Consider the following 115343-nt stretch of genomic DNA (forward strand, 5'->3'; position numbering starts at 1 on the left):
CCCTTACAACATTCACACGATTGCGCCACCGGTGCTTCGTTTTTTTATAATCTCCATGCATTTGCTGTAGCCACTGTTCACGGGAAGCTAATAACCCCGATTGCTCCGTATGCTTCATTAGCTTTCCCTCCCTGCAATCTCCATCTCTTTCCAAATCTCATGAAAAAGCTCCGAAAAGCCTGGCTGATCACGTGCAAACAGCGGAGGTGCTGTTCGGATTTGCTCTGGCACTGAGAATACTTTGCGGATCTTCCCCGGATTTCGTTGTAGAAGAATAACACTGCTGCTTACTGCAATTGCCTCAGATAGATCATGCGTGACTAATATTGCAGTCGTTCCTCTGCTGCGTAAGGTCTCAGAGACCAAATCTTCCAGTTGTAATTTAATCTGATAATCCAGCGCCGAGAACGGCTCGTCTAGTAGAAGTAGTCCAGGATTCGTAGCCAAGGTACGTACAAGAGCCACTCTTTGCCGCATCCCACCTGATAACTGAGAAGGATAAGCATGCTCTTTTCCCTCTAAGCCCATCTCCCTAAGCAGCTCCAAGGTCCGCTTTCTGCTCTCCTCGTTCAAGCTTCCAGTCAGCTCCAGACCCAAAATCGCATTGTCCAGAATACTCCGCCAAGGAAAAAGATAATCCTGCTGCAGCATATACCCAACCTCTGGTGAAGGCCCCGTAATGGGTTGACCGTTTACGAATACTTCGCCCTGAGATGGCTGCAGCAGTCCTGCAATAATCGAAAGGAGAGTCGTCTTGCCGCAACCACTTGGACCTACTAGGCTAACGAACTCTCCCTGCTCGACATTAAGGTTCAGGTCCTCAACGGCCAGTGAAGCTTCACGGTCGCCAAGATAGGCATGCGTTACTCCCTTTAATTGCACTACTGGAAGCATTGTCAGCCCCTCCTTCATGTTTACACATCTTATTTAGGATCTTTGGTTCTCTCTTATTTTGAAGTGCTACTCTTTATGTTCTTCTCAGCTTTCTCAGCAAAACTGTTATTCACTATTTTGTCAGCGGGAACGCGTTCTTTAAGCTCCCCAGCAAGATCGATGACATCAAGCAAATTGTTCCATTCTTCATTATCTATAATTGGATTAACCGCATAGGTATCCTGTTCCTTATAACGTTTGACTGCAGAAACCACGATGTCTTTATCTGTTTTATCAAAATAAGTCATAATCGCATCTGCAATTTCTTCAGGGCTATGTTCTTTCACCCAAAGCTGAGCACGCTGGATCGCATTCGTGAACTTCTGTACCGTGTCTCCATTTTTACTAATATAGCTATTCTTAGACATAAACACGGTGTACGGTAAATAGCCGCTCTCGACCCCAAATGAAGCCACTACTTCCCCTCGTCCCTCACGTTCAAAGATTGAAGCCTGAGGTTCAAACAACTGCACATAATCGCCAGTACCTGAAGCAAAAGCACCTGCAATATTGGCAAAGTCAATATTTTGGATCAAGGTGATGTCTTTGGCAGGATCTATTCCTTTTTTAGATAAAGTAAACGCGCCTGCCATTTGTGGCATTCCGCCTTTTCTTTGACCAAGGAAGGTAGACCCCTTCACTTTATCCCAGTTAAACTCTCCGTCAGCTTTACGGGCAAACAGGAACGTTCCATCCCTCTGAGTCAGCTGTGCAAAATTAATGACCGGATCATCTGAGCCCTGCTGATACACATAAATAGAGGTTTCAGATCCTACCAATGCCACATCGATGGCGCCAGAGAGGAGTGCAGTCATAGTTTTATCTCCACCGGGGATCGTCTGTAGCTCTACGTCAAGTCCTTCATCTTTAAAGAAATTTTGTGACAAAGCAACATATTCGGGTGCATAAAAGACAGAACGTGTGACTTCACCAATCTTCACCTTCACCATTTCTGACTTTCCGCCGCAACCGGCAAGCACTGAAAAGCATAAAGTAATGATCATGAGCGACAATGACAGCTTTTTCCTAATCTTCATTCTTCATTCTCCTTTCTTACCGGGTCCTTCGCCCTTGCTTAAAGCATATGCAGATGCCTACAAAAAGGTTAAAACCTCCAATAACATAGGGAAATCCAAGAATAACCATGATATTAGCAATTTTCATTGGAATAATGGATAAATATCGATTAATTTGCTGTTTTTGTATCTGTGCAAACGTTTTACCAAAAGGGATGCATTCGAGTACTATAGGAAATAAAGCGCTTTCTATTTCTTGTATAGGAAAATTGCGGCAAAAGGGGTTAGTTCATATGTATAAAGGTGCTACATCTATAACCAAAAAAAACATAATATTTAGTCTGGTAGGCATTAGCCTGACCGCATTACTGCTGACCAGTTGTTCTGGAGATGCAGGTAACAAAGCATCCATTGCTTCTCCTTCCCCTAAAACAGACTCAGTTCAACCCCCCGCTACCCCTCAAGCTACAAAAGTCATAGCTACGGTGGACGAACAGCCCTCTACGGTTTATTATGAATTATTTGTTCGTTCCTTCTATGATTCAGACGGGGATGGCATCGGAGATCTCAAAGGAATCACCCAAAAGTTAGATTACTTAAATGACGGGAATCCTGAGACCAACAACGATTTGGGAATCGGTGGGATTTGGCTTATGCCCATCAACCCATCGCCAAGCTATCATGGCTATGATGTAACCGATTATCGTTCGATAAATCCTGATTATGGGACACTTGAGGATTTTCAAGAGCTTATTACAGAAGCGCATAAACGAGGAATTAAAATCATTATGGATCTGGTTGTGAATCACACCTCCAAAGAACACCCATGGTTCGTAGATTCGGCTAAAAAAACAGATAGCAAATATCGAGATTGGTACGTCTGGGCTGAAGATCAAGGCCGTGCAGCAAACGGAGCCAGCGCTGCGGGCGGCGGCAATGCGTGGCATTCTTTACTTGGCAGTCATTATCTGGGCGGCTTTTGGGAAGGCATGCCAGATCTAAATTTCGATAATGCTGAGGTTCGTACGGAAATGAAGGACATCGGAAAGTTTTGGCTCGAGCAAGGTGTGGACGGGTTCCGACTGGATGCTGCGAAACATATCTATGAAGATCTGTTGAGTGACAAAACTGAGGCTACTACGGCTAAAAATGTATCCTGGTGGCAGGAGTTCCGCAAAGCCATGAATGGAGTTAATCCTGAGGCATATATAGTGGGTGAGGTATGGGAGAATTCTGCTGTCACCGTCGGGGCTTATTTAGATCAAGCCTTTGACTCAAGCTTTAACTTTGGTTTAGCAGAAACACTAGTCAATTCTGTAAAAGCTGAAAAAGACAGCGGAACTGCCTTTACGCTAGAGCGAACGTATAAATTGTACTCCAAAATATCCGACAATCATTTTACCGATGCTACTTTCTTAACGAATCATGATCAAAACAGAGTCATGAGTCAATTAGACAACAACCCAAATCATGCAAAAATGGCAGCAGCCCTACTGTTAACTTTGCCCGGAAACCCTTTTATCTATTATGGTGAAGAAATTGGAATGCTAGGTGTGAAGCCAGATGAAGGCCTTAGAGAGCCTATGAGATGGGTGGCAGCCGATCAAGGAGAGGGGCAGACTACGTGGGAGCCGGGAAGTAATAATGCGGGTGCGATCAACGTTGATGTTGAGAGCCAGTTAAATGACAGCAGCTCACTGCTTGGAAGATATCGCGAACTCATTGCATTAAGAAATGAGGTCCCAGCGCTCCGGGATGGAGATATCCGTGACTATGCATCTGGCAATACCGGGGTTATGGCTTACGAACGACTAACAACACAGAATCAGGTGCTCGTCGTTCATAACCTTACTGGAAAAGAACAAACCATTGTTCTACATCCCAATGTCGAGGGTTTCTCTTATTCCAAGATCCTAAAGACCATTACTATCAAGTCGACCCTTAATTCAGATCAACTCACCCTCCCTCCTTATTCAACAGCTATTGTGGAGTAAGAAATGAGGAGGCATGCAACACCCATTTTGTTACTGAACCGCATAATTGAGCTTTTGTAATCGGGAGGGCTATAAGCCAGTCTTTGGATGGATCGCTGCTCATTCGTAGCAACCAGCCACTGGAATGATCACCCATGAAGCGAGCTTTTTGAAACATCCATCCACTATCACTGGATGTGCAGAGTCGTAATTCTCCTTCTGCCATGAAGCACTTCATCACCCGTGCTAGTTGGATGGAATGTACATCATCCCCTGTCTCAGCGGCTAAACAATCTGAAAGCATTTGCAACGTGGATGAGCAAGAGCTTCTTCTCAGCTCTTCAAATCTTTTTTTTGACATTAGTAATGCCGGAATCCCATGATTGTAGAGCTCCTTCGTGTTCACACATTCGAACAGCTGAAGACAAAAGCTCTCCGTTTCAATTTCGTCCTTTAATTCATAGGGCAGGGATTCTGGTTTACTATTGCAGATTACTAATATTCGATCTTTATGTACTTGGAGACAAAGGTCCTTCATCTTCTCCTTTTCTTTATATTTCAACCTACAGATCCGGTCTGCGGTAGAAGCTTTATGTAACTGATCCCTTATTACTTCCCCCTCTATCCCATCTGGGAATAAAAAATGCGTTAAATCCGTTACTCCATTGTCATTCACATCATTGTTTCCTTCCTGTATTACATATATATGTATATTAATATAACAATCTTTATGTTATCATAAGCTAATTTTAAGGTAAAATTAAGAAACAAAGGGTATTATCATTAACATGAAATACTTTTAGCGAGGTGTCTTCAAAATGAGAATGCTCATCACTTTTCAGAACAAACTTGTACCTGTGTATTTCACAACAGAAAATAAACAGCCCACTCAGAAAGTACTTAGATTACTTAACAGTACGTTGGAGCTCAAAATTCAAAAGGGCAAAAATGCCATCCAGAAATGCCTGAATTCTCTGATTAGTATCGAAATTAAAGGCTCTGAGGCTATATTGCACAGTTATAGTGAGAATGATTCATTGGCGCTATCCCTCTATTAATAGAGGGGTAGTTTTTTTGTAAAGTTTTTTCACCTTTTAGCAGACGAAACAGCAAGTCTCTGAATGAGACTTGCTGTTTTTAATTTTGCAGATTTAGTGAATTACAAGTATAAGTCAATTTCAGCTAATCTTATAGTTCTTATCTTCTTCTGCTTTTTCAGCCTTCTGTATTCGAAGCTTAAAGAGGCTCACTAAATTTTGGCGTGTTTGCTCTTCGTGACAGCTATCCAATTTCTTAATGATAAACCGATCAATGGACATGTCCATCGCTCCTTTTAATTCATTCAGATACTCATGGATATAGGGAAATTTTTCCTGTTTCCTTGTATGTTTATTAACCTGGAATTCTTTTTTTTAAACTCTAGCACTTTTATTAAACTCCTCAATTCCCAAAAAACTATTACAAAATAATAATTTACAAACAAAAGAATACATGCTATATTATTTATAGTTAATATTAAATACACACATCCAAGGGAGCAATCATAATGTCTAAAGTTCTATTTATTAAAGCAAACAACCGTCCAGCAGAACAATCCGTAAGTGTTAAGCTCTACAATGAATTCTTGGAGAACTACAAACTTAACAATCCAGAAGATGAAATCACTGAACTTGATCTGTTCGCAGAACAACTTCCTTACTACGACAATACCCTGATCACTGGTATGTACAAAGCTGCTCAAGGTTACGAACTAACCGCTGAAGAAGCTGCAGGTGCTGCTGTAGTAAATAAATATTTGGAACAGTTTATTGCTGCTGATAAAGTAGTATTCGGTTTCCCACTGTGGAACATGACCGTACCAGCTGTATTGCATACTTATGTCGATTACCTTTGCCAAGCTGGCAAAACATTCTCTTACACTGCTGAAGGTCCAGTTGGTCTTTTGACAGGTAAAAAAGCAATCGTTCTGAACGCTAGAGGTGGCATTTATTCCGAAGGCCCTGCAGCAAGTGCTGAAATGGCTGTAAACTTCATCGTTGGTAACCTTAACCTTTGGGGTATCAAAGATATTACACAAGTAATCATCGAAGGTCACAACCAACTTCCTGCACAATCCGCTGAAATCATTGAGAACGGATTACAATTGGCTAAGGAAACTGCTGCATCGTTCTAATACAAGCCTATAAGAGCCAATTCAATATAAAAGGTGACCCTGAGCACAGGGTCACCTTTTTTGAATTTTTTTCCTATTAGTAAATTACTACTGTCAATGTTACTGTCTTTAGCAATTCTTCTAATACTCATCCAATTCTTTACGCCACCCGTATCCTCTGGTTCTTGAAGAACTAACTTTTGAGGAAGCAGCACTTTTTCTCTTGAGCTTCACCTCTTTGGTGCTTTGGTACAACAGCTCCCGCTGTGTCTTTCGGTAGTTTAGCAGTCTCTTCTCTTCCAGCTCACCAGTTCGAACCGCTTCAAGCACTGCACAGCCCTCTTCACGTTCATGGCTGCAATTACTAAACCGACAGGCTGCAGCATAACTGCTAATATCACTGAACGCCAGATCTAATCCACCTTCATCTTCCCAGAGCTGTAGCTCACGCATCCCTGGTGTGTCCACAATAATTCCTCCGTCCGGCATTACAAACAATTCACGGTGAGTAGTGGTATGGCGTCCGCGGCTATCTCCTTCTCTAACATCCTGTGTAAGCTGAAGGTTCTTTCCGCATAGCCAGTTGACCATCGTTGATTTACCACAGCCTGATGAGCCCGTTAGAGCCACTGTCTGTCCACTGCCAATGTAAGGCAGCAGTTTCTCACGGCCATTATCCTGCAGTGCACTAACTGCATGAACTGATACACCTGGGGCGGCGCTTTCCATTTCCGCGATTTTACGATCTGCATCTGAACAAAGATCCGCTTTGGTCAGCAGAATGACTGGATTTGCCCCACTATTCCACGCCATAATCAGGTATCTCTCCATCCGCCGAACATTAAAGTCATCATTCAAAGCACTGACCAGAAATAAGGTATCTACATTCGAAGCAACAATTTGTTCCTCTTGTGTGTTACCTGCTACCTTACGTGAAATGACACTATGTCGAGGCAATAACCCATGTATAATCCCATGCTCACCCCCATCCTGCATTGAAAGTGCTACCCAATCACCGATCGCAGGAAAGTCACCTGAAGCCACAAATGTATGTCTCAGCTTTCCTGATAGTTCACCCCATGTCTCTCCCATATCAGTCATTACTCTATACTTACTTCCGAAATCACCTACAATTCGTCCGGGAACTAACTGTTTATTATTCTCCGACTCGTTCCATCTTTCATCCCATTTTGAACTCCAATTTTCATTCCAACCATATTGTTGTATGTTAGTCATTTGAATCCTCCTAAAGATCTGTTAAAGGTTTATTTTTTTGTCCTACCAGCATTTTCCGAGAACACAAAAAGCCGCCGGAATTTAAGAATCCGGCGGCGGTCCACACTTCATGTACTCTTCTAGGACGAAAAGGACAGGAAGTGCATACACAATCAGAAAAGTGTCTTATCGTAAAGGCTAGGATAAGTTCATTTTCCCGTGCGATATATAGACAAATAGACATTTAACTACAAAATCCTATCGGTTCTATACACGCAAAAAAGCCGCCGGACCCAATACGGTTCCCGCGACTCTAATAAGCGTAATAGAGCTTATCTGCTAAACTGCACGAATAACTTATTCGGCAGCCGCTGTTCCCGGAAGACACGTATCCACAACAGTTGAGTTCACTACATTTAAAACTGTCATAAAACATCGTCTCCTTCCGAAATAAGATGTTGTTATCATAATCGGTGCTGCAGTATAATGTCAACTACAAATTTCTATATGATTACAAAATAGACCTAAGCTCATTCAACTCACGAATCATCTTCCAAGGTTGAATGTCTAATTGATCATCCCAGGCATGTTTCCTTTGCAGCCAAATCCCTTGAAGTCCTGCTTTGCCAGCCCCCCAGATGTCATTCACTGGATGATCTCCAATAAACAATGTCTGATCAGCAGTAACCCCCAGTCTGTCTAATGCAAGTTGATAAATCTTAGGATCGGGCTTAGCAATTCCTACTTCTCCGGATATGACAATAGCTTTAAAGTACTCTCGTAGACCAAGTGTATCCATTTTGGTATTCTGAATTTCTACTTTGCCGTTGGTAACGAGACCTAGAATATAACCACGTTCTTTGCAGTACTTCAGAATATCTACAGCATCTTTCATCGTCGCGCCATGATTGATATAGCTCGCATCGTAATACGCACGAATATGCTCAGCTGTAACTGGCGTTTCCCATGGCAATATCTCGCTTAGCTCAATGAAAAATCCGTCTTTATCACGGTATCCATCAGCATCTCTATAGATCATATCCTCTATTACATCCTGCGCTTCCGCAGGTTCCAAATGTCCTAGAAAATCTTGCACAAACTGAGTACAAAAACTGCGAAATGTATTGTCACGATCCATTAAAGTATTATCTAAATCAAATAATATGGCTTGTACTTCTTTCATCAAGCGATTCCCCTTATATGCTGTTGATTTTAAGAATTGAACTTTCAGTAATCTATTGTACTATGCCTTTTAAGACAATGAAAAGACCATTCTGTAAAAAGGATTAGCTGTCTCCCCTTCTACCGAACAGTCTTTATAAGATTTATATTAGATTTATTCATTACTCAAAATGCTCCGCTCGATGTGTCAGCATCATTTCCTCTTCTGTGATATACAGTGGGAAAGGAGGGGTTTCTTTGAGATAACTTTCTGTGGCCAGCAATCGATAATGAACCTCTGGCAACCAAGAATCTTCAACAAGAGGCAGCTGACCTGTATCACTGATGTAATTATCGACAGCAGACTGAACCATATCAAGATAATAGGGAACCAGCTTATCTTCTTCCTCGAAAACTTCATATGTCTCACGTGACATATAGAAATTCTGGTCTGGAACTCCACCTAAATATCGTTTTAGTCGACTCAAATCTATTCTTTTGTCGTCAAGGATTAAGGCTGTTCTATTAATGAGCGCAGGCATATCTTCTTCAAATTGTCTGATTGCCTGTTTGACTTGATTCAAGGTAACGGTAATGTGATCGGATTGGGGTTGTTTTTTTATGCGTTTGAAAAACATAAGACAAGTCTCCTTTCGAAAAACTATCTTTGTTAACGCTTACAATTCTATTATATTCGAATTCCTCCTTCTTAATCAGCATATTTCCAATCGACACAAATTGTTAACAATTTTATGATCATTATTTGACATCTTCCCAACGAGTCCATATTTCTCGGGGATTAAGCTCATATTTATCATTCTCTCGATACATAAACTGATGCATAATAAATTCACGCCGAATGGTAGCAAAATCCTCATGAAACTGCTTAATAAACTCGTTAATTTCCTTTTCAGTATAAACTACCCTAGGTTCTAGCTTCTCAACCATGTACTGAAGGGCGATCAATTTCTTTTTATACTGTGCCGGGATTTGCCGTAGCCGTCCATCCTTCGAGAAAAAATTACGAAGCACAGACTCTTTTAGACTATTCTCAGGTGATTTCTCTTCCATATTTCTCGCTCCTTTCGAAAAAATAAACTGAAGTGAAGCCTCAGCGCCACTACTAATGAACTCCGGATTCAACTTAAAATAAACGGTATTCTTGTCGCGCCGCTCCTTAATTAAAGCCGCTTCCCGCAATTTCGCAGCATGATGTGTTACTGTCGGTTGCGATAAATTCAATTTTTCAGCCAGCGCTTGTCCATGCATTTCTCCTTGTGACAGAAGCAGCAATAAACGCAAACGTGTTGGGTCAGCCAAAGCTTTATGATAGTTCACTATTTTTTCCAACTGCATCGGAATCACACTCCTCACTTTCGTAAGCTATATTCTCATTAGATATATATCTAATTATATAACAATCAACATTACGGTTGCAATGGTTATTATGTTTAATCCTATGCTTATGGCAAAATGAATGAATTTAGGGTAGGATTTAAAGAAAAGATAGTAACAATCAGGAGGTAACCCGCTGTATGAAAGATGTAATTATTATCGGTGCAGGTCCTTGCGGCCTCTCGGCAGCTATTGAATGCCAACGCCAAGGACTGTCCAGTCTCATTATTGAAAAAAGCTTTATTGTTCACTCCATTTATTTGTATCCAACAAATATGCAATTCTTCAGTACAGCTGAGCTATTGGAGATCGGAGACGTTCCTTTCACCTCGACTAATGATAAACCGTACCGTCATGAAGCACTTGTCTATTACCGCCGGGCTGCGAAACAGTATGGTCTAGATATAGCCGCTTACGAAGAAGCGACGTCCATTGAGCCTTTGGAGGATGGAACCTTTGCTGTACACACGTCCAATTTGCGGGGTGAGCATCAAACACGGATTACCGCGAATGTAGTAATAGCTACAGGTTATTTTGATCAACCGAATATGATCGGTATTCCAGGTGAAGAGCTTCCTAAGGTGACCCACTATTTCGGCGAAGCCCATCCATATACAGGGATGAAGGTTACAGTAATAGGTGGAAGTAATTCCGCCGTAGATGCAGCGCTGGAGCTTATGCGTGTTGGAGCTACAGTAGATATGGTCTATCGTGGTGAGAGCATTTCCTCGAATATTAAACCTTGGGTTCGGCCAATCTTTGAAGGGATGGTACAAAAGGGAAGGATCACCCTTCATTTGGAATCACGTGTGACTGAAATTACGGCTAATTCGGTCATCGTTACCAGTCACAATGGAGATAAGAAATCCATAGATAATGATTTCGTCCTTGCTTTGACAGGCTTCCGCCCTAGCCGGGTGCTTCTCACTTCAGCGGGAGTAGTTATGGATGACGATATGGATAAGCCAGCTTTTAACCCCTCCAGTATGGAAAGTAATATTCCAGGTCTTTATGTTGCGGGAGTAATCGCATCAGGTCGGAATGCGAATGAAGTATTTATTGAGACAGGACGTGGGCATGGTAAACTTATCGCTGATCATATTCTTTCGAAGCGAAGTTCTCACAATAAGGAGTTGAACATTTAAGATGGACATGACCTCTTTGCTTTTGCTTGGACTTGCTGCACTCGGTATTATAAGCAGTAATTCCCCTGTAACAATAGCAATGGTCGTCCTATTACTGCTAAGAGTTCTTGGGCTGCAGCAGACCTTCCCTTGGCTTGAAAAATATGGTTTAACCCTCGGGATTATCATTCTTACGATCGGGGTCATGACACCTTTGGCCAGCGGAAAAATATCGCTACAAATGGTCGGTCAATCCTTCCTTCACTGGAAGTCTCTTCTTGCAATTGCGATCGGTATTCTCGTCGCTTATCTTGGAGGGCGAGGAGCTATCCTTATGACCAACCAGCCCACAGTTGTTGCGGGTCTCCTGATCGGAACAGTGATAGGCGTTGCATTGTTCAAGGGTGTCCCTGTAGGACCGCTTATCGCAGCCGGTATATTATCGCTCTTGATTGGCAAAATGTAAAAGGTGATCAACGATTGAACACAAAAGTAGAGCAGCGATTCTCCACTACGAGAGAATCGCTGCTCTACTTTCTTTTTATTCAGCCTGAGAAATGGACTGTGGAATTTCCTGAGATGATCGTTTTTCTACAAACAATAAATCACTAATACCATACTCTGTTTGTATTTTTTCCAGCTGGGCCAACGCCTCTGCTTCAGAATTGAAATAGCCAGCTTCCACTAGGAATAATCCCTTCTGATCCTTTAATACGCGCACGTCTTTTAACCCGAATAACATCTCTTCAGCCATGCCTTGACTCTCGCCAGAAGGCGCTGAGACCGTTCTAAGTGAATAGATAGAAGCTCCTTCCCCCACGTCACCCTTCTTATCCATCAATGTAATCGCCACCTGTGCCGGGTCCTTATATTCCTTTACCTCATAAGCAACTGGCTCTTTGAAGGTCACATTGAAACGTATCATCGAGTCGTCCAATGTAATTAAAGGATAAGCATCTAGAACATACTTGCTTCGCTTTAATGTCTCGAGATCTTTAATCGCTGAGAAATTCCTCGCACCACTCACAGTTACGGTCATTGTTGAAGGATTATCTGTGAATTTAACATTATAAGAGCTTGCAAGATCTTGTGTATTGTCCGAATTCGCGAAGTTTAAAATCATTTGATCACTGTTCTTCTGATGTTTCAACGAAATGAAATTAACATCTACTCCATCCTGAATCGTGCCGCCTCCTGCACTTCCATCCGTAAATTTCAAAACTCTTACCAGCTTACCGAGCACTGGCACATCATTCATACTATCAGCGAAGGCTGGCACCGTATTTACGCCCACTGTAAAAGAAATAATAACTGCTGCTGCAACTGACCCTGTCCATTTTAATCCATTCATTTTTATTCCTCTTTTCTGTTGTTTATGAAGTTTTCCTCTTTCAATACCTTTACGAGAGGCTTGTGATAGTTCTTCAGGGATTTCAATATCGTTGTATGCTTTCTGTAAACGTTCCATTTGATTATCCAAAGTACTCACTCCCCTTCATATTAATTTTTAATTTTCCTAATCCCCGATAGATGACGGTTTTCACTGAACTCTCTGGCATGTCTAATACCCCGGCAATTTCTTTTATGGGCAAGTCTTCAAAATATCTCATCACAATAATCATTCTTGATCTTTTATCAAGGACTCTTAATGCCTCCTGAAGATCAATGACATCCTCTATGGGTTCTGAAGCGTAGCTGCCTTCGGGATTTTTCTCCATATACACGATTTTTTTAGATTTCCGGATAAAGTCTAAGGCACAATTGACGGCTATTTTTGTCAGCCAAGTTTTGAAATATTGAGGTTGCTGTAGTTTATGAACAGAGATATACGCTTTATAGACGGTCTCCTGCACAATCTCTAGCGCATCATCCTTATTCCTCACATAGGAGTATGCCATACGGTAAAGACGCTCTTGCATCCCCTCTATCAATGCAGTAAAGCTGTCTTCATCACCCGCTATCGCCTTTTCCTCCAGCTCTGTTGTATTCAAGTTCTCACTACCTTTCATGTTGCTTATATTTTTTAGACGCATGTGATATTCAAAAAGACTCAATAGAGTTTAAAAAAAGTGGCCCTCTCTCCCGAGAAGACCACCTAAGTAATTTATTATAATGATATATCTTATCATGTATCCAAATGCTGTACGTTAAACAATCTCGCATAACTCCCATCTATCCCCATTAGTTCTTCATGTGTACCACGCTCTGTGATTTCACCGTTCTCAAGTACTACGATCTGATCAGCATGTGTAATGGTAGACAGTCTATGCGCAACAATTAGTGTGGTCCGTTCCGACGAGAGGGATTGCAGCGCTTGTTGAATTAAATGCTCTGATTCCAGATCCAGCGCTGATGTAGCTTCGTCTAAGATGAGAACCTTCGGGTCTTTTAGAAACACCCTTGCTATGGCCACCCGTTGCTTTTGCCCACCGGACAGCTTCACTCCACGTTCTCCCACTTCTGTGTCATAGCCTAGCGGCAGCTGCTCAATAAAATCATGCGCATTGGCAGCTTTTGCCGCCATGAGGACTTCTTCCTCTGTTGCATTAGGATTACCAAACAAAATATTATCTCGTACAGATCCGCTAAATAAAAAATTATCTTGAAGCACCATCCCAACAGCTCTTCGCAAACTCTCTTGCGTTAAATCTTGTATATCCTGGCCATCCATCTTAAGGCTACCCTTGCTGATGTCATAGAATCTCGGGATCAAGCTGATGAGAGAGGACTTCCCACCACCACTCATTCCGACAAAAGCGACGGTCTGCCCAGGTTTGATACTTAAATTGATATCCTTCAGTACCCAATCATTCTCTTCGTTGTATTTGAACCATACATTATGAAAATCAATTTCACCTCGTGCATTCGTCAGCGGTCTCGCTCCCGGTTTATCCACGATATCATAAGGCTCTTCCAGCAGCTCAAGCACCCGTTCAAGAGAAGCTGAAGCTTGTGTTAGCACTGTCGAAGAATTAATCAATCGCCGTAGCGGCGCATACATCCGGTCAAGATAGCCAAAGAAAGCAACAAAGGTTCCCACAGTCAAATTGCCGTGAATCACTTGATAACCGCCGTACCCGATGACTAGCAGTGGCGCAATATCCGTTAGTGTGTTGATAATCGCGAAGGTGATAGCATTCCAACGGGTTTGAGCCATCGCTTTTTTGAGAAAGTTACCGTTGATATCCTCGAACTGCTTCTGATCCACTTTTTCCATGGTGAAGCTGCGAATGATCGATATGCCTTGAATCCGTTCATGAAGATAGCCTTGAATACCCGCCAGAGCTTGTGATCGGTCTTTGGTTAACTTCTTAAGTCGTTTATATAGTTTACTTACCGCAAAGGCGTAGAACGGAAGGACAGCGATAGATACCAGCGCCAGTACCGGATTCAAATAAAACATAAAACCAAGCGCAAACACTAGCGTAAATAAATCCAGCCATACATTCATCATTCCGACTTCTACTAAATTTTTGGTCTGTTCCACATCATTTATAAATCTTGAAATCGCTTCGCCCACTTTTGTATTCTGATAATACCGGAGTGATAATCGCTGTAAGTGACTGTATAGCTTATTCCGCATGTCGAACAATACCTTGCTTGTAATCAGCTGAGCAAAATACTGACGGTAATACTCCACCGGTCCTCTCACGATTACAAATAGAACAAATGCGCCTCCGAGGATGAGCATCAATTGGGATACCCGCTCTTCGACGCTCATGGCAGAGTTCATCAGTAGGTCATCGACTACATATTTCAGAATCATTGGCAGTGTTAATGGAATGCTGAACTTGATCATACCTATAAATAGCGTAAACACAATCAATTTCATGTAAGGACGTACGAAAGTAAAATATGATTTCCATTGCTTCACAGGAATATTCTGTCCTTTCTCTTTACTGAGTTGCTTAAGTACAGTTGACTTTTGCGCTCTACAGTGTTTTTATATTTTTAAGTCCATAAGTACGATAGCAGTACCCGAACTTCAGGAGGATAAAGATGTCTAGACAATTTGTGACGGAAGCCGTCATGATGGCGATTTACGGCCAGCTTCTCATATCGAGCAGCCCTGTAGAATATATAGTGCCTTATACGACCGTAATGGAATTATACGAACTGCGGGACAGTGATGATCCGTTAATGAACCGTCCAGATGATGACAAGCATGTCAAACTCAAAATTGGTGAGCTGATAGCCTATTTCGAAGAGCCGCTTAATGCTAAAAAAATCAACCGTTGTCTGGCCGTTCCTTGGGCAAAAAGTTCTGGAATTCTTCTCGGTGGACAATCAAAAATTACCATCATTAACAGCATGGATACCGCAGTCTATGGAGAAACGTTCGATCCTATCGAAACAGAGCTGCTATTGTCCTCTCAACGTGAGAAGGTGCCTATTCTTACTGACCAATTCGAGCTGATTCAACGCATTATTGAAGGTGGAGTCCCGGTTCAAGTATACGACATTGACGACTTTGATTTTGCTATGGAGGAAGAAACGTTCCGCAATTCGCACTGATTATATCAACGTAGAGAAAGCCCCTGCCTTTTGGCAAGGGCTTTTCATCATTAGTTAATAAACAAAATTAAGTCATTTAAATCTGTACACTATCAGGCACCGACTTGGCTTCATACTTATATTCAATGTCATCCTCTGCCTCAGAATACACAATAGTTAAACCATAACCTTCCATATACCATAAGTCCTGCTCCTCCATGTAGAACACAATACCCTCTTGTTCAACTTGAATAGCCGGACGTCCAGGCGCCTCTGTTGCGATACCCAGTGAGAAGCCAGGGTGAAGTCCGCCTCCCGAGCTATAACGGGGAAATAAACGAATATAGTCTCCATTGTTAAGATCCAGTTCTCTTTTAAACCAAGCTGCCGCTGCTTGACTAATTTCCATGTTCATCTCTCTCAGCTCCTTTGTATAGTCTAATCATACTGAAAATGAATCGATATTCAAATACCTTTGTACAATTAATGTTTCCCCAAGCTCCTCAAAAATTAGTTTGACAACTTTGCGAAGCGAGTGATAAACTCTGAACATAACTAACGGTCTACTAGTTATTACCAGCAGTTATTATTAAATCAATGAAAGGGGTGAGCGCGGTGTTTACGAAGTTACAGCCATATCATATTACTATTGTTGGAATTTCCAATCAACCGAATACCGAAGCAGCCCAAGTGGTGAAACCATCCTGAAGTTCCCTGCGAGTGTAATTGATCGTATAACTTTAGTTCTTGAAGGTCTCTCACATGCCTGGTGCTGTATAGCACCGTGCGCATGATAGCTGTAAATTACAGGCATATCGTCCGTTTTCGGATGATATGCCTTTTTTTGTCGGTTGTCATCTTTAAAGGACGGCACCGTCGTTTTTTTCTTGGCTGTAGAGATAACCACTTGTGCTTTTTTTCAACGTCACAGCTATTACTTCAACTCGAAAGGAAGGGATTTACTTGTTCTCCGTTCTCCGCAATCTTGGCTGGTTCTTTCGCCGAGAAAAAAAGCGTTACCTGATTGGCCTGATCTTACTAATTGGTGTTGGTGTTCTTGAATTACTCCCCCCACGCCTACTAGGCAATGCCATTGACGACATAGTACGCGGTTCGATAACTACAGCATCATTAGCCAAATATATCGGCATGATCCTCCTTTTGCTGCTAGTCATTTATTGGATTACCTACATATGGATGCACAAATTATTCGGAGGCTCCAACCTCGTAGAGCGTCTGCTGCGCTCGAGATTTATGAATCATTTGATGACCATGACCCCATCGTTTTTCGAACGCAATAGAACCGGCGACCTGATGGCCCGGGCAACCAACGATATCAGAGCTGTCTCAGCTACCGTTGGATTTGGGATGCTCACACTGGTGGATTCTACGATCTACCTCACAGTCGTATTGTTCGCAATGGGTTTTCTTGTCAGCTGGAAGCTGACTCTTGCAGCAGTATTACCATTACCATTAATTGCAATAGCTATGATTTTTTATGGTAAGGCTATCCATGATCGCTACAGTTTAGCGCAAGATGCATTCGGGGATATGAATGATCAGGTTCTCGAATCTGTCTCAGGTGTGCGAGTTATCCGTGCTTATGTACAAGAAAGACTCGATGAGAAACGTTTCTCAGATATTACAGAAGATGTATACAACAAGAACATGGCCGTCGCCCGTGTCGATGCCTTCTTCGAACCGACGATTCGGTTCTGCGTAGGGCTCAGCTACATTATCGGTCTTACCTATGGGATTTATCTTGTGTTCCGAAATCAGATCACGCTAGGTGATCTTGTCTCCTTCAATATGTACCTCGGGATGATTGTGTGGCCGATGTTCGCCATTGGAGAGCTAATTAACATCATGCAACGTGGTGGTGCCTCTCTCGAACGTATTGATGAGACCCTAAACTCCAAAGCGGATGTTCAGAGTGCTGCACAACCGGTTCATGTTGCCAATCCTACCCGAATTGAACTAAACGATGTAACATTCCGTTATCCCTCATCGACGATTGACAATCTAACTAATGTCAGTCTGACCTTGAACCAAGGGCAAACACTAGGTGTAGTCGGTCGTACGGGAAGCGGTAAATCAACGCTCCTCAAACAGCTGCTTCGTGAATATCCGACAGGTAATGGTGAAATCCTCATCTCTGGAGTTCCGATTCAACAGATTTCATTGGATCAGCTACACAGCTGGATGGGTTATGTTCCTCAAGAGCAGATCCTTTTCTCCAAATCAGTACGTCAGAATATTCAATTTGGTCTAGACAACGCGGATGACGATACGATCATGAAAGCTATCACAGCTGCCGCCTTCCAAAATGACTTAGGAACATTATCCGATGGTTTAGATACGTTGGTGGGTGAACGTGGAGTATCCTTATCCGGCGGACAAAAGCAACGTGTATCCTTATCCAGAGCCTTTATCGCAAATCCAGATGTTCTGATTCTTGACGATGCCTTATCCGCTGTTGACGCTCGTACCGAAGCTCAAATTATCGAGAACATCCGACAAGAGCGTGCAGGAAAGACTACATTAATCTCTACGCACCGCCTCTCAGCTGTTCAACATGCCGACATAATCGTCGTACTGGATAACGGACACATCGTGGAACGTGGTACGCACCAAGAGCTGCTGGATATGAATGGTTGGTATCGTGAGCAGTATGACCGGCAGCAAGTAGAGAATAATTTATCGAATGATTAAAAGACATACTAGCTATGATTATGCAAAACATTTAGGAGGTGTCACCGTTGACAAAGAGTACAGGCAAACGCCTGCTTGAATACGCATTGACTGCGAAAAAAACCTTTATCGCAGCTCTTCTGCTCCTTTCCATCGGGGTAGCGGCGGAACTGGCAGGCCCATTTATCGCCAAAAGCATGATTGACAATCATATGTTGGCCATCGAAAAGCCTTATTTTAGTACTACGTCTCCAGATGAGGCGGTTCAGTATAACAACACTTATTACAAACGCGGAGACCGTTTTGAACCCGGAGAAGCTAAGGGTCAAGAAATTCGCATTCTGCAAGAGGGAAGAACCTTTTACTTTATTAATGAAGCTGTAACACAGCCTGATGGTGAGCGAAAGTTCAGTAATGGTGAAATGCATATCACCCGCGGTGAAGATGAAGCCGTCTATCCTGCGGTTAAACTTTCAGCAGATGAGCTGTTCGATTTTTACAAACCTGAGCTCCCTGGTATTTATCAGCTGGTCGGTTTGTACGCTATCTTCCTGCTCATCTCGATCTTTGCCGAATTCGGCAAGACTTATTGGCTCCAATCTTCGGCGAATCAGGTAATCCGAAAGCTGCGAACCGATGTGTATGCGCATATTCAGCGACTTCCGGTTTACTTTTTTGACAACCTGCCAGCAGGTAAGGTAGTGTCACGTGTTACTAATGATACCGAGGCGATTAAGGATCTCTTTATTGCGGTTCTCTCCAATTTCAGTACCGGTATTATTAATATTACTGGCGTATACATCGCCTTGTTCTTGCTTGACGTTCGACTAGGTCTGATCAGCTTGTTCATCATCCCGATTCTTATTCTTTGGATCGTGCTTTATCGCAAAATCGCAACAAAATACAATACGATCATCCGCTCACGCCTGAGTGAGATCAACGCTATTATTAATGAATCGATTCAAGGTATGTCCATCGTTCGCATATTCCGCCGTCAAAAGCAGCTTGGTGAAGAATTTGAGAATCTGAACGATGACTACTTGAAATATCAGAATAAAATGTTGAATCTGAATGCCTTTACCTCCCACAACCTGGTGAACTCTCTACGCAGTCTCTCTTTTGTGATGGTGCTTTGGTATTTCGGACATGGCAGTATTACGGGTTCTACATTTGTATCTTTAGGTGTGCTGTACGCCTTTGTCGATGTGCTTGGACGTTTGTTCCAACCGATTACAGGTATGGTGAATCAGCTCGCAAACCTCGACACTTCTATGGTATCTGCGGGTCGTGTCTTTACACTTATGGATGAGCCCGGGGAGAATGTTACCGACGGTTCCATGCCGCGCTATAAAGGAAAAGTGGAGTTTAAGAATGTATCTTTTGCCTACAAAAAAGACTTCGTCCTTCGCGATATTTCCTTTGAAGCACGCCCGGGAGAAACTGTTGCTCTAGTAGGTCACACCGGATCTGGTAAAAGCTCGATTATCAACTTGTTATTCCGGTTCTATGATCCGCAAAAAGGGGAAATCACGATTGATGGCCAGAAGGTTACGGATATTCCGAAACAGTGGCTGCGCAATCACATGGGGATTGTTCTTCAAGACCCTTACCTCTTCACTGGTACCATTGCTTCCAATGTCAGCCTAGGGGATGAACGAATCTCGCGTGAACGGGTAGAACGGGCTTTACGGGAAGTCGGAGCTGATAAATTGTTAGCTCACCTACCTCAAGGTTTTGATGAACCCGTTATTGAAAAAGGGAGTACTTTATCCGCAGGTCAGCGGCAATTAATTTCTTTTGCCAGAGCGCTCTCCTTCGACCCAGCTATCCTAATTCTTGATGAAGCCACCTCCAATATCGATACGGAGACAGAGAGCGTCATTCAAGATGCACTAGAAGTTCTTAAAAAAGGCCGCACCACATTCATCATCGCACACCGTCTATCGACCATTCGCAGTGCAGATCAGATTCTTGTTCTGCATCATGGAGAGATCGTAGAACGGGGTAGCCACGATGAGCTAATGGCACTCGGCGGTAGATACTTCCGGATGTACCAGCTACAAGTAGGTGCTGGTTCTAACAGTATAGACAATAATAATGGTGCACCCTCAAGACCTTTATTAGGTAGCTTGCAACCATCGTTAGAGAAAATGTAAAATATGCCCTGATTCACATCCAGTGATTCAGGGTTTTTATATACTTGATATTAGAACATTTGTTCTGTAAAATGAAAATAATACATAAAGGTCAAGGGGGCATTTGATGCGTACATACACAGTATCTAAGAAGCAAGCTCAACTTTTTCTCCTGGCTCACCAAAAGTTAACTAAAGGTGCACTTCCTGCCGGTAAACTTAGCATTTATAATTATGTCCGTCACGTAGGTTGTATTCAATATGATCCACTTAACATCGCAGGCCATAACCATGAGCTTGTCCTCCAAGCACGAGTTCCCGGGTTCACACCCGAACAAGCCCAGGAGCTTCTGTATCAAGACAGACTACTATTAGATGGCTGGGACAAGAACATGTCCATTTATTGTACAGAGGACTGGCCTTATTTTAAACGCAGAAGAGATGCATCAGCCTCGTACCATCAGGCAAATGAACCTGTGATGGTTACAGTAGCGCAGGTTCGTGAAGAGTTATTGAAGCGCGGGCCTCTTTCCTCTCTGGATCTAGATGGTAAGGACAAGGTAGATTGGGCTTGGGCTCCAGCTAGGTTAACTCGGGCCGCGTTGGAAAGTATGTACTTTTGGGGTGAAGTAGTCGTTCATCATCGTGTTCATACCCGCCGTTATTACGATTTCTCAGAACGTCTGCTTCCTCATCATCTTTTAAACACTGAAGATCCTAACCCCACTGATGAACAATTTCATGATTGGTATGTGCTGCGTAGAATAGGCAGCATTGGACTGTTATGGAATAAATCCGGAGACGGCTGGCTAGGGATTTCCGGTCTGAAGAGCAAAGAACGTACTGCCGCGATTCAAAGGCTGTTAATAGCGGATAGTCTCAGGGAAGTTCTAGTGGAAGGTATTAAGCTTCCACTCTACATCCGTAGCGTAGACGCGCCAACTTTAGAAGCTGTATTACAACAGGAATCTGAAGAAGATGAGCGTCATTCAAATTATTCGTTTGCAGCGGTATTAGCACCACTGGATAACTTGTTATGGGATCGAGAATTAATCCGCCAATTATTCGGATTTCATTACCGCTGGGAAGTCTATAAACCCGCCTTGGAACGGGAGTATGGTTATTATGTACTGCCTTTATTGTATAATGATCGTTTAATTGGGAGATTTGAACCGGTGATGGATAAGAAGAGCCAAACATTAAACATTGTGAATTGGTGGTGGGAACCGGGTGAGCACCTAACGCCAGAGATGCTTCCGGCATTAGGCGAAGCTTTATCTGCACTCTCACGCTGCGTTAGAGCTTCTAGGGTTCAATTTAGACCGGAGGTTGTAGAGGGCTGCGGATTAGAAGGGTTATTAGAACAACTTCTCCTCTTCTAACCCCAGCTTCGTGAACATTTCTGTGCAATAGCCTTGTAATTTGATTTCAAGCCTTCTAGCTTTATTTTTGAATCGTTTTAACTCCTCGATCATTTTTGCCCTTCCAGCGGGGGTGAACGTTTCTTGTATCCGTTCCTTGAAATAATCGTGAACAATATGGTTACGCTGTTTCCACACTTCTTCTAGCTGAGCGGTTTCTTGCTCTGAGAAAGGAAAGTGATGCTGGATTTCTTTGATGAGTTGACCGAGTGAATTGCTGAGTTTTCGCTGATACAGATCCGTCAGGTCTGCTTCTGTGGGCGCTTTGCCTTGAGATAATTTGGTGAGCAATAACAAATTGGTCAACTGTTGTTCTAGGGCTTGACCATAATAAACTGCCAGTCCAAAATATGCAAATAACTCCTTTGATTGTTCACTCTCTGGAACTTGTGTATGCTTCATCTTTCCCCTCCACTTCTGTACGGTCTGCCAGAGCTATAATAAACTGATATCATCCAGGTGATTTGGAGAAGTTTATGTTCTCTTCACATCTACTGTTAATTCTCCAGTTCCCTACATATTTCCTCTTCAAGAAACGAAATTAAATCTAACCTTGTGCTAAAAAGAAAAACAGACCATGCTGTACATCCACAGCAATGGTCTGGTCATTTGCTTATATATAGTTAGTTTGAGTATACAATCTTACGCGTATACTTCAACCGCATCACTAATCAAACGGCACGCCTCAGCACATCTACGGCAGGCATCAATACATTCCTGACAATGTGTATGTATATGCTTGCTGCTTTCATCTGCACAGGCTTCACAAATTTCGGCACACAGACGAAGAATTCCGGCTACAAACGGACTTTGGCGAGTCATCGCTTGTACGGCGTAAGAACAAATATCCGCACATTCACGATCTAACCGCATGCTTTCACGCAGAGAAGCAAGATCATATTCCTTCAGGCTTGAGACATAGCTATAATTACAGGCATTCATACTTTCCAAACAAGCGTCAATGCACTCCTGATATTGAATTCGGGTCATAGCCTTAAACCTCCTGTATTTTTATAGGGTATGCGATACTATTAACCTACAAGATTAGGAATGAACCATTACAACTTCTGACAAGGAGATCTGATTATAGGCTTCTCTTAACTGTACTAGGACGAACGAAGTTACGTCCTTCCATCTCCAGAAGCCTAGTACGCAGCTCACTAGATGAGAAATGTTCACCGATAAATACCGCTACGTCAGGCACTTCGCCTTGTGGTGTAATTTTCATAAAATCAGCTTCACGATAGGCATATTGGAAAAGAAACCGGCTGGAGGTGTCATTAAAGGTCACAATACCTTTAGCTCGATAAACATCACGCGGCAGTTCCTTAACAAACTGTTCGAATTCCTCACTGTTTACTGGACGTTTAAAATAATGTGTGTACGCCATAACATGATCGTGAGTAGCATGTGTGCCACTAGGAGTTTGTTCATCTTCATGATGTGATGAGCTTTCACTCGCGTCCTCAGCCTCTTCCAATTGTGCATCTGTAAGAACTCCACCTGCATCACGCAGCAGTTCCTCCGAATCCACCTCACAACGCACAGTTGGCAGAATAGGTGCATAAACATTCCATTTCCGCAGTACAGCGTTAACCTCCTCCGCCTCTTCAGCGGTTACACGGTCAATTTTATTTAATAACAAGACAGAAGCGCAGCGAATCTGCTCCTGCATCAAACGATACGTTTGCCCCTGCTGCGCACGATACAGTTCAAGAAGATGCGCGGCGTCAACGACGGTGATCAAGCTTTTCAGCTCAACTTTCTGATATAACGAAATCTCGGTTACGCCATCCACAATTTCCAGCGGATTCGCAGCGCCTGTTGCCTCAATCACTACGACATCTGGAGACTCCTTCTTGATCAGAGTAGCCAGCTCTGTACTGAGATCACTTCGGATAGAACAGCATATGCATCCACCAAGCAGTTCTGCCATAGGGACCGTTTGCTCAACTAGCAATCCATCCAAATTCACTTCACCCAGTTCATTCATCACTACTGCAGGACGTAAACCTTGATTTTTCCAATGATTTAGTAGACGCTGCAGCAGTGTTGTTTTGCCGCTTCCCAGAAATCCTGACAATATATACACAGGTACGACCTGTTCCATGTTTCATCGCTCCCCAGCAAATTACAGTTATGTGTAGCGAGTGTACTACATGCGCGCGAAGCACGCAAGCGGTACCGGAAATTCCATGTGCTTTTTGTAAATCTAAGTCAGCTTGTCTTTACTTCAACCATACCCTATCATGAAAACATCTCTAATTTAGGAGTTGAGCCATTTGTCATCTGTTGAAGAACATCGGAAAGAAGCGCCTCAAACCGTATCCTGCTATATCATTACTGTCTCGGACACCAGGACTACCGAAACAGATACCGGAGGAGTTTTGATTAAATCTTTGCTCGTAGAAGCCGGGTATGAAGTGATAGGCAGCACCATTACAAAAGACAATTATCAGGATATTCGTGAGCTATTGTATAAATGTGTCGACCATGCCGGAATAGAAGCCGTACTCCTGACTGGTGGAACAGGGATTTCTCCACGGGATACGACCTATGAAGCTGTTGCCTCTTTACTAGATAAAACATTACCTGGCTTCGGTGAGATTTTCCGGATGCTGAGCTTTACAGAGGACATCGGTTCAGCTGCCATTCTTAGTCGAGCCATTGCCGGCACCATGGGAAAGACCGCAATCTTCTCGATGCCTGGCTCAACTGGAGCCGTAAAGCTGGCTATGGAACGGTTAATTATCCCGGAACTTCGCCATGTCATGCGTGAAATTTACAAGCGTTAAGCTAATACCCATTTTTAAATGCAATAGACAAACAACCAAGCAGGCTATTGTTCTGTGCGTATAATACGGTAAGTCCACACACAAAAGGAGCTGAAGGAAATGTCTGATTGTCCAAAATGCCCGGCCCAAACCGTTACTGACCCACCTAAGGTCATTTATCAAGATCACTTCCACCCACAAGTAGTAAATGTGATTCATCCTGTTGAAATCGTTAGACGTCACCATTGTGTACCCGTACCACGCCATTGCTACACCTATTCCGTTAAAGATGTATTTGTTGACAACTCCATGATGCCTAGAGGTGGAAGATAACTCTACTTTACAACACTATTAAAAGTCCCCAATAAGTGAGAGACAGCCCCGTGCTATATGCAATGGGTCTTCTCTCGCTTTTTTTGCAGAAAATATTTGACAATATCGACCATTGCCCCTATAATTTTGAACACTTTACGCGAAAGTGGTTTTTGATTAACCAAACGGTTAATCGGAAAGGAACGAGATGAGCTCACTCCCAACATTAAATCGAAAAATTAAAACGATTGTCAGCCCTTTTCACGAATTATTATGCAGTCTGCATGTCTTGTATCAACCGGAGCACCATCCGAAACGATTGCAGTGGGCGCTATCTCTCAAGAAAACAATGCCTATCGCACTCCAAGAGAACATCCTATCCTTAGGAGAGTTATCTGACGGCTGGATAGCATTCTTAGATCTTCCAGATCAAACAGGTGCACCCATTTCATGCAACCAAGGGATCACTATGCTGTGTAAACTTCCAGATGCGGAATTTGTGTATCTAATCATGAACCAAAAAGTCACATTAAGTACTATTGTGGAGGCCCTTTGTGGCTCGGCTAGCAGTAATTCCGGAGCTTTAATCAATGAACCTATGCAGATTTTGATCGAGAATCTAGGCAGTGTACGAAAGCTACTGATCGAAACATTAATTACTTATGAACAAGATTTTTTTCGTCAGGAATGGGACTATATCCAGCCTTGGATGAATACCTCTGCCGCTCATTTTCAAGATTCAGCCAGTCGTACTCCGGAAAAAGCATTACGTACACTGCACCCTCGCCTCTCAGCTGAGAATGGGACATTAACCGCACAAAAAGCACATACTTATTATTTTCCATATGAAACTTTGCAGCAGGTGTTTGTGTTTCCTTCTTCATTTATATTCCCACACCTGCTTATTGGCTGGAATGAGAATACTTTATTCTTACCTCTAGCCGTCGATATTCCAGGTCAAGTGTATAATGACGGTCCGCCAAGCGACCTGCTGCGTCAACTCAAAGCCTTAAGTGATGATACACGAATGCGTATTTTGAAGATTCTGTGGAAAGGTCCTCATTGTACGAAACAGCTTGCGCCAGTATTGGGGATCACTGAAGCTGCAGTATCCAAACAATTAAAGCAGCTTACTGAAGCTGGATTCACCAAGTCTGAGCGTAAGGGAAACTATTTATTCTATTCAGTCCATAAAGAATCCTTTGATAGTCTAATCGTTCTGCAAAGGCAATATCTGGAACAATGATATATTTGAAAGGAGTAGATTCGTTTTGTGGCATACCGCTATCGCAACCCTAAAAAGGAACCAAAAGGCCAATCTTAGAGCCTTTCCCTGGACCTTTACATTCGGACACATCATTGAAGGGGCCTATCTCGTACTAATCTCATATTTTTCATATGTCTATTTAATTAAAGGAGATGTCGATTCAAACTTCGCAATCTATGCTGGCAGTAATGACTATTTAACTTTCGTAATCATTGGTGGTTTACTCAGTATCTTTTCCGTCAGCATGATGATGAATGTATCAAGAGCGCTTATTACCGAATGGCGGGAAGGAACACTAGAGGCACTCCTACTCTCCCCTTCTAGTCGGAGCGGTTATTTTCTAGGGAATGCAGTTCAGCAGTTATATCGGAGTGGGTTCGAGTTGCTGGTGGTCCTCTCATTCGGTCTTCTAGCCGGATTACATTTACCTTCTGTACATGTGTTTTCTATCCTCTTGGGAAGTTTACTATATTTACTATCTTGTTTTGCCATGGCTCTAGTACTAGGAAGCATAATGCTCTATACACGGGACACATTCATTGTGCAAAATACGTTATTTACGATTACCGCTCTGTTATGCGGATTTCAATTTCCAAGGCAGTATTTACCTGAGGTATTACAGACTGTAGGTGAGATATTCCCGCTGACCCATGCGCTTCAACTCCTCCGGGGGACGTTGCTTACTGGAGAATTGATCCGATTTCATGATATTTATCCGATTTTATTGTTAAGCATTCTGTACATAACCATTGGACTATGGACGAATCATCGCGTTGAACGGGGCTTATTCGAACGATTCTAGTATGAGAAGGAGTGAAATCAAAGTGATTACTATGAATGAGGTCACTAAAATTTATGAAACGAAGCATAGACAAGGCTGGTTCCGTTCTGAGAAGAGATCCGTCCCCGCAGTAAAATCTCTGTCTCTGAATATTGTCCCTGGAGAAATTGTGGGCCTTCTTGGCCTAAATGGTGCTGGAAAAACCACTACGATCCGCATGCTCTCCACTCTACTTGAACCGACTTCAGGTAATATAGAAGTAGATGGAATGGCCATGACGAAGAATAGACAAGCGATTCAACAAAAAGTAAATATGATTGCTGGCGGGGAACGAATGTTATATTGGCGGCTCACCGGTAGAGAAAATTTACAGTACTTCGGAAAACTATATGGGATGAGCACCTCTCACATCGTACGAGAATCGAATCGTTTATTAGAAGAAGTTGGACTAACTGAAGCGGCTGACCAGCCCGTTGAGCAATATTCTAAAGGGATGAAACAACGTCTGCAAATCGCCAGAGGACTTATTAACGATCCACAATATTTATTCCTTGATGAGCCTACACTCGGTCTAGATGCACCAATCGCTAGGCAGCTTCGCAGTACTGTGAGGAAACTTGCATCTGACAGTGGTAAAGGCATCCTACTCACCAGCCATTATTTGCAGGAGGTCGAAGAGCTGTGTGACCGTGTCTATGTACTAAATCGTGGAGAATTGCTGCTCTGTGACAAGCCGGAACATATTGTCCGTCAAGTCGCTGGTTCACAAACTGCACATTTGGATGTAACGGGTTGGAGTGAATCACTACGTCCCAAGCTTTTGAAGCATCTAAGAACGCTTGTACACCCTGCAGAGCTTATCAAAGCTGAAGGTGAAGGAATAATAGCTCTACGTACAGATGAGCCACATCGAATCTCAGTAATGACCCCCTCCGCAGATCGCATGATTACTGAACTATTACCTTGGACTACTGAGCACGGCTTAAGCATTACTGGATTCGCTACTGAGAAGCCTACATTGGAAGATGCTATCATCCTTCTTTCGGAAGGAAGGGTCTCATGAACTTAAGCGGCTTATGGCTAACCCTTAGCGCCGAGGTCACGAAGCAGCATCGAAACCGAGTTAAGGGACATGCAGTATTTTTTTCACTCCTTCTCTGGCCGGCGCTTACCTTTCTGACCTCCTACTTTACGATGCAGCCCTTTAGAAACGGAGCAGGCTCCACGCTCTCCAGGGTAATTCCAGATGGGCGGATTCCGTTATTTCTTCTTAGTGGTTATCTCGTCTTCCAATTATATTGGACGGTTGTTCAGGCAGCCTGGTTATTCGAACAGGAACGCAAAGGCGGCACATTGGAGATGATTTTCTTAACGCCTGCTTCTAAAATGGCATTTCTGTACGGGCGTTCCTTATACTCTCTTTTTCACGGTATATGGATGTTTGCAGCCTTCTCCTGCCTAACCTTCCTTTTTATAACGGATGTATCTTCTATTCATTGGGGGGTCTTACTTCCTATATTAGCATTGATTATGATTTCTGCGGTCATTTGGGGAGCTTTGCTCTGTGCGATATCGCTATTTTCACGAGATTCGGGTCTGTTATATTACATCTTTCAAGCGCCTATGGAGTTGTTCGGCGGGGTTCGGATTCCTCCAGCGGTATTTCCAATATGGGCGACCAGTCTATCACTTCTCTTTCCGGTTACCTATAGCCTAGTTCTCGTGCGGGGAGCTTTGTACGATAACATAGGGTTCACCTGGTGGTTGGCTCTAGGAGTACTAATTGTGGGTAGTGTAGGGCTTGTTATTTGTACCCGCTATCTTTTGCTTAGGGCAGAACAACATGCTAGGGTTAAAGGGAACTGGAATTTGTTCTAACCTATCAAGTGACAGGAGAGTATGGATTATTCCAATCTCACAGCCTTTTTTGTTGTTTTCCATGCTAATAACTAAGTGCTCTGGAGTTCGATAACCACTTTGTACGCGCAAATATCCATTCATTAGACGTAATTTAGTGAAAAACCTCCATTATGATCAAGGGATTTGTGGGTTATTTGTTTTTAACCGATCAAACTCAAAAATCTTACGTAAATAGTAAGGGCTAGTCGTATTCTCTCTTTCAAAAACACCCATGTAGCCAACCTCATTAAAAACAACATATTCAAGCGTAACCAATGGATCGGGACGATTAATTTGCCAATAATAATGTAATTCTAAAGGAGCTTTATACCATAACCAATCTAAATCTTTAAGAGCTACATTTCTATGCTGGAGAACCCATATACTGAAGGCTACATGAGGGTCGTCTACAGGAATTTCTGAGTTTGGATTTTTATCTTTTAAATGATTTGCTGACGTCGAGAGTACATCATTAATATCTGATTCGACGGAAAATTGTGAGACGGATTTAATCTTATTAAATTGCTCAGTATATTTATTAGCCTTCGTTAGCTCCTGGATTTCATTCAAACTAATCTTAGGGCCATAAAAAATAACACAGACACTAATCAAACCAAATAGTAGTGCTTTTGAGTAAAGAAATGTTTTCTTTTTATTCATAACAATCAATCCAATGATAAAACCAACAGGAATCAGCAACCCAAATAAATTGACGTAGAACTCACAAAGTAAAAACGCCCCTATTATGATCATCCAGTCTTTTAGCTTCAATGTCTTTCGCTGATCAACATAAGACAATAGTAATGAAACAAAAAAGCATATCCATAGAATCCAGCTCAATAGAATCATCCCTCCCTACTACCATTATATACAAATAACCCGGCAGACGAATCTGCCGGGTTATTTATCATTATCTCTTACAAATCAGGATGCTCATGTTTTGCTTTCAGACGATTCCAGCGACGCTCCACTTCTGCCTCAAAGCTGCGTAAAGCCGGTTCATTCTCAGGCTTCAGTAAATGACGGGTTTTACCCATTGTCTTCAACCAAGCAGAGAGCTCAACACGTTTGCCTTTATCCTCTGGATTGTACGTAATATTCGTAGAACCGTGCTCCACTTCATAAAGAGGGAAGAAGCAAGATTCAACAGCCAACGAAACGATGTTGGTGCCTTCTTTATCTTCAGACATCCAGTTCAGCGGGCATGCGATCAATATTTTACCGTACACAAGTCCTTCGTTCTGAGCGTACCATTGTGCTTTTGCTGCTTTCTTCACAAGATCCTGCGGGTAAGCTTCAGAACCTGTAAAGACATATGGAATGTTAGTAGCTGCCATGATTTGTGCAGTATCCTTATGCTGCGTAACTTTACCTTGCTGATTCTTACCTATGCTGGATGTAGAGGTACGATGACCCAGTGGTGTGGAATAGGACTGCTGAGCACCTGTGTTCATGTAGCCTTCGTTATCGTACTCTACGATAATCATTTTGTGACCGCGTAGTGCAGCCCCAATCGCCGGCCCCATTCCGATGTCCATACCGCCATCACCAGTTACCATTACAAAGGTAAAGTCGTCTTGAAGCCCCAGTCCGTCCAATTCACCACGGCGTTTGCGTTCCCAGAACATTTCTACGACACCGGATAAGGTAGCTGCACCGTTTTGGAACAGGTTATGAATAAAGGTAGATTTATGAGAAGAATATGGATAGCCCGTAGTCGTTACCATCGCACAACCCGTGTGATAAAGCGCTACGATATCCCCTTCAATGCCTTTGAAGAACGTCTCCAGACCTGAGAAAATCCCACAGCCCGGACATGCGCCATGACCTGGTGCCAGCCGCTTAGGTTTCTTCGTCAAGCTCCGCAGTGGGGGTATCCGCACACTTAATTTTCCTGTTGCTTCATCTTGTTTTACCGTAATTAATCCTGTCTTCAGTGAATCAAAATTCATCGGCTTCAATAGACGCTGTGGCGCTTTGTCCGGAGTACCTGGATTGTGACCATAGTAGTCAAACGGAACTTCAACACGGTCTGCAGCAACGGCATTTAATGCCAATTGGAAGAACGCATGACCATCTTCTGCATAGAAGTCCTTACCGCCCAACCCGTAAATACGGCTAATAACCTTTGTAGTAGTGTTACCGTAGGTGAACAAAGCTGCCTTGATTTCATTTACCATATTGCCGCCGTGACCGCCAACCGAATCCGCGCGATCGCCTACAGTGATTGCCTTAACATGCTTCAGTGCTTCAGCCATTTGCTTCTGCGGGAAAGGTCGAATCATATTCGGTGAAATTGCACCTGCTTTGATCCCTTGCAAGCGAAGCTGATCTACCACATCTTTAATGATCTCTGACGCTGAGTTCATCAAGAATACGGCTACTTCTGCATCTTCCATCCGATACTCTTCGATCATTGGATAGTGGCGTCCGGTCAATTCAGCGAATTCTTTAGCAATTTCTTCGAAGACTTCACCCGCATTATACATCGCTACCGACTGCTGATAACGGTTGTTGATATAATCAGGTTCGTTCATGTAAGGACCTACGGTAACCGGATTATTGCGGTCCAGTGTGTCCGTAAAGCCTACCGGAGGTTGTGGTCCGACAAATTTGTGAACATCCTCACGGTGAGTAAATGCTTGTACGCGGCGTTTCTGGTGAGAAGTAAAATATCCGTCTGATGCTACCATTACTGGAAGTCTCACTTTGGCGTGCTCAGCTAGCTTTAATGCCATCAGGTTCATATCATAAACGGATTGTGGATCACGGCACATTAGAATCGGCCAGCCCGTATTTAGCGCAAAATACAAATCAGAATGGTCACCGTGAATATTAAGCGGGCCGGAAATCGAGCGGCAGATCAAATTCATAACCATAGGCATCCGTGTACCAGCTTGTACCGGCAATTGCTCTAGCATGAACATATAGCCTTGAGCGCTGGTTGCATTAAATACACGTCCACCAGCCGTCGAAGCTCCATAACAGATTCCTGCAGAGCTATGTTCACCATCTGATGGAATGAGCATAATATCATGCTGACCGTTCGCTTTCATCGTATCTAGAAATTGAGCCACTTCTGTCGATGGGGAGATCGGAAAATAACCCATGACATGATAATTTATTTGATGGGCAGCATAAGCAGCCATTTCATTGCCGGATTCATATAGGAATTTCTGCTCTACCTTCTTTGAGCCTACTTCTTTTTCATAATCTATAGCCACGTGTGTTCCACCTTTCCATCGTTAATTAGGCCTCGGTAACGAGATCAAAAATATGCCGGACCGTATGACTCTCTGCATAGCCATCTTCCTCGCGTTCGCCAGACAAAGCCGTTGTAGGACAAGCTTCTACGCATTTTAAACAGCCTTTACAGTATTGATAATCAATGCCTTGCAGGAACATTTGCGGACGTCCCTTCTTATCAGGCTGCTCCTCCCAAACAAAACATAAATCAGGGCATACCGTATCGCACTGTGCACAATGAATACAATCCTCTAATTTAAAATGAGGTAATAAACCGGATCTTGAAATGCTGAGATTCTTTAAAAAGCTGCTGCCAGGATTCGTAATGGTACCGCCAATAGGCTGTGTCTCATAACCTAAGGCCGAAATATCGGACCGGACGAACTCAGGCATAACCGCACCTTCAGGCAAAGGGAAATGCATGAAAGTAACTTCATTAAATCCACGTTCGAAAGTAGTTAGTGCGGATTGAACAGCCTGCGGATATTTTTTGCCAAGAGATTTCTCGATAACACCCTTCATAATTTCAGGATCCAAGAAATCACACATCCGGAACAATGCGCCTAACATTGCCATGTTTACACGGTTCTTCTCATCTAATGCGATCGTTGTGGCATCAACAACAGCTATGGTTCCTGCCATCATATTTAAAGAAGCCTTCAAATCCTCCGGGGACTTGGCTGAGTTCACTAGCACTGTGCTATGATCATAAATTCCGCTAGTTACGTTGACGGTCTTTGCCAACGCTTCGTGGAATATACCTACGACATGAGGTCGTTCTACCGGTGAAGTGTCACGAATATGCGTATTCAAATCACAAAAACGGATATGCGCTTTTACCGCTGATCCCTTTTTCTCAGAACCATAGGATGAAAAGCTCACTCCATTCATTCCAGCACCGACAACGCCTGCTTCTGCAAGCATTTTACCAGCTAAGTTCGCGCCTAGCCCTCCAATTGATTCCAGACGAATCTCAAAAAAACCGAGTTCGTTCACTTTTGGTAACTGTACCACCGACATAGCCCCTTTCAGAATGTCATCAGTATAATATCCTTTTGACTTTTTCAACGATTGTATCTTGATTTTGCAAGTTGCGAAGTGACAAATCTTGCATTTTCCATGTGTTACCTAAGCATATTTAGCTACTTATATTTAGCAATAAAATTAAAAATTAAGATGTTAAATTCATCACATTCCACATTTGAAACTATCAATAACGACTTCCCGTTTATGGTAAAGAAAGTTTTCCTGAGTATCGAAAGAGCCGTTCAGAATTACTGGAAATATTCTAAAGAAAAGATTCTCTCCCTTATAACGGTGGATGGGATATAGTTTCCGGGTTAAGGTAAGTACATTATTAAATAAGAAAAAGCCTCAGGATTACCCTGAGGCTTTACTATGTAAAAGCTCCTATAACATCAACCATTTCGACCCATTCCCAACCATCATCACTTGTTCTCAATTTAATCTGCTGTAATTTTTGATCTACTCGCATTACAATACCACGTATTTCCTTATCTTTAACTTGGTCAAATAGTGTGAGTGTTATCGGACTATGATCCTCCATTGATTGAGCTAGTACCTGAGATATCTCAGCTAACGCTTGAGGATCTAGATTAAGTTCGCTACGAATCTCATTCCGCGAATCAGAAAGAATACACTGTTTATGCTCTGGTATAATCATTCGGCTCCCCTCCCTTAGTCCATTATCTTCGAGTTTTCCAGCCATGAAACTCCCCTATTTCATCGTCCAGTAATCAGTGCTACTGCCGTCCATGCCTCACTGTATCTACTATGTCACTGTCTGGACCCTTTTGAATCACGGGGTCAGCCTTTCCCTACCTTCAACTATAATCGCTGTCTCAGGATTCTTCCTGCCGTGTTACTGAGTATATTCAGCCTCCAGAATAAGAACATCTGTTTTCATTATAACCAAACATACGTTCTTAAATCAATGTAAAAAAATCCGTCAGCAGTTTGGGCTGACGGATTAAACACCTCAGACTTCCGCTAACATCTTATAGCAGGATTGTCTTAGAAATAATTACAAGGAGGATAAACAATACTAAGATTGCACCAGTAGATGTAAAGGCACCTCCGATACCGCCTCCATATCCAACACCAGCAACATTTTCGCTCATTATAATTCCTCCTCTGCATTTGAGTACATCTTAGGATATGCAATCCCCCCTATAGCGCTTGGGTAAATGGGTAACAAGATGTCTATCCACCAGAGGATCTAAACAGCCCTTTCATGCACCTCCTCCTTTTAAGATTGACAGGACGCCTCTATCTCAGTTAACTCGGACGATCCTGGACTAGCGCTCTTAATGCTCACAAGATTTTTATCACCTTCTTAATGAGTCTGCGGTTGATTTTTTAACAGCTCCTCCTCTGGTTCAACATGTATCAACACCTGAGCATGTTTGAAAGCTATTTTAATGGCATGTTCAATTTCATCGCATATTTTATGAGCCGTACTGATATCCATCGAGGAAGGGATGACAAGGTGGAAATCCACATATTCTTCCGGACCAGATCGACGGGTACGAAAATCATGAATTTCGATAAATCTTTCTTTAAATACTTCAATGATACGTAAGATCTCGATCTCCTCTTCATCAGTTAGTCGTGCGTCCAGCAAAGGCGGAAAGGATTCCTTGAGGAGCTTGTAGGCTTCTCTCATAATATAACAAGCTAAAATAATTCCGATAATTGGGTCCAGTATCGTCCATCCAGTAATGGTGACCAATAATAAACTAGCCGCTACGCCCAAAGATGTGAAAACATCAGTCAGAAGATGCAGGGCATTAGATTTCATTGCAACAGAATGGAGTTCATCTGCCTTCTTCTTAACCTTTCGGGAAACGACATAATTGAGTCCTGCCCCGACCACCATCACAATGATTCCCAAATAGGGAAGCTCGATGTCGGTTGGATTCACTATTTTATGGATACACTCATAAATAATCCATATTCCTGCTACAAAAATAAGTAAGGTTTCAATCGTCCCTGAAATATTCTCCACCTTGCCGTGCCCATAAGGGTGTGTTTTATCCGCAGAACGGCTCGATATTCGGACCGAAAAGAATGCTATTAACGAGGCTACTAAATCTAAGGTAGAGTGGATCGCTTCCGAAATAACTGCCACAGAACCTGTAACAATGCCTACAATGAGTTTTAGAAGAACGACAAATGTATTGCTAAGTACAGATAGGAAAGCAACTTTCGAACCATTCAAGAGCTTCACAACCTTTTTTCTGATATAAATAATAACTTAGCAGACGGATATCGTGTGGGTCTACAGCAACCTTATTGCAAATCTGCAAGATAGTATATCCTGCTTTAAAGTCTTTCCATAGTGCAAGAAAAAAACACTACCATCTACGAAATCTAAATTACGGAGTTCAATGTATAAACAAGAAGAAACCCGTCAGGCAAAAGCCCAGCGGGTTATTTTATGTATGCTTTATTTCAAACTAATTCCTGACGAATCTGGTATGGTCACAGTTTTCATAAGTATAATTTACGGTCTCAAATAATTCATGGCAGTAATCAAAATATGGGTGATTCCAAAAATAGCACATGGAACGAGGAGAACATAGTTTTTCATCCAAAGTCCGACGAAAAAGAAATACAAAGGCGGCATGCATGCAATTCCTAATATCAGTAACCATGGAGCAACCACCCCATTATAATAGAAAACCCAAGAAATATAATAGGCTGCCAAAAACATTATTGCCAGTCCGATGTAAAGGTTACTGTTACTTCCTTCGCCTTTGTTTATCAGAACAATCATAAGAATAACCGTCAACACTCCAAACATTCCTTCTATAATATTCAATATTTTATAGACGGAACTGTTTTCAGTAAGCACATTATTTGCTGGAGGCACTAACATCCAGATTATATTAGGAAGCAGCTGTAATGCGTACAATAAAAGGCCTTTCAACGAAAATTGAAATCCATAATTCATCATAATACCCTCCCAAATTATTAATTGGTTAAGTATACTTCAAGGTGAACAAGCACACCTCCGACACTAGTCTGGTTACTTATTTCTCTTTTTTCGATATTTCTGAATCAAAAATAGCATAACAAATCCTAGTAGCAACAAGCCAAGTATTGTGATCCATAGAATTGCTGGATTCCCCACAGAAAAGTATGTATTTCTATACTGATAGTTTTCATTATTCATATGAATAGATTAATTCATTTGGAACATTATGTATATGTATTCTATAGCACACAAGTTTCTCTATTAGCAGAAATCGGAGTTGACATAGGAATGATTCATAAACGTTTTGGACATAGCAATGCATTAGTAAAAAGGCTTATTTACACGTGACCATGAAAGGAAGAAAAGAAGCTTCAGAAAAAATCGATTTATTCATGAATGGATTATATATGGGGTAAAGAGTGTAAAACTTAAAATTTCTTCTTATTTTATAACGAATATTTATCATATTCTACATGTTAAATATCACACTCGAGTGAAAAGTCACCCTTATGCAAAAAAATATGTGTTATTTTTACTTTTCAACTAGTCCGTTTCAGGATAAACTGATGCTTGGTGTAATTTTTCGAAGACAGCTTAGGAGGCATTAATTGTGAAGTCAAACGAAGCATCATTACAGAAGAAATTGCTTCCTCGGCATATCAGCTTTATGGCGATGGGCGGAGTAATCGGTACGGGGATTTTTAAAGGAAGTTCTGAGACCATAAGTATTGCTGGACCTGCGGTTATTCTAACTTATGTATTAGCAGGCTTGCTACTTTTAGTGGTCATGGGGGCCATAGCGGAAATGGCTACGGTTTACCCGAATAGGAACATGAAGGACTTCATTCGCGAGGCTTTTGGAGAACGGCTCTCCTTTATCGTGGGCTGGTTATATTGCTTCATGTGGTTGACCGTCTGTGTGATTGAAGTGCTGGCAGCAGGCAGCTTCTTGCAATACTGGTTACCGGATGTTCCATTATGGCTGCTTAGTCTTGCAAGTGGAGCTTTGATTATCGGCATCAACATGATGAGTGTAGGTGGTTATGGAGAGACGGAGTTTTGGTTAGCCGGGATCAAAATCGCTATGATCATCATCTTCATAATCTTAGGAAGCTCATTAATTTTCGGACTGTTACCAATGTCTGAGGCTACTCCTTACTTACAGAACTTTACGGATTATGGTGGTTTTCTCCCGAGAGGCTGGGCCCCCATCTTCTCTGCCCTTCTTGTCGTTATGTTCTCATACGGCGGGTCTGAGTTAATCGGACTTACCCTGACGGAGACACAGGATGCAGAAAAGGTCTTACCTAAGGTTGTTAAAAGCTTCATTCTACGCGTTATTCTGTTCTATACATTACCGATTTTAGTCATCTGTGGCTTAATACCCTGGAATCAACTGAATGAGCATACAAGCCCGTTTGTTCAAGTGTTAGCCGCTACAGGACTTAAGGGTGCCGATCACGTCATGAACTTCATTCTGATTACAGCAGTGCTCTCTGCTGCCAATTCTGGTATCTATGGCGCCACCCGGATGCTACACTCTATGGCATCACAGGGCGAAGCACCAAGCAGCTTAGCAAAAACCTCTGCAAAAGGTGTACCGATCAACAGTCTGAAGCTTTGTGCTGTTGTTCTTGTTATTGGATCCATGCTAGCGTACTTCGCGCAAGATGGCCTGTTCCGTTTATTAATGGCTGTTCCAGGCTTTGTGGTTATTCTCGTATGGATCAGCATTTGTATGTCACAACTTAAACTGAGAAAGTCCTATCCGAAAGAACCCACCTTTAAGGTATGGGGATTCCCTTATATAACCGTTCTAACACTTGCTTGTTTAGCGGTAATCGCGGTTTCCTTCCTCTTCGATGCTCAGAACCGTATCAGTATAGGTACGTGTCTGGCTGTCGTGTTGATGCTTACGATTTGGTCGTTCGTAAAATTCAAGAAAAAGAACTAAATTTTATAATCGGACTGATTTATCACAAAAAGGTGTATCCCTTCTCTTCACTAATGTGAAGATCAAGGGATACACCTTTTTATTGATGCCACTCTAGGGCGGTTATCCTTAATCATGGAAGATTAATTACTATTGCTGGGCGCACACCGTCACGAGCTACACTTACATTTGCATAGCTGCGAATACTGCAGCCAGGTCCGATAAAAAACGCACGTGAAGGTTTGTTTCCTTGTGTACGCAGCCACCACCAAGAGCAGCCAAACTCCTCGCCGTCTTTGATTATATAGTTCTCTTTATCCGTTTTATCATATACGTATAAGCTGCATCCATCAGTTTTTTTCATTTTGGCAAAGTCCGTTCCAACGGCACGTCGCAGCTCTTTACCGTGTATCTCAGAGTATGCCTTTATCTCATCCACACTAAGCAAAAAAACGTTATCCTCTGTATCTGTGGTAGCCTCTCCATTGTCTGTACAACAGGTCGTCTTTATTAATTCCTTCTCAGCAGCATTGAATGCAGTGTGATAGAATTCATCATTCAACCACTCTCGTAAATCACAGTCGTGCCACGTAATATCCACGCTATCACGCCATTTTACATTTGCGCTCTTGCCTTGATATCTCTTGCAGTCCAAAATATATTCACTCAAAACAATCAGTTCGCTACCTGAGTTATGGAGAACACGCCATTCAATCGGCAGTGCTTTACCGTCCTTTGATTGCGAATACATACCGAACGAAATAATTTCACCAGGCCTAATGTTCCTGTTCGGCGCAAAAGCGAGCTCACCCTTTTCCATTAAGTTCTCCTCCTTTATCACTTCCGAAAAAAACAAAAAAACGCGGGTACATCACTCTCCCGCGTTAACACTGTTGACAGAATTAATCCAACAAAATCTACTCTATATCCGGTCTTATATGCTCAGCGATTAACTGCTGCTTGCTAGTCCAGACCTTTTCACTCAAATTGACCCGGTACACCTCAGGATTCAGCTTACGTTGATACTCCGGCCAGAATAGGTCCTTTTGCTCTCTATGGTAACGGCGAACTTCATTCAAATCCGGTAAAGTATATACTTGGAATCCGTTCACGTATATCGGTTCTAGCATAGGTAGTGCCTCATAACGCTCAACATACTTATGCATGTATGGATGTAACGGATTAAACAGCTTCAATCGTGTACCATTACGCGGAGCTTCCTCATCAGGAAAGCAGATATAATCCGCAAGAGCTTTGCCATTTTTACCGATAATTCGGAATACGTCCTTCTTGCCAGGTGTGGATACTTTCTCAGGGTTAGAGGAAATCTTGATCGTCGGGATCATCTCTCCAGTTGCGGACTCAATTTCCACCAGCTTATAGACCCCACCCAAAGAGGGTTGGTCCGAGGCTGTGATCAATTGTGTACCCACTCCCCAAGTATCAATAGCTGCGCCTTGCAGCTTCAGATCCATGATCGTGTTCTCATCCAAATCATTGGAAGCCACAATCTTCACATAATCCAGGCCAGCATCATCCAGCATCTTCCGCGCTTGACGGGATAGGTAAGCCAAGTCACCGCTATCCAAACGGATACCGACCATTTTCTTACCTTGTGCCTCAAGCTTCTTGGCTGTATTGATTGCATTAGGCACTCCACTACGGAGTGTATCAAAGGTGTCTACCAACAGTGTCACTTCGTCCGGCATCACCTTAGCATAGGCATCAAAAGCCTCCTGTTCGCTGCCAAAGCTCTGAACCCAGGAATGTGCATGTGTTCCCTTGGTCGGAATACTAAACATTTTGCCGGCCAGCATGTTAGAAGTAGCATCAAAGCCGCCAATATAGGCTGCTCTAGCCCCCCACACCGCTGCATCGGCTTCTTGCGCACGACGGGTACCAAACTCCAGCAAGATGTCATTCGGAGCCACCTGCTTAATTCGTGAAGCCTTAGTAGCGATCAACGTCTGGTAGTTCATGAAGTTCAGAATGGCTGTCTCCACCAGCTGAGCCTCCATAATTGTCCCTTCCACACGGATTAATGGCTCATCCGGAAAAATCAAAGCGCCTTCTTTCATCGAATGAACGGTTCCCTGAAAATGAAACTGCAACAGTTCCTCCAAAAAAGCGGGAGCATAGTTCTCTTCTTGCTCCGACAAATAACGGATATCATCTTCGGTAAACCGCAAACCGCCGATATAACCAACAATACGCTCTAACCCTGCGAATACAGCATAGCCGTTACCAAAAGGTAGCTTACGGAAATAAGCCTCAAATACAGCCTTCCGTTTATGAGTTCCATTCACCCAGTGAGCGTACATCATATTGATCTGATATTTATCCGTATGTAGCGCAAGTTCTCTTCTCAAGTCCTCATCTCCTAATATCTACGCTGCTATATGTGTATGTTCTGTTCTAGTATTATGCCTTAACAACGTCTGCTCCTAAACTTCCCCGGAAATGTTCTAATGCCCAAGTATGTCCACCGGGATTAAAGCTGGCTACCGCATCCTCGTGCACTATAATAGCAAACCCTTTGTTATAGGCATCCACCGCTGTGTGCAGTACACAAATATCTGTGCAGACACCAATTAAATGAAGTTCAGTAATGCCTCGTTCCCGCAGCTTGATCTCCAGATCTGTTCCACTAAAGGCGCTATAGCGCGTTTTGTCCATCCAATAAATGGATTCGCGATTCTGCTCATATACAGACTTCAAGCTTCCGAACAACTCTCGTCCGTCACTCCCGCGTACATTATGAGGAGGGAATAGCTTGCTCTCCGGATGGTAAGTGTCATTCTCTTCATGCAAATCCACGGCCATAACAACATAATCGCCACTGTGTACAAACGCTGAGGTTAACTGGCTGATCCTAGGCTCGATATCTACGGCTGGCTGACCAACAGGCAGATTTCCATTAACAAAATCATTAGTAAAGTCGATCACTATTAGTGCTCTCATGAGATTAATCCCCTCTCCTGATTTAAGCCACTACGTATAGATGGATAACAAAGGCTCATGATCTGTGAACATATAGAGCTGAGCTGGACGCTGGGAATATTGATTTGAACTAAGCGCATTTCCCTCTTCGTCTCTTACTTCTTTTAATATACCCTGACGACTACGTGTTGAAGTGATTTTACGGATAAAATTCGGTTCCTTAAATTCCGGCACTACCGTTTGAATCACCTGATAGAGCTCACTAAGGGTGAAATGCCTAGGCAAAAACTGTCTTGCAATCGTAGTTTGCAGCATTTGTTGTTGAATACGTAAGTATGCATCCTTGATGATATCGTGGTGGTCAAAAGCGAGCTCCAGCTCTTCAAGCGCTTCCTGCAACGTAAATAATCCTACCTCGCCTGCATCATCTGAAGCTTGTCTTTGCTCAAGCATCCATTCCTCTACCAGGGCGAAAAAGGCATGACTGATAATCCAACCGCGAGGGTCGCGACCTGGTGTACTGTAAACGCCCAGATATTCCAAATGACCGCCATCTACACCAGTCTCTTCTTTGAGTTCACGGGTAGCAGCAGCATAAATGGACTCATCCTCCTGACAGAAACCGCCAGGGAGAGCCCACATTCCAGCACACGGCCATTTCTTCCGTCGAATTAACATGACTTTAAGCTCACGTAAGGGAAGTGTCTTTGTGACCGTCTTACGTTCGCGTTTGGTCAGTGTAAACATTACGATGTCGGCCGGAACTCCGTCCGGTGTACGATATTTTTTGGCGTTATAGGTTTGTTCCCCATTTTCGCTCATATTTGCCCCATCCTTTTCCGAAGCTATAATTTTACTGATTCGTACCTTTAAATGTACCAAACCTTAACTTCTAAAATCAACAGCTGGACATAGAAAGATAAGGATTATGTATAGTGTGAAACTTAAGGGGGCGGATCTGCATCCGCCCCCTAAACTGAGTGTGGGTTATCCGCATGTGGTCGGAGGCGCTTCGGTGCCCGCTTCCACATTAATTTTTTCCGATACAGTATCTCTAATCACGGAAATTACAAGCTGGAGTAGATAATTGATGTCACTCTGGCTCTGCTGAAATTCGTTCACGACTGGAATGCCGTCAATTTCATCCTGCAACACTTCAATTTCACGCTCGATCTTAGCTACCATATCTTTATTATTAAAGCTTTCGAAGGCAACAATCTCCTTCTGCTTTTTCTTAATCGTGGCGATCAGGCTTTGTACCCGCTCGTGGTTCAAGATTTTTTGTTCAGCCTGTTGAAAATGCTTTACCTCTTCACTAGTTGAAATTAATGTAGCAAGTTCTTTAGCTTTGCCCATAATATCCTCGCGTACAATTAAGTCACGGGTATTATAAGTCTTCATTCCATATTTATTCAAACGTTGTTCCTCTGTACTCACAAGCCATCTCCCCATTCGTATGTGATGATTAATGAACAGCTGCAGCTTCTGCCACAATATCCCCTTTAATGTACCATGTTTTGGTATCTGTAATTCTCACTTTTACAAATGTGCCAATAAGCTCCTTCGGACCTTCAAAATGGACCAGCTTGTTCGCACGGGAACGGCCGGAAAGGACTTCAGAGTTATTCTTACTTTCCCCTTCAACCAGCACCTCAACGACTTCACCTAACATACGGTCATTAATGATCCGACTGTTCTCTTTAATGAGATCATTGAGTCTTTGTAGACGTTCGCTCTTCACCGACATAGGTACATTATCCTCCATAGCAGCTGCAGGAGTACCCTCACGAGGTGAATAAATGAACGTATATGCCATATCATACCCAACCTCGCGCACTAGCGAAAGAGTATCTTCAAATTGCTCATCCGTCTCTCCAGGGAAACCAACGATAATATCGGTACTCAACACTGCATTAGGCACACTTATCTTAATCTTGCGAACTAACTCCAGATAAGCTTCACGAGTATATTTGCGACTCATTTTCTTAAGTACAGCAGTGCTTCCCGATTGAACCGGTAGATGGATATGTTCCACCAGATTGCCGCCTTTGCCTAGTACTTCAATTAATTTATCGTCAAAATCACGCGGATGCGATGTCATAAAGCGAATGCGCGGAATATCAATCAAACGCATGTCATCCATCAGGTCACCGAAGGTGTAATCGATATCTGTAAAATCCTTACCGTATGCGTTTACGTTCTGCCCCAGTAAAGTGACTTCCTTAAAGCCTTGACGCGCAAGCTCTCTTACTTCAGCAATGACGTCTTCCGGACGGCGACTGCGTTCTTTTCCCCGTGTAAAGGGTACGATACAGTACGTACAAAACTTATCACAGCCATACATAATATTTACCCAAGCCCGCATACCCTCGCGTTTCTTCGGTAAATTCTCAATAATATCGCCTTCCTTAGACCATACCTCAACCACAAGCTCTTTGCTGAATACAGCTTCTTTAATGAGGTGTGGCAGACGGTGAATATTATGCGTACCGAAGATCATATCCACGAATCCATGCTTAGACATAATTCGATTAACTACGCCTTCCTCCTGAGACATGCAGCCACACACGCCCAGCAAAAGACCTGGCTTCTCAATCTTCAAGTTCTTAAGATGACCAAGCTCACCAAATACCTTATCCTCGGCGTTCTCGCGAATCGCGCAAGTATTTAAGAGAATGATATCCGCATCATTCCGGTCATCGACACTTTTGTAGCCCATCTGTTCCAAAAGGCCCTTCATCGTTTCCGTGTCATGCTCATTCATTTGGCAGCCATAAGTCGTTATATGATAATATTTGTCTACTCCGAAATTGTGCATTTCTTCTGGAATCTCGAAATCATAATGAACTTCTATTTCTTCCTTGCCGCGCCGTTTTCCTTCTTTGTAATCAGGCTGACTATTAATTTGTACATTTCTTCCTTTAATACGGTAAGTAATTTTACCTTCTTCTTCACTAATTACCTTCGCGTCACTAAAATCAAAATATTTCGAATAATCCTTCGAACCCTTGCCGGATTTTAAGTCCGGTGAGTTGTGGTTCCCCTTAGTCATGCTGTTTTCACGTCCTCTATTTAAAATGTAGCTCATTGATGTTTTAACCCAATATAAAATTATAGCACATCCTGTAACATTACTTCCATCTTAGATGTCAATCCCTATATGCACTGATCTAGGTTTATCAAGCAAAAATGCCTTTGACTTCCCTAAAGGGACGGCACCGTTTTCAAGAAATATAAGGATAATGTAAGCGTGAAGCTTAACTTTCCTATATTTTTTAAAAAATCAGGTCTATTTTACCACAGGGAGAGTGCAGAGCATACTCTAAAAGAAAATTTCAAATAGGTCAAGTAATAGCTATCCTTATGACTCCCATAAAAAAATACCCTGCCGGCGAGCGACAGGGCCAAATTCTATTGTATAAAGGGGGGTATGATATCTATATACGCCACAAAAGCTGTAATGAAACACAGTTCTTGTCTGAAGAACACTTTTTATGAACTTGTAAAATGATATCTCCAGTTAAATTCCTTTCGTTCCAAGTTTCTTGGCTAATTCAGAAAGATCTTGTCCTTTTAGCGCACCTTCTACTAACTGTGGCAGCAGTGCAGGTGTACACGCAAAACAAGGCGTTCCATCGCGAGTCAAGGATCTAGCCACATGCTCATCGTAGAAAGGCTTGCCTTCATCAGATAAAGCGAGTAAACACATCGTTCTGACACCTGATTCCTTCAGATGACGCATACGACGGATTAAACCCGCTTGGTTCCCACCTTCGTACAGATCCGAAATGATAATAAATAAGGTCTTCTTCGGCTGCTCAATAAATTGTTCACAATAAGCAACAGATTTTTGTATATCTGTACCACCGCCTAGCTGAATCCCAAACAACATGTCAACAGGATCATTCGCACATTGCTCAGTCAGATCAACGACCTCTGTATCAAATACAACTACTCGAGTACTTAATGAAGGGATGCTTGCAAAGATCGAGCCCACAACTGAGGCCCAAATAATAGATTCTGCCATAGAACCACTCTGATCGATATCCACAATGACTGTCCATTCCTTGCTGCGTCTAGCCCGATCATAATAGTAGAATTTCTCAGGGATAATCTGCCGCCGTTTTGCATCATAATGCTTCAGATTACGTTTTATAGTCCGTGTCCAATCTATGCCACTAAGTGAAGGCAATGGAGAATGCTGTCTGCGATTCAGTGCACCCGTCACCGCCCGACGAAGGTCCTCCTCCATTCGCTTAACAAGATCATCTACAACTGTCTTCACTAACAGGCGAGCAGTGTCTTTTGTCTTCTCAGGAATCTTTCCTTTAAGGGAGAGGAGTGTACCTACTAACTGTATATCCGGTTTCACTGTTGCAAGAACTTCCGGTTCAAACAATAGCTGCTTCCAGCCCTTCCGTTCCATTGCATCATGTTGAATAACCGAGACGATATCCTCAGGGAAAAAATTGCGAACATCTCCTAACCATTTCGCCAACCGAGGTGCAGATTTACCTGATCCTGCTCCTCTTTGTCCGGAGGCAGCAGTGTTAGCAGTGCCGCTATTTCCAATCTCACTCGTCTCATCATATATAGCGGCCAGCGCCTGATCCATGATGAGTTCATCTTCGGACAGGTGAATACTTGTGTTTCCGCTAGAAACGGTCAACTGTTCTTCTGCGGATTGGCCAAGAATAAGCCGCCAGCGAGCGACAACACTTGAATCTACTGAAGTACTCATCGTCATATATCTCCAAAGTCAAAATCATTCAAATCCTCAATCATTTTTGCTTCGGCCTCCTTCAGCTCGCCCGTCAGAATCTCAGCAGCTTGCTCAGTGTTCACGCCCCACAATTCACCTAGCAACTCAGCGATCATAGTCTTTTCTCTTGGCTCAAAGGTACTGAAGGCTCGCCGCAAAAACACTAAAGCACGCACAAATTCATCATCATCCAAAGAAATAATATACTCGTTCAATTGTTCCCACAGACTTAATCGGGATAAAAGTACATATCGATTACGCATAGACATGCCTTCGAACCAGCCTGCTCCAAGATCTGCAGGAATACCCGGTGACAGTCGTCTCGATACTTCTTCTGAACATTGCTGTGCAGTCATCTCATTTCGTTCTAACAAAATGGAACATGCTACTCCAGATAAGCGCGGATTGCAGTCATCCCTTTCCGATAAATGCTTCAGCTCTTGTATCCACAACAGCCCATCAACTTCCTCACTATGCTCCATAGCTGTCTGATTCAGTATGTTCATAGCTTTTAGCATCTCACCCGATGCTTCATCATTACATTGACTCGCATCCAGCAAGAACAGACACGCTCGTCTGTACAATTGTTCTAGCAGCGGAATAAGCGGCTTGGTATCTATCCTGCGAACGTCGCCATACTGAATCAGAAGGGATAACTCATGAATGGACGCAGCGATTTGCACTACATCTCTGGTATCAACAGCTAAGCGCTGAAGTGTTTGCCGTCCTGCTTCCATCTGGTTCAGCATCCCGCACTCATAAGCCGTTCGAATAAGTGCCGACGCTTCCGCAATTGTACTGCTGTGATCTAATTTTTGCTGCAATACATAGGCTGAAGCAATCTCAATCGTTTCTCCAAGCAGCGTAGATTCAACGACTTGAATCTCGACTTCAGGAGACCACCTCATGACCCAATGCTCTGCCCAAGTTGCGCCAGTCTGACCACTTGCTCTTATGTTCACTAGATCGATTCCAAGTGTTCTGAGCCTATGAAAAAGAAAAGAACGGTTTAAATCCAGATAAGCCGCTTCCTCAGAAGACACTCTTCGATTCTCCCGGAGATCTAATTCAAGATCATTTGCTACAGGGGTCTTATACTTCTCAAGCTTCAAGCGTTTTAATTGCCGATTCAGATCATCCTGAATTGGCGTCTGACTAATCCCCTCTGCCAGCTCACCAATAGCAGTACCGATATCTGTACGAGCAAGTGCTTCAGCGATTACGCTAAGCTCTCCACGCCCCAGCAAGGTCAGTGCCGCATCTCGCAAATCTCTTAACGTCGGCGTACTTCCACCGTGAAGGGCAGCTAATGACTCTGCTAAGCGCACAGCTTCAATAATTTCTGCTGTAGAGCGATGTGTCCCGCTATTGCGCAAGTATCTAGCTACAGTAGACAAATAGTGATGCGGTAAGTCATCAAGTGAACCGTTCATCATATGTTCCCACATCATTTGATAATAATGAGGTGCCAGGTTCCCTGCTCCATAGCCTGACAAGGAAGATAGTTTATAATACGTATAGGGCATAAGAGTTAGCTTGGTATTTAGTGAAGGAAGATCATCTATCTCCTCATCTGTCATACCGGTGGCCAGATCAGAAAGTGCCGCTGTATGGTAAGCTCCACATACAACAACGATCTTATGCGGTAGATGACCAGCGGTGATTGTATCCTGAATCTGACGACGCATATAAGCTTCACGAATCGTGTTGTGTGCATATTCTATTACGTTGTTATGTCTTTCATTCTCTTCCGACATCTGGCGCATTTGGGATGAGAAAGAAATGATCGCTTCCTGATATGCACCCTTGTTGGTGTTGTGTTCGAAATTGCGCTCCCAATACATATCATAATCTAGCTCGCCAGCCAGCTCTGCTATTCTTTCATAGAGAGAAACCTCCTCCGGAGCCTTCTCTTCTGAATCGTTAACTTCGGATCCCACGCTCTGTTTAGCAGAATCTCTGTTGCGGGTTCGTATATCCTGCAACGCGATAACTACTGAAGAGGGCAAATCTATAAAAGCTGTATGAGCTCCCTGCTGCTCCGCCCATTTCATCGCTTGATATTCGGGGGAATATACCGCAAGCGGCCATAAGGCTGTACGAACAGGAACTTCTTCCGTAAACGCTAAAATAGCTATTGGAGGTTTGGTTGTCGTGTTGAGGATATGGCGAATCTCAGTAGTAGCATCTGCTGGCCCTTCAATTAAAACAGCTGTGGGCTCTATCTCATCAAGATAGCTTAATAGATGCTGCGCACCACCAGGAGACAAATGCCGCACCCCAAAAAAATGTACGCCAGCTCCAGTAGTTTCGCTCTCCACTAGTTCATCTCCTTACAAGCCGTATATAACCCCCGCCAATCTGCGCCGCGTTTCTTCATTATATTGTCGAGATACTCTCTCCAGACAAGCTGATCCTTATCATCATCCTTCACAATGGCACCTTGCAGTCCGGCGGCCAGATCCTCGTCTGTCAGTTCTCCATTTCCGAAGCTTGCGGCCAGCGCCATACTATTCGTTAAGAGTGAGATCGCTTCAGCTGTGGAAATTACACCTGCTGGAGACTTCACCTTCTCCTTCTTATCCAAGGTCATCCCGCTGCGCAGCTCACGGAAGATCGTCACGACCTTATGTAAAGCCTCATCTGCAGGAAGTGCAGCTTGTAAATCGTAGGAGGAAGCAATTTCACGGACCCGTTTCTTCACAATCTCTACTTCAGTATACAAATCCGCAGGCGCCGGAAGAACAATAATATTAAACCGTCTCTTCAAGGCAGTTGACATATCATTGACACCACGGTCTCTTGTGTTAGCTGTTGCAATAATCGAGAAGCCTTTACGAGCACTCATCTCCTTGCCTAGCTCAGGCACTGAAATTGTCTTCTCTGATAAGATAGAGATCAACGCATCCTGTACCTCCGATGCACACCGAGAAATTTCCTCGAAACGTGCGATGCCCCCTTCCTCCATTGCTCGCATGATGGGACTTTTTACTAAAGCTTCCGGAGATGGGCCTTGTGCAAGCAGCATCGCGTAGTTCCAAGAATAACGGACCTGCTCTTCACTCGTACCCGCAGTACCTTGCACGACCAGTCCTGATTGTCCATAGATAGCTGCTGATAAATTCTCAGATAACCATGACTTGGCTGTACCCGGCTCACCAATTAATAACAATGCACGATCGGTTACCAGTGTTGCTATCGCCATCTCTATTAATCGCTTGTTACCAATGTACTTAGGTGTAATCTCGGTACTCCCTGCTTTACCGCCAACTATAAACTTCAGGACAGATTGAGGCGACATCTGCCATCCTGCCGGTATCTTACCAGTGTCCGCTTTACGAAGCGCTTCCAACTCCTGCGCATACAATCTTTCTGCTGGAAGCCTCATAATATCTTGTAATAGTTCTTGACTCATCGTTAGCTACACCTCTTCTATTGGGTTTGATGGTCCTTGCATGAGGCGAATGACATACTGAAGTTGGTCTTCTGCAACCTCACTGAATCGAGGTAGAACAGTTATTATTCGACTCGCAAAACTTGCTGGAAGCTGACATAGCTGCTCAAACGTATACGGTTCAATTAATCGACATTCTGTATTTCTGTCATCTTCCAAAGCTACTAGGAGAGCCTCTTGCAGGCGTTGTTTACTTATCCCCGAACGCTCTAGACCCATCAAGAGAATATTGGCAAACCGATGGCGAAACTCAGGATTATCAGTCAATTTTCGAAGCAAATACTGCATTGCTTTAGGATGTCCCGGCCGTGCAAAGGCACTTACCAGCTCGTAATGATCCAGCTCTATAAAAACATCAAGCCAGCGTGAATCCCATTGAATAGCTAGTACCTCAGACGACTGCATTTCGATCTTATACATATATTGAATCTGGTCTGCGGGTGAATTCCAAACTGCATCATAGGTTCCATGATATCGCTGAACCGCAATTTCAGATATTGTGTGCAGCAATTGCTGCGCCATAGAAGAAGCATGGTTAGTTGAAGATGGCGCATAATGCCTTAAAACATCAACATATTGTTCATACACTCGTTCCGGCGGAAACAAGAGATAAGCGTCTTTGAAAACATCATTTACGTATCGTCTGTTGTTTTTAAAGTAGATAAGATTCCGCTCAAGTGTTCGTAGTAATGCACCTTTAGCTTCCGCAGAGTCAATCTGTCCTAAATAGGAGGTCGCCTCTTCGATCAATGCATTCCAGCTCAACTGGTTCATATATAATGGATACTGCTCAAGTACATTTAAATATAATTTTTCTAGTTCAGGACTATGTTTATAAGATAGTACCCTAATATAATGGACTACCCTGTTCCATAATCCATCTATTTTTTTCTTATCGTCCTTCATTTCCGGGACAGTTTGAAGCATATCTGAGACCTCTTCAACAAGTCGGTTCGTGAGCTCTTGGGCTTGACACTGCCTCAGTGCAGGGACGACCAGTTCACTATCTTTTCCGGTAAATGCCTCATATAGCCGATTCAGCACACTCGCCGAGTCACTCTTAGCCAGCGCATTAAAGGCAGCTTCACGAATCTTTTTCTTCTTATCTTTACTCCAAGCTAGCAAATCTTCTTCATATCGTTCCTTGCCCGCAAGCAGAGAAATAGCCATGGCCCGAACATCCTCTGATCCTGAATCTGCAGCTTGATAGACCAGATCCTGAACGCTATCACCACCTAATGTAGCAATTACATACAGCTTTCTCGTCTCTACTATTCCTCCGGTTAGATCAAATTGATCCCTGAGGATGGGAATAATCTGAGGTCCATAGGCTGGCAGTATCTGCTTCATCACAAGCTCTGCAATTTCAACATATGGATCTTGGAAAGCTGCTATCGCGGGATGAATCATGCGGAGATCTTGAAATAGTCCAGCCTCATAAGCTTCCTTTATAATCTCATATCGTCCTCCGCCACGAGTACTTAGTGCCAACTGTACGGCTGACAACTTGCGATATGAGAACTGGGTAGGTAAGCTTAATGGATGAACTTGTACTTCCAACAATTCGCCGTCAGGAGAAGTTACTCCCTGAGTATGCAGCACCGAGCTGAGTAGCACACTTAGGTCTTGCAGCTGCTGAGCCGATGAAGATCCTTCGGAAGGATCCGATGCAATGACCAAAGCGATTCCCTCACCTAATCTTTTGAATATGGGAGCACGTTCGCCTAACTGTTGAAACTGTGGCAATAGCCGCTTTAAGCGGAAATCCTCAGCAGCGAGCTCACTTCCAGCGATATATAGCCGCTTTACTTCTTGATGAAGCTCTTGTAGTAATGCTGTACTCATGGACATTCCCCCCATTATGTATAGCGCTAACCCTATTTTTTAATATAAGAGTCGAATCATTTCCTTCCCTTTGATAAGTGTTAAAGGCTGCACTTTCAATCGTCCTGTATCCAGTTGGTGTTCAAACATAAGTAACATCGTCATATCCGATAATTGATCAAATGCAAAGTATTGAAGCAGCGGCAGTGTGTCCTGATCGAGTGCTGCTACTTGATCTAACACTAGATGCTGACCCGCTACGTCCGTAATAACGAACTGATCTTGCTGAGACTTACTTATTTTATTCACATGTAGCAGCAACACTGGGTTCTTGTCTGCTAGCGGATTCTTTAACTGATTCTTAATTTGTTTGAAGCTTTCAGAATAAGAACGAGATGCCGTAGCGGCAATCCATTCCAAATCCTGATTGCTTAACGGGCGCGTTGACATATTCTCAAATCGGACCCGTCGATTACGGTCACCGGGGTAATAATATAAGGAAGGAATGACTGCAACTTCGGTAAAACTATCCTCTTCATGAATATACTTAGCTGCTTTATAAGGGCGATATTGGAGGGTACGATGTATATCACCCGTTGACTTTTCTATCCAAAAGCCTAAGTCTACATATTCCTGTCTGGCTGCATCATCATAGCTGACAAATGAAAGCTGGATCAACTCCGCATCCTGACTCATTAGACCGAATTCCTTAAGCTCTGTTAACTGCCAAGCATGTCCAAGCCATTCTTCTATCGTAGAGTCATAATTCAAAGCCATATCCGTGTCCTCAAGCTTCATCGTTAGATGTGCGCGACCTTTCTTGATAAACGCATGAATTCTTGTTAGTTGCTCAATAGCTAATGTATAGGTCTTCTCACGGTTGTCAGGAGAGGATAGTAATAAGGCTAATCGTCTTAACTCAATCTGTGCTCCGGTTAAGTAAAAGTTGCCCATCATCTTCACATGCTCCTGAATTTCTTTTACACGTTTAGTGTCTAGAGTTCCGAGACCTGCGCGTATAAGCGATAGAGTCAGTTTCTCAAGTACAGCTAAGCCCTCCAGTTGAGCTCCAATCTTCTTCTTGAGTGCAGACTTATTCACTTTCCTAGGCTTAGTAGTAGCTCCTTCTGCAACAAGTTCAGACTTACGTTCCTCACGCTTACTCATCTTCTCCCGTTTAGCGGCAAGCTCCTCAGGAATCATTGCAGATACGAAGGTCTCCTTGCCTACAAAGGCATAAAGCAATCCGAGAACATGCTTACAAGGGATCTGCCTACTTGGACAAGTACAGCGCATTACCGGTTTGTCAGAAACAACAAAATCAGCAGATGGAAAATAGTTGCTGCTACCGCTGCCTCCGCATTCACCAAACAGAACCACTCCGTCTTCCGACTGATTCAATTGGACGAATCGTTTCTTCTTAACTAGCCCTTGCCCGTTCTTAATCGCAGCACTGTTAGGTGCTAGAGTATCAATGAAGACTTCTGTGATATCTATCAACCTATATCCTCCTAACCTATAATGCTTTTTAATATCTATGATCATATTAAGCCTTAATGAAAATTATTCTATAAAAAGGGCTGTACATAACAAGCATTATTCCGAACCTTTAAAAGGATTATATTTTATTATTAGGCCGCCTCTTTTGCAATGTTTGTGTGACTGTAGTGATTTTATCAAAAGGGCGGCCTTTCTCCACTAACCATACAAGGAAAACAATGTTAAATTTCTAACTTTATAATAAAGTTTTTGTCGATTCCGCCGTAAATGGTATAATCTCATCTATAGCACCGCTTTGAACTTTGGCAGGCCAAGCTGGATCGCTTATCAGCGCCCTACCAACAGCAACCAAATCAAACTCCTCACGTCCCATTCTTTCCAGCAGTTCTTCTATATTATCTTCAGACTGCTGAGCTTTGTCTTCTGCGAAAAAATCACTATGAAGACCGATAGAACCCACCGTAATACACGGTTTTCCTGTGATCTTCTTAGTCCAGCCAGCAAGATTAAGCTCAGATCCTTCAAATTCAGGTTGGCTGAAGCGTCGAGTGGAGCAATGAAAGATATCTACACCTGCGTTACTTAGCGGTGTTAAGAAGCTTTCAAGCTCATCTGCATTCTTTGCCAGCTTCTCATCATATGCGCCCAATTTCCATTGAGAAAAGCGTAGCACGATCGGAAAATCTGGTCCTACCGCTTTACGGCACGCTTCAATAATCTCTACAGCAAATGTAGTTCTGCCTACCAAATCGCCACCGTAACGATCCGACCGTTTGTTAGTTCTTCCCCAGAAGAACTGGTCAATCAGATAACCATGGGCGCCGTGAATCTCGATCCCGTCAAAACCCACTTTTTTGGCGTTCGTAGCCGCTTGTGCGAATGCTGAGACTAAGCTTTCTACTTCAGCTGTAGTCAGTGGCTCTGTTACAGGTTCTCCTGCTAAATCCAGACCTGAAGGACCTACAGGAAGGGCTTCAACATTTGGTCCTTCCCCTTTCGTATGTGTCATTCCCACATGCCATAATTGGGGAATGATCTTACCTCCAGCTGCATGAACCTCTTCTACAACCTGCTTCCAGCCCTCTAACGCTGCTTCTTCATGTAGATTGGGGATATTGGCGTGGCTGACTGCCGAAGGATGATTAATGGCTGTACCCTCGGTAACGATCAATCCTACTCCACCCTCTGCCCGTCTGCGGTAATATGCCGCAACATTACTTCCCGGTACACCATCCGGTGAGTACACGCGTGTCATTGGTGCCATGACGATTCGGTTCGCTAATGAAAGATTCCCCACTTGCAAAGATGTGAATAAAAGTTCAGTATTCATAAATTACCTCCATTTGATTAATTGATTACTTAAAGTAAGTTTAATTATGTACCCAAAAGATGGAAAATACAAATTTTAAAGTTCCTTATTATCGTATAATCTCATAACTTTGTTCTGATATAACAGCAACTTCGCTTCAAATCCACCTCGATTATTTTCAAAATCCTGTGTCCATTGATACATCTTTTTTAACATCCTAATATCCGATTTATAATGACACTTCTCAATGCCCATTTTCTGCTTAAGAAACCGAACGAAAATTCTAATTTTACGCTTCCACAACGGTGTATCAAGAAAAATTATTGTATCTGCCATTTCATATAGACATTGATAGGATTCCCGATCCGTGCCTTCAAAAATCCAAGCTCCATCCTGATCAATCTCCATAATCACCGCAACCTGTTCTTCTGGTGAGCGTTTTCTCCTTCCTTCCGGTGTCTGATGATGAACAATGGCATCCAATTCATACCAAGGAATATTTATTTGGTTAGATAATCGCTTTGCCAATGTGGTTTTACCGCTAGCTACAATACCAATGATAAGAACTTTGCTCATATGATCTCCTTATTAAGCCTTGTGACAATTTTGTACGATTAACGCTACTAAATTCTGTTCATAAATTCAATGCGTAATTTTAAGAAAAAACCATAAAAAAACCGGACCTCGCAAAATCTGCGAATGCCCGGTTCTCATATTTATGAAATGCTTAAACTTCAAGAATACCAGGTTTAGGTGTTACTCCGAACGCCTTAGCTAGATCCCACAGCTGTTGATCCGTGATCTTTTGTTTAATTTCTCTCCCGCCAATCAGGTTGTAGATCGTAGCGGCCTTTTCAACAGTCTCCACAAGCCCGAAGGTAGCATCCATAGTGGAGCCAGTGCCGAAAATCCCGTGCTGCGGCCAGATCACTAAGCGGTGATCCTTCATTTTCTTAGCGGTTTCGCGGCCGATTTCACTGCTTCCAGGAACGATCCACGGAATAACACTGACGCCATCAGGGAAAACAACAAGGCACTCTGTACACATTTCCCACAGCGTTTTTGTAAACTTTAATTCGTCCAGATCATGGGTGAAAGTCATTGCGATAACATTCGTAGCATGTGTGTGCAATACGATACGATGTGTAGGGTCCACCTTTAGTCGTTCAATATGACTCATGAAATGAGATGCCAATTCACTAGTAGGTACAGCTCCGTTCCGTAATCCCCATAACACTTCTACGCTTTCCCCATTAGCGCTAACACGAAGCACACCTAGATTCGCTTCCGGGTCTTTGATCACATTTCTGAAATATTTGCCTGACCCCGTCACGATGAAGTATTTGCCCGCTAATTCCTTTACCGGAAAAGTAAGCTTAATGGTGCGAAGCGGCTCCAGCACGTTAATATATTTTGCAACCTCATTCTCATCCAGCAGATAGCTGACATTACCACCATTTAGCTCATCCCAGCCTAGCTCCCACATATGACGTGTAATCTCTGACATTTCCTGAATAAACGGAGCCTCACTGCTTGCAATATACCCTTTGGATTCTAATACGGATGTACTCATGTCAATCTCTCCTTTGTATATGTTGCTCTCATACCCACTCTAACGCTCTATCTTGTAAACAGAACTTCCTGTTCATAACTCTTCACTTCAGCCAGCCATTGCTCCCGAACGGGTGTATCTTGGGAAGCACAGTAGTAATCCCACACGGCTCCAAACGGATACGATTTGAATTCTTCCACCAAAGCTAGTCGTGAAGTGTAATCGCCAGACCATTCGATTCGCTTCAGTTCTTCCACAGGCTCGAGCATTGCGCGAAGTAACGCCTTAATAGTATTGCGTGTTCCAATCACCCAAGCAGCAATATGATTAATGCTCCCATCAAAGAAATCCAATCCTATATTCGTTCGGGAGAGTAAATCTCCTCGTACCAACTCACGGGCGATTTCCATCAATTCGTCATCCATCGTTACAACGTGGTCACTATCCCAACGAACAGGTCTACTTACATGTAGCAGCAACTGCTCACTAAACATAAGAATCGACGATAGCTTATTCGAGATCATCTCTGTAGGATGGAAATGCCCGGCATCCAGACAAATGGTTTTGCCGCGAGTTAATCCATAGCCCATATAGAATTCATGTGATCCAACTACATAACTCTCAGATCCAATTCCGAACAATTTACTTTCTAAAGCATCGATATTATAAAGAGGATCTATTTCCTCACTAAAAATCTGATCCAGCGATTCCTTTAAACGCACTCTCGGAGCTAAACGATCGACTGGTGTATCTTTATATCCGTCTGGCACCCAAAAGTTAGTCACACAAGGTTGACCCAGTTCCTTACCAAAATGCTCAGCAATCGTGCGAGAAGCCTTACAATGCTTAATCCAGAAGTTACGAATCTCCTCATCCCAGTGACTAAGCGTAAAACCGTCTGCTGCTTTCGGATGCGAGAAACAAGTAGGATTAAAATCAAGCCCCAGCCCCTGCTCCTTCGCCCAGTCTACCCAAGATTGAAAGTGGCGTGGTTCTAATTCGTCCAGGTCCACTTCTTCATCTGTATCCGCATAGATAGCGTGTAAATTCACTTTGTGCTTGCCAGGAATAAGAGTTAAGGCCCTTTCTAAATCTTGACGAAGTTGATCTGGCGTGCCAGCACGGCCGGGATAACTACCCGTTACCGCTATTCCCCCGCCTAGTTCTTTATCTTTAAAAAGAAACCCTTGTACATCATCGCCCTGCCAGCAATGTATGGAAATCTTAATTTGCGCGAGCTGCTCCAGCACTTTCTCCACATCAATACCGTGGGCTGCGTATAGTTTTTTGGCTTCGTTATAACTAGTGATAATACTCTGGTCCATGCTGTAGTTCCTCCTAAAATCATATAACGTATGTTTAATTAGATTTGATATTGTATTGTGGACAACTGAAGCTCTTTCCACCGACTTAGAATGTCTTCAAGATGAGCGGTCGGGCGCGGTGTATACGACTTTATCTCAAAGGATTGACCGATAATTTCTCTTGCTTCATGAATATCCGAAATGCTTCCCGTGCTAATCATCTGCACCACTATATTTCCAAGCGCTGTGGATTCCGTTGGGCCAGCCTTCACTTCTCTGCCTATAACATCAGCAGTCAGTTGGCATAACAGACTGTTGTTAGCACCTCCCCCAACAATCTGCAGAACCTCGATACGGCTTTCTATCAGCTCTTCTAATCCTTCCAAGGAAGTAAAGTACGATAATGCTAAGCTATCAAAAATGCAGCGGGCCAACTGGCCCGGTGTTTCTGGAACGGGCTGCCCACTCTCTGAGCAAGCACTACGGATTTCTTCTATCATATTTACCGGATTGAGAAATCTTGGATCATTACAAGAGATCAGGCTTCGGAAGCCTTCCTCTCCTTGTGCAAGTTCTGCTAGCTCCGCAAAGCTGTAACATCCGTCCATCAGCCTGCGAACCTCTTGGATGAGCCAAAGGCCCATAATATTTTTGAGGAAACGGTAGGAGCCGTAGGCGCCCCATTCATTGGTGTAGTTAGCCTGCATGGCCTTCATAGAATTAAGAGGCAGAGTTCGTTCTACTCCCAGTAAAGACCATGTTCCGCTGCTAATATACGCGGAGTCCTTTTGGAGAGGCGCACCCAGCACTGCAGACGCTGTATCATGTGTGGCTACACAGATCAGTTGGCAATCCGGAAGTTCATAAGTCTGTATTAGAGCTTCGTCGAGAGGACCAAGAACCACTCCCGGTTCAGTCAATGTAGCAAACTGTTCTCTCTTAATATTTAGAAATTTCAACAGATCATCGTCGAAATCTCGACTGTCCAGATTCAACAGCTGTGTTGTAGATGCATTAGTAACCTCATTGATTTTGCGACCGGTTAGTCTGTAATACAGATAATCAGGCACGAGTAGAATTTGATCTGCCTCAGCTAATTCTTCTTTACTATGAACATATAGCTGGTACAACGTATTGATAGATAATTTCTGGATTCCAGTCTTTTCATATATGGCTTGTGCTGAAATGTACTTTTCTACCTCATCCATAGCCAGATCTGTTCTACGATCACGATAAGCGAAAACTTCCTGAACACGGTTTCCCTCTGCATCCACAAGTACATAATCTACAGCCCAAGTATCTATACCCAGCGTACACGCTGTGATGCCTTGAGCCTTGGCTTTCTGAAGCCCTATAATGATCTGCTCGAATAAATAATCGATGTCCCAGAAACAGGAATCCTCCTGTTCTGTAAAACGATTGCTAAACCGATGAATTTCCTCTAAGGTGAGAACACCCTCTTGAAGTATTCCGCGTACTAGCCGCCCACTAGAGGCACCAATATCGACGGCGATATGATTATTCATGAAAGAATCTCCTATAGTAAGGGATGATTTATAGTATTTTTTTGAACAGAGAAATGACTTCTTCTTTCGTAGGAATAAAAGGGTTACCTGGTGCACAAGCATCCTTCATGGAGTTCTCTGCTAAAAGATCAAGATCGACCTCTTCCACTCCAAGCTCGGATAGTTTAGTTGGAATTCCAACTTCTGTAGACAACGCTTTGATCGACTCGATGACAAAGTCAGCGCACTGCTTATCGGTTTGATCCTCAACGTTTAATCCAATCGCTTTTGCAATAGCTCTGAATTTCTCGGGTACGTATTTGGCATTCTCTTCTTCCACATAGGGAAGCAACATTGCGTTACATACGCCATGTGGCAGATCATATACACCGCCAAGCTGATGCGCCATCGCATGTACATATCCAAGTCCTGCATTATTGAAAGCAAGCCCGCCTAGGAAAATCGCATACACCATCTGCTCACGAGCCTCAATGTCATAGCCATTCTTTACGGTACGAGCCAAGTTAGCGAAAATAATCTCTACAGCTGCAAGCGCGGTAGCGTCAGTTACCGGATATGCTCCTGGCGTTACTAATGCCTCAATTGCATGCGTCAAAGCGTCCATTCCTGTTGCTGCCGTAAGTGCAGCGGGTTTATCTACCATAAGCTCTGGATCATTAACTGAGATGGTAGCAATGCTGTTCTTATCTACCATTACCATCTTCAATTTACGTTCTTCGTCTGTAATTACATAGTTAATCGTTACTTCTGCTGAAGTGCCAGCGGTAGTATTAACTGCAACGATCGGCAACGACTTATGCTTCGACTTGTGTACGCCCTCATATTCTTTGATGTGACCGCCATTCGTGGCAATAATCCCAATCGCCTTGGCCGTATCCTGTGGCGAACCACCACCGATGGAGATCAGATAGTCACAATTCTGTGCTTGGAGATAATCCACCCCGTCATGAACATTATTACAGGTCGGATTAGGTTTCACTTCATCATAGATGGCATATTCAATCCCCGCTTCATCCAATACTGCCAGCAATTTACCGGCAATGCCGCTCTTCATTAGGAATTTGTCTGTGACTACAAGTGCCTTCTTCAAATTCAGTTCTTGAATGTAAGGACCAATTTCCTGCAAACATCCCTTGCCCATAATATTGATCGATGGAACGTAAAACACATGTGTGCTCATTTCAATGACCAGCCTCCTAATGTGAATTCATCAACACCAAAGTAATTCACTGCTCTGCAAGCTAGAGGATATTTTCTCGTCTATAACACCTCTGGCTGGCCCCTGAATCGTAACCCGGCCGGCTCTGGAATCTCCCTAACTCGACTACTCTTAAAGGATTTATTTTCCTCTTTCATCGTATGTTCAGAAATCTTCGTTGTCAACAAATTAAATATTATTTATGTTGTTTTTGTTTGTTTTATATCTGTTTTGTGAATATTTTTGGCAAATACAGATATATATACGTTGTTTTTATTGCAAAACACAGATATTTAACGTTATGATTGTAAAATATAGCTTTGGAAAGGTGATTCCTATGCTTGCAGCCGAAAGACGCAAAAAAATAATCGATCTTGTCCATCAGGATAAACGAGTACTAGTCTCCGATCTAAGCAAAATGTTTGAGGTCACAGAAGAGACGATTCGCAGAGATTTAGAGAAGCTTGAGAAGGATGGCATCCTTAGTCGTACCTATGGCGGTGCCATGCTGAATCGTCATACGAATGAGGACTTACCTTTTGTGACACGAAATGCGCTGAATACAGATATTAAACGTGGGATTGCCCTGAAAGCGCTCGACTTAATCAATGATGGAGATACACTTATGGTAGATCCAAGCTCAACAGCTTTTGAATTTCTAAAATTACTCGGCAACAAAAACAATCTAACCATCATCACAAACTCCATTAATATTTTGCATGAGTTCTCGAATTCAGGGATGGATATCATCTCTACTGGCGGTTCACTTCGTTACCGTTCGTTGTCACTGGTAGGACCGGTAGCCCATGACACCATTCAAAGATACAATGTGGATACTGCGGTGATCAGTTGCAAAGGAATAGATATGGAGCGAGGGATCACAGATTCCAACGAACCTGAGTGCGAGCTCAAGAAGTACATGCTGCGGCAAGCCAATAAGGTCGTTCTCCTGGCGGATCACACCAAATTCGATAAGACGGCTTTTACAAAGCTGATTGAGCTTGGCCATATCGATTTTTTGATCACGGACCGTAAGCCTTCTGAAGCTTGGCTGAAACGTCTGAACGAGGAGAATATTGAGGTTCTCTATTAACTGAGGTAAGAACATACTAAGCCTAATTTAAAAAAGCCGTTCCCTAGCGATTTATAGGTAACGGCATTTGTCGTATTCTCATTCTTATCTTTCTGTGTAAACCTGGGGAACTGAAATTACATCCCTTGAAGAAGTAGTATGATCAGCCTGCTTTACTTGTGTAGAAGCCTTTTTCCTACAAATATATACAAGAGCCGGCGGGAAATTCAGCATCACCCATTTAGCACTCACAATTTCAAAATGCTGCATTAATTCCTTCTTCATTTGAGGAAAATATTCAAACGTGATAAACCACCCGCCCTCTTTTAAAGAGGATGTAATTTGTTTAATGTAAAGCGTCCGATCTGAGGCTGAAAAATTTCGAAAAGACAAACTGCTTACAATGCAGTCTAACTTCTCCAACCTGCTATTATGAAGCGCAAGCCTTAATCGCAAACAATCGTGATGGAAAATTCGGTCAGGGAAATCAAGTCGTAGTTGTTGACGAAAATCCGTATCCTTTTCAAACAAAAGCACGTTCATCTGGGTCTTTTCCCCGTTTGGAATAAACCTAGTGATCGCTCCAGTACCCGCACCCAGCTCAGCTATATGATGCATTTGTTGCCATGGAATGGCGTTGAGCATCGTTTTTGCCAGCCAGCGCGAACTGGGAGTAACGCTTCCTAATTGTCGGGGCGCATGCAGAAATTTATACAGAAAATGAAGTCTCTCATGAATTCCGCTTCGCATGTTCATTCCCCCTTGTATCATAAATTCCCCATCTAATTCTAAAATATGTTATTAAGATCAAAGTCGTACTCGATCTATTCTCTCCATTTATTAATTTTCGCAAAACAAAAGCCCAAATCTCACCGCAAAATGAATTGCGAGAAAATTCGGGCTAATGATTAACATTAGTTACTTCGTTTCAACGGCATGTCCGCCAAATTCATTCCGAAGAGCAGCCACTACTTTGCCAGTAAAGGTATCCGTCTCAAGAGAACGGTAGCGCATTAATAACGCCATCGCGATTACGGGCGTTGCAGCTTGCAAATCAAATGCAGTTTCGAGCGTCCATCTGCCTTCACCGGAGGAGTGCATAATCCCTTTGATCTCATCCAATTTAGCATCTTTCGAGAACGCACGTTCAACCAGTTCCATCAGCCAAGACCGGATGACGGAGCCATGATTCCATACCCGAGCAACTTCCTCAAAGTTGTAATCAAACTCACTCTTCTCCAATACCTCAAAGCCTTCACCGATGGCAGCCATCATGCCGTATTCGATACCGTTATGCACCATTTTTAGGAAATGGCCGCTACCAGCCTTGCCGGCATATAAAAAGCCGCTTTCCACAGCCGTATCACGGAATATAGGCTCCACAACCTCCCAAGCTTCTGGATCTCCGCCAACCATGTAACAAGCACCGTTACGCGCTCCTTCCATCCCTCCGGATGTACCTGCATCCATAAAGCTGATTCCGTATTCCTTCAATTGCTCATATCGGCGAATAGACTCTTTATAATGCGAATTCCCCGCTTCAATGACAATATCCCCTTTAGATAACAAAGGTGTAAGCTCAGCAATGACTGAATCCACAACCTGATGTGGAACCATGATCCAAATAATCCTAGGTGTTTCCAATTGTTGTACTAACTCAGGAAGCGTTACTGCCCCTTTAGCGCCTTTAGCTTTCATTTCCTCCACAGCAGGTGCATTCAAATCAAATGCGACAACCTCATGTCCATGATCCAGCAAATTCTGGCCCAAATTGAAGCCCATTTTTCCTAATCCAACTAATCCTACTTTCATATAATTCCCCTCCGATATATAGATTCTTGTGATGTAAATTAGCTATTTTTCTCAAAAAAAACAGGCAGGGGCTTACGCCCCTGGCCGTATAGATTCCTGCGTTGCTGCAACTTCAGCCTGAGCTGTGAGTTCTTCTGACTGCTCAGCTGCCTCATCGAACCACCAGCGATCTTCACCTAATAGTTCCATAGCCGCATCTGGACCATAAGAACCTGAAGCATATGTGTGAAGTGGCATAAGCCCCTCTTCCATTGCCTCTTGGATAGGTGTAACCCATTGCCAAGACAGTTCAACTTCTCTCCAGTGCGCAAAGAAGGTAGCATCTCCACGAAGCGCATCGAAGATTAGATTCTCGTAGGCTTCCGGAACATCAGAGGTACCCGCTTCATAAGTAGCGCGGACAGGCTCTAGCTTTCCTTTTTGCAGCTGATCTTTCGTGTTAAGTTGCAGCGTAATGGCTTCATTCGGTCCAATCTCGATAATCAGCAAATTCGGTACGTCATTTCCTTTATTCAAGTTATTACTATCATTAAACGGTTCTTTAAACTCAATAACAATTCGTGTGGATTTCTCCTTCATTCTCTTCCCAGTACGAACGTAGAAGGGTACATCATTCCATAGCGGATCATCTATAAATAGACGCGCTGCGATAAACGTTTCATTTTGCGAGGATTGATTAATTCCCGGCTCATTCAAATAACCTGCCACAGCATTCCCTTTAATTTCACCCTCTGTATATTGTCCACGGACAACATGTTTATTAACCTCATCTTTGGTAATTGGAATGAGATGCTCCATGACGTAAATTTTCTTCCCGCGGATTTCTTCAGGTGTACTGCCCTTAGGAAGCTGCATCGCCATCATCATCATCAACTGCAGCATATGATTCTGGAACATATCACGAAGTGCGCCAGCTTTATCATAATAGCCTGCCCGTTCTTCAACACCGACAGTCTCACTCGCCGTAATTTGAACATTCGCAATATATCTATTTTTCCACAGCGCTCTTAGCACTGGATTAGAATACTTCAGGACTTCCAAGTTCTGAACCATCGGTTTACCCAGGAAGTGGTCAATCCGGAAGATTTCTTCTTCAGTAAATACAGCATTCAAGCTATCATTCAGCTCTCTAGCTGATTTCAAATCTGTACCAAAAGGCTTCTCAATGATCAGACGTTTCCAGCCTTTCGTAGAACCCAGGCCACTTGAGTGAATATTAGCTGCGATTTCCTTGAAAAACTCAGGACCCACTGACAAATAGAACATCCGGTTCTCCGGAATATTGAAGAACTGCTCACGACGTTGAACATGCTCCAGCAGCTTCAAGTAATCTTCTGTATTCCCTACATCTAGAACGCTATATTCAAAAGCCTCCAAAAACACCTGCAATTGCGGTGAATCAACCGCTGGTTGTCTAGAAAACGTCTGTAAGGATTGCAGTACTTGCTTACGGAAGGCTTCGTTTGAAACTTCTCTTCTTCCTAATCCAATCACGGAAAGAGGACCTGAAATTTGACCATCTAAAAAGAGGTTATATAGTGCAGGATAGATTTTACGTTTTGCCAAATCTCCTGTAGCGCCGAATAGCACAAATGTTGATGATTCCACTTTCATTCCTCCTGTTGTTATATATTATTTATATACTTACTTTTAATTACTAACATACTCAGTAGAATCAATCATACGACTGATATTTTAATACGTCAACCTCATTTTGACATTTACGAAAAGTTATTATTTTCACAAAGCTAAGAAATGGTAATTATGATTAATGTCACAAAGAAAATCTTATTGGATTATTCGTATTAAATTACTCGGGTATTCTCATTCATTAAAGGAAAATCTTAAGCCCAACGCGGCTTTAGCGAATCTGAACTCACGCTTTCCAATTTCAAAAACGATCACCACAGCCACTTTGTAACAAGAATAAAATTTCCAGTCACCACATTTACTCAATCTCCCTCGGATTTCCAAACTAACTTAAAGTATTTAATCATTTTGGGATGAATGACATCGTGAAAGGGAATTGCTATTGGTTCTCGATTTTGGGAAATGAGCATAAAAAGAGAACGTTTCGAGGAACATTATCAGAGAATGCTTCGAAGGGATTAGTGGATTAACGCAGATCGAAGTTTACCACGTTGGCGTCATCACACATTCGAGTATCTGCCACTTTGTAAGCACTTTGAATGACCTTGGCGTAACATTATATTCCCGCATAGCCAAGCCGAGATTGGATCGGACTCAGATGACCTTATTTCTATGATTGAGTCCAGCTCAAGTTAGAAGGTAACCACACTGGCTCACTCGCCTCTTGTTTAGGGCCAGTATATTAGGTGTTATAATTAAAGAGCATATGAATATCCATTCAGTTCACGAAAGGAAGGAGATTTTTTCATGAATATGAAGCAATGGGATCGAATTCGGACGGGACAGGGTTTTATAGCGGCCTTAGACCAAAGTGGTGGAAGCACACCAAAAGCGCTGCAGCAATACGGTGTTACAGAAGACAGTTACTCTAATGAAGATCAAATGTACGAATTGGTTCACGAGATGAGAACGCGCATTATCAAGAGCCCTGCATTTGATTCAAAGTATATACTGGGTGCCATCTTATTTGAGAACACTATGGATCGTCTCATTGACGGGAAATATACTGCTGATTATCTCTGGGAGGAAAAAGGCATTGTACCCTTTCTAAAAATCGATAAAGGACTCGCCGATCCAGAAGACGGGGTACAGCTCATGAAGCCAATTCCCGGCTTAAGTGACCTTTTGCAGCGAGCCAACGAACGACATATTTTCGGGACGAAAATGCGCTCGGTGATCAAAGTGGCCAATCCTTCCGGCATCAAAAAAGTGGTTGAACAACAATTTGAAGTCGGCAAGCAAATTTTAGAAGCGGGACTGGTTCCGATTATCGAACCGGAGGTCGATATCCACACCGCTGATAAAACAGCTTCGGAAAAGCTGTTAAAAGCAGAACTTTCAGCTCAATTGTCTAAGCTGGGCAAAGATGTGAAGGTCATGCTAAAGCTCTCCATCCCCACAGAAAATAACTTCTACCGCGAATTAATGGAGGATCCTCACGTTTTGAGAATTGTCGCATTGTCCGGCGGATACACACAGGCTGAGGCCAACGATAAGCTCGCCCACAATCAAGGATTAATCGCCAGCTTCTCACGTGCTTTATCGCAAGGACTAAGTGCCGGGCAGTCAAACGATGAGTTTAACGCGCTCCTATCTAAATCTGTAGAAGCAATTTATGCAGCCTCTATTCAATAAGCAGCTCTTCCCCTCGTGAAGACATAAGACATAAAAAGGGCTGTTTCCCTGACAGGTAATTACCTACCGGGACACAGCCCTTTTTTAAAATTTGGATTAACTTTTTTAAGGGTATTGCTCGCAAACAGTTAGTTACCGCTTCTGCTTAAGTCACAGGAAAATAAAAATAACCGCATAATAACTGATTACATCATTTTATCTCACGCAAAAAAAGGGCTTCACCTGGCCTACACGCGAGGTAAAACCCTACATTCACTAACTTTTAGGTCAACTTATGTCGAAACCACTAGTATTAAAGCGATGAAAGCTGGAAGGCCTTGCATAAACAAAATAGATTTTTTCACCGTCAGTGCACCATAAATCGCCGCTACTATAACAGTACAGAGGAAAAATATTATAACTTGGTGGCCGAAATTCAAATTCGGATGCACCAATCCCCAAGTTAAACCAGCAGCTAAAAATCCATTATACAACCCTTGATTCGCTGCTAGAGTCTTAGAAGCATCCGCAACTTCCTGCGTCATTCCAAAAACTCGAAGACCTTTGGGCTTTGACCAAGCGAACATTTCCAGATAGACAATATAAAAATGTATTAACGCAACGAGACCGACCATGATATTACCTGCTATGATCATTTGATTAACTCCCTTTAATTTAATTTGTTCGCAATTTAATTGTATCACATGTTAATTATAAAATGTACATTCCTTCATCATTTTCATATTATAGCCACTCAAATCCCCTTCCAGTAATCAACAATAGAATGCGGAAATCAAGCTACTGATTTAAGGAGTTTTTTAAGTCCTATTCGTCTGGTCAACTAATAGATTCTTATCTATAATTAAATGTTCGAGACGAAGAACGTCCCGATTCATTCCTTTTTGAATGGATCGGGACGTTCTTTTGTTGATTAAGGGGGAATGATTAAAGATGAACTTCGAAACGGTGCATGCTTCATTTATTCAATACCATTTACAAAAAAGATCAGGGGAACGCAAAGGTCGCTTGGAACGTGGACATCGGGAAGCGGAGAAGCTATTTTGCCGCAACGTTTGGTGGTCTCATCGATTGAATTTTGACGATCTACATCCAGAATTCGAAGTGCTCGATTGGCGGGGTCAAACAGAGAAACCTTCTTATCTGCCATTGGATTTCAAGTTATTTCATTTGCATACGACGACGTCGCTAGTCGTCCCGGATTTGCATGACACTGTTGCGAATGCTGCTTAGCCGATATCTGTCAGAATCTTCTCCAGTTAGTCTAGAGAGTGTGGCGGAACGGGAAATCATCCGTCTTGCCTATACGCTTGCTCGCCCATTACGCCCAATTGATGTAGAGATTCATTTAAATATCAATCATCGATCAGCCGTTCGAATGCTGCATTCCCTCTGCACCAAAAAAGGGGGGGGGCTCTCACCTGTAACCGGACCAGAAGGCAAATATGTTGTAAAAGTATAAACTCCAGCCCAACACGATGAACCGCTTGTAGAAATCCTGAAATTTTACATCTTTTAAGTCCTTTATTCATCCACAGAGGAGTTTTCCTGCCTAAATACAGTTTTTCACTAATTTTAAGATAACCAAAGTTAATATAGAGTCATATTCCTGTATATTTGCAGCAATATCCTTAACCAACACCTAATTAACTGATAAAAACTGCACTTTTGCAGTTTTTAATCGAGTTCAGCTTTAAGATTTTGAATTCTGGATTCTGGGCTTCTGTTTATGTAATCTAACATGGCGACCTGTCTCCCGATAGAATCCTAGGATCAAGTTTCCGTTCGAGCTTATGCATGACCTGTTAACGTGGCCATTAGATATTAAAGTAATCCTGAACGTAGATAAAACTCCTACTCAATTCTTTTTTTGTATCGCTTTCATAACCCTTATAGTTATAATGGAAACAAGAAAATGTTTGTATTTTGTCATCTTGGAGGGTCTATGAAGCAGCTATTCGAACCCGTTGTTTATGAAGATCAAAAGACTTTAATTTGGGATTACAAAATATATACAGACGACTATTACAAAGGTTATTATCACTGGCATCAATGCTGTGAAATCATGTTCGTGCATGGCGGTCAGGGAAATGTTGTCGTCAATCAGCAGATGTACGATATCCGCAGGGGGATGTTATTCTTTTTCCAGCCCTATCAGCTGCACCGGATCTATTCTGAGGTCTCTCCCGCTTGTCCTTTTGAAAGATCCATCTTCTATATTGATCCACATGTTGCGGAGAACCTGCTAGTGGGCTTTTCGAAAAGAAAAGCTTTATTCACAACACTTTGGAGAGGGGAAAATACGCATTGCGCCATTGATCTTGAAGATTGTGTTGAGATTGTGGAGTGGACTCTGGAGCAATATGATCACAATAAAAAAAGCAATCCAAGCGAAAATACCGAAGACATTTCGATGTTAATCCTTCAATTATTGAGCAGTATCAAGACTGGAGATCATCAGATATTCCAATCAGGAGAACAGCGGACCTTGCGCTATTCTGAAAAAATCATGAGCTTTATCGAAGAGCATTATCATGAGGAGATTAATCTGGATCAGCTGGCTGAGGAATTTCATTTGTCCAAATCCTATATCTCTAGAATCTTTCATCAAGAGACCGGCGGACGGCTCGTGGATTATTTAACAGCACGGAGAATCAAACAAGCCTGCCGCTTGTTAGGAACGACAGACTTGCCTGTGGAGCAAATCGGAATCATCGTCGGTTTCCCGAATGCCTCCTATTTCAATCAATTGTTCAAAAAAGTCCTCGGAACAACGCCATTAAAATATAGAAAGAATAATTAACGCCAACATTTTCACCATCCTCCAACCTACATCATGACAATATTCAAACATTTCATTGTACAAAAACAAAACTTTTCAGCCGCCAGGAAAGCTATACTCATAATATCTTAACCACCACACTGGAGGCAGTAATTATGACATCATCCTATTGGCAAGAGCTTATGTGCAGACTCGACACAAAAGTAGAACAGATGGTAGAGCAGATCGGTGACAAATGCCCACATTTTGCAGGGAAAGATGGAAAATTTGATGATATTGGTTCAGACTGGTGGACCACAGGCTTCTGGCCTGGGCTCCTCTGGATCATGCATGATATGACTGGAAAAGACTTATACAAGGAAGCCGCTTGGCATTGGGACGGAACCTTGGAGGAATGGTTTATCAAACCAACGGTTGAGATGCATCACGATGTAGGATTTCAATTCCTTCCGACGGCTGTAATCAAACATACGATTACGGGTGACGAAGATGCCCTTCGCAGGGGGATTGAAGCAGCGAATTTCCTAGCTGCCCGCTATAATCCTGTAGGCAAATTCATCCGCGCATGGAATGAAGATAAATACGGCTGGGTAATTATCGACTGTATGTTGAATATCTCTCTACTGTTCTGGGCCAGCAAAGTAACTGGTGATCCACGTTATAAGCATATTGCTATTAGCCATGCGGAGACGACGATGCAATATGGCATCCGCGAGGATGGATCAACTAAGCATATTCTATCTTTCGATGCGGAGACCGGGGCATATATTGAGAATTTTGGCGGTCAAGGTTATTCAGCTGAATCCTCATGGAGTCGTGGAACGGCATGGGGGCTGTACGGCTTCATCAATACCTATCGCCACAGTGGAGATGAACGGTTCTTGAACACCGCTAAGCGGATTTCCCATTATTTCATCTCCGCTTTACCTGAGGATCAGGTTCCTTATTGGGATTTCCGTCTAGCGGATGACGAACGGATGTTCAAAGATAGCTCTGCGGCATCTATCGCCGCTTCAGGTTTGCTAGAGCTTGCAACGATCGTACCTGTAGGCGAAAAAAGCCTCTATGCAAATGCAGCGGAGCGAATTCTGCGCTCACTGACCGAAAATTACGCAACCTGGGAGCAACCGGAGCATGAAGCGATTTTATTGCACGCAACTGGCAGCGGCACTTCCTTTATCGATGTATCGCTGATCTATGGAGACTACTATTATATTGAAGCTGTCGCTAAATTAAATGGTTGGAAACATCGGATATTCTAACGGATAAACGGTTAATTTAAATTAACAAAAAAGAAGCCTCTCTTTTTTAAATGGAAGATCAATGCACCAGTTAAAAAGAGAGGCTTCTTTATACGCCTTTAAGTTACTTCTCCATGAGTACAGCGGCCCCTTCCAGCAACATCAAGCCACTGAGTTGAATGCTCAGTTGAACCGGAAGCTCCGGTTTCAATTCCCACGACGGACTACAAAGACCCAACTGTTTATCCAGACCTTTTTCCCATAACTGCTGAGCATTGGCCATGATTACCTCACGAATCCTGCCAGCCTCAGGAACCTCTCTACAAAATTGAACCAAATAACGAATCAGAATCCCTTTGAATAATCCAGTATCATCGATGCCTTCATCAGGCAACATCATATTCATCGGATCGCATAGACGATCAATACATGTATTAGCAGTTCGATTCGCATCTTCTAAGTAATGGGCATCCCCCGTATTTTTATACAGCTCTAAGCCCGCACCTAGAAACACTCCCTGACAATACGTAAATTCCCAATCGAAATCGATCTGGCCATCCCCGAGTCTGTTCATCCCATCCCACACAAAACCAGTCGCAGGATCCACTAAATATGTTTTGTTCCATTCATAGATACGGAGTGCCCACTCCAGATCCTCCTGCTTTTGAAAAAGTTCATATAACCTAGCTGATAGAATGACGGCTGGTGCATTGGCAGGTGTGTTTTTATAATCGAGCTGATCCTTCTTCCAGGCCAAACCGCCCCCAAAATGTTCATTCCAAGCCGATTTTATATCCTCCCATAGATCTAGCACAGCGTCTAGGTAGGTTTCATATCCAGTAGCCTGATAAGCTCGTAGCAGCGCCAATGCCGTCCATTCCATATCATCATAGTAATTATGCCTGAAAGTCCCACCGTTATAAGCTTGGAGATGTTCACTCAATTCCTTGATTCTCAGAGAATATGCAGGATCTCCACTACGCTCGTAGCCATCCACTAGAATATCAATGACATGAGCCTGCCACCAATAATAAAAATTCTCACCTGTAACGTTAAACTCTCTGGGATACCATTGATTCATGATCCCTGTCTCCGCGTCATAATAATTATGTTTTAGACAATTTTGGAGCCACTCGGACCTTCCCTTCCAGTTAAGTGCATCCAGGGCTTCTTTTGCTTGTGTCATAAAGAGTTCACCTCAAATCTGATCCTTGGTTAATTCAGCCATCTTCTCCAATAACTTCATTGCACTAAGTTGAGAGCTGAGCTGAATTACACCAGTAGATGACAAAGTCCAATCTGTGCCAAACAAAGCTGCATCCTCTGACTTTCCTTGCTCCCAGAGAGATTCAGCATTCCTACGCAGAAAATCGACAGCTTCAACAGCTGCGGCATCAGCTTTGACCCATTCTCCCGTATACCGAATCAGGATTCCTTTAAACAATCCAGCATCTCCATTTCCTTCGTTTGGAAGTACACCGCCCTTAGCCTCAATAAGCTCATGAGCAGCAGCGGAAAAAGTTAATCGAGCATCCTCTAAATAGGATGGGTCCTTAGTGATACGATAGAGTTCTACAGCTGCACCAATATAGACACCTTGGTTATAGGAGTATCTCCAATCCTTATCGATCTGGCCATTGCCCGTGCGATTCATGCCATCCCATACAAAACCCGTTGTCGGGTCTACCAGATACTCTTTTTGCCATTTATAAATTTTTAGCGCCCATTCTAGATTCTCAGCTTCACCGAAGGCATGATACAAACGAGCCGCCAGAATAGCTGCCGGTGCATTGGCAGGTGTATTTTTATAATCCAACTGTGACTTCTGCCAAGCGATCCCACCACCCATATGCTCATTCCAGCCTGTCTGAATGTCTTCCCATAAAAGAAGGGCTGTATCTTTATAAGCTTCCTCTCCCGTTGCTTGATAGGCACGTAGCCACGCGAGAGCCATCCATTCCATGTCATCATACAACTCGTTGGGCCACACTCCCCCATTTCGCTGAAGAAGACCTTCATGAAGTGCGGAAAGCCGCTTGACATACCTTTCCTCTCTAGTTCGCTGAAATCCATCTACCAATACATCCACAGCATGAGCCATCCACCAATAATGAAAAATGGTATTACATTCTCCATTTGGACAAGGTGTTTCTATATTGTACATTTTGATCGCATCATTCCAGAATAATGAATCCAGCGCAGCTTGTGCTTGATTCGCCCGTTCCTCCCAAATCCCGATCTCCAATTGGTTCATATAAATTCTCTCCCTGATTCGATTTTTATTGAATCAACCTTTAATGCCACTGAATGCAATCCCCTGTACAAAATAACGCTGAAGTGCCAAAAAGAGCACCAATATCGGCAAGATCGCAACAAGCGCACCAGCCATCATTGGACCGTAATCCGTTTGGAAATTATAGGAGAAAGCTTGAAGTCCCATCTGGATCGTCGCTTTATCCGGGTCATTCAGTACAATCATGGGCCATAGAAAGCTGTTCCAGCCCGCTTGAAAAGTGAAAATGCTTAAAGTCGCCAGCGCTGGTTTGGTCAACGGCAAATAAATACGCCAAAATATCTTAAACTCTCCACAGCCTTCGATCCGGGCCATTTCCATCATGTCACTAGGTAGGGTAAGGAAGAATTGCCGCATGAAGAACACAGCAAAAGTTCCCGAAGCTCCCGGAAGAATAATTCCCCAGAAGGAGTTCATCAACCCGTTCCCCCCACTGCCAAAAATATCGTTACCTCCGAAAAATGGAATATGACGCATGACATAAACTGTAGGGATCATAGTCACAATGCCCGGTATCATCATCGCCGCTAGCAGCACGCGGAATATCGGCTTATTAAGCTTAAAATTTAACTTTGCGAATGCATAGCCACTGATCGAACCAAAAAACAGATTCGCCAGCACACCCGCTACCGCAAGCACAAGTGAATTCCGGAAAAAGAGGGCAAATGGAACCGTTGTAAACGCCTTACGATAATGCTCTAAGGTCAAATGTGAAGGAAACCACCGAATGGGCATGGCGAATATCTCTTCGTCAGGCTTCAAAGATGTAAGAACACTCCAATAAAAAGGTAGAAACATTACAATTGCAATAACAATGCACACTATATAATAAATAGATTTACTTAAGCTTCTTTTTAATAACGAACTTCCACTAGTATCCATACCTCTATCCCCTTTCTGCATGACAAGCCCGGCTTATACAATGGACTCCTCGGCTTTTGTGATCCGCATGTTTATAAGTGAGAATATGAGAATTGCTACAGCAAGCACAAAAGCTTGTGCAGACGCATACCCCATTTGCAATTGATTAAAGCCCTGTTGATAGATTAGATAAACCGGAGTCTTCGTCATATTCGCTGGACCACCCTGTGTCAGCACAAAAGCTTGGTCGAACAACTGTAACGCACCAATGATTGCCATCGTGCTGACTAGAAAGGTCGTAGGACGTAGTTGCGGCCAAGTAATATACCGGAAACAATCCAGTTTATTGGCACCATCCAGCCGTGCGGATTCATACAAATAGTCAGGCACACCTTGCAGACCTGCCAAATAAATAATCATATTTGAACCTACCGACTGCCACAGTGTAAGCATAATTATGGACAGCATAGCCGTTCGGGTCTCGGATAACCAAGCAGGACCTGTAATCCCTACATAGGACAACAATCCGTTAACCAAACCAAATTCAGGATGCAAAAGCCAGATCCAAACGGTTGCAGCAGCAACGGCCGATGTAAGGGTTGGCAGATAATTCAGAGTGCGGAACAGCTTCACCCCACGCCAGGTTCGACTAAGTAGAATCGCGAGTAGCAGCGAAATCAGGATATTTAGCGGAACGAAAATGATCGAATAAAAAAATACATTTCGGAATGTTTTCCACAGCAAACTGTCTTCTATCAAACGGCGATAGTTATCAAAGCCGATCCAATCATTTCTACTAAGTACATCGTAATTGGTAAAGCTTAAATACAGCGCCATTACCACGGGGATGACCGTGAATACTGTAAATAGCAACACCGTTGGTGTAATAAACAGATAAGCTGTCCGCGCCTGATGTTTCTCTAGCTTTCTGATGGAAGCCATTTCAGCTACCCCCTCCTAAGCAAAAGGGAGGCAAGACCTCCCCCTTACTTCAAATGTCTTACTTATTACTTCACTACCTCATTATCCTTAAGCATTTTGTCGCCTTCTTCTTGTGATTTCTTCAAGGTTTCGTCAATACTCAGCTTGTTCTGCTGGTTTAGCTGCAAATTGGGTGCCAACGCATCGGTTTCCATCACGGAATAACCAGGGTGGTTTGGACGAACCTTAGCGAACTCCAGTGTCTCTAGAAACGGCTGCCACTTGGGATCATCTTTGAAGAATGGATCTTCCATAGACGGTTTATAGCCAGGCAGATTCAGACTGGTCTTGGCCCAGAGCAATGCGTTATCCTTGTTCGCTGTCCACCATTTAATGAACTCCCAAGCCTCTTCCTTATGTTTGGAGCCCTCTGGAATCACCAGACCAAATCCGCCCATAACACTGCCTTTATCCCCGTTTGGTCCAGCTGGAGGGGGAACGATTCCATAATCTAGATCTTTACCATATTTGTTATAAGTGCTGAGCATCCACGGACCGGAATACAACATAGCAACCTTGCCAGTGACAAAAGCATCTTGCCCTTCCCCAAGCCCAAGCTCAAACCCTACTTTATATACCTTATCTTTGTTCATCAGGCGATCCCAGAATTCTAGTACCTGTTTGCCTTTATCATTATTAAAATCGGTCTTTCCATCCTCCGTAAGCATGGTGCCGCCAGCCTGTTGAAGATACATATTAAAAAGCCCCAAATCCCCCATTGAAAAACCTGCAATTTCTAATTTATTGCCGTTCCATTTGGTGAGCTTCGTAGCAGCCGTCTCTAGCTCATCCCATGTTGTTGGAGGCTGAAGCCCTGCATCAGCGAGCAGCTTCTTATTATAGAAAAGAGCTCGAGCATCTACGGTAAGCGGCAGCCCATATAATTTGTCATCGTATGAAAGCTCACTAAGGGATTCGCTGTAGAAGTCATCTTTGGAAATACCGTCACGCGTTAAGTATTCGTCAACCGGATGCAGGACGTTTTTTGGAGCATACAATGAAGTTCTCCAGCGATCCCAAAACAGCACATCAGGAGTGCCGCCATTGGTTGCGGAAGTCAGGAATTTCGTGATCATATCCTGCTGCAGCACATACTTTACATGAATCTTATCCTGAGATTTATTAAAGGCCTCGACCATGGTCTCAAATTGTTTCTGTCCCTCACCGCCCCAATCCCCCCAGAAGGTAAGCTCCGTCTTTTTTCCTTCACCGCTCCCTGGTTTACTTGCAGTTCCGGACTCTTTACCGGCAGACCCATTATTGCCACCGCAGCCCGTAGCAAGTGAAGCTGTCATAACCAACGCAAGTGTGGTAATCAGCCATTTTTTCATGTTCTCTATCCCCTTTAGAGTCGATTGAAAAACTTGTAGATATTAACCTCGCTTAACTTGCATCCCGCAGCGCATAAGCACCAACTCGCAGAACATCATATTTGCCCAAGAGAACCATGGACGTGTAAATTCGTAAGAATTATCCACATGAAACCCTTCATGCATAAATCCTGTGCCCGCATCTGTCTTCTCCAGCAGATTAAGTAAGGATTCCTGTTCTTCATTGCTGGTAGATGTCATTCCCTGAATCGCTAAAGCTATAGGCCAGATATAACGACTAGGCGTATGTGGACTACCAATACCAGAAGCCTCCTTTCCTGCGAAGAAATAAGGATTATTGCTACTTAGAATTAGCTTTCGGGTATTTTTGTAGATAGGATCATCGGGACTCACATAACCCAAATAAGGGATTGAGAGCAGACTCGGTACATTTGCATCATCCATCAATTTCACCTGTCCACGCCCATCTACTTCATATGCATAGACTGAACCAAACTCAGGGTGGTCTACGATTCCATACTGGCGTATTCCCTCATTAATCTGTTCAGAAAGTCTAATAGCTTTCAATTCCAGTTCCGGATCCCTCAGGATCTCTCGGGCAATTTCACATACATACTCTAAAACAACCACAGCGAACATATTGGCAGGAACCAAATACCCGTATTCACAGGCATCATCGCTAGGACGAAATCCAGACCAAGTCATTCCGGTATAAGCTGTCAACGTTCCTTTGCCTTCACGCGCTAATGTATCCGTAGGCGGACAGTTCATCCGTTGAAAAAGATAATTGGAATCGCTCTCATGTTTCTGTTCAGTAGTCCATAATGCAATAATTCTTTCTACACCCTTAACAAATGAATCATTAAACTGACTAGTTCGGCCCGAATTCTTCCAGAGCAGATAACCCAGTTGGATCGGATAGCATAATGAATCAATCTCATATTTTCTTTCCCATACTCCTAGGCTCATCTCTGTAAGATCCTCCTGATGGCCATTCCCATTTGCTTCTTCATTGAACGCGTTCGCATAAGGGTCAAGCTGGATGCAGGCGAATTGTCTATGCACAAGTCCCTCAATCATGTCGGCAATTTCTTCATCCTCGGAGGCAAGGATCAGGAAAGGTCTAACCTGAGCGGCCGAGTCCCGCAGCCACATCGCTGGAATATCTCCGGTAATGACAAAAGTAGTACCATTCACCATTCGTTTTAAGGTTGTATTCCAGGTGTTAGCCATACATTTCTCGAACATCTCTGCTAATTTTGGACGATCGTTCAGCTGCGCTTTTACATTAGATGCCAGTTTCTTGATCGACTCAGGAATTTCTCTGGTTGCTTTCAGTTATACTACCCCCTTTTTCTTTTTTCTTTGAAGCGCTTTCACAAATTAGTATATTGTCATACAATTAGTATGTCAATATGTTTATTCATCGATAATGATATATCAATACTTCTATAATGATAAACATCTATCTAAAACAAACAAAAAAACCTATCCCAAAAGATAGGTTTTTATAACAACTAATTTATGGAGAATCGCATAAAATTAATTAGAATTGGATGGTTTAGCGGGACCCGTGGATTCACCAGAAATCAACTTAGCTTCCAGCATTATCTTGTTCGATACAGTCTGACTGTTCATAATTCGCAATACATTTTCAACTGCGAGTCGCCCCATTTCTTCTTCATTCTGCCGCAAATGAGTGAACGCATAACCCGAGCCGAGTGGAGTTGGCGGACTATCAAAGCAAATGATCGAAATATCCTCAGGAATCCGCAGCCCAAGTCGTTCAACCGCAGTTCTAGCCAGCAGGGCAATATTATATTCCACGGCAAAAAGTGCCGTTATTGTTGGATTCTCTTGTAAATGAGAAACTAGCCGTGAGATATCGTGTTCAATATTCTCATCATTAAAAGAATTAGGTAATGTCGAGGTTAAATCACTAACCCACAACCCCTTATCTACAGCTATCCCCCGCTCTGCATGCGCTTGTATAAATCCCTCCACCCGCTCCTCAAGAGCCGTCGTATCCGCTGGAGGTGGAGAGAGGAAAGAAATATGAGTATGCCCGAGATCAAATAAGTACTCCGTCCCTTTAAGTGCAGCCTTTATGTTATCCGTGCCGATCGAAGCAGCCGCTACTCCTTTCAGATGGCGATCTACCAGAACTAAAGGGAAACGCCCGATCACCAATTTTAGAATCTCAGCATTAAAAAATTCGCCTTGAGCCGGAAATACAATCAGACCATCTACACCCAAGCTAAGCAACTTCTGAATAGACTGTTCTTCGTTCTCCGGTACGCCAAATGTTCTTCGTAGAACGAGGAAGCAATCATTATCACGGGAAGCCTGTTCCATCCCATAAATCAAACCTGTTCCATAGCTGTTGCCAAAGTCGGTAATAATCAGACCAATCGTCTTTTCCTCATGGTTAAAGGAATTAATAACAGTCCCGTCGGAGGCCGTCTCAGGAGACATAGCTGAATCAATGTAGTCAACTGCCGGATCAGCCACAAACGAACCTCTTCCCGGTTTTCTCACAATCAAATGCTCGGCGGCAAGCATTTCCAGAGCTTTTTTACTCGTAATGCGACTTACATTATAGGTTTCGGCCAGTTCTTTTTCTGAAGGAACCCTCTCCCCTTGTCCATAGGATTTATTAACAATAAGCTGCTTCACTTCATCAAATATTTTTTCATACATCGGTTTGGATGACATTGTCTCATTCATAACTTTCGTTATCTCCTGACTCTAATTTTTTCATCTTTATACATAATAATATATCATGATATATTATGTTTGTCGACAATTGTACTGAAGCAGTTAAAAAAAGAGGGAGGAAGGGTGCAGAGTGTAAAGTGAACAAATTCTAATATATTGTGGCCAATCTTTATTTCTGTTGAACTGGCTAGGGATAATGGAACCTTTGCCTCATAGGCCATATCTTTCCGATTCCAAAGTGCCAGCTTCAAGCCTGCCTGCAAATCAAAAAAAGCAACCGCTCCATGTTCAAATTCTTTGCCAATGATCCCTTCGGTCGGGAATTCTAATCCATCCCTGTAAAAATCAAAGCTCTCTCCAAATCATCCACGCCTAGTGTTATTACAGTAATTCGGGGTTTCATCTATATCGAGCTTCCTATTTTCGCTTCGTTAAATTGTACGTGTGCGCTCATTAATTGTGTTGAGTACTTCTTCCCAATGCATCTTCATCTGCTCTCGCATAACTGGTTGGACCATTTTCTCTTGATGAAAACTACTATATTCATAGATAATATTAAGCCACATTCTGCTTAACAAGTTTTTACACTTTTGTTCAATTGTTCTTTTTTCGACTATAAAAAGCTTACACAGGTCTATCGTAAATGGCTGTTCAGATTATATAATAGAAACTATCTGGTATAGAAAGGAAGTTGATTTTTTATGAAATTTGATGATTACCGCTATGAGCGGCCGGATGTTAAGCAATTCAAGCAAGACTTTAACGCCCTGCTGAAAGATCTCAATGACACATCACCTTTAGAGGTACAAAAGGCTTCCATCACTGCCATTAACAAGCTTCGCAATACGTTTGATACTATGCAGACATTGGTTAGCGTTCGCCATTCTATCAATACGACGGATGAATTTTACAAAGCCGAACAAGAATTCATGGACGAAGTTGGACCTGTCGTTCAGGAATACATAACCGATTATTACAAAGCACTCGTACATTCGAAATATAGAGCCGAGTTTGAACAGGAATGGGGTGCGCAGTTACTCCAGCTTGCAGAAGTTTCGCTGCGGACATTTAGTCCGGAAATCATCGAAGATTTACAATTGGAGAACAAGCTTTCCACGGAATACTCCCAGCTTATCGCATCCGCCAAGATTCTATTTGAAGGTGAAGAGCGCACACTGCCTCAACTCGCACCTTTCGAATTGTCTACAGACCGCGATATGCGTAAAAGCGCTTCTGAAGCTCGGTTTGGTTTTATGTCCGAACATGAGACTGAGTTTGACCACATCTATGACGAGCTCGTCAAGGTCCGTGACCGCATAGCTAAAAAGCTTGGATACAGCAACTTTGTTCAGCTAGGTTATGACCGTATGATGCGTACCGACTATAATGCAGAAATGGTTGCCAATTTCCGCAAACAAGTTCTGGAATATATCGTACCTGTCTCCCAACAGTTAAAGAAACGCCAGACAGATCGCCTGGGTCTCGATGAATTGAAATACTACGACGAGAACTTTAGCTTTAAGACTGGGAACGCTACCCCTAAAGGAGACCCAGACTGGATTGTAGCTAACGGAAAGAAGATGTATAAAGAGCTATCTCCTGAAACGGATGAATTCTTCACCTTTATGTTGGACAATAATCTGGTTGATCTAGTAAGCAAAAAAGGAAAGCAAGGCGGCGGTTATTGTACTTACTTCAGCCAATACAAAGCCCCTTTTATTTTCTCTAATTTCAACGGTACCTCAGGAGACATTGATGTCTTAACCCATGAAGTAGGGCATGCCTTCCAGGTATATGAAAGCCGCAATATTGATGTGCCAGAATATGCTTTTCCAACCTATGAAGCATGTGAGATTCATTCCATGAGTATGGAATTTTTCGCTTGGCCTTGGATGAATTTGTTCTTTGAGGAAGATGCGGATAAATACCGCTTCAACCATTTATCTGATAGCCTTCAGTTTATTCCTTACGGTGTGTCTGTCGATGAATTCCAACATTTTGTTTATAGTAACCCTGAAGCCACCCCTGCTGAACGCAAGCAGGCTTGGAGAGAAATCGAGAAGAAATACTTACCACATCGTAATTATGAAGGTAACACATATCTGGAACAAGGCGGTTTTTGGCATAAACAAGGGCATATCTTCGCCTCGCCTTTCTACTACATTGACTACACACTAGCACAGCTTTGTGCATTCCAGTTCTGGAAACGTTCGAACGAAGATTTCAAAGCTGCTTGGAGCGATTATTTGGAACTATGCCAGGCTGGAGGAAGCAAATCTTTTATCAAACTGGTTGAGCTTGCCGGTCTAACTTCACCGTTTGAAGATGGCTGCATTAGCTCCGTTATTGTAGATATTGAAGGTTGGCTGAACAGCATTAATGATAAAGAGCTTTAATCCATTCTCTGAATAGCTCATCACATAAAAAGCAATCCATGCCTTATGGCTTGGATTGCTTTTTTTAGAATTGAATGATCTAACTTCACCCAGTTTACCGATAGCGAATCAACAAATCTATTGGATAACGACCCGCATTGCGGCCATACAAGGCTAAGCCTCCACCCTCTGCTTGAAGTTCCAACCGGAACGTACGATTGCGATCTAGTTTAGCTGCTAACTGCCCCGGTACACTTACCTTACATAGATAGCCGTAAGAGCCAGCCTCATCCAACTTATTCGCTAATGGCTGATAATGCCAAGACAATACACCTCGGCTGTCGGCCGGATCATCCGGTAAATAGAAGGAGCCAATCCGTTGACCTTCTACCAGAACATTCACACGTGAAGGATGACGTTCTTCGTCGGTCATATAGTACGTATTCGGATTATACTCCACCCTAGCGTCTGCACCATGCATGAGATCAAGTCCCATTTCATTTTGCTTTGCCCCTTCAAGATTCCGGGCCAACACTCGCTTTGCGCTAGCTTCAAACATAATTTCGATCTCGCCAATCATTTTTTTCTCCAAAGCATCTGGAAGAGCTACATCAAATGCATATTGGCCTTGACCGGCCCCATTGATTTTTGCGCATTGAATAGCTTCCCATTGTAGTTCAAAGCTGTGTTCTTTATACGCACCAACGGGGATACTAATACAGTCTGCTTCCCCCTCATACCTTACTTCCTGATCACCGCTTCTTACATCAAACGTAATGAAGTTGCGAGTGAGCGTCTCTCCCTTATTAGTGATCAAGGAAAGCACCAGCACTGCAACTGCGTCCTGATCAGGCATAGTAACATGCAGAGCGGGTAGAGCAGCTACTCCATATCCATCCCAATTCACTGATATATGATCACTTTGTGCAACAACTCGTGTTCCCAAATCGTCGTACCAAAGTTCCCACTTCACCTGTAAATGCTGTCCATGATATTTATCTGAGAAACTGGAACGAAGAAGCGGAACATTAACTTCATCCTTTGCGTTTACTGTCTGGCATGGCGGTGCATCGATCACGATGAAGTCCGGAGAATGCAGATCAGAAATCGTCATCCCTGGAACAAAGGCGTCATAACCAAAATCTTTATCGCTGCCGTCTAACCGATAATAACCATTGAACTCATTCGTAACATCGCGAAATTCGGTAAATACGAAACCACATAACTTATCATGCCGCCGGAATTCATTCATCATATAGCGATAATGCCATGCTAAATCACTATCCCCTGCCCCGCCTTCGATCCCCCATACGTTTCCACATTCACTGTTCATCAGGGGAACATCAGATTGTACATTACCTCCGATACAGTTAAAGTCTGAACCTGGGAAAGTTTTGTCTACAACCTCATTCAAATGAGCTCTAAGCTGATCATAACCATTAATGTAGAAATGCCACGTATTAATATCAGATTCCACATGATCATAATTACAAGGTGAGTTGTCTTCAATGATTCTAGTTGGGTCAAGTCGTTTAGCCCAGCGATATTTTTCCCGAACCCATTCCTGTGTCTCCTTAAGATAACTAGACTTTTGCCCTACATCACTCGTTAGACTAGTGTCCTGAGCGTTCGTCTTCAACCCCCACGTCTCGTTAAACATCACCCATGAGAAAATAGATGGATGATTATAGTCTCTTTCGATAACCTCTAGGGCTTCAAGTTCATACGCAGCACGGGCTTTTTCATCCGGATCCCCCCAAAAGCAAGGCATGTCTTCCATCACCAGAATACCCAGTTTATCCGCCCAATATAGTTTGCGGGGTTCCTCTGGTTTGATATGAATACGTACAAAGTTCAGTCCCAAACGTTTCATTAGATAGATTTCATCCCGCATGTCTTCATCAGACGGATAAGTGAAATAGCCCGTTTTGTGATAAGACTGGTCAAGGGTACCGTTTAAATAAATTGGCTTGCCATTAAGAGTAATCCATCGATAACCACGCTCATCGAAGCGAACAGTTTGGATTTCTCGAATTCCGAAATAAGTGCTGACCATGTCTGTGCCAAAAGATCCGCTAAGTTGTAGTTCTCCTTCGTACAAATAAGGTGATTCTGGACTCCATAATTTCGGATCTGATATTTGAATAGAGAGCTTAAATTCATTCTCCCCTGCAATAAGATCTAATTTCTCAGTATGCAGTATGGAATCCTCTGCGAATTGCAGCGTGAAATCTGCTGAACCAGATTCATGAGCAATGATTCTTGTAGTCACGTTCACTTGCCCATCCATAGTGGTCACAAACTTAGTATCACTCATATAAGTCTGGGGCCGAGATTCTAGCCATACTGGCTGCCAAATTCCGCGAATTTCTCCATAACCTTGTTTGCCACGTGCTTGGTAATCATGATCGAAGTCCTCTACTCTAACGACAATTGTATTGTCCAAATCTTCAACCCAGTACGGAGTAACTTCAAACTCAAATGAACCATATCCACCTTGGTGTGAACCAACATGTACTCCGTTTATCCAAACGTCACATGAATAATCCACTGCCCCGAATCGCAAAAATAGTCGTGTCTGTGAGTCGATAGGCTGCCATTTCAAAATCCGCCGATACCAACCTATCCCTTTACGATCGCTGCCAATACCGGATAATGGACTTACCCAAGAAAAAGGGACGGTAATCTTCGAACTGTAAGCGATTTCGGAATTCGAAAACCATTGATTGCTTATTCCTTCATTGCTCGGATCAAAGCTAAATGACCATTCCCCATTCAAATTCATCCATTCCTTGCGCTGCCAATTTGGATGCGGATGTTCGGGACGAGGAATCGGAAGACTCTCAACATTCAGTACGGAAGTTGTCATGATATGAGCACAGCCTTTCAAAATAAGAAGTTGAGCTCATTTTAGCACCAGTATATAAATTACGCAATGTGTATTATAATTTTACAATATACAATCTTCGGTGTACAATATCCTCAAACTATCCTAACGAAAAGGAATACAATCCATGAATGATATTTCGCAAGAAACGATCCGGTACCCTGCATCACGTATCTTAGACGTTGCTAAAGCACTTTCTGGAGATGTCAGAGTCCGCATTCTTGAAGCCCTTGGTGACAAGCCCATGAGTGTCAGTCAATTGGCCGAGACACTTGGCGTAGCTCAACCTACAATCTCAATCAATGTGCAGACCCTTGAGCAAGTTAACTTAATCTCATCTACACAAGGAGCAAATCGTGAGAAAATATGCGCGGTGACCTGCCGATCCATCCATCTCGATCTTCCGTCGAAGCTAGGCGATGGTCTGCATCAAACGGAAGAAATACATATGCCCATCGGAATGTTCTCCCACTGTTCTGTACAACCATCCTGTGGTATGGCTGGAAAAGACGGCGGAGTCATCGGTTCTCAGGATGATCCGCGGGTATTCTACATGCCTGAACGAGTTGAAGCATCTCTCTTATGGTTCGCTGATTCTGGCTATGTCGAATACTATTTTGCCAATCCACTCCCCCCTGGTGTCGAGCTAGATGAGATTCGGATTTCGGCTGAGGTTTGTTCTGAAGCACCTGCATTCCGTGAAGATTGGGCAAGTGACATCACATTAACTATAAATGACCTACATGTCGGTACTTGGACTTGTCCATCAGATTTCGGTAACCGGAAAGGAAAGTTAACACCCGAACGTTGGAAGAGTGGTACAGAATATGGAATGCTGACAGAGTGGAGTATCTCAGAACAGGGTAGCAAAATAAATGGTGCTGCTTCTTCCCCTACTACAATTAGCTCACTGAAGCTGGCATTTAATGAGCCTATTCGAGTACGCTTTGAGATTCGCGAGGATGCCCTCAATAGACGAGGACTTAATCTATTCGGAAGTGGTTTCGGAGACTACTCACAGGATATTATCCTGTCGTTTGTGCGTCGATCAGTATCGAGTACACGATAACTTGTAAGAATTGCACACCTGAAACCAGAGAGGATAGAAAGCTTCAGGTGTGCAAGAGGACTGGGAAGACATTGTTTTCTTTACATACTATTTACGCTTATCTTTTGCTTTTTGAATATTCTCTGCCACTCTATATTTCACGATCTTACTAATTAATTCATAGGGCATCGGCTGATTAAGAGGGAATTGAATGGACCCTTTTGCTCCTTTATAGACAGATAATTCTTCTTTAAAAGCATCAATCCCATTAGGCGTTGGATAAAATCCAATATGGTTTTTGAAAGCTGCAAAATGGACGAGATTTCCGTGCAGTTCAAAAGTGGGCATCTGATAACTAATCTTTTCTTTTGCATCAGGTGCCGCTTCTTTTATCACTTTTCTTATTGTACTAAGGATTTCTTGAATCTCCGGTGGAAACTTGGAAATATAGTCATCGATCGATTCATACGTGATTTTACCTTCCATGTTAAGTCCCCTCTCTGTTTCAAGTTCACATTTAACTATGATGAAGTGCTGCTAATGCCTCGTCTTCTGTACTCTTGAACAATATTTTATTCCCCTGATTGCACTCATAAATAAAATCATTCAGACTTTTACTATTATAGCCAGTAAATTCTCCTACAATCGCAACCCGCATCTGATAGTTTGTATACTTTTGAAGAATCTCTCCGGCAAGCCCCGTCTTTAACTCAAAAAAATCATCCGTGATTTGCTCTTTTCTTAGAATCATTTTATCGCATTCTTGATATCTAACGTTTGCCATTAGATCCAAAGCATCATTTACATTATTAATTACAATACCCTCGCTGGAAATCAAAGCTACTGTTGAATTGTCTTTACGGTTTAATGTGATTTGCATTCTAAATTGCTCCTTTTTCAATAAGAAATTCTTTTACGTTATGGTTTCCTTGTTGGATGGCCATAGCTAATACTGATTCACCACCTTCAATTTTAGCATGGATGTCAGCTCTGTGTTCGATTAATAAGCGTATCAGCTCCACATTATCCGAATGAAAAGCTGCAGAATGCAAGGCAGTATGCCCGTCGCTATCTAAAATATGTGTCTGAGCACCCTTGTTCAATAACAGTCGGATAACACCCATATCCCGCTCCCCAGCGATGGCAGCATGAAGTGCAGTATTAGAAGGAATAAAACTAATCTTAGAATGGGATACTGCATCAACTTCAGCACCATAGTCTATCAATACCTGCACCGCTGCTTCTTTACCGAAATGTGCCGCATATCCCAAAGGTGTAAGACCCTCGTTATTTTCCGTATTTGCTAAAGCCGGATGGAATTCTAGAATTTCTTTTAGCCGTGCAGCATCACCTTGTTGTGCCGACTGAAAGACTTCATTAATGCTTTGCCGTAATTCCATTTAGATATCGCCTCTTTTCGATTGATCTTATAAACGATCTACTTTACTTTTTCTGGATAGTTAAACCATTCTCCTGCTAACAAGAAGAAGCAACGTTGTCGTCTTTCAAAGAAAGATAACCATTTCTCGTAAAATATAAAACACTAAAACAATACAAATTTATTGTAAAACAATAAATTAAATGCTAAAATCATGAAGTCATTAAATAAGTGAGGTGTTTTAAATGAATGTTAAACGAGGTTCAACCACTTTCTTAAAAGTAATTATTTTTTTGGTTGGAATTGCAGTGCTTGCTTTGTGTATCTGGTTGCCTGAGATAGCGGTAAGAGATGCAAGAGTACATCCAGATACGGCTTACTTCCTGATTCCCTTTTTAGTATGTGCTTACGGATTCTGTATTGCGTTTTCGGTTGCGCTATATCAAGCATATAAACTATTAAACAACATCGAAAAGAACAATGCTTTCTCAGAATTATCCCTTACATCTTTGAAGATCATAAAGAAATGTGCTTTCACAATTATGTTCCTCATTTTGTTAGGAATAGTAAGCTTAAGGGTGCTTGCTAAAGTTACAGCTAGTGATGATGCAGCGGGTCCTACATCATTATGTCTAATGGGTCTTTTAGCAACAAGTATTATCGCAGCCATTGTGGACGCACTTCAAAAGCCATTAGAAAATGCACCAGATATAAAGCCAAAAAATGTATGATTAACAGTCAAATATCAACATTAGAATTTAATATAACCAAAAGAAAAAAGTATTCATTCGAAGGTTATCGAATGAATACTCTTTCTTTTCAACGTATCATATGAGTCAAGGCTTTAAATTAAATCTGACTTTTGAAGTAGCCGCTTAACGATCGCCGCAACCTCAGCTCTGGTCATATCATTTTTGGGAGCAAGCACATTGCTGCTTCGTCCCATGATTACGCCTGCCTGTAAGCAGTCAGTAATTGCACCAATCGCCCAGTCAGATGCTTTACCGGCATCGGTATATGGGTTCAAGAATCCTTCAGAGGATTGATTTGGAAGTTTAGCCTTTAGGGCTGTGATTTTCATCGCTTTGGCGATAATTTGCATTGCTTGTTCACGGGTAATTTGGTCATCAGGGCGGAACATGCCGTCTTCAAAACCATTGATTAATTGATAAGCATATGCAGTATTAATCGCACTGTTATACCAATCCGTAGTTTTAACATCCGAAAATGGTGTTGCCGCTTGATCCAATTCAAGTCCAAGACCGCGAACGACAATCGCTGCAAACTCTGCACGGGTAATGGCTTGATCAGGAGAAAATTGACTATTACCTGTTCCTTCGACGACTAAACGGGAGCCCATATCATTCACTGCGTCTTTTGCCCAGTGGTTAGTAACATCGCTAAATTCAAGCGGATGCCAGATTATAGAGTAAGTACCGCCACTAAGACTGTTGATGGTAGCAAAATACTCGCCGCCAATTACAACTACTTTAGTGGGTACATGATGAACTGTTCCATCAGCATCAACATATACTCCAGTTGTAATCTTATTGGGGTCCATCCCCTCAGGGATAGCAATGGTACGCTTCACATACGTATTGAATTGTGAAAGTTCAATGCTCTTATCTCCGTAAATCCCTCTAACCGTAAAAGCTACTGGCGCAGAGATTAATGAAAATGATCCTTTTTGTGCAGCAGCCTCTAAAGCACTTACAGCATCGGCTGTTGGTTTACTAACTTCAATCTGTATCTTAATATCCTGTAAAGCCACAGACTGTCCCACCTGCTTGGATAGAGCGTCCAAGTTAATCTGCCCTGCAGGCAAGGTAATAGTCGCATTACCAGTTTTGATTTCAAGTACGGCTTGATTACCCTGCATATTTTTAACCATTTGTCCGTTTAGCTCTCCTACCAGAACATCTGATTTGCTAGTAGCAGAGATAGAAACCACCGCACCTTTACCTTCCGCGGCGAGCTTGTCTTCCAGCTTCTTCTGGTCTAAAGCAATGGTGGTTAGCGTTTGATCATTCCGTTTACCATTCGTCGCGGTTCCCATGGTTTCCGCTTTACCATTGATTAGAATGGAAGCATCATTTGCTACAGGTGTCGGTGTAGCTGATGGAGTCGGTTGGGAAGGAACACTGGATGGAGCGCTCGGGATGACTGTATTGGATTCAGCAGATAATTCGCTAATACCAGCCTTATTGATGGCCTGTACCGTGAAGGTGTAGCTTGTACCATTCGTCAGACCACTGATTGTAAGCGGACTTCCATTACCTGTAACTGTCAACCCGCCCGGAGTAGCCGTTACAAGATAACCTGTAATTTCGCTTCCCCCATCAGACTCTGGCGCTGTAAAGGTGATGGTCGCTTGACCATTCTCTGCAGTTGCAGTTACAGCTGTTGGAATACCCGGTGCTGTAATTGGCTTAACAGGAGCCTTCACAGTAACGGTGGTTGAAGCCTTATAACTTCCATCTTTCGTAGTAACCGTAATGATGGCTGTTCCCTCACCGACTGGAGTTACTTCTCCATTCACAACCTTGGCTACAGTCTCATCGCTGGAGCTCCAGATCAGGCCTGGATCTGTTGCATTTGCAGGCTCTATTGTCGCATTTAGTTTTACCTCAGTTTCACCAGCTGTTAAATCGAGCGTCTCCTGATCTAGTCTCACCCCAGTTACATTCACAACTGGTGGAATTGGTTCACTTACATGTACTGTCGTTGAAGCGGTATAACTTCCATCTTTGGTCGTAACCGTAATGGTGGCTGTTCCAACACCAACCGGGGTTACTACTCCATAAACAACCTTGGCTACAGTCTCATCGCTAGAGCTCCAAATGACACCCTTATTCGTTGCATCGGCAGGTGCCACTGTCGCTTGTAGCGTTTCGTCGCCTTCGCCCACTGTTAAATTAAGCGTGGTCTGGTCTAACGTTACTCCCGTTACGAGAACAATTGGTGGCTTAGGTGCTGCCACATTTACAGTCGTTGAAGCCGTAAAGCTTCCATCCTTAGACGTTACAGTAATAATTGCTGTACCCTCACCAACTGGAGTCACAACTCCATTCACGACTGTTGCGATAGTGTCATCGCTGGAGCTCCAGATCACGTCTGTGTCCGTTGCATTTGCAGGTTCTATTGTTGCCTTTAGTAAGGCGTCCGCTTCACCAGCGGTTAAATCGAGGGTCTCCTGATCAAGCTTAACTCCGGTTACTTTCACAACTGGTGCACTAACTGTAACGGTGGATGACGCCGTATAACTTCCATCCGTTGTTGTTGCTGTGATCGTTGCCGTTCCAACGCCAACTGGTGTTACCACTCCATTAACAACTGTCGCGACAGTTACATCACTGGAGCTCCAAGTTACTGTTTTGTTCGTGGCATTGGCAGGTTCTATTACAGCATTTAGTGTATCTCCAGCTTCTCCCTCAGTTAAACTAAGTGATGTTTTATTCAAAGTCACTCCAGTTACTAGGACATCTCCCACATCGTTTACCTGGACATTGAAGGTGTATGTACTACTTATAGTGCCATCATTTACAGTAACAGTAATCACACTGTTTCCGAAGGCATTCTTCGCTGGTGTTATTTCTAACGTCCGCACTTCACCACTTCCACTTACTTTCAGTCCATTATTCGGAATTAGGGATATATTAGAAGAAGTAGCTGATACATTTAGGCCATCCCCATCCACATCAATGACCTTAAAAGAGCGTGATACAGATTTATTTTTTTCCGTTGTAGTACTTCCCATGAAGCCTGTGTCCTGCTTCCAGCTTGCTCCCGTAATGGTACCGTTCTTACCTGAACCAGCCGGTGTATTGACAGCAATATTACCATCATTGCTATTCGAAAATTTATAGTTCAAAGCCAGATTAGGCTCAAATCCATTCAAATCGACGTTCATTTCGCGAACAATTTCGCTCTGAGTTTTAGCTATACTCCAAAACCTAACGTCTCTCATCCCACCGCTGTAATCTCCGTCCTGTCTCCAGGTGCTTTTACCAAGCCAGTTGTTCGGACGTGCCACATTTCCAACTGTACTTAAATCCATAGCTCCTTCTGCCTTAAGAACACCATCCCAATAAATACGTCCCTTCTTCTGACTGTGATCGTAAACAATCGAGACATGTACCCACTTGGAGATCGGGAAATCGTCTGTGACATTAATATCTCCTTTATTGGTGTAAGCGATGAAATGCATTTTTTTGCCGTTAAAGCCCACAAAAATATTATGGTTCTGCTCTGCGATCGAAGATTCGAAGAATCTCATCCAGGTATTAAAACCATTGACTTTTAAATTCCCTTCAATTGTAAAAGAATTCTTGTATAACAGTTGATCTGGGAATGTCACATAATCCCCATTCCCGTCAAAGCTAAGATAATCCCCACCATTCAATTCCGTTAGATACGGAGCATCGTTCACTGGGTTTACAGTCACAGTAGCTTTGCCCGAAACTGTGGTGAACGCACCCGATGCTGTGGTATTTGCATTTTTTTGATAGTTTTGAAAACCAACTGCTGTCGTATCCCATAGCTTATATTCAATTGAAGCTGTTCCGTTCCAGTCTTTAGCGGGTACAAAACGAATTTTCTCCGATTTCAGCAACAGGAAAGCATTAGTGTTCGATACCGGCTCGATGTTGTACCAAATGTTTCCTTGCGTATTGTAATATTGCCAGGCGCCGTTGGTATTATCTAACGCTACCACAGCAATCCCCGTTGTCGCCGGTTCAGTAACCTTTCCTGACAATAGATTAGAGACAACAGCACCTGCGTTAGAATAATCATCTTCATTGATCGACGGTATCACAGCTGGGCTATTCTCTAACCAATCGAAGCTCGATTTCGCACTAACGATTTGAGTCTGGATTGGACCTACACCTTGCACCACAAGTCCAGTGGCTAACGAAATACTAATGCCTATTTTCATAAATGATGGCTTCAAACTCTTTTTCCCCCTCTAGCATAAATCATGTCATCATTTCGACAATAATCGAGAGTATTATACAAAATTATGATAAACGAAAAATAAACAAAAAAAGAGAACCTACGAAATCTAATCGATTCGCCGGTTCTCTTTTTTCTTTATACTAGTTCATCATCTTCATAATCAACGCTTTGAGCTTAGGATCAGGTGAAGTTCCAAGCTCCTGTTGAAGGGTCTCTTCCAATTGCCCATATCGCCGATAAGCTTCATTCATTCGCCCTAGTTCAATATACAAATGGATGATTTCCTGATGGATATCTTCTCTCAAGGGATCCAATTTCAATATTCGCTCAAAGTAATGCAGCGATTGTTGACGCTCGTTCTGATCCATGTGCAATCTAGCCGCTAGTTCCAGCAGTCCAATAAAATCTTGTTCAAGTCGGCCTGTCTTCCCACTAGCCCAATCGTATGCTTTTCCTTTAAGAAAGGCCCCCGAATACAGTGTTTCTACTTGATTGAACCATTCTGAATGTTTTTTCGAGCCTTGTCTAATTTGCTTCAGTAAACGCTCAAACTCATATAAATCACAATAAATGCTTCGTTCCTCTATACTAATTTCGTTTCTACTGGTCTTAATAAAGCTAGTACCGATTGCTTTTCGAATATAATACAGGGTAGAGTTCAGATTCTTAAGTGCTTTTTCAGGCTCTAACCCACTCCATAAGGTGTCGATAATTTCTTCTCGGCTAACCGTTCCTTTACTAATCAAAAAGGCAAACAATTCCTCTGTTTTTGGGCTTCTTAGCTTGATAGGCACTCTGTCTTGTGTACGGCGGTATATCTTAAGTCCATTAAATAAAAGAACTTCTATGACAGGTTGAACCGTCACACCTTTATTCATTTTTTTGATCTTATCCAGAGTTTTTGATAATCGCTGCGCAGTAACAGGCTTCAGCAGATAATCCACAGCGCTCAGTTCAAAGGCTTGCAGTGCGTATTCATCATACCCTGTAACAAAAACTACATCTATCGATTCATCTAGTGCATGCAAAAGGGCGGAGAGCTTCATCCCATTCGTGTCAGGCATAGAAATGTCCAAAAATGCTACATCTATCGAATTCCCCTTCACAAATTCATAAGCTTCCGTCGGATCCAGAAAAGTATCGTATACTTCAATCTCTCCACTCTGAGACAATATCCTTTTTAAACGCTTCAGTGATAATTCTTCATCATCTACGATAATGGCTCGCAGCATGCTTCAACCTCCTAGCCGGTTCAATTGCTGTTTGGGGATGTCAAAAGAAACCCTTGTACCTTTTCCTTCATCACTTTGAATACGAATGCTCTTTCCATAAAGAAGTTTGATGCGCTGACTAATATTCCACAGCCCCACACCTCTTTTATCTACATCAGATTTCATGATCTCTTCCAGCTTGTGTTCGCTCATTCCGCATCCATTATCTTCTACAACAAAGCTGATCATTGAAGGGTCTGACTCTTTGACAGATATAGTTACCTTTCCTCCCCGTAAATTGGACATCAGGCCATGTCTTATGGCATTTTCCACCAGAGGTTGAAGAATAAGCGGAGGAATCCGGCTATTCGTATTTGCGGTTATATCATACTGGACTTGCAATCTAGCACCAAAGCGCACTTTTTCAATATTAATATAAGCATTAACCAGCTCCAGCTCACTCTCCAGGGTCGTTAATGAATCCAATTGTTTGAAATCAAAGCTGCTTCTCAAATACTGCGACAGCTCCAGCGTTAATTCCTCTGCTTGCTGAGGCTCTTCCACACATAATGCAGCAATTGAATTCAGGGCATTGTACAAGAAATGAGGTTTAATCTGAGAACGTAAAAAGGCTATTTCAGCATCTTTAGCCTGCTTCACGGAAGCTCTTAATCGGGTCAGACTTTTCACTCTCGCCATTAGCTCCTCCGCTTCGAACGGCTTCCCCACATAATCATTTGCCCCATTATCCATGGACATTTTCATATCTGTAACTCTATTCTTCGCCGTCAGCATTAACACCGGGAGCTCAAAGGGGGTAAATCTTTCTCTGATCTTTTGCAGAACCTCATAACCAGAAATGTCCGGCATTGTAATGTCCAGCACAACGAGGAAGAAGTCTGAATTCTTCGATAACTCATCGAGTGCCAGTTGCCCTCGGTTCACAACAACAATGGAATACCCCTCCAGCTTGAACAGGTTGATCATGGATTGAAGGTTGGCATAATCATCGTCCACGACCAAAATTGGCTCATTGATTTTACCTTTGATATAAACAGGATACTCCTGACGCGGGAAGAGAACCTCTTTAAACGGAAGTGTCTTTTCCACAATCGGACCCGTAATTTGATTAGATATTCGATCCCACCGTGGAAGGGTGAAAATAAAAACCGAACCTTTGCCCGTAACAGATTCCACTCTAATGTTCCCGCCATGCAGCTCCACTAACTTCTTCGTAATGCTTAGACCGAGACCTGTGCCACCGTGACTATGAATTTCAGCTTCATCCACCTGCTCATAAGCCATAAAAATACGTTTCTGCATATCCGGTGCAATTCCGATTCCCGTGTCTGCTACACGAACTTCAACCCATTCATGAAGGATAGTTTTAGCACTAATATGTATTTCACCTTGCTCCGTAAATTTAATCGCATTATCTACCAAGTTGTGCAAAATTTGTATCAGACGATTGCCATCTGCATGTACTGGAGGGAAATCTGAAGCGACATTATTTATGAGAAAAATCGACTTTTCTCCGAGCAGGAACGAATGAATACCGATGACAGAATCAATAACAGCTTTCAGATCTAGGGTGCTTTTGTATAACGTGATATCCCCATGCTTCATTTTGGAATAATCGAGCAGTTCGTTCACCATATAAGTTAGTCTTCTTCCACTGCCCAATACGATTGCTAGGTTCTGCGCTTGCCTTTCGGTAACTGGACCCTCAACCCCATTAAGAAGTGTAGCGGTAATGTTCACTATGGCATTTAGCGGAGTTTTCAGCTCATGAGAGGTATTGGAAAGAAACTCATCTTTAATCTTGTCCAGCCCAATCAGCTGGTTTTTCATTTCGTCTATCGTATGATATGCCTCGAAAAAACGAAGAACAATCAGAACGATCATAATGATATTAAAGGCTACGATGTAAAACTGTCCGAGCCATAGATTTTCTTTCATCGAAAGTGCAAACAGGATTACATCTATGGAGTACAGATTGATAGCAAGAATCGCTAAGAAAAGCAGCAACGATTTGATCCGGTTTACTTCTGCGCTTCTAATATATAGGATCGCTACTCTATACAACATCCAAATTAACATCAATTCATATACAATAATCACATACGAAGAGAAGAGCGTGTATGTACGAATAGGCAGGATCGCTACCAAAATTATAAAGCTGCCTAGTATAATCGTTACAAGTTGCGTAAGTTTTAAAGAGATTATGCTTTTGTGCATTTGGTAGAAAAATATAGCCAGAACAATAAAACACGATATGGAGCTAATATCCTTCACTTTGTATAACACAATGAACGAAAGATTTGGGAAAAACAGTAACAGTGAACGTTCTCCAATCAAGCCATGATAGGTCGCAAGCAGTAAACAAATAATAGCAAACACAAGTAAGGAGTAATCCTTCTTACGGTATAAAGCAGCCGCCACAAAGCAGATGACAAAAATAAGCGATAATGTTCCCAAAATTGCAACGGTGCTAAATTCACGAGCCATACTCTTCTGCTGGGTCTCCATCATCGCGGCTTCCTCGCCAAAGGTCAGAGATACCGGAATGCCTGCATTTACATATTCATAGTTAGAAACTTGAATAATGATCTCTACGTCACCTTTTTCAGCTGAAAAAAGCCCGATTTGCGGAATATTCCCCGACTGGTAATCGGCTGTACTGATAGAAGGCTTACCATCTTCAATGAGTAGATGTCCATTCACATATATCGCACTTGAAAAGCGTATATTCGTCTTTTTCAATGCAAATACACCGTCTACAGGTAAGTTTTTCAGCACCATGCGATAGGTAGCAGAACCAAATGCAGGTAATGGCTGACCATCAATCACTTTACCGTTCCATCGTGAGGGGACCTCCATCCATGCTGTAGGTGCTGATTTGTCAATGCTTGGATCTATAAAATGCTCAGGTGTGAGTAGCTGGTTCCAATAAAATTCCCACTCCCCGTCTAGCTTGATGATCTTTTGTTGCTTATAATCCCATGTCGAAAGATCCATGCCACCATTCTGAACTTGCGGATGATTCTCATGCTGATCGTTATTTATAACAATGGATAGTGGAATTGTAGCTAACGAAAGGAAAGCTATTAAATAGATAAATAATGTCCTTTTGAGCATCGTAGGCCCCTTTTCTATGGAGTAGTAAAGCTGCAGTATACGCTTGGGGCATTGTGCAACACTTGAATTACATGAGATAGATGACGATAGATAATTCTATAAAATTTTCCGTTTTCCTTCATGATTCGACAAATTCATAAAACGACAGCTTAATCCAAGCTTGACCTTAGGTCAGACCTAAGGTTTATAGTTATTGCATTCAACAAAAACCCAACAGATAGGAGCGACACCCTTGAATCAACACATAACGATTGGTGAACTTTCAAAACTTATGAATGTATCAGTGCACCAAATCCGATATTTTGAAGAAAAAGAGATTTTATTTCCAGCCTATACCGATAGCAATCAATACCGGATGTATGGGATTAATGAGATTTATCAGTTGGCCCAGATCTTATTGCTTCGCAAATTAGACATACCAGTCAGCACAATTAACAAAAGTATGAATAGCTTCTCCACAACTGATTACCATCAGCTCTTGAAGCAATCTCAAAGTAAAATAAACTCTGAAATAAACCAGCTAATGTTGTTGCAGCAGTTTTTACAAAAGATACTTAACGAATACGAGCAATCCGACATTCTAGAAGACAAATATAATATTAAGCAATTGGATACTCGTCATTTAAAAAAGTGGATAGAACTAGATCAAGATAAGTCACTCACCGCTCGAAGTTTGTATGAAAAAAAGCCGCAACTGTCACATTTATTCGAAACAGATCTGCATTATTTATACGAAAATGAACAAGTAACCTTATGTTATGAAAGCAATCAATCACCGGACATCATTCTAGAAAAAGGTAGCTACCTCTATAAAGCTTTTTTCGTGACGGAGGATCAAGATATTGAACGTGAGATTGCTCAACTGGAACACTATTTAACACAGCATCATTATACAATTCAGGGACAACTGATCATTTTGGAAAAATCCTATCTATCCATGTTCAACAATGACAAGCTTCATTATGAAATTCAAATAAAAATCAAATATGATTCTGACGGTGTAGCATGATAAATCTGAACAAGATTGTAATAGCTGAATATCAAGAACAAGATCGTAGAGCGGTGAGCAGTCTTTTAGTGGACGCGTTCCATGGGAAGTTCCACTCCCTCATCCCACTGGACGACGATGAGATTACCGACCTACTCTTCGGACTCTGGGCGATTGAGCAACAATCCACATCATCACAACAAATCGTCGCCCAAGAAAATGGAGAAGTTGTCGGTACGCTCAGCTTAAAGTGGAAGGACTGCCGGGCCCCAAAGAGAAGTAACATTAAAACGCCACAACGTATTTCCCATTCACAAGTATTCAAGCAGTTTGGATATCTAAATGTATGGAAGTTAATGGTCGGATTACATTTTTTGAATTATCAGCCTCGGGCAAAAGAATGTTACATCGAGCATTTGGCCGTTCGATCTAGCCACCGCAATAAAGGAATCGGCAAGCAGCTGCTTAGTTGGGCTATAGAGTTTGTAAACAGTCATTCAGACATGGACAAATTAACGCTACATGTTGCTGAAAATAATAAACGAGCTATTCAAATGTACCAACAGATGAACTTTGGTATCGTTCAAGCTAACTATAGCGGGATTAAACACCTACTTTTTAAAGAGGCAAATTGGCTTTACATGACAAGGAGTTCACCACTACACCCTAGGAGTTCAGTAAATGAAATTAAATATTAAATTAACCGCATGGATAATCATTGGTTTATTGTTAGCTTTAGGCTTATTCGTGTTAAAACAGCATTCATATGAAATGATTGAACAAAAGATAGAATTCGAAACCCCTCAGGGTAAACTAACAGGAACTTTAATTCTCCCCCAGAACTATTCTGGAAACGTAGGGCTGGTAGTTTTTGTACATGGTGATGGTCCCATAAATGACACATACGATGATGGGTATAAACCCTTGTGGGAGAAATTCGCATCTGCAGGATATGCTTCGTTGTCTCTTAACAAACCTGGTATTGGTGGTTCCTCCGGTAACTGGTTGGAGCAAAGTATGGAAGATCGTGCTCAGGAAACAATAGCAGCAATTAACTGGGCGAAAGCCTTGCCGATGATTGATACGCAATCTATTGGTTTGTGGGGGGCAAGTCAAGCCGGATGGGTGATTCCTAAGATCGTAAGAGAAGTACCTGATCTCGCGTTCAGCATTCTTGTATCGCCTGCCGTGAACTGGATTTCTCAAGGTAAATACAATACAAGATTAGAAATGGAAAACGAAGGTTTCTCGGAATATGAGATCCAAGCGAAAGAACACTATAACGCTCAAGTCTTACAACTACTTAACGAACGTGCCTCTTATGAAGAATACTTGCGAATTGCACAATCCGAGAACTTGATTTCTAAGGAACGCTGGGGATTTATCGCCAAAAACTATCAATCTGATGCCACCAAAGAACTTAGTTACTTCAATGCTCCTGTCCATCTAGTACTCGGCGGTCAAGATATCAATGTAGATATTGAGGAAACCGAACGTATTTACCGTGAAAAAATACCTGTTAGCTTGCTCTCTGTCTCTTATTTTCCCAACGCTGACCACTCTATGCTGTCAAAAAAGAATGCCGCATCCCCCTTAAGGACTTATTTAACAGCTGTCTTCTTTCCACGACAATTGGTGGATGATCAATATTTAAATGATCTTAGCCGATTTATTAAGACTCACTCTCAGTAACACTTTAACATCCCTCGCGTTCTGAGCCGCAAATGTTGCCGTTATTATAGGGCACGGACGGCAGTGAACCTAGTGCATCATCGTTAAAATATATTGCTTCTATTTCTGTGACACAGAATATGACACTCAAGGCCAAAGCATTCAAGGAGTTAATGACGGATTCTGCAACTACAAGCGCCACTTACGTAATTAATGTGGTAACACAAGTCGCCCAACCTGTTATAATACTCTTCGAGTGTATGCTTTAACGAATGGATGGAATTTCAACTACATGAACTTCAGATAATTTAAAATGGAGAACAACTTTTGGGTTAAAGCCCATTAGCCGTTCTCCTTTTTTATTGCTCAACACCGAATTCAAGTATCCGTAAACCGAGTGTCATTAACTCACATCCTCCCTTACATCCCTTATATACAGTGGTATATGGAGTATTGATTATAGCTGTACTTTTCAACGATAAAGTATAATCTCGGATGATCAAACATTAAGCTTTGGTCAAAAATCGGTCTATAAGGAGAGGTTTTAATCATTGAGAACACATCAACGTTTGTTAGCCATGCTAGTAACCTTCCTACTCTTGGTTTCATCTTTTCCACCATCCATGTTTGCAGAGGAGGTCACTGATCCTGACGATGGGATGATTAACATTCAAAGTAAATGGAATGGAAGCGTATTTGGTGACGTTGGAGGTCAGGACAAAATTACGTCGGCAAACTTTGGAATCAAAGAGAACGCAGGCGGATCAGTTACGCTTAGAAGCTCTAACGACAGAGGCAAAGTATCGGGCAGCACAGAAGGTATCGCTTATTATTTTCAAGAGATTGATCCGGGCGTTAATTTTGAATTAACAGCAACCGCTCATGTGGACAGCTGGACAGCGAATAACCAGGTATCCTTCGGCATCATGCTCCGCAGCAATGTGTGGAATAACCAATTCGGAGCATACTCTGGAGATTACGTAGCAGTGGGTTCATTGGACCAAGAAATGAAAGCGTTTCATAAATTACAAAATACCAGCTTACAGAAGCTTGGGTACGAATTCGATAACGTTAATCGGCCTACCCAAGGTGAAGAATATGAACTAAGCATCAAAAAGACAGGGAATTTGTATATAGTAAAGATTGGGAATGAAACCAAAATGATTGAAAGCTTTGAAGGCTCTATTCAATATGCCGGTCTTTATACTGCTAGAAATACGACGGTGACGTTCCGTAACGTACACTTAACTCAAGAAGGTCACGTTGAGCTTGGGCCTTGGGCGTTTAGCGCCTTTGGGGGAAATACAAATCCCACAAAAAATCCCGAACCAGTGATTGAAGACCACTCTACTGTTACAATGACCACCTACGGAGGCAAAATCTCAAGCAGTGATGAAGGACTATCTTTTTACTACAAAGAGCTTCCTAATGATGCCAACTTTGAATTGAAAGCCAAAGCTAATGTTACTTCATTTAATAGCAATAGCAGCGTCAGTACACCTAACCAGAAATCCTTCGGACTTATGTTGAGAGATTCGGTAGGAATAAATGGTGATTCTAACACGACAACTTCTAACTATACCGCTGTGGGTGCTTTGGATCAGGTGATGAAAGGTTTTTATAAAAAAACAACACAAGTAAAGCTCACCCCATTTAGCGGCAGCAATCCCCCCACTGCAGGTGAAGCCTATGATCTGAGCATTAAAAAATCGGGCAATACCTATCTGCTAAGCATCGGTGACCAAACCGAAATAGTAGCATTAGACCATACGTTCAATGATACGATCTTCGCAGGGCTTTATGTAGCTAGGGACGCAACAGTAACCTTTAGCGAGATCGACATCAAAGTCGAGTCCAAAATCGTAACGAACTTAATGGCTGATACAAGTGCGATGTCCAAAACCTCCTATCTGGTTGGCGAATCACTGGATTTAACTGGACTGGTCGTTAAGGCCATCTTTTCTGATAACAGTGAAGCCGTTTTGTCTCCCACTGATTATATTGTTTCCGGATTTGATAGCAGTAAGATTGGGGAGAATACGGTAACGATTAACTATAACGGCGCTTCAGTAACAATCACGCTTCAAATCGTTCCATTATCCATGACCTCATTAATGGTTAAGTATGATCCAGCGAAAACGGTCTACTATCCAGGGGATGCGTTCGATCCTGAAGGTCTTGTTGTTGTTGCTAATTATAATGATGGATTCTTAACGAAAGAACTGACTAGTGAACTCTATACACTCTCTATTAATGAGCAACCCGTATCGGATCTGTTGCCGTATCTGTTGTCACAGTCAGGCTCATATAAGGTTACGATTAGATCGACCGAGACTCCATTAATAACAACTGCCTTTAACATTGAAGTTATTGATGCAACTCTATCTAAGTTGGAAATCAGAAATGAGCCAATGCAAACGGTCTATTACATCGGTGATTCCATCAAATTAGAAGGGATTATCCTTTATGCTCATTATTCTGATGGAACTGAGATTCGGCTAATGAACAATGAATACACCGTCTCTCCTCTGAACACCTTGACTCCTGGAGATAAAAAAATCACAGTCACCCATAAGGGATTAACAGCCTCTTTCCAAGTGAAGGTCAAAATGAAGAAGCTAGCAAGAATCGAAGTATCTAGTTATCCAAAAACGACCTATTACTTAAACGATACTTTTGATAGCAAGGGTTTGATCGTGTCTAAAGTGTATGACAATTCGGATAGAGAAGTTCTAAGTACCTTCACTCTCGACACCTCTCAGTTCGATAATCAAAAGCCTGGCGTTTATGAAATCGGTATCATCCCTACAGATGCGTCTATTAAGCCGATTACGTATTCTGTTACTGTTAAGGAAAAGACTGAACCTGTATGGCGTAGCATTCAATTCGGTCAATCTACATCGACCACTAATAACCAGACGATTCTAAAAGATGATGGATTGGTAGAGCTTATCGCACTGGAAGGCGGCGGAAAGGTCACCGAAGACCATGACGGTATTACCTTCTATTACACCGTACTAGATGCGTCAGAAGATAATTTCGTTCTGTCAGCGGATATTCAAGTGTTGGCTTATGCAAAAAATCCATATGACGGTCAAGAATCGTTCGGCATTATGGCACGAGACGCCATCGGCACATCAGGAAATTCTAGTGTATTTGCCTCTAACATTGCTGCTATAGGTGGTTACAGCGGCGGTACAAGAAATGATAATGGAACTCAGCTGTTTGTTCGAACCGGTGTGGAAAAGCCAGACGGAACTGGAAGTAAAGGCATTCAAACGATCATGCTCAAAAAAGAACGCCCTGCACCTAACAACACAGCCCCTGCAGCCCCATATCGTCTAACACTTGCTAAAACGAATAGCAGCTTTACTGGACAACTTAATAATGATCAGGAAGCTATACACTTTACGCCTGATATTCTTAACATACAAGATTCAAAGATGTATGTAGGTTTTTATGCGGCTCGTCTAGCTACAATCCATATCAGCAATATTCAATTAACAGTAACTTCAGCAGCCACGGATTCACCTAAAGTTGAACCTCCTACACCTCCGGTCACACCTAACATAGATATCCTTTCGCTGAGCAAGACTTCAGATCCGAATTACCAAATGATTGTACGTTCAAACGTCAACGGATCTGTGACACTGAAGCAAGGTTCTACGGTAATTGCGCAAGACAATAAGGCCGTAGCAGGCAAGCGTCTTTCTATTCCAGCTACACTAGTGAATCAAGGAGATACGAACTTCAGCATTACTTTTTTACCAGATGACACGCAGTATTTGACCTCTTATAACAAGATAATTCGTAACTTTACAGTCATAATGAAAAGCTATGATCCCATGGGTGAAGATATTTATGTATCCCCAACCGGTACAAGTGCTGGTGATGGATCGATTGATCTCCCGCTTGATATCGATACCGCTATTGATTTCGTCAAGCCAGGTCAACACATTATCCTACTTGATGGTCGTTATGTGCGGAATTCATCACTCCATATTAAGAAGTACAATGATGGAGACGAGAATGCGAAGAAGTACTTGGAAGCTGCACCTGGAGCAAGACCCATTATCGATTTTGATAAAAAAACTGAAGGTGTTCTCTTGAGCGGGAACTATTGGCATGTGAAGGGACTTGATTTCACCCGCTCGGCCGGTAATACTAAGGGCTTTACAGTTGGAGGAAATTATAACATCGTTGAAAATAGCCGCTTTTATGCTAATGGAGACACTGGTCTACAAATCAGCCGTACAGATGGAACGGCTCAAGAAATAGCTGAATGGCCATCTTACAACTTAATTCTGAACAGTACTTCCTTTGATAACCGCGATCCATCTGACAATAATGCTGATGGCTTCGCTGCGAAATTGACTGCTGGCGTCGGAAATATTTTTAGAGGCTGTCTGGCACATAACAACATCGACGATGGATGGGATTTGTACACTAAGGCAGGCTCCGGTGCAATCGGTGCTGTATCGATTGAGAATAGTGCTGCATTCAATAACGGATTCTTAACAGATGGAACGATAGGCGCCGGTGACAAGAATGGATTTAAGCTGGGTGGTGAGGGCATTCACGTCACACATACCATCCGTGATTCTATCGCCTTCGGCAATGGAGCATATGGTTTTACAAGCAATAGTAATCCAGGTGTTATTGCCATAAACAACATCGGATTCAATAATGTACGTGGAAATATGAGCTTTACGACTTATGACCATATTACCGCGGACTTTAAGATCGATGGCTTCTTATCCTACCGGACGAATAACATTGCGAAAGACCAATATCCTTCCTCATTGGCGGCTGACAACAATTTCATGTATGATGGCGCAACCTCAGCCAATAAGTCTGGTCAACAGCTAACGGATGCAAATTTCGTAAGCTTAATTCCGGCAACATCCTATATGAGGGATTCAGAGGGCAATGTTATATGGGGTGACTTCTTGAAGTTCATTCCTTTTGGAGAGAAGGAGCCAAGTCCGACTCCTACACCGAGTCCTACTACTACATCGAGTCCTACTACTACACCGAGTCCAACATCTTCACCAAGTCCGACATCTTCACCGAGCTCAGGCAGTTCTGGATTATCTACTCAGGATTCAGCCACAAGTGTACTTCTGTTGGACGGAAGTGTAAGGCTTGACCTGTCTCCTACTATTGATGCAGGGAAAGCTAGTACTATATTAAATGAATCCACATTACAAAAAATGATTGAATTAGCTAAACCTAATTCATCCGGTCATAAAACAATTCGAATACAGCTTCTAAGTGATCCAGCATCTGACGTTAAGGAATATCAAGTAATCCTCCCTGCTTCCGCTTTTCGTGCAGGAACTTCCACCTTGCAGCTTGAGCTCACTTCATCGTTAGCTACCATTATGTTACCGAATCGTATATTTCCAGAGAATATGCTGGATAACGTGAAGACGGTTACCCTGTTACTGAGAACCGTCGATGCTGCAGGGCAATTAAAAGGGAAGTTAGGAAATCGCTCACTTATCGAGTATGAGCTTCGCTTGGATGGAACAAAAGCTCAGATGAACAATTTACAGACAGCTATACAGATTGGGCTTCCTCATCCAGCAGTTGTCCCAGCATCGAACAATGCTTTTATTGTCGTGTGGAACGTTGATACGAACGGATTTATTCTACCTGTAATAGGTGAGTATTATGATGCAGTCAAGAAACAAGCTATGTTCTCGACCACGAATTCTTCCGGCCAGTTTGCGGCGGTCTACAATCACAAGACATTCAGTGATTTGTCTGATTCACATTGGGCGAAGTTCGTAGTAGAAGTACTAACATCTAAAGGCGTCATTACCGGAGTATCTGAACAAGAATTTAAACCTGATCAGGCAATTACACGCGCGGATTTCGTACTTTTATTAGTTAGAACTTTGGAACTAACCGCGGTAGACGGGATCGTCTTTTCAGATGTGTCTCCAAGTGATTATTTTTATGAGGGACTTATGACTGCTCAGAAACTAGGCATCGTTAATGGTCAAACCGATGGACGTTATCATCCTCATGAATCGATATCCAGACAAGAGATGTTTGTTATGGTGGTTAGAGCGCTTAAGGCTGCAGGAAAGTTGAGTCCTGTTCCCGCTTCTTCATCACCACTAGTTGTCTTTACTGACCATAACCAAATTGCTGAATATGCGGCAGAGGATATAGCGGAACTGGTAGCAGCTGGTTTCATTAAAGGAAATGGTCAACAGCAACTTACACCAACCGCTCCATCTTCACGTGCCGAAGCAGCTATGCTGATTTACAGAATTCTTATGCAAAAATAAACAAAAAAACAGAACCCCAAAACCATACTGTATGTGGTTTCGGGGTTCTTCTTCAGTTGTATACTCTGCTCGTTGTAGAACACACAACGTCTTTTCGAATGACACTTCACTTTATTCTAGCCATCTTGGTTTAGATACACTAGATTGTCTATTGACTTTACCCTTAGGGGAAGGTGCATAGTGGAAATGAACAAACCAACGAAATCAAAGCTTATATATCATTTAATATCGAAGAAAGGGAGATGAGATCGTTGCTGTCCATAGGTGAATTCTCGAAGATATGCGAAGTGTCAACTAAAACACTACGGTATTATGATGAAATTGGGCTAATTCATCCTGATGAGATTAACCCTGAGAACGGTTATAGGTATTACTCCATCAAACAACTAACAAAAATGCTCTTTATTAACCGTTTGAAATCTTATCAGTTCTCTTTGGAAGAGATCAAAGACATTCTGGAATGGGAGCAGGATCAATTTGAAGAAAAGGTATGTGCAGCCCTAAATCTCAAAAAAAGAGAAATACATGAGAAACTACGAGCTTACGAATACACCTTAAAGCAAATGAACAGTGATGTTTTAAATTTAGAGAAAGGGATATCTCTGATGTCCTACCTTAACAAGATAGAAGTACAGCTTGTTGAAACCAAATCTATGAATATCCTTTATTTACGTCAGATGTTGAGCAGTGATGATTACGCGCTTGGATATGGAAAGTATTTTAGCAAACTGTATGAAATCATTGCCACTGAAAAGCTGACCTTGCTTGGTACGCCAATAACAATTTATCACAGTGAGGAATATAATCCTGCCGGGAATGATACAGAGTTTGCCCTACCTATTGAGGAGATCGTAAAGGAAACTAGAGAATTACCTGATGGGCTGTGTGCGAAGTCGGTTTATAGAGGCCCCTATTCAGAATTGACATCCGTTTATGCGAAGCTTACAGAATGGATTGAAAACGAAGGTTACGAATTGATTAACTCTCCCTATGAAATATACCTTACGGACCCCACACAAACTGCTGATCCTGAGAATCTTGTTACTGAGGTGTATTTTCCTGTTAAGAAAAGATCGCAGCCACACTGATATTCATAAAAAATTTGAATATAAGGAGTTACCTAAATGCACAGAAACTACTGGCCTACGAAAGACTGGCAAACTTCAGATTCGGCTGCCTTAGGCATGGATACAGAACAACTTTCAAAACTAGAAGCTAAGATTAAATCCGACTATAGTAATATAAACGGAATCGTAGTGGCGAGAAATGGATATATTGCCTATGAACAATACTATAATGGTTATGGTCCGGAAGATCTGCATCATGTGGCTTCTGTAACGAAAAGTATCGTATCCGCCCTCATTGGTATTGCCATTGATGCAGGATATATCAAGCATGTTGATCAGAAGGTGCTGGATTTTTTCCCCGAATATGTTCCAAGCGATGCTGCTGGCCAACTGCAAAAACAAGAGATCACCTTACGTCATTTGCTCACCATGACAGCTCCCTATGCTTTCGAGGACTGGCATGAACCACTGGAACAAATGTGTAAATCATCCGACTGGGTCAAATACACACTGGATATCCTTGGCCGCCAAGGGAATGTTGGTGATTTTAAATATTCCACCGCAGGAGCTCACTTACTGTCAGCTATCATCACTCGTTGCACAGGAAAAAGTGCCCGTGAGTTCGCTAACGAGCAATTATTCAGTCGTATCGGAATGAAAGAAATTCCGGATTATGAGATGAAATCATTTGGGTTCGACGATTTGTTTGGGGTAAATGTGAAGGGCTGGGTGGAAGACCCACATCGTATCACCACTGGTGGATGGGGACTTACGTTGTCTCCACGCGATATGGTGCGTTTTGGTTTATTATATTTGAACCGTGGCAAATGGGAGAATAAGCAGATTATTCCGGAGACATGGATTGAGGAATCTATAGCGATGAACCCTAATCATTACGGTTATTTGTGGTGGCTACGCGAAGAAGACGGGGTTTACTCCTACTCAGCTTTAGGTGATGGTGGTAATGTCATTTGCTGCATTCCAGAAAAAAAACTTGTCGTAGCCATCGCTTCAGAGTTCACACTTCAACCTCGTGACCGGTGGCCTCTGATTAAGAATTATATTATTCCGTCCGTATTAGTGTGAAAAAGTAGAAACATGCTGGTTGCCACTACGTTAACATCTAGAAGAGCAACCAGCTGACACTCTAAATTATTTTGCTTCAAGGAAAATGATCTCGCCTTCGTTACTGCTTACATCAAAAAATCCTACTTTGTGTTTTATAGCCAACTCCCGCATCGCCGTATAAGCTTCCTCAGCAACGGAATAAGCGAAGGCTGCATAGATAACAGAGGAACCAAGCGAGTAATCAGTTAGCCGGTTATCCGTTCCGTCTTCCTCCATTGCCTCAAAAATCTCATCCTCAACATTCATATTAGGAAATTGCTCGGACAACTCACTATAAAAGCGTTGCAGCGCGTCTGATAAAACTGAAGGATCATTATAGGCATGGTCTTCTGACCATTTCACTTGCTGCTCGTACCAATCCATAAACCCCGCTCTTTCTTGCGGTGCCTTAGACGTCTCAAACGCCATCAAATCATAACTCATTAGCAATCCTCCTCCTAACCACTTCCTACAAACCAACAAAATTCTCGATTTCACTTCAAGTGGTAATTTTATGAAATGACTATTGTCTTGATTATATATTAAAAATCATCAGATCAATACTACAGAATGATGGTCTCTAACCACCCTTTAAATATCACGTGAGCTCCGGTGTATCTACAAAAGTAACCACGGACTCCAATACACCATGTAGTTCAAACAAGATTAGTTCGTTTTCACCTTGGCGCAGGAGTGGAGCTGGTAAATACATCGTTTTTGTCGGACCTTTCTCCCAGTAGCGACCTAAATTAAAGCCATTTATAAAAGCTTGGCCTTTGGTCCATCCGTCCAGTCGCAAAAAAGTATCCTCCGGCTTATTGACTTGAAAGTTCCCCCGGTAGAAAGTGGGCTGCTGACGTTGTTCGCAATCTATCGGAGTGAATGATAATCCTTTAAGGTCGTTTAACGGTAATGAACGAATAGTCCAATCATGCAGGAATTGATAGCCGAGTCTAACGCCGCATGTGATACCTTTCGGATCACGAAGCAGCGGGCCATAATTTACGCGTCCCAAATTCTCCACAAGAATATCGATTTGCAGTCCCTCCGTTGGAACCTCTAATGGAATGCCTCTCGGATCCCAGCGTTCAACTGTACCTACAAAAGCACCGTTCGCAAATACAAGCGCACGATCGCGTACTTCTTGCAGAACGAGCTCCATACCACTGCGCGGCCCACTGATCTGCGTAGAATATAAGATAAATCCATAATCCTGACCGAATTTCTCCATTGGCTCAGGACATGCTCTACGTTCAGGGTGAGACAATACGTCTAACTGAGTGAACAAAGGTACAGAATCTGTCATCAGCACTTTACCGTATGCTCGTGATTGAATTACGGGCGGTAATTCCAGTGGGGGCAACGCTACGTATTTCTCAATTATTTTTCGAGCTGCGTAGAATTTTGCAGTTGGCTTACCTGATTCGTCCAGTAACGTATCATAATCGTAGCTGGTTACGAGTGGTTCATATTTTTCAAAAAGATTTGCCCCGTTCATAAATCCAAAATTAGTCCCCCCATGGAACATATAAAAGTTTACAGAGGCACCTAAAGAAAGCATCACGTCTAAAGCCTCCGCTACTTCAGACTCGGGGCGTGTATTATGCGGTTTCATCCAGTGGTCAAACCATCCATTCCAGAATTCCATACACATCAATGGCCCCGTAGGCTGATATTCACGTAGTTTAGCAAAGGCTTCCTTAGCCCGTGAACCGAAATTTACGGTGGCGAACACTCCGTCGATCATACCGCCTTGGAGCATATGATCTTCAGCTCCATCCGAAGTGAACAGCAGAACATCCATACCGCGGGCGATCATGCCTTCTTTTAGATAGTTCAGGTAAGTCTTGTCACTTCCAAAGCTTCCATATTCGTTTTCTACCTGAAGGGCGAGCACAGGTCCACCGTTTGTGCTTAACAAAGGTCGCAGACGCGGAAGCAACTCATTGAAATAGGCATCCACCTTAGCTAAATAGACCTTATCATTACAACGCAGTTGTATGTTATCGTCCGCAAGTAACCAAGCTGGCAATCCACCGAATTCCCATTCCGCACAAATATAAGGACTTGGCCGCAAAATGACGTGCAACCCGAGCTCTCCGGCTAGCTTAACGAAAGCCTCGATGTCAGCAAAGCCTACGAAATTGAAGCTCCCCTCCTCTGGTTCATGTAAATTCCAAGGAATATAAGTTTCAACAGTATTCAATCCGCAAGCTTTCAGCTTCAGCAAACGATCCTGCCAATATTCCGGAATGATCCGGAAATAATGAAGCGCACCAGAAAGCAGCCGGACGGGTTGATCGTCTAATATAAAATGATCCCCTGATATGGATAACTTTCGCATAAAAATTCTCCTCCAATATTGAGATAGACTATTCAATTATAGGTAATAAAAACATCACCCCATATGGACGATTCTAATGAATTATTATGGAGAATTCATTGGTTGCTAGAGGCTTTTGTAATGCTATACACTATATTCATAGGAGGTTTTTACGGATGTCAAAGAAAACTCATATTTGGTTAATTACCACAGATCAAATGCGTGCGGATGCACTTGGAATCGAAAATGCTTCCGTATTAACACCTGAGCTTGATAAGCTTGCTTCGGAAGGCACGCTCTTCACTGGAGCTTACTGTGCTAGTCCTGTTTGTACACCCTCACGTTCCTCCATTTTTACAGGAAGGTACCCTCATGTTCACGGTGCTTGGAACATCGGTACCGCACTAAAAGAAGATGAACTTACTTTATGCGATCATCTCAAGCAAGCGAATTATAAAACCATCGGTGTAGGAAAGATGCATTTCCGTCCACAAATGAAAGGGGACTTTTCACAGGAGTATGAAGAGCCTGCTTATCGTGATCGCGGAAGAGCCTCCGATGGAACATACTATGGTTTTGATGAGCATCATATTACTGAAGACAATTGCATCGGTGAATACATAGAGTGGCTTAAGGCGCGCAATCCTGAAGTAGCTGAGCGTTTCAGCAAGGACCGTTACAAAGCCTCTGATGCTCAAAATGACGTGTGGGAGAGTGAAATCCCTCCGGAGCTGCATCAGACATACTGGATTGCTGAACGGAGCATCGAAGCTATCCTCTCCCACAAAACCGAGCAGCCGCTATTCTTATGGTCCAGTTTCGTCGATCCACATCATCCCTTTGATCCTCCAAAGGCATACGCAGATATGTACGCGGACACAGACATCTCATTACGAACCAGAGAAGCTGATAATGTGCATCTTCGTCCTCAACATCTACTGCGTCAGGGTCAGGGTGGCTATTGGCCTGGCGGCGGTGAGGAGCATTCTCTTGATGAAGCGCTTATAAAACGGCTCACTCGAAATTATTATGCGATGATTACCTTCATTGATGAACAGATTGGACGAATTATAAAGGCTTGGCGTCAAAAAGAAATGTACGATGATGTAGTCGTCCTATTCACCAGCGACCATGGAGAGCTGCTCGGCGACCACGGATTAATTTACAAGGGACCGTGGTTTTATGAAGGTCTAACGCGGATCCCGATGATCGTACGCGGTCCTGGGATTGTTTCCGGTCAACGGGTCCCTGCTTTGATGGAGCATGTGGATATTGTACCCACACTGCTTGAAGCCGCAGGTCTTAATTGTCCCTACGGAGTTCAAGGCTTATCACAGATGGAGGTGCTGGCTGGAAGGGAGCCTCATGTCCGTAATTCTGCACTAACCGCTTATATTGCTCATGATCGAGGCATTAACGCTAAGTGTTTGCGTACAACACGTTATAAGCTGGTTATCTTTGCAGGAGAGACCTACGGTGAGTTATATGATTTGAAAGAGGATCCTCAAGAGAACTTCAATCGTTATGAAGATCCCGATTATAGTGACATTCGCCTTTGGATGGTAGAATTGCTTGTTCATCGGATGATTCAGGATCAGGACCCTTTGCCAGAACGCCGAAGTAGCTGGTAAATCAAAACACATGCTAACACCCTTAATATTTCCGTAACAGGCGAAGGGCAACCTGAATGTTCAGGTTGCCCTTCGTTTAGATCATTTCCCTATTTCGGAAGCCTTTAGAATATGAGAAATCGGACGTCCAGCAATCAATTCACTGTTGTTTACAAACCCTTCCTCTCGTCCCTCCAGCTCGTGAATAAGACGCTCTCTCCATTCACGTATACGCTCGAAATTATCGGTGTATCCGATTGCATTAACCTTCTCTGAGGGGTCGGTCACTAGATTGAAGAACTGCTCTTCGCCTGTCTGAGAATACCAAATGTATTTCTCTCTTCCGTCCGTTAAGAAGTGGTGGGACTTTTCGCCATAGGCATGCTCCCCATGAATATAAGACCGCCACACTGTCTGATCTCCCCTACACAGTGGCAACACACTTTGCCCTTCAACTGTAACTGGGATTTGGATGCCAGCAACCTCAAGAAATGTTGGCATAATATCTCGAAGCTCTACAACGGAATCGAGCCGGGAACCTGCAAGAAGTCCCAGCGTTTCTCCCGGGTCATACAATAAGAAAGGAATCTTAGCACTCCCTTCATATGGAAGAGACTTACGGAAGTAATGGTGATCCCCCATCATCTCACCATGATCAGAAGTGAATAGAATCAAAGTTTCATTTAATACTCCATATTCCTGCAGCCCATTGATCAACCTCCCAATCTGGTCGTCAAGATGCGTAATAAGCGCATAATATGCGGCACGGGCACGATCCAATCTGCGCTTTGGCAAATGAGTAAACGAAGATGTTGGATCCTTAGCTCTGTTTAAAGCTGCATTCTCGTCCACCCAATCTCCAACTGGAGGATCGGGAAATTCCAAGTCCTTGTACATATCTAGATAACATTGCGGCGGATCCAAGGGGGAATGTGGACGAACAAAGGAGGACCATAGGAAAAATGGTTTTCCAGGGTCTCTTCTTCGTAAGAAGTCTAGCGACTCGGTTACGCACCAATTCGTTGGATGCATCGCTTCCGGCAAGTGCCAGGGGCGAGCAACTGTTGAGGCATTGCAATCAAGTCCTAAGTCCGTGATATCCGAATTGGCATTGGTTTGTCTTCGCAGCCATTGTAAATAATCATCCACTTGATCATAGTGTTCATCATATATGGCTTGGCTCTTGTCCCGATTGTAGTGAAGATATCCATCATGAAGCACTACATTATGGAATCCACATAGATTACGTGCAGGATATACATGCATCTTGCCAACACACTGCGTATGATAACCCGCTTGAGCAAGCTCTCCGGCAATCGTATGGGCGTAATTCCATTCAACCTTATCCTGATACCCCACCCGCCCATGTGATCTTTGGCCCATTCCTGTCATGATAGCAGCCCTCGCGGGAATACAACTCGGGGTAGCTGAGTAAGCGTGTTCAAATAATATCCCTCTTGATGCAAGAGAATCCAGGTTGGGTGTCTCAACGACGGGATGTCCCATGATGCTCAGGCAATCAAAACGCATCTGATCCACTGTGATAAGCAAAAGGTTAGGCCGCTTTGTGCCATTATGATGGTCCAGATTAGTGTCAATCATAACCTCACTCCTTTCTTATACTCCTGCGATGACGGACGGTGTTGCGATCGTATGCCACAAATTCGCACTTATCGCCCTTGGACCGTCATCGTCAACGAGACCGTCGAACGTCAGCAGCTCCTCTTCTAATTCAGCTATCTGTTCCACTTTCCCTTCAACATAACTATTAATTCGATGAATAGCCGTCCTAATCCTCTGAAGCATTCCTCCCATACGAAGATCAAAAACATCAAAACCAAACACCTTATTTTCCAGCTCCCATTGTACCCGATAGTCATCCATAAATCGCCCGGTCAAATCTGATAGCTCTGGCAAAATTACATTGGCAAAGTGAGCTAATTCCTGTAAATTTCCCCGATGATAAGCATCGTGTATAGAAATCCCGATTTCACTCTTTATTTCTAGCAAGCGACACAAACTGGCTTGTACAGAGAATAAGGATTGCCAAGGCGAATTGCGCGTGATCGCCTGTTCGAGCATTTCCGCACTTTGCTGATAATGCTTCGAATACACGTTAGGAACAACATGTCGATCAAACAAGCCACACAGCACATCTTGATAAAGCAAGTATTTAGCGGGATTAATGGAGCATCCCCCCGGTGCCGAATTTCCTGGAACCAAATTGGCCGCATCAAGCGCCATAAAGTCATCATAATTGCCTTGCACGCAGCTACTGAATCTTTCTTTGACATGGTTCTCCACGAAATGTCTTGTATAACACAGCTCGGCCCAAAGTTGAAGGGTAGGAAGAACCGAGAAAACCGAAGCCTCAGCGCCGTTATCTCCCCATGCAGTTATCAGCACTTCTTGAATTCCATGCTTAACACAGCTGTCATGTGCCAACAGACTGACTTGGCGGCTGAATTCATTGTTCGGAGCGAACCCCATCCATTTCCACGCTCCACCTGCAAATCCGATATGATCATTCAGCTGCTTATGTTTGCGTAACATTCCGTCGTATTTCTCCTGCGTCTCCGAATAGTAATCCCAATAGATTAAGGTAGCATCTTCTGGGATCAGCTTAACAATATCAGGGCTAATTGGACTTTCAGCATCATAATATTCCCCGGCACTGGCCAGACGGAAAAACATGTCACTCCACATCATCGTACAGAAACCATATTTTCTGGCGATTTCCATAACAGTGTTAAAGTGTTTTAACATAAGGGAGGATCGATCCTGGTACCCATGCATATCAAGGTATTTACCAAGTCCCATCATATGAGCTTCATCCATCCCAATATTTATGCGGCGACTGCTTACATGAGCAGACATAAAAGCGAACATTCGATCAATTAACTCATAAGTTCTCGGATCATCAATAAGGAGAATATCCTGGAAATCCACAAGCGGTGCATGCGCCTGCCATTTCAAAGCTTGGCCGAGATGGGCCAGCGTCTGAATACAGGGAACCAGCTCTATACCAAATAACGCGGCATACTGGTCCATCTCCCGAATCTGATCCCCTGTATATCGGCCTCTCAAATAACCGAAATAAGGGTATCCCTCTAGTTCGTACGTGTCTTCCGTATACAATTGAACCGTTGAATATCCCATAAGTGCTAAACGCCGGATTAATTCCTTATATCCTTCATGATTAAGAACAGCATTTCGCGAACAGTCTACCATGAAGCCTAGCTGTTCATAAACCGGCGATTCATTAATCTCAACTCTTTCTCCTCGGCGTATGTTCTCGAGGAATCGGCTGAGCGCCCGGATCAATTGATGCTCCTTTTCATATTCAATGATAACCTGAACCTCATCGAATGATATTCGAATCCCCTTACCTTGGTGCTTACAATTCACCGGAATCCCTGACGGTTCCATTCGGATTCCCAATATTCCAGCTACTTCTGAAACGGATGAAAGCTGCTTCTCATTTAACCCTGTCAAGTGAACGCTAAGGTTCATAGACTATCCCCTCCCAATCTTATAAGTATGCGATCAGTAGTGCCGCACATTCTTGGTTCTGTACTAAGTCATTAAACGGAAGATCCGAGCTACTTCAGCCCGGATCTTCTCTATCAACTAATTATTCAATACCTTGTTCCTTAGCCTTCGCATTTACTTCCTCTATCATTTTATCAAGACCTTTAGCCTTATAATCGTTCACGATACTATTCCAGTAACTCTCCACCGGTTCTTTGGATAGCATGATCTTAAGCAGATCATCATGGTCAAGCACAGTGAACTTATCCTTCGTTGGTGTGGACATATAAGTTAACCGAATGTCGTAATCCGGAACCTTCGTATTCTTCTGAATCCAATCAATATAATCGACAGCTTCTTTGCGGATTCCTTCGTTAGCAATTGTCGGGTTATCCATGGTGTAGCTGTCCGAAGTTTCATATGCCACCAAATTCTTTAGAAATCTGCTAGCTGGATACTTCTCATTTAAAGAACCCTTTTCAATGACAACTTTCTGCCCATTTTCAATCTTGTAATCCACGCCCTCGATACCATAAGTCAATAAGTCCTTGCCTTCCGGTGACAACACATAATCATAGAGTGCCATGATGCGATCCATCTTTTTATCGTCAACCGTATTGCTGAAATAACTTTCCGACCAGTATGTTTTAAAAATGGCATGTGAACGTTCACCATCAGGGCCAATAAGCGGCTTGAGTGCTTTCACGCTCTCCATGATATCCTTATCCGGATAAGCTGTTTTCCAGCGTTTTTCATACATATCGCTATTTAAATTTATAAAACCGCCACCGCTCAGGAGAGCCGCTGCTTTGCCTGCTACGAAATTGTCATAAGACTCTGCAGGCTTGACAAGCGCGATATCTGGATCGATCAATCCTTTTTCGTACATATTCTTCATGTTTTGAAGCGCTGGCAGCGCATTTTTCGAAAATACAGCCGGGATAAACTTTCCGTCCTCTTTGATCCATTTAAAGTCACTGCCGCTTCCATCACTCGTGGCGACCGGGTTACCGTATAACCAGAAGAATCCGCCCAGCATCTTGGTAGTTGTCGTCGTAAGACCCGTAATATGTTTCCCTTCCGGATCCGACTTCACGATTGCCTCAAGCATGGCTTCAAACTCTTCCCATGTCTCTGGTTCTTTTGTAATTCCAGCTTTTTGAGCAAGATCCCATCGATAGAACACCATACGATCCAGTGCGCTCCAATCGACACTTGGGAACATCCGGCGAGGAACCGTATAATACTTTCCGTCTACACCCAACCCTTTAATATCCGGCGATTCGAAGTATTTTGCAAGGTTAGGATACTTAGAAAGGTCAGGAAGTGCTTTGACAACACCTTGTTCTACCCATTTGCGTTGATATTGCGTGCCGACGGCGTCGATTGCGAAGATATCAGGCAATTGGCCGGAAGCAGCCCACATTTGAATCTTCTGGGTATAGTCATCCCAAGTCATATTGACAGGCTTCAATGTAATATTGAATTTTTCCAATACTTGTTTGGCGATCGGGTCTTTTTCGATGTTAGCAATTTCAGCATCTGCATCCCAAAAACCAAGCGAAATCGTCATCGGATCCTTGTAAGGATTGTCAGTGGAATTAGAAGAATCCGTAGTCGCTTCACCGTTTGATCCCGCCTGCCCCTTGTCGTTATTGCCTCCACCGCAAGCCGTGAGCACCGAAGCTAATAAAGTTATACATAATGCCAGTGTCATCATTTTCTTTCTAAGCATGCTATAAACCTCCCTTTATACTATTTTAGGATAGAATCAATCTATTTAAAATCTTTCTTATCCTTTTATTGATCCAACCATAATGCCTTTATTAAAATGCTTCTGAAGGAACGGATAAACAACAATAATCGGAATACTCGAAACCACAATAGCTGCCATCTGAAGTGCAGGGGTGTAGACCTTCCCGGTCTGCTCTTGCTCAGCCATCGTCTGTGCCATTTGACTTAGCAAGGAATTCGAAGTGATAAGTGTCTCTCGTAAATAAATCTGGAGAGGAGCTTTTGAGGCGTCACTGATAAAGATCAACGCGTACCACCATTCATTCCATCTTTCCACGGCATAGAACAAAGCAA

The 115343-nt window shown here is 42.8% G+C and carries 96 protein-coding genes and 2 pseudogenes (2 of these 98 only partly in view); 33 read left to right on the forward strand and 65 right to left on the reverse strand.

Annotation, left to right across the window (positions count from 1 at the left end):
- The 3 genes in view from NST74_RS16565 to NST74_RS16575 are tightly spaced (at most 53 nt apart) and all read right to left on the reverse strand, a layout consistent with a single transcriptional unit that may run on beyond the window.
- Positions 1-118 carry the 5' portion of an ABC transporter permease gene (locus NST74_RS16565; RefSeq protein ID WP_341113300.1) on the reverse strand. The gene continues 719 nt to the left of window position 1, outside the view, so 118 of the gene's 837 nt are visible here — the first part of the coding sequence; its start codon is at positions 116-118; its stop codon lies beyond the left edge, outside the window.
- Positions 118-894: an ABC transporter ATP-binding protein gene (locus NST74_RS16570; protein ID WP_341113303.1), complete on the reverse strand. Its 777-nt coding sequence runs from the start codon at positions 892-894 to the stop codon at positions 118-120. The genes NST74_RS16565 and NST74_RS16570 overlap by 1 nt, the downstream gene beginning before the upstream one ends.
- 53 nt (positions 895-947) lie before the next feature.
- Positions 948-1970 carry an ABC transporter substrate-binding protein gene (locus NST74_RS16575; protein WP_341113305.1) on the reverse strand — a complete coding sequence of 341 codons (1023 nt, stop codon included), beginning with the start codon at positions 1968-1970 and terminating at the stop codon, positions 948-950.
- A 272-nt stretch (positions 1971-2242) separates the two neighbouring features.
- On the opposite strand from NST74_RS16575, the gene NST74_RS16580 reads away from it, so the two are divergent.
- Positions 2243-3943 (forward strand): alpha-amylase family glycosyl hydrolase, encoded by a 1701-nt coding sequence (locus tag NST74_RS16580; protein WP_341113306.1) that lies wholly within the window; start codon positions 2243-2245, stop codon positions 3941-3943.
- Here the strand turns inward: NST74_RS16580 and NST74_RS16585 are convergent.
- Positions 3930-4598: a hypothetical protein gene (locus tag NST74_RS16585; protein WP_341113308.1), complete on the reverse strand. Its 669-nt coding sequence runs from the start codon at positions 4596-4598 to the stop codon at positions 3930-3932. The two genes, NST74_RS16580 and NST74_RS16585, sit on opposite strands and share 14 nt — an antisense overlap.
- A 142-nt stretch (positions 4599-4740) precedes the next feature.
- Here NST74_RS16585 and NST74_RS16590 point away from each other — a divergent pair, with 142 nt between their 5' ends.
- Positions 4741-4980, forward strand: a complete 240-nt coding sequence (locus tag NST74_RS16590) for a hypothetical protein (RefSeq protein ID WP_042128392.1) — start codon at positions 4741-4743, stop codon at positions 4978-4980.
- Between the two features lie 120 nt (positions 4981-5100).
- Here the strand turns inward: NST74_RS16590 and NST74_RS16595 are convergent, their stop codons facing one another.
- The gene (locus NST74_RS16595) at positions 5101-5241 is read right to left on the reverse strand and encodes a hypothetical protein (protein ID WP_341113310.1); all 141 of its coding nucleotides are present in this window, start codon (positions 5239-5241) and stop codon (positions 5101-5103) included.
- A gap of 227 nt (positions 5242-5468) precedes the next feature.
- Between NST74_RS16595 and NST74_RS16600 the strand changes: the two genes are divergently transcribed.
- On the forward strand, positions 5469-6095 hold the full coding sequence (locus NST74_RS16600; protein WP_042128394.1) for an FMN-dependent NADH-azoreductase: 627 nt from the start codon (positions 5469-5471) through the stop codon (positions 6093-6095).
- A 120-nt stretch (positions 6096-6215) separates the two neighbouring features.
- Here NST74_RS16600 and rsgA read toward each other — a convergent pair whose 3' ends face one another.
- From rsgA to NST74_RS16620, 4 genes are all read right to left on the reverse strand, one after another.
- Complete coding sequence (gene rsgA, locus NST74_RS16605) at positions 6216-7310, reverse strand: ribosome small subunit-dependent GTPase A (protein ID WP_341113311.1); 1095 nt, start codon at positions 7308-7310, stop codon at positions 6216-6218.
- 490 nt (positions 7311-7800) lie between these two features.
- The gene (locus NST74_RS16610; RefSeq protein WP_341113313.1) at positions 7801-8472 is read right to left on the reverse strand and encodes an HAD family hydrolase; all 672 of its coding nucleotides are present in this window, start codon (positions 8470-8472) and stop codon (positions 7801-7803) included.
- Between the two features lie 160 nt (positions 8473-8632).
- Entirely contained in the window at positions 8633-9088 is a 456-nt protein-coding gene (locus NST74_RS16615) for a DUF3939 domain-containing protein (protein WP_042128399.1), read from the reverse strand.
- 121 nt (positions 9089-9209) lie between these two features.
- Positions 9210-9806, reverse strand: a complete 597-nt coding sequence (locus NST74_RS16620) for a DUF2087 domain-containing protein (RefSeq protein ID WP_042128401.1) — start codon at positions 9804-9806, stop codon at positions 9210-9212.
- Positions 9807-9985: 179 nt separating this feature from the next.
- Between NST74_RS16620 and NST74_RS16625 the strand changes: the two genes are divergently transcribed.
- Positions 9986-10990, forward strand: a complete 1005-nt coding sequence (locus NST74_RS16625) for a YpdA family putative bacillithiol disulfide reductase (protein ID WP_341113316.1) — start codon at positions 9986-9988, stop codon at positions 10988-10990.
- A gap of 1 nt (position 10991) precedes the next feature.
- On the forward strand, positions 10992-11435 hold the full coding sequence (locus NST74_RS16630; RefSeq protein ID WP_042128405.1) for a DUF441 domain-containing protein: 444 nt from the start codon (positions 10992-10994) through the stop codon (positions 11433-11435).
- A gap of 75 nt (positions 11436-11510) precedes the next feature.
- Here NST74_RS16630 and NST74_RS16635 read toward each other — a convergent pair whose 3' ends face one another.
- The 3 genes from NST74_RS16635 to NST74_RS16645 all read right to left on the reverse strand — a co-directional run bounded on the left by NST74_RS16635 (position 11511) and on the right by NST74_RS16645 (position 14843).
- Complete coding sequence (locus NST74_RS16635) at positions 11511-12437, reverse strand: DUF4179 domain-containing protein (protein WP_341113318.1); 927 nt, start codon at positions 12435-12437, stop codon at positions 11511-11513.
- 4 nt (positions 12438-12441) lie between these two features.
- Entirely contained in the window at positions 12442-12960 is a 519-nt protein-coding gene (locus tag NST74_RS16640; protein WP_042132244.1) for a sigma-70 family RNA polymerase sigma factor, read from the reverse strand.
- Between the two features lie 134 nt (positions 12961-13094).
- Positions 13095-14843, reverse strand: a complete 1749-nt coding sequence (locus tag NST74_RS16645; protein WP_341113321.1) for an ABC transporter ATP-binding protein — start codon at positions 14841-14843, stop codon at positions 13095-13097.
- Positions 14844-14968: 125 nt separating this feature from the next.
- Here NST74_RS16645 and NST74_RS16650 point away from each other — a divergent pair, with 125 nt between their 5' ends.
- Positions 14969-15484, forward strand: a complete 516-nt coding sequence (locus NST74_RS16650) for a hypothetical protein (protein WP_042128412.1) — start codon at positions 14969-14971, stop codon at positions 15482-15484.
- 76 nt (positions 15485-15560) lie between these two features.
- Here NST74_RS16650 and NST74_RS16655 read toward each other — a convergent pair whose 3' ends face one another.
- Complete coding sequence (locus tag NST74_RS16655; RefSeq protein ID WP_042128414.1) at positions 15561-15878, reverse strand: HesB/YadR/YfhF family protein; 318 nt, start codon at positions 15876-15878, stop codon at positions 15561-15563.
- A 548-nt stretch (positions 15879-16426) separates the two neighbouring features.
- On the opposite strand from NST74_RS16655, the gene NST74_RS16660 reads away from it, so the two are divergent.
- The 3 genes from NST74_RS16660 (at position 16427) to NST74_RS16670 (ending at position 21670) form a co-directional block, all read left to right on the forward strand.
- A complete protein-coding gene (locus NST74_RS16660; RefSeq protein WP_042128416.1) occupies positions 16427-18175 on the forward strand; it encodes an ABC transporter ATP-binding protein in 1749 nt (582 codons plus the stop codon).
- A gap of 47 nt (positions 18176-18222) precedes the next feature.
- Entirely contained in the window at positions 18223-20310 is a 2088-nt protein-coding gene (locus tag NST74_RS16665) for an ABC transporter ATP-binding protein (RefSeq protein WP_341113322.1), read from the forward strand.
- 106 nt (positions 20311-20416) lie between these two features.
- The gene (locus NST74_RS16670) at positions 20417-21670 is read left to right on the forward strand and encodes a winged helix-turn-helix domain-containing protein (protein ID WP_341113324.1); all 1254 of its coding nucleotides are present in this window, start codon (positions 20417-20419) and stop codon (positions 21668-21670) included.
- Here NST74_RS16670 and NST74_RS16675 read toward each other — a convergent pair.
- The 3 genes from NST74_RS16675 to NST74_RS16685 all read right to left on the reverse strand — a co-directional run bounded on the left by NST74_RS16675 (position 21647) and on the right by NST74_RS16685 (position 23819).
- A complete protein-coding gene (locus NST74_RS16675; protein ID WP_042128422.1) occupies positions 21647-22111 on the reverse strand; it encodes a hypothetical protein in 465 nt (154 codons plus the stop codon). The two genes, NST74_RS16670 and NST74_RS16675, sit on opposite strands and share 24 nt — an antisense overlap.
- Before the next feature lie 240 nt (positions 22112-22351).
- Positions 22352-22699, reverse strand: coding sequence for a four-helix bundle copper-binding protein (locus NST74_RS16680; RefSeq protein WP_042128424.1), 348 nt, complete (start codon positions 22697-22699; stop codon positions 22352-22354).
- A gap of 94 nt (positions 22700-22793) precedes the next feature.
- Complete coding sequence (locus NST74_RS16685) at positions 22794-23819, reverse strand: CobW family GTP-binding protein (protein WP_341113327.1); 1026 nt, start codon at positions 23817-23819, stop codon at positions 22794-22796.
- A 172-nt stretch (positions 23820-23991) separates the two neighbouring features.
- Here NST74_RS16685 and NST74_RS16690 point away from each other — a divergent pair, with 172 nt between their 5' ends.
- The 6 genes from NST74_RS16690 to NST74_RS16715 all read left to right on the forward strand — a co-directional run bounded on the left by NST74_RS16690 (position 23992) and on the right by NST74_RS16715 (position 28721).
- Positions 23992-24504: a MogA/MoaB family molybdenum cofactor biosynthesis protein gene (locus NST74_RS16690; RefSeq protein WP_341113329.1), complete on the forward strand. Its 513-nt coding sequence runs from the start codon at positions 23992-23994 to the stop codon at positions 24502-24504.
- Positions 24505-24603: 99 nt separating this feature from the next.
- Complete coding sequence (locus tag NST74_RS16695; protein WP_076118784.1) at positions 24604-24816, forward strand: hypothetical protein; 213 nt, start codon at positions 24604-24606, stop codon at positions 24814-24816.
- Between the two features lie 187 nt (positions 24817-25003).
- Entirely contained in the window at positions 25004-26041 is a 1038-nt protein-coding gene (locus NST74_RS16700) for an ArsR/SmtB family transcription factor (protein ID WP_341113332.1), read from the forward strand.
- A 25-nt stretch (positions 26042-26066) separates the two neighbouring features.
- Positions 26067-26864 carry an ABC transporter permease gene (locus NST74_RS16705; protein ID WP_341113334.1) on the forward strand — a complete coding sequence of 266 codons (798 nt, stop codon included), beginning with the start codon at positions 26067-26069 and terminating at the stop codon, positions 26862-26864.
- 31 nt (positions 26865-26895) lie between these two features.
- Positions 26896-27906, forward strand: a complete 1011-nt coding sequence (locus NST74_RS16710; protein WP_445668199.1) for an ABC transporter ATP-binding protein — start codon at positions 26896-26898, stop codon at positions 27904-27906.
- Positions 27903-28721 carry an ABC transporter permease gene (locus NST74_RS16715; protein WP_341113338.1) on the forward strand — a complete coding sequence of 273 codons (819 nt, stop codon included), beginning with the start codon at positions 27903-27905 and terminating at the stop codon, positions 28719-28721. The genes NST74_RS16710 and NST74_RS16715 overlap by 4 nt, the downstream gene beginning before the upstream one ends.
- Positions 28722-28877: 156 nt before the next feature.
- Here NST74_RS16715 and NST74_RS16720 read toward each other — a convergent pair whose 3' ends face one another.
- The 7 genes from NST74_RS16720 to NST74_RS16750 form a co-directional block, all read right to left on the reverse strand.
- Positions 28878-29582: a hypothetical protein gene (locus tag NST74_RS16720; RefSeq protein ID WP_341113339.1), complete on the reverse strand. Its 705-nt coding sequence runs from the start codon at positions 29580-29582 to the stop codon at positions 28878-28880.
- A gap of 77 nt (positions 29583-29659) precedes the next feature.
- Entirely contained in the window at positions 29660-31966 is a 2307-nt protein-coding gene (locus NST74_RS16725) for a thiamine pyrophosphate-dependent enzyme (RefSeq protein ID WP_341113341.1), read from the reverse strand.
- Between the two features lie 25 nt (positions 31967-31991).
- Entirely contained in the window at positions 31992-33002 is a 1011-nt protein-coding gene (locus NST74_RS16730) for a 2-oxoacid:acceptor oxidoreductase family protein (protein WP_341113342.1), read from the reverse strand.
- Positions 33003-33384: 382 nt separating this feature from the next.
- Complete coding sequence (locus NST74_RS16735) at positions 33385-33672, reverse strand: YolD-like family protein (protein WP_341113344.1); 288 nt, start codon at positions 33670-33672, stop codon at positions 33385-33387.
- 334 nt (positions 33673-34006) lie between these two features.
- The gene (locus tag NST74_RS16740; protein WP_212567867.1) at positions 34007-34129 is read right to left on the reverse strand and encodes a YjcZ family sporulation protein; all 123 of its coding nucleotides are present in this window, start codon (positions 34127-34129) and stop codon (positions 34007-34009) included.
- Positions 34130-34344: 215 nt separating this feature from the next.
- Positions 34345-35229 (reverse strand): cation diffusion facilitator family transporter, encoded by an 885-nt coding sequence (locus NST74_RS16745; RefSeq protein WP_341113346.1) that lies wholly within the window; start codon positions 35227-35229, stop codon positions 34345-34347.
- Between the two features lie 285 nt (positions 35230-35514).
- On the reverse strand, positions 35515-35967 hold the full coding sequence (locus tag NST74_RS16750; RefSeq protein ID WP_341113348.1) for a hypothetical protein: 453 nt from the start codon (positions 35965-35967) through the stop codon (positions 35515-35517).
- Positions 35968-36598: 631 nt separating this feature from the next.
- Here NST74_RS16750 and NST74_RS16755 point away from each other — a divergent pair.
- Positions 36599-37942: an amino acid permease gene (locus NST74_RS16755; RefSeq protein ID WP_341113351.1), complete on the forward strand. Its 1344-nt coding sequence runs from the start codon at positions 36599-36601 to the stop codon at positions 37940-37942.
- Positions 37943-38054: 112 nt separating this feature from the next.
- Here the strand turns inward: NST74_RS16755 and NST74_RS16760 are convergent, their stop codons facing one another.
- From NST74_RS16760 to NST74_RS16840, 17 genes are all read right to left on the reverse strand, one after another.
- A complete protein-coding gene (locus NST74_RS16760; RefSeq protein ID WP_341113352.1) occupies positions 38055-38741 on the reverse strand; it encodes a DUF6273 domain-containing protein in 687 nt (228 codons plus the stop codon).
- Positions 38742-38838: 97 nt separating this feature from the next.
- On the reverse strand, positions 38839-40290 hold the full coding sequence (locus NST74_RS16765) for a nicotinate phosphoribosyltransferase (RefSeq protein ID WP_341113353.1): 1452 nt from the start codon (positions 40288-40290) through the stop codon (positions 38839-38841).
- Between the two features lie 52 nt (positions 40291-40342).
- Complete coding sequence (locus tag NST74_RS16770; RefSeq protein ID WP_341113354.1) at positions 40343-40882, reverse strand: cysteine hydrolase family protein; 540 nt, start codon at positions 40880-40882, stop codon at positions 40343-40345.
- Between the two features lie 30 nt (positions 40883-40912).
- Entirely contained in the window at positions 40913-41683 is a 771-nt protein-coding gene (locus NST74_RS16775) for an NUDIX domain-containing protein (RefSeq protein ID WP_042128449.1), read from the reverse strand.
- A gap of 165 nt (positions 41684-41848) precedes the next feature.
- Positions 41849-42298, reverse strand: coding sequence for a RicAFT regulatory complex protein RicA family protein (locus tag NST74_RS16780; protein ID WP_042128451.1), 450 nt, complete (start codon positions 42296-42298; stop codon positions 41849-41851).
- Between the two features lie 28 nt (positions 42299-42326).
- Positions 42327-43913 carry a tRNA (N6-isopentenyl adenosine(37)-C2)-methylthiotransferase MiaB gene (gene miaB, locus NST74_RS16785; protein ID WP_341115911.1) on the reverse strand — a complete coding sequence of 529 codons (1587 nt, stop codon included), beginning with the start codon at positions 43911-43913 and terminating at the stop codon, positions 42327-42329.
- A 468-nt stretch (positions 43914-44381) separates the two neighbouring features.
- Complete coding sequence (locus NST74_RS16790; protein WP_341113355.1) at positions 44382-45602, reverse strand: VWA domain-containing protein; 1221 nt, start codon at positions 45600-45602, stop codon at positions 44382-44384.
- A 2-nt stretch (positions 45603-45604) separates the two neighbouring features.
- Entirely contained in the window at positions 45605-47944 is a 2340-nt protein-coding gene (locus NST74_RS16795; RefSeq protein WP_341113356.1) for a DUF5682 family protein, read from the reverse strand.
- Positions 47944-49038, reverse strand: coding sequence for an ATP-binding protein (locus NST74_RS16800; RefSeq protein WP_341113360.1), 1095 nt, complete (start codon positions 49036-49038; stop codon positions 47944-47946). The genes NST74_RS16795 and NST74_RS16800 overlap by 1 nt, the downstream gene beginning before the upstream one ends.
- Positions 49039-49044: 6 nt before the next feature.
- The gene (locus tag NST74_RS16805; protein ID WP_341113362.1) at positions 49045-50922 is read right to left on the reverse strand and encodes a HEAT repeat domain-containing protein; all 1878 of its coding nucleotides are present in this window, start codon (positions 50920-50922) and stop codon (positions 49045-49047) included.
- A 39-nt stretch (positions 50923-50961) separates the two neighbouring features.
- Positions 50962-52401: an SWIM zinc finger family protein gene (locus NST74_RS16810; RefSeq protein WP_341113363.1), complete on the reverse strand. Its 1440-nt coding sequence runs from the start codon at positions 52399-52401 to the stop codon at positions 50962-50964.
- Between the two features lie 235 nt (positions 52402-52636).
- Positions 52637-53731, reverse strand: coding sequence for an NADH:flavin oxidoreductase (locus tag NST74_RS16815; protein WP_341113364.1), 1095 nt, complete (start codon positions 53729-53731; stop codon positions 52637-52639).
- Positions 53732-53806: 75 nt separating this feature from the next.
- Positions 53807-54286: a hypothetical protein gene (locus NST74_RS16820; protein ID WP_341113367.1), complete on the reverse strand. Its 480-nt coding sequence runs from the start codon at positions 54284-54286 to the stop codon at positions 53807-53809.
- Between the two features lie 151 nt (positions 54287-54437).
- On the reverse strand, positions 54438-55283 hold the full coding sequence (gene rhaD, locus NST74_RS16825; protein ID WP_341113368.1) for a rhamnulose-1-phosphate aldolase: 846 nt from the start codon (positions 55281-55283) through the stop codon (positions 54438-54440).
- Between the two features lie 47 nt (positions 55284-55330).
- On the reverse strand, positions 55331-56587 hold the full coding sequence (gene rhaA, locus NST74_RS16830; protein WP_341113370.1) for an L-rhamnose isomerase: 1257 nt from the start codon (positions 56585-56587) through the stop codon (positions 55331-55333).
- A 38-nt stretch (positions 56588-56625) separates the two neighbouring features.
- On the reverse strand, positions 56626-58092 hold the full coding sequence (rhaB, locus tag NST74_RS16835) for a rhamnulokinase (RefSeq protein ID WP_341113373.1): 1467 nt from the start codon (positions 58090-58092) through the stop codon (positions 56626-56628).
- A 28-nt stretch (positions 58093-58120) separates the two neighbouring features.
- The gene (locus tag NST74_RS16840; RefSeq protein ID WP_341113375.1) at positions 58121-59272 is read right to left on the reverse strand and encodes an iron-containing alcohol dehydrogenase; all 1152 of its coding nucleotides are present in this window, start codon (positions 59270-59272) and stop codon (positions 58121-58123) included.
- A gap of 355 nt (positions 59273-59627) precedes the next feature.
- Here NST74_RS16840 and NST74_RS16845 point away from each other — a divergent pair, with 355 nt between their 5' ends.
- Positions 59628-60383 (forward strand): DeoR/GlpR family DNA-binding transcription regulator, encoded by a 756-nt coding sequence (locus NST74_RS16845; protein WP_341115912.1) that lies wholly within the window; start codon positions 59628-59630, stop codon positions 60381-60383.
- 84 nt (positions 60384-60467) lie between these two features.
- Here NST74_RS16845 and NST74_RS16850 read toward each other — a convergent pair whose 3' ends face one another.
- The 3 genes from NST74_RS16850 to zwf form a co-directional block, all read right to left on the reverse strand.
- Positions 60468-61112 carry a class I SAM-dependent methyltransferase gene (locus NST74_RS16850; RefSeq protein WP_341113378.1) on the reverse strand — a complete coding sequence of 215 codons (645 nt, stop codon included), beginning with the start codon at positions 61110-61112 and terminating at the stop codon, positions 60468-60470.
- A 168-nt stretch (positions 61113-61280) separates the two neighbouring features.
- Positions 61281-62174: a phosphogluconate dehydrogenase (NAD(+)-dependent, decarboxylating) gene (gene gnd / locus NST74_RS16855; protein ID WP_042128478.1), complete on the reverse strand. Its 894-nt coding sequence runs from the start codon at positions 62172-62174 to the stop codon at positions 61281-61283.
- A 72-nt stretch (positions 62175-62246) separates the two neighbouring features.
- Positions 62247-63782 carry a glucose-6-phosphate dehydrogenase gene (gene zwf / locus NST74_RS16860; protein ID WP_341113379.1) on the reverse strand — a complete coding sequence of 512 codons (1536 nt, stop codon included), beginning with the start codon at positions 63780-63782 and terminating at the stop codon, positions 62247-62249.
- Between the two features lie 789 nt (positions 63783-64571).
- On the opposite strand from zwf, the gene NST74_RS16865 reads away from it, so the two are divergent.
- A complete protein-coding gene (locus NST74_RS16865; protein ID WP_341113380.1) occupies positions 64572-65459 on the forward strand; it encodes a fructose bisphosphate aldolase in 888 nt (295 codons plus the stop codon).
- A gap of 272 nt (positions 65460-65731) precedes the next feature.
- Here NST74_RS16865 and NST74_RS16870 read toward each other — a convergent pair whose 3' ends face one another.
- Positions 65732-66094, reverse strand: a complete 363-nt coding sequence (locus NST74_RS16870) for a DUF1304 domain-containing protein (protein WP_341113381.1) — start codon at positions 66092-66094, stop codon at positions 65732-65734.
- Positions 66095-66389: 295 nt separating this feature from the next.
- Between NST74_RS16870 and NST74_RS16875 the strand changes: the two genes are divergently transcribed.
- From NST74_RS16875 to NST74_RS16890, 4 genes are all read left to right on the forward strand, one after another.
- Positions 66390-66689 (forward strand): hypothetical protein, encoded by a 300-nt coding sequence (locus NST74_RS16875; protein WP_341113383.1) that lies wholly within the window; start codon positions 66390-66392, stop codon positions 66687-66689.
- Complete coding sequence (locus tag NST74_RS16880; protein WP_341113384.1) at positions 66664-66918, forward strand: hypothetical protein; 255 nt, start codon at positions 66664-66666, stop codon at positions 66916-66918. Before NST74_RS16875 ends, NST74_RS16880 begins: the two co-directional genes overlap by 26 nt.
- A 483-nt stretch (positions 66919-67401) precedes the next feature.
- Positions 67402-68259 carry an AraC family transcriptional regulator gene (locus NST74_RS16885; RefSeq protein ID WP_341113386.1) on the forward strand — a complete coding sequence of 286 codons (858 nt, stop codon included), beginning with the start codon at positions 67402-67404 and terminating at the stop codon, positions 68257-68259.
- Between the two features lie 134 nt (positions 68260-68393).
- Positions 68394-69500, forward strand: coding sequence for a glycoside hydrolase family 88 protein (locus NST74_RS16890; protein WP_341113388.1), 1107 nt, complete (start codon positions 68394-68396; stop codon positions 69498-69500).
- Between the two features lie 103 nt (positions 69501-69603).
- Here the strand turns inward: NST74_RS16890 and NST74_RS16895 are convergent, their stop codons facing one another.
- The 8 genes and pseudogenes from NST74_RS16895 to NST74_RS16930 form a co-directional block, all read right to left on the reverse strand.
- Positions 69604-70665 carry a glycoside hydrolase family 76 protein gene (locus NST74_RS16895; protein ID WP_341113389.1) on the reverse strand — a complete coding sequence of 354 codons (1062 nt, stop codon included), beginning with the start codon at positions 70663-70665 and terminating at the stop codon, positions 69604-69606.
- 12 nt (positions 70666-70677) lie between these two features.
- The gene (locus NST74_RS16900) at positions 70678-71733 is read right to left on the reverse strand and encodes a glycoside hydrolase family 76 protein (protein ID WP_341113391.1); all 1056 of its coding nucleotides are present in this window, start codon (positions 71731-71733) and stop codon (positions 70678-70680) included.
- Positions 71734-71766: 33 nt separating this feature from the next.
- Positions 71767-72654 (reverse strand): carbohydrate ABC transporter permease, encoded by an 888-nt coding sequence (locus NST74_RS16905; RefSeq protein ID WP_341113392.1) that lies wholly within the window; start codon positions 72652-72654, stop codon positions 71767-71769.
- 33 nt (positions 72655-72687) lie between these two features.
- Complete coding sequence (locus NST74_RS16910) at positions 72688-73575, reverse strand: carbohydrate ABC transporter permease (protein WP_234539252.1); 888 nt, start codon at positions 73573-73575, stop codon at positions 72688-72690.
- 65 nt (positions 73576-73640) lie between these two features.
- On the reverse strand, positions 73641-74945 hold the full coding sequence (locus tag NST74_RS16915; protein WP_341113395.1) for an ABC transporter substrate-binding protein: 1305 nt from the start codon (positions 74943-74945) through the stop codon (positions 73641-73643).
- Positions 74946-74987: 42 nt separating this feature from the next.
- Positions 74988-76283, reverse strand: coding sequence for a glycoside hydrolase family 125 protein (locus tag NST74_RS16920; RefSeq protein ID WP_445668200.1), 1296 nt, complete (start codon positions 76281-76283; stop codon positions 74988-74990).
- 204 nt (positions 76284-76487) lie between these two features.
- A complete protein-coding gene (locus NST74_RS16925) occupies positions 76488-77672 on the reverse strand; it encodes a GntR family transcriptional regulator (protein ID WP_341113397.1) in 1185 nt (394 codons plus the stop codon).
- 143 nt (positions 77673-77815) lie between these two features.
- A pseudogene (locus NST74_RS16930) lies at positions 77816-78066 on the reverse strand (VOC family protein); the annotation flags it as partial.
- A gap of 298 nt (positions 78067-78364) precedes the next feature.
- On the opposite strand from NST74_RS16930, the gene NST74_RS16935 reads away from it, so the two are divergent.
- Entirely contained in the window at positions 78365-80059 is a 1695-nt protein-coding gene (locus NST74_RS16935) for a M3 family oligoendopeptidase (RefSeq protein WP_341113399.1), read from the forward strand.
- Between the two features lie 94 nt (positions 80060-80153).
- On the opposite strand, the gene NST74_RS16940 is transcribed toward NST74_RS16935, so the two are convergent.
- Entirely contained in the window at positions 80154-82907 is a 2754-nt protein-coding gene (locus tag NST74_RS16940) for a glycoside hydrolase family 2 protein (protein ID WP_341113401.1), read from the reverse strand.
- Between the two features lie 145 nt (positions 82908-83052).
- Here NST74_RS16940 and NST74_RS16945 point away from each other — a divergent pair, with 145 nt between their 5' ends.
- Positions 83053-83994 (forward strand): ArsR/SmtB family transcription factor, encoded by a 942-nt coding sequence (locus NST74_RS16945; RefSeq protein ID WP_042128504.1) that lies wholly within the window; start codon positions 83053-83055, stop codon positions 83992-83994.
- An 87-nt stretch (positions 83995-84081) separates the two neighbouring features.
- Here the strand turns inward: NST74_RS16945 and NST74_RS16950 are convergent, their stop codons facing one another.
- From NST74_RS16950 to NST74_RS16960, 3 genes are read right to left on the reverse strand one after another with little or no spacing between them, the layout of a single operon-like run.
- On the reverse strand, positions 84082-84459 hold the full coding sequence (locus tag NST74_RS16950) for an iron chaperone (protein WP_341113403.1): 378 nt from the start codon (positions 84457-84459) through the stop codon (positions 84082-84084).
- 31 nt (positions 84460-84490) lie between these two features.
- The gene (locus NST74_RS16955; RefSeq protein WP_042128508.1) at positions 84491-84853 is read right to left on the reverse strand and encodes a DUF4180 domain-containing protein; all 363 of its coding nucleotides are present in this window, start codon (positions 84851-84853) and stop codon (positions 84491-84493) included.
- A gap of 1 nt (position 84854) precedes the next feature.
- Positions 84855-85373 (reverse strand): ankyrin repeat domain-containing protein, encoded by a 519-nt coding sequence (locus tag NST74_RS16960; protein WP_341113408.1) that lies wholly within the window; start codon positions 85371-85373, stop codon positions 84855-84857.
- 223 nt (positions 85374-85596) lie between these two features.
- Between NST74_RS16960 and NST74_RS16965 the strand changes: the two genes are divergently transcribed.
- A complete protein-coding gene (locus NST74_RS16965) occupies positions 85597-86082 on the forward strand; it encodes a DUF2975 domain-containing protein (protein WP_341113409.1) in 486 nt (161 codons plus the stop codon).
- Positions 86083-86195: 113 nt separating this feature from the next.
- Here the strand turns inward: NST74_RS16965 and NST74_RS16970 are convergent, their stop codons facing one another.
- From NST74_RS16970 to NST74_RS16980, 3 genes are all read right to left on the reverse strand, one after another.
- Positions 86196-90302 carry an S-layer homology domain-containing protein gene (locus tag NST74_RS16970; protein WP_341113411.1) on the reverse strand — a complete coding sequence of 1369 codons (4107 nt, stop codon included), beginning with the start codon at positions 90300-90302 and terminating at the stop codon, positions 86196-86198.
- Positions 90303-90447: 145 nt separating this feature from the next.
- Positions 90448-91539, reverse strand: a complete 1092-nt coding sequence (locus NST74_RS16975; protein WP_341113414.1) for a response regulator — start codon at positions 91537-91539, stop codon at positions 90448-90450.
- A gap of 3 nt (positions 91540-91542) precedes the next feature.
- Complete coding sequence (locus NST74_RS16980) at positions 91543-94656, reverse strand: hybrid sensor histidine kinase/response regulator (protein ID WP_341113415.1); 3114 nt, start codon at positions 94654-94656, stop codon at positions 91543-91545.
- Positions 94657-94888: 232 nt separating this feature from the next.
- Here NST74_RS16980 and NST74_RS16985 point away from each other — a divergent pair, with 232 nt between their 5' ends.
- From NST74_RS16985 to NST74_RS17010, 7 genes and pseudogenes are all read left to right on the forward strand, one after another.
- Positions 94889-95665: a MerR family transcriptional regulator gene (locus tag NST74_RS16985; protein WP_341113416.1), complete on the forward strand. Its 777-nt coding sequence runs from the start codon at positions 94889-94891 to the stop codon at positions 95663-95665.
- Positions 95662-96342, forward strand: a complete 681-nt coding sequence (locus tag NST74_RS16990) for a GNAT family N-acetyltransferase (protein WP_341113418.1) — start codon at positions 95662-95664, stop codon at positions 96340-96342. Before NST74_RS16985 ends, NST74_RS16990 begins: the two co-directional genes overlap by 4 nt.
- A complete protein-coding gene (locus tag NST74_RS16995; RefSeq protein WP_341113420.1) occupies positions 96326-97336 on the forward strand; it encodes an alpha/beta hydrolase family protein in 1011 nt (336 codons plus the stop codon). The genes NST74_RS16990 and NST74_RS16995 overlap by 17 nt, the downstream gene beginning before the upstream one ends.
- A 65-nt stretch (positions 97337-97401) precedes the next feature.
- Positions 97402-97584: pseudogene (locus NST74_RS30020) on the forward strand (chitobiase/beta-hexosaminidase C-terminal domain-containing protein); the annotation flags it as partial.
- A 282-nt stretch (positions 97585-97866) separates the two neighbouring features.
- The gene (locus NST74_RS17000) at positions 97867-103617 is read left to right on the forward strand and encodes a bacterial Ig-like domain-containing protein (RefSeq protein ID WP_341113421.1); all 5751 of its coding nucleotides are present in this window, start codon (positions 97867-97869) and stop codon (positions 103615-103617) included.
- Between the two features lie 251 nt (positions 103618-103868).
- Complete coding sequence (locus tag NST74_RS17005; protein ID WP_341113424.1) at positions 103869-104705, forward strand: MerR family transcriptional regulator; 837 nt, start codon at positions 103869-103871, stop codon at positions 104703-104705.
- 36 nt (positions 104706-104741) lie between these two features.
- Positions 104742-105770, forward strand: coding sequence for a serine hydrolase domain-containing protein (locus NST74_RS17010; protein ID WP_341113425.1), 1029 nt, complete (start codon positions 104742-104744; stop codon positions 105768-105770).
- Between the two features lie 66 nt (positions 105771-105836).
- Here the strand turns inward: NST74_RS17010 and NST74_RS17015 are convergent, their stop codons facing one another.
- Both NST74_RS17015 and NST74_RS17020 read right to left on the reverse strand, forming a co-directional pair.
- Positions 105837-106235 carry a hypothetical protein gene (locus NST74_RS17015; protein WP_341113426.1) on the reverse strand — a complete coding sequence of 133 codons (399 nt, stop codon included), beginning with the start codon at positions 106233-106235 and terminating at the stop codon, positions 105837-105839.
- Positions 106236-106389: 154 nt separating this feature from the next.
- A complete protein-coding gene (locus NST74_RS17020; RefSeq protein ID WP_341113428.1) occupies positions 106390-108135 on the reverse strand; it encodes a glycoside hydrolase family 35 protein in 1746 nt (581 codons plus the stop codon).
- Between the two features lie 155 nt (positions 108136-108290).
- On the opposite strand from NST74_RS17020, the gene NST74_RS17025 reads away from it, so the two are divergent.
- The gene (locus NST74_RS17025; protein WP_341113430.1) at positions 108291-109745 is read left to right on the forward strand and encodes a sulfatase family protein; all 1455 of its coding nucleotides are present in this window, start codon (positions 108291-108293) and stop codon (positions 109743-109745) included.
- A gap of 81 nt (positions 109746-109826) precedes the next feature.
- On the opposite strand, the gene NST74_RS17030 is transcribed toward NST74_RS17025, so the two are convergent.
- The 4 genes from NST74_RS17030 to NST74_RS17045 form a co-directional block, all read right to left on the reverse strand.
- Positions 109827-111326 carry an arylsulfatase gene (locus NST74_RS17030; protein WP_341113432.1) on the reverse strand — a complete coding sequence of 500 codons (1500 nt, stop codon included), beginning with the start codon at positions 111324-111326 and terminating at the stop codon, positions 109827-109829.
- Between the two features lie 15 nt (positions 111327-111341).
- Complete coding sequence (locus NST74_RS17035; RefSeq protein ID WP_341113434.1) at positions 111342-113237, reverse strand: family 20 glycosylhydrolase; 1896 nt, start codon at positions 113235-113237, stop codon at positions 111342-111344.
- A gap of 121 nt (positions 113238-113358) precedes the next feature.
- Complete coding sequence (locus NST74_RS17040) at positions 113359-114990, reverse strand: extracellular solute-binding protein (protein ID WP_341113435.1); 1632 nt, start codon at positions 114988-114990, stop codon at positions 113359-113361.
- 57 nt (positions 114991-115047) lie between these two features.
- On the reverse strand, positions 115048-115343 hold the final stretch of the coding sequence (locus tag NST74_RS17045) for a carbohydrate ABC transporter permease (protein WP_042128541.1). The gene runs 604 nt beyond the window's last position; only the last 296 of its 900 coding nucleotides appear in the window; the start codon falls outside the window, past its right edge; the stop codon is at positions 115048-115050.

Origin of the sequence: Paenibacillus sp. FSL F4-0125 (assembly GCF_038008565.1) — a bacterium.
Classification (GTDB): domain Bacteria; phylum Bacillota; class Bacilli; order Paenibacillales; family Paenibacillaceae; genus Paenibacillus_AQ.

Excerpts from the sequence above, each read along its gene's own strand:
- NST74_RS16630 (WP_042128405.1), top strand. The coding sequence starts at position 10,992 with ATGGACATGACCTCTTTGCTTTTGCTTGGACTTGCTGCACTCGGTATT.
- NST74_RS16995 (WP_341113420.1), top strand. The coding sequence starts at position 96,326 with ATGAAATTAAATATTAAATTAACCGCATGGATAATCATTGGTTTATTG.
- NST74_RS16580 (WP_341113306.1), top strand. The coding sequence starts at position 2,243 with ATGTATAAAGGTGCTACATCTATAACCAAAAAAAACATAATATTTAGT.
- NST74_RS16620 (WP_042128401.1), bottom strand. The coding sequence starts at position 9,806 with ATGCAGTTGGAAAAAATAGTGAACTATCATAAAGCTTTGGCTGACCCA.
- NST74_RS16900 (WP_341113391.1), bottom strand. The coding sequence starts at position 71,733 with ATGAACCAATTGGAGATCGGGATTTGGGAGGAACGGGCGAATCAAGCA.
- NST74_RS17025 (WP_341113430.1), top strand. The coding sequence starts at position 108,291 with ATGTCAAAGAAAACTCATATTTGGTTAATTACCACAGATCAAATGCGT.
- NST74_RS16575 (WP_341113305.1), bottom strand. The coding sequence starts at position 1,970 with ATGAAGATTAGGAAAAAGCTGTCATTGTCGCTCATGATCATTACTTTA.
- NST74_RS16790 (WP_341113355.1), bottom strand. The coding sequence starts at position 45,602 with ATGAGTACTTCAGTAGATTCAAGTGTTGTCGCTCGCTGGCGGCTTATT.
- miaB (WP_341115911.1), bottom strand. The coding sequence starts at position 43,913 with ATGACTAAGGGGAACCACAACTCACCGGACTTAAAATCCGGCAAGGGT.
- gnd (WP_042128478.1), bottom strand. The coding sequence starts at position 62,174 with ATGAAAGTAGGATTAGTTGGATTAGGAAAAATGGGCTTCAATTTGGGC.
- NST74_RS16750 (WP_341113348.1), bottom strand. The coding sequence starts at position 35,967 with ATGATGAATTATGGATTTCAATTTTCGTTGAAAGGCCTTTTATTGTAC.
- NST74_RS16905 (WP_341113392.1), bottom strand. The coding sequence starts at position 72,654 with ATGGATACTAGTGGAAGTTCGTTATTAAAAAGAAGCTTAAGTAAATCT.
- rhaB (WP_341113373.1), bottom strand. The coding sequence starts at position 58,092 with ATGAATAATCATATCGCCGTCGATATTGGTGCCTCTAGTGGGCGGCTA.
- NST74_RS16890 (WP_341113388.1), top strand. The coding sequence starts at position 68,394 with ATGACATCATCCTATTGGCAAGAGCTTATGTGCAGACTCGACACAAAA.
- NST74_RS16940 (WP_341113401.1), bottom strand. The coding sequence starts at position 82,907 with ATGACAACTTCCGTACTGAATGTTGAGAGTCTTCCGATTCCTCGTCCC.
- NST74_RS16600 (WP_042128394.1), top strand. The coding sequence starts at position 5,469 with ATGTCTAAAGTTCTATTTATTAAAGCAAACAACCGTCCAGCAGAACAA.
- NST74_RS16980 (WP_341113415.1), bottom strand. The coding sequence starts at position 94,656 with ATGCTCAAAAGGACATTATTTATCTATTTAATAGCTTTCCTTTCGTTA.
- NST74_RS17020 (WP_341113428.1), bottom strand. The coding sequence starts at position 108,135 with ATGCGAAAGTTATCCATATCAGGGGATCATTTTATATTAGACGATCAA.
- NST74_RS16955 (WP_042128508.1), bottom strand. The coding sequence starts at position 84,853 with ATGCAAATCACATTAAACCGTAAAGACAATTCAACAGTAGCTTTGATT.
- NST74_RS16775 (WP_042128449.1), bottom strand. The coding sequence starts at position 41,683 with ATGAGCGAAAATGGGGAACAAACCTATAACGCCAAAAAATATCGTACA.
- NST74_RS17015 (WP_341113426.1), bottom strand. The coding sequence starts at position 106,235 with ATGAGTTATGATTTGATGGCGTTTGAGACGTCTAAGGCACCGCAAGAA.
- NST74_RS16650 (WP_042128412.1), top strand. The coding sequence starts at position 14,969 with ATGTCTAGACAATTTGTGACGGAAGCCGTCATGATGGCGATTTACGGC.
- NST74_RS16700 (WP_341113332.1), top strand. The coding sequence starts at position 25,004 with ATGAGCTCACTCCCAACATTAAATCGAAAAATTAAAACGATTGTCAGC.
- NST74_RS16655 (WP_042128414.1), bottom strand. The coding sequence starts at position 15,878 with ATGAACATGGAAATTAGTCAAGCAGCGGCAGCTTGGTTTAAAAGAGAA.
- NST74_RS16770 (WP_341113354.1), bottom strand. The coding sequence starts at position 40,882 with ATGAGAGCACTAATAGTGATCGACTTTACTAATGATTTTGTTAATGGA.
- NST74_RS16595 (WP_341113310.1), bottom strand. The coding sequence starts at position 5,241 with ATGTCCATTGATCGGTTTATCATTAAGAAATTGGATAGCTGTCACGAA.
- NST74_RS16870 (WP_341113381.1), bottom strand. The coding sequence starts at position 66,094 with ATGATCATAGCAGGTAATATCATGGTCGGTCTCGTTGCGTTAATACAT.
- NST74_RS16925 (WP_341113397.1), bottom strand. The coding sequence starts at position 77,672 with ATGAATGAGACAATGTCATCCAAACCGATGTATGAAAAAATATTTGAT.
- NST74_RS16685 (WP_341113327.1), bottom strand. The coding sequence starts at position 23,819 with ATGGAACAGGTCGTACCTGTGTATATATTGTCAGGATTTCTGGGAAGC.
- NST74_RS16850 (WP_341113378.1), bottom strand. The coding sequence starts at position 61,112 with ATGCGAAGCGGAATTCATGAGAGACTTCATTTTCTGTATAAATTTCTG.
- rhaA (WP_341113370.1), bottom strand. The coding sequence starts at position 56,587 with ATGGACCAGAGTATTATCACTAGTTATAACGAAGCCAAAAAACTATAC.
- NST74_RS16570 (WP_341113303.1), bottom strand. The coding sequence starts at position 894 with ATGCTTCCAGTAGTGCAATTAAAGGGAGTAACGCATGCCTATCTTGGC.
- NST74_RS16615 (WP_042128399.1), bottom strand. The coding sequence starts at position 9,088 with ATGTTTTTCAAACGCATAAAAAAACAACCCCAATCCGATCACATTACC.
- NST74_RS16635 (WP_341113318.1), bottom strand. The coding sequence starts at position 12,437 with ATGGAACGTTTACAGAAAGCATACAACGATATTGAAATCCCTGAAGAA.
- NST74_RS17040 (WP_341113435.1), bottom strand. The coding sequence starts at position 114,990 with ATGCTTAGAAAGAAAATGATGACACTGGCATTATGTATAACTTTATTA.
- NST74_RS16865 (WP_341113380.1), top strand. The coding sequence starts at position 64,572 with ATGAATATGAAGCAATGGGATCGAATTCGGACGGGACAGGGTTTTATA.
- NST74_RS17035 (WP_341113434.1), bottom strand. The coding sequence starts at position 113,237 with ATGAACCTTAGCGTTCACTTGACAGGGTTAAATGAGAAGCAGCTTTCA.
- NST74_RS16820 (WP_341113367.1), bottom strand. The coding sequence starts at position 54,286 with ATGAGCAAAGTTCTTATCATTGGTATTGTAGCTAGCGGTAAAACCACA.
- NST74_RS16975 (WP_341113414.1), bottom strand. The coding sequence starts at position 91,539 with ATGCTGCGAGCCATTATCGTAGATGATGAAGAATTATCACTGAAGCGT.
- NST74_RS16965 (WP_341113409.1), top strand. The coding sequence starts at position 85,597 with ATGAATGTTAAACGAGGTTCAACCACTTTCTTAAAAGTAATTATTTTT.
- NST74_RS16990 (WP_341113418.1), top strand. The coding sequence starts at position 95,662 with ATGATAAATCTGAACAAGATTGTAATAGCTGAATATCAAGAACAAGAT.
- rsgA (WP_341113311.1), bottom strand. The coding sequence starts at position 7,310 with ATGACTAACATACAACAATATGGTTGGAATGAAAATTGGAGTTCAAAA.
- NST74_RS16945 (WP_042128504.1), top strand. The coding sequence starts at position 83,053 with ATGAATGATATTTCGCAAGAAACGATCCGGTACCCTGCATCACGTATC.
- NST74_RS16815 (WP_341113364.1), bottom strand. The coding sequence starts at position 53,731 with ATGAATACTGAACTTTTATTCACATCTTTGCAAGTGGGGAATCTTTCA.
- NST74_RS16875 (WP_341113383.1), top strand. The coding sequence starts at position 66,390 with ATGAACTTCGAAACGGTGCATGCTTCATTTATTCAATACCATTTACAA.
- NST74_RS16935 (WP_341113399.1), top strand. The coding sequence starts at position 78,365 with ATGAAATTTGATGATTACCGCTATGAGCGGCCGGATGTTAAGCAATTC.
- NST74_RS16840 (WP_341113375.1), bottom strand. The coding sequence starts at position 59,272 with ATGAGCACACATGTGTTTTACGTTCCATCGATCAATATTATGGGCAAG.
- NST74_RS16695 (WP_076118784.1), top strand. The coding sequence starts at position 24,604 with ATGTCTGATTGTCCAAAATGCCCGGCCCAAACCGTTACTGACCCACCT.
- NST74_RS16740 (WP_212567867.1), bottom strand. The coding sequence starts at position 34,129 with ATGAGCGAAAATGTTGCTGGTGTTGGATATGGAGGCGGTATCGGAGGT.
- NST74_RS16880 (WP_341113384.1), top strand. The coding sequence starts at position 66,664 with ATGACACTGTTGCGAATGCTGCTTAGCCGATATCTGTCAGAATCTTCT.
- NST74_RS16915 (WP_341113395.1), bottom strand. The coding sequence starts at position 74,945 with ATGAAAAAATGGCTGATTACCACACTTGCGTTGGTTATGACAGCTTCA.
- NST74_RS16800 (WP_341113360.1), bottom strand. The coding sequence starts at position 49,038 with ATGAGTCAAGAACTATTACAAGATATTATGAGGCTTCCAGCAGAAAGA.
- rhaD (WP_341113368.1), bottom strand. The coding sequence starts at position 55,283 with ATGAGTACATCCGTATTAGAATCCAAAGGGTATATTGCAAGCAGTGAG.
- NST74_RS16680 (WP_042128424.1), bottom strand. The coding sequence starts at position 22,699 with ATGACCCGAATTCAATATCAGGAGTGCATTGACGCTTGTTTGGAAAGT.
- NST74_RS16895 (WP_341113389.1), bottom strand. The coding sequence starts at position 70,665 with ATGACACAAGCAAAAGAAGCCCTGGATGCACTTAACTGGAAGGGAAGG.
- NST74_RS16950 (WP_341113403.1), bottom strand. The coding sequence starts at position 84,459 with ATGGAAGGTAAAATCACGTATGAATCGATCGATGACTATATTTCCAAG.
- NST74_RS16910 (WP_234539252.1), bottom strand. The coding sequence starts at position 73,575 with ATGGCTTCCATCAGAAAGCTAGAGAAACATCAGGCGCGGACAGCTTAT.
- NST74_RS16885 (WP_341113386.1), top strand. The coding sequence starts at position 67,402 with ATGAAGCAGCTATTCGAACCCGTTGTTTATGAAGATCAAAAGACTTTA.
- NST74_RS16845 (WP_341115912.1), top strand. The coding sequence starts at position 59,628 with ATGCTTGCAGCCGAAAGACGCAAAAAAATAATCGATCTTGTCCATCAG.
- NST74_RS17030 (WP_341113432.1), bottom strand. The coding sequence starts at position 111,326 with ATGATTGACACTAATCTGGACCATCATAATGGCACAAAGCGGCCTAAC.
- NST74_RS16760 (WP_341113352.1), bottom strand. The coding sequence starts at position 38,741 with ATGGAAAAGGGTGAGCTCGCTTTTGCGCCGAACAGGAACATTAGGCCT.
- NST74_RS16590 (WP_042128392.1), top strand. The coding sequence starts at position 4,741 with ATGAGAATGCTCATCACTTTTCAGAACAAACTTGTACCTGTGTATTTC.
- NST74_RS16625 (WP_341113316.1), top strand. The coding sequence starts at position 9,986 with ATGAAAGATGTAATTATTATCGGTGCAGGTCCTTGCGGCCTCTCGGCA.
- NST74_RS16670 (WP_341113324.1), top strand. The coding sequence starts at position 20,417 with ATGCGTACATACACAGTATCTAAGAAGCAAGCTCAACTTTTTCTCCTG.
- NST74_RS16715 (WP_341113338.1), top strand. The coding sequence starts at position 27,903 with ATGAACTTAAGCGGCTTATGGCTAACCCTTAGCGCCGAGGTCACGAAG.
- NST74_RS16675 (WP_042128422.1), bottom strand. The coding sequence starts at position 22,111 with ATGAAGCATACACAAGTTCCAGAGAGTGAACAATCAAAGGAGTTATTT.
- NST74_RS16610 (WP_341113313.1), bottom strand. The coding sequence starts at position 8,472 with ATGAAAGAAGTACAAGCCATATTATTTGATTTAGATAATACTTTAATG.
- NST74_RS17010 (WP_341113425.1), top strand. The coding sequence starts at position 104,742 with ATGCACAGAAACTACTGGCCTACGAAAGACTGGCAAACTTCAGATTCG.
- NST74_RS16960 (WP_341113408.1), bottom strand. The coding sequence starts at position 85,373 with ATGGAATTACGGCAAAGCATTAATGAAGTCTTTCAGTCGGCACAACAA.
- NST74_RS16735 (WP_341113344.1), bottom strand. The coding sequence starts at position 33,672 with ATGATTATACCAGAGCATAAACAGTGTATTCTTTCTGATTCGCGGAAT.
- NST74_RS16805 (WP_341113362.1), bottom strand. The coding sequence starts at position 50,922 with ATGAGTACAGCATTACTACAAGAGCTTCATCAAGAAGTAAAGCGGCTA.
- NST74_RS16710 (WP_445668199.1), top strand. The coding sequence starts at position 26,896 with ATGAATGAGGTCACTAAAATTTATGAAACGAAGCATAGACAAGGCTGG.